The sequence below is a fragment of the Ruficoccus amylovorans genome, from assembly GCF_014230085.1.
Classification (GTDB): domain Bacteria; phylum Verrucomicrobiota; class Verrucomicrobiia; order Opitutales; family Cerasicoccaceae; genus Ruficoccus; species Ruficoccus amylovorans.
This window is the reverse complement of sequence record NZ_JACHVB010000013.1, coordinates 55,625-169,411: the sequence shown is the minus strand read 5'-3', so window position 1 is coordinate 169,411 and position 113,787 is coordinate 55,625. Positions and strand designations below refer to the sequence as shown.

General features: G+C 61.8%; 105 protein-coding genes and 4 tRNA genes (2 of these 109 only partly in view). 77 read left to right on the top strand and 32 right to left on the bottom strand.

Features of this window, described 5'->3' with window-relative positions:
- Positions 1-1,069: the 3' portion of a Gfo/Idh/MocA family protein gene (locus tag H5P28_RS03970; RefSeq protein ID WP_185674415.1), read on the top strand. 26 nt of this gene lie to the left of the window's left edge; the window shows 1,069 of its 1,095 coding nt (coding positions 27-1,095); the start codon falls outside the window, past its left edge; it ends in the stop codon at positions 1,067-1,069.
- A gap of 117 nt (positions 1,070-1,186) precedes the next feature.
- Here the strand turns inward: H5P28_RS03970 and H5P28_RS03965 are convergent, their stop codons facing one another.
- A complete protein-coding gene (locus H5P28_RS03965; protein ID WP_185674414.1) occupies positions 1,187-1,819 on the bottom strand; it encodes a superoxide dismutase in 633 nt (210 codons plus the stop codon).
- A 212-nt stretch (positions 1,820-2,031) separates the two neighbouring features.
- Between H5P28_RS03965 and H5P28_RS03960 the strand changes: the two genes are divergently transcribed.
- Positions 2,032-3,516, top strand: a complete 1,485-nt coding sequence (locus H5P28_RS03960; protein ID WP_185674413.1) for a sigma-54 interaction domain-containing protein — start codon at positions 2,032-2,034, stop codon at positions 3,514-3,516.
- Positions 3,517-3,538: 22 nt separating this feature from the next.
- Complete coding sequence (locus H5P28_RS03955) at positions 3,539-3,985, top strand: hypothetical protein (protein WP_185674412.1); 447 nt, start codon at positions 3,539-3,541, stop codon at positions 3,983-3,985.
- A 155-nt stretch (positions 3,986-4,140) separates the two neighbouring features.
- On the opposite strand, the gene H5P28_RS03950 is transcribed toward H5P28_RS03955, so the two are convergent.
- Complete coding sequence (locus H5P28_RS03950; RefSeq protein WP_185674411.1) at positions 4,141-4,587, bottom strand: META domain-containing protein; 447 nt, start codon at positions 4,585-4,587, stop codon at positions 4,141-4,143.
- Positions 4,588-4,731: 144 nt separating this feature from the next.
- On the opposite strand from H5P28_RS03950, the gene mutL reads away from it, so the two are divergent.
- From mutL to pyrC, 4 genes are all read left to right on the top strand, one after another.
- Positions 4,732-7,038, top strand: a complete 2,307-nt coding sequence (mutL, locus tag H5P28_RS03945) for a DNA mismatch repair endonuclease MutL (protein ID WP_185674410.1) — start codon at positions 4,732-4,734, stop codon at positions 7,036-7,038.
- Positions 7,039-7,182: 144 nt separating this feature from the next.
- Positions 7,183-9,714, top strand: a complete 2,532-nt coding sequence (locus H5P28_RS03940; RefSeq protein WP_185674409.1) for a glycogen/starch/alpha-glucan phosphorylase — start codon at positions 7,183-7,185, stop codon at positions 9,712-9,714.
- Between the two features lie 20 nt (positions 9,715-9,734).
- Entirely contained in the window at positions 9,735-10,550 is an 816-nt protein-coding gene (locus H5P28_RS03935) for a hypothetical protein (RefSeq protein ID WP_185674408.1), read from the top strand.
- 304 nt (positions 10,551-10,854) lie between these two features.
- Positions 10,855-11,868: a dihydroorotase gene (pyrC, locus tag H5P28_RS03930; protein ID WP_246455746.1), complete on the top strand. Its 1,014-nt coding sequence runs from the start codon at positions 10,855-10,857 to the stop codon at positions 11,866-11,868.
- A 289-nt stretch (positions 11,869-12,157) separates the two neighbouring features.
- On the opposite strand, the gene glgB is transcribed toward pyrC, so the two are convergent.
- A complete protein-coding gene (gene glgB / locus H5P28_RS03925) occupies positions 12,158-14,374 on the bottom strand; it encodes a 1,4-alpha-glucan branching protein GlgB (RefSeq protein WP_185674407.1) in 2,217 nt (738 codons plus the stop codon).
- Positions 14,375-14,401: 27 nt separating this feature from the next.
- On the opposite strand from glgB, the gene H5P28_RS03920 reads away from it, so the two are divergent.
- Positions 14,402-15,217 carry a zinc ribbon domain-containing protein gene (locus H5P28_RS03920; protein WP_185674406.1) on the top strand — a complete coding sequence of 272 codons (816 nt, stop codon included), beginning with the start codon at positions 14,402-14,404 and terminating at the stop codon, positions 15,215-15,217.
- A gap of 143 nt (positions 15,218-15,360) precedes the next feature.
- Complete coding sequence (locus tag H5P28_RS03915) at positions 15,361-15,999, top strand: cysteine hydrolase family protein (protein ID WP_185674405.1); 639 nt, start codon at positions 15,361-15,363, stop codon at positions 15,997-15,999.
- Between the two features lie 115 nt (positions 16,000-16,114).
- On the opposite strand, the gene H5P28_RS03910 is transcribed toward H5P28_RS03915, so the two are convergent.
- Positions 16,115-17,005: a hypothetical protein gene (locus tag H5P28_RS03910; RefSeq protein WP_185674404.1), complete on the bottom strand. Its 891-nt coding sequence runs from the start codon at positions 17,003-17,005 to the stop codon at positions 16,115-16,117.
- A gap of 246 nt (positions 17,006-17,251) precedes the next feature.
- Positions 17,252-18,463: a DUF1015 domain-containing protein gene (locus tag H5P28_RS03905; RefSeq protein ID WP_185674403.1), complete on the bottom strand. Its 1,212-nt coding sequence runs from the start codon at positions 18,461-18,463 to the stop codon at positions 17,252-17,254.
- A 185-nt stretch (positions 18,464-18,648) separates the two neighbouring features.
- Between H5P28_RS03905 and H5P28_RS03900 the strand changes: the two genes are divergently transcribed.
- A complete protein-coding gene (locus tag H5P28_RS03900) occupies positions 18,649-18,957 on the top strand; it encodes a YbaB/EbfC family nucleoid-associated protein (RefSeq protein ID WP_185674402.1) in 309 nt (102 codons plus the stop codon).
- A gap of 245 nt (positions 18,958-19,202) precedes the next feature.
- On the opposite strand, the gene H5P28_RS03895 is transcribed toward H5P28_RS03900, so the two are convergent.
- Positions 19,203-21,518, bottom strand: coding sequence for a Tex family protein (locus tag H5P28_RS03895; protein ID WP_185674401.1), 2,316 nt, complete (start codon positions 21,516-21,518; stop codon positions 19,203-19,205).
- Between the two features lie 172 nt (positions 21,519-21,690).
- Between H5P28_RS03895 and H5P28_RS03890 the strand changes: the two genes are divergently transcribed.
- Together H5P28_RS03890 and H5P28_RS03885 are read left to right on the top strand one after the other, a co-directional pair.
- Positions 21,691-22,542, top strand: a complete 852-nt coding sequence (locus tag H5P28_RS03890) for an SGNH/GDSL hydrolase family protein (protein ID WP_185674400.1) — start codon at positions 21,691-21,693, stop codon at positions 22,540-22,542.
- Positions 22,526-22,921 (top strand): arsenate reductase family protein, encoded by a 396-nt coding sequence (locus tag H5P28_RS03885; RefSeq protein WP_246455731.1) that lies wholly within the window; start codon positions 22,526-22,528, stop codon positions 22,919-22,921. The genes H5P28_RS03890 and H5P28_RS03885 overlap by 17 nt, the downstream gene beginning before the upstream one ends.
- A 196-nt stretch (positions 22,922-23,117) precedes the next feature.
- Here H5P28_RS03885 and H5P28_RS03880 read toward each other — a convergent pair whose 3' ends face one another.
- The 4 genes from H5P28_RS03880 to H5P28_RS03865 form a co-directional block, all read right to left on the bottom strand.
- Entirely contained in the window at positions 23,118-24,062 is a 945-nt protein-coding gene (locus H5P28_RS03880; RefSeq protein ID WP_185674399.1) for a dihydrodipicolinate synthase family protein, read from the bottom strand.
- A gap of 145 nt (positions 24,063-24,207) precedes the next feature.
- Entirely contained in the window at positions 24,208-25,254 is a 1,047-nt protein-coding gene (locus H5P28_RS03875; protein WP_185674398.1) for a LacI family DNA-binding transcriptional regulator, read from the bottom strand.
- Positions 25,255-25,407: 153 nt separating this feature from the next.
- A complete protein-coding gene (locus tag H5P28_RS03870; protein WP_185674397.1) occupies positions 25,408-27,075 on the bottom strand; it encodes an FGGY-family carbohydrate kinase in 1,668 nt (555 codons plus the stop codon).
- A gap of 544 nt (positions 27,076-27,619) precedes the next feature.
- Positions 27,620-27,696 (bottom strand) — tRNA-Val (locus H5P28_RS03865).
- 223 nt (positions 27,697-27,919) lie between these two features.
- On the opposite strand from H5P28_RS03865, the gene H5P28_RS03860 reads away from it, so the two are divergent.
- A complete protein-coding gene (locus H5P28_RS03860) occupies positions 27,920-29,587 on the top strand; it encodes a DNA repair protein RecN (RefSeq protein WP_185674396.1) in 1,668 nt (555 codons plus the stop codon).
- Between the two features lie 234 nt (positions 29,588-29,821).
- Here the strand turns inward: H5P28_RS03860 and H5P28_RS03855 are convergent, their stop codons facing one another.
- From H5P28_RS03855 to H5P28_RS03835, 5 genes are all read right to left on the bottom strand, one after another.
- Entirely contained in the window at positions 29,822-30,049 is a 228-nt protein-coding gene (locus H5P28_RS03855; protein ID WP_185674395.1) for a hypothetical protein, read from the bottom strand.
- An 82-nt stretch (positions 30,050-30,131) separates the two neighbouring features.
- Entirely contained in the window at positions 30,132-30,338 is a 207-nt protein-coding gene (locus H5P28_RS03850) for a hypothetical protein (RefSeq protein ID WP_185674394.1), read from the bottom strand.
- An 86-nt stretch (positions 30,339-30,424) separates the two neighbouring features.
- Positions 30,425-32,278 carry a cytochrome c biogenesis protein gene (locus H5P28_RS03845; RefSeq protein ID WP_185674393.1) on the bottom strand — a complete coding sequence of 618 codons (1,854 nt, stop codon included), beginning with the start codon at positions 32,276-32,278 and terminating at the stop codon, positions 30,425-30,427.
- Positions 32,275-33,465 carry a cytochrome c biogenesis ResB family protein gene (locus H5P28_RS03840; protein WP_185674392.1) on the bottom strand — a complete coding sequence of 397 codons (1,191 nt, stop codon included), beginning with the start codon at positions 33,463-33,465 and terminating at the stop codon, positions 32,275-32,277. Before H5P28_RS03840 ends, H5P28_RS03845 begins: the two co-directional genes overlap by 4 nt.
- Entirely contained in the window at positions 33,462-34,112 is a 651-nt protein-coding gene (locus H5P28_RS03835; protein ID WP_185674391.1) for a hypothetical protein, read from the bottom strand. The genes H5P28_RS03840 and H5P28_RS03835 overlap by 4 nt, the downstream gene beginning before the upstream one ends.
- 181 nt (positions 34,113-34,293) lie before the next feature.
- Here H5P28_RS03835 and H5P28_RS03830 point away from each other — a divergent pair, with 181 nt between their 5' ends.
- Positions 34,294-35,022 carry a glutamine amidotransferase-related protein gene (locus tag H5P28_RS03830; RefSeq protein WP_185674390.1) on the top strand — a complete coding sequence of 243 codons (729 nt, stop codon included), beginning with the start codon at positions 34,294-34,296 and terminating at the stop codon, positions 35,020-35,022.
- Between the two features lie 206 nt (positions 35,023-35,228).
- Here the strand turns inward: H5P28_RS03830 and ychF are convergent, their stop codons facing one another.
- From ychF to H5P28_RS03805, 5 genes are all read right to left on the bottom strand, one after another.
- Positions 35,229-36,332, bottom strand: coding sequence for a redox-regulated ATPase YchF (ychF, locus tag H5P28_RS03825; RefSeq protein WP_185674389.1), 1,104 nt, complete (start codon positions 36,330-36,332; stop codon positions 35,229-35,231).
- Between the two features lie 115 nt (positions 36,333-36,447).
- Positions 36,448-38,052, bottom strand: a complete 1,605-nt coding sequence (locus tag H5P28_RS03820; RefSeq protein WP_185674388.1) for a S1 family peptidase — start codon at positions 38,050-38,052, stop codon at positions 36,448-36,450.
- A 147-nt stretch (positions 38,053-38,199) separates the two neighbouring features.
- Positions 38,200-38,571, bottom strand: a complete 372-nt coding sequence (locus H5P28_RS03815) for an acyl-CoA thioesterase (protein ID WP_185674387.1) — start codon at positions 38,569-38,571, stop codon at positions 38,200-38,202.
- A 137-nt stretch (positions 38,572-38,708) separates the two neighbouring features.
- A complete protein-coding gene (locus tag H5P28_RS03810; protein WP_185674386.1) occupies positions 38,709-40,286 on the bottom strand; it encodes a DHA2 family efflux MFS transporter permease subunit in 1,578 nt (525 codons plus the stop codon).
- Between the two features lie 24 nt (positions 40,287-40,310).
- Entirely contained in the window at positions 40,311-41,939 is a 1,629-nt protein-coding gene (locus tag H5P28_RS03805) for an HlyD family secretion protein (RefSeq protein ID WP_185674385.1), read from the bottom strand.
- A gap of 150 nt (positions 41,940-42,089) precedes the next feature.
- Between H5P28_RS03805 and rpsP the strand changes: the two genes are divergently transcribed.
- From rpsP to rplI, 4 genes are all read left to right on the top strand, one after another.
- The gene (gene rpsP, locus H5P28_RS03800) at positions 42,090-42,473 is read left to right on the top strand and encodes a 30S ribosomal protein S16 (RefSeq protein ID WP_185674384.1); all 384 of its coding nucleotides are present in this window, start codon (positions 42,090-42,092) and stop codon (positions 42,471-42,473) included.
- An 89-nt stretch (positions 42,474-42,562) separates the two neighbouring features.
- On the top strand, positions 42,563-43,237 hold the full coding sequence (trmD, locus tag H5P28_RS03795; RefSeq protein ID WP_185674383.1) for a tRNA (guanosine(37)-N1)-methyltransferase TrmD: 675 nt from the start codon (positions 42,563-42,565) through the stop codon (positions 43,235-43,237).
- Between the two features lie 41 nt (positions 43,238-43,278).
- Entirely contained in the window at positions 43,279-43,662 is a 384-nt protein-coding gene (gene rplS, locus H5P28_RS03790) for a 50S ribosomal protein L19 (protein WP_185674382.1), read from the top strand.
- Between the two features lie 41 nt (positions 43,663-43,703).
- Positions 43,704-44,201, top strand: coding sequence for a 50S ribosomal protein L9 (gene rplI / locus H5P28_RS03785; protein WP_185674381.1), 498 nt, complete (start codon positions 43,704-43,706; stop codon positions 44,199-44,201).
- Positions 44,202-44,695: 494 nt separating this feature from the next.
- Here rplI and H5P28_RS03780 read toward each other — a convergent pair whose 3' ends face one another.
- The gene (locus H5P28_RS03780) at positions 44,696-45,208 is read right to left on the bottom strand and encodes an NYN domain-containing protein (protein WP_221773350.1); all 513 of its coding nucleotides are present in this window, start codon (positions 45,206-45,208) and stop codon (positions 44,696-44,698) included.
- 30 nt (positions 45,209-45,238) lie between these two features.
- A complete protein-coding gene (locus H5P28_RS03775; RefSeq protein WP_221773349.1) occupies positions 45,239-47,515 on the bottom strand; it encodes a copper-transporting P-type ATPase in 2,277 nt (758 codons plus the stop codon).
- Positions 47,516-47,748: 233 nt separating this feature from the next.
- Here H5P28_RS03775 and H5P28_RS03770 point away from each other — a divergent pair.
- Positions 47,749-47,836: transfer RNA gene (locus H5P28_RS03770), tRNA-Ser, on the top strand.
- 291 nt (positions 47,837-48,127) lie between these two features.
- Here H5P28_RS03770 and H5P28_RS03765 read toward each other — a convergent pair.
- A complete protein-coding gene (locus H5P28_RS03765) occupies positions 48,128-49,351 on the bottom strand; it encodes a PEP-CTERM sorting domain-containing protein (RefSeq protein ID WP_185674380.1) in 1,224 nt (407 codons plus the stop codon).
- 221 nt (positions 49,352-49,572) lie between these two features.
- Between H5P28_RS03765 and H5P28_RS03760 the strand changes: the two genes are divergently transcribed.
- The 6 genes from H5P28_RS03760 (at position 49,573) to H5P28_RS03735 (ending at position 54,510) form a co-directional block, all read left to right on the top strand.
- Positions 49,573-50,070, top strand: coding sequence for a hypothetical protein (locus tag H5P28_RS03760; protein ID WP_185674379.1), 498 nt, complete (start codon positions 49,573-49,575; stop codon positions 50,068-50,070).
- A gap of 49 nt (positions 50,071-50,119) precedes the next feature.
- Positions 50,120-50,602 carry a phage holin family protein gene (locus H5P28_RS03755; protein WP_185674378.1) on the top strand — a complete coding sequence of 161 codons (483 nt, stop codon included), beginning with the start codon at positions 50,120-50,122 and terminating at the stop codon, positions 50,600-50,602.
- 146 nt (positions 50,603-50,748) lie between these two features.
- Positions 50,749-52,146 carry a dihydrolipoyl dehydrogenase gene (gene lpdA / locus H5P28_RS03750; RefSeq protein WP_185674377.1) on the top strand — a complete coding sequence of 466 codons (1,398 nt, stop codon included), beginning with the start codon at positions 50,749-50,751 and terminating at the stop codon, positions 52,144-52,146.
- A gap of 224 nt (positions 52,147-52,370) precedes the next feature.
- Positions 52,371-52,892: a GNAT family N-acetyltransferase gene (locus H5P28_RS03745; RefSeq protein WP_185674376.1), complete on the top strand. Its 522-nt coding sequence runs from the start codon at positions 52,371-52,373 to the stop codon at positions 52,890-52,892.
- Between the two features lie 48 nt (positions 52,893-52,940).
- Positions 52,941-53,537, top strand: coding sequence for a recombination mediator RecR (gene recR / locus H5P28_RS03740; RefSeq protein ID WP_185674375.1), 597 nt, complete (start codon positions 52,941-52,943; stop codon positions 53,535-53,537).
- Between the two features lie 166 nt (positions 53,538-53,703).
- Positions 53,704-54,510, top strand: a complete 807-nt coding sequence (locus H5P28_RS03735) for a hypothetical protein (RefSeq protein ID WP_185674374.1) — start codon at positions 53,704-53,706, stop codon at positions 54,508-54,510.
- A gap of 87 nt (positions 54,511-54,597) precedes the next feature.
- Here the strand turns inward: H5P28_RS03735 and H5P28_RS03730 are convergent, their stop codons facing one another.
- The gene (locus tag H5P28_RS03730; RefSeq protein WP_185674373.1) at positions 54,598-55,584 is read right to left on the bottom strand and encodes a malate dehydrogenase; all 987 of its coding nucleotides are present in this window, start codon (positions 55,582-55,584) and stop codon (positions 54,598-54,600) included.
- A gap of 88 nt (positions 55,585-55,672) precedes the next feature.
- Positions 55,673-56,737 (bottom strand): 3-deoxy-7-phosphoheptulonate synthase, encoded by a 1,065-nt coding sequence (locus tag H5P28_RS03725; protein WP_185674372.1) that lies wholly within the window; start codon positions 56,735-56,737, stop codon positions 55,673-55,675.
- Positions 56,738-56,849: 112 nt separating this feature from the next.
- Here H5P28_RS03725 and ygfZ point away from each other — a divergent pair, with 112 nt between their 5' ends.
- The 4 genes from ygfZ (at position 56,850) to H5P28_RS19690 (ending at position 63,324) form a co-directional block, all read left to right on the top strand.
- A complete protein-coding gene (ygfZ, locus tag H5P28_RS03720; protein WP_185674371.1) occupies positions 56,850-57,776 on the top strand; it encodes a CAF17-like 4Fe-4S cluster assembly/insertion protein YgfZ in 927 nt (308 codons plus the stop codon).
- Positions 57,777-58,118: 342 nt separating this feature from the next.
- Positions 58,119-58,394 (top strand): HU family DNA-binding protein, encoded by a 276-nt coding sequence (locus H5P28_RS03715; protein WP_185674370.1) that lies wholly within the window; start codon positions 58,119-58,121, stop codon positions 58,392-58,394.
- Positions 58,395-58,454: 60 nt separating this feature from the next.
- Positions 58,455-59,621, top strand: a complete 1,167-nt coding sequence (gene galK, locus H5P28_RS03710; RefSeq protein WP_185674369.1) for a galactokinase — start codon at positions 58,455-58,457, stop codon at positions 59,619-59,621.
- A gap of 334 nt (positions 59,622-59,955) precedes the next feature.
- Entirely contained in the window at positions 59,956-63,324 is a 3,369-nt protein-coding gene (locus H5P28_RS19690) for an ATP-binding protein (protein WP_185674368.1), read from the top strand.
- Between the two features lie 183 nt (positions 63,325-63,507).
- Here the strand turns inward: H5P28_RS19690 and H5P28_RS03700 are convergent, their stop codons facing one another.
- Entirely contained in the window at positions 63,508-64,929 is a 1,422-nt protein-coding gene (locus tag H5P28_RS03700) for a malonyl-CoA decarboxylase domain-containing protein (RefSeq protein ID WP_185674367.1), read from the bottom strand.
- 200 nt (positions 64,930-65,129) lie between these two features.
- Between H5P28_RS03700 and H5P28_RS03695 the strand changes: the two genes are divergently transcribed.
- From H5P28_RS03695 to H5P28_RS03685, 3 genes are all read left to right on the top strand, one after another.
- Positions 65,130-67,967, top strand: coding sequence for an extracellular solute-binding protein (locus H5P28_RS03695; RefSeq protein WP_185674366.1), 2,838 nt, complete (start codon positions 65,130-65,132; stop codon positions 67,965-67,967).
- Positions 67,968-67,973: 6 nt separating this feature from the next.
- A complete protein-coding gene (locus H5P28_RS03690) occupies positions 67,974-69,842 on the top strand; it encodes a carbohydrate ABC transporter permease (RefSeq protein ID WP_185674365.1) in 1,869 nt (622 codons plus the stop codon).
- A gap of 188 nt (positions 69,843-70,030) precedes the next feature.
- Positions 70,031-71,236, top strand: a complete 1,206-nt coding sequence (locus H5P28_RS03685) for a SpoIIE family protein phosphatase (RefSeq protein WP_185674364.1) — start codon at positions 70,031-70,033, stop codon at positions 71,234-71,236.
- Positions 71,237-71,362: 126 nt separating this feature from the next.
- Here H5P28_RS03685 and H5P28_RS03680 read toward each other — a convergent pair whose 3' ends face one another.
- A complete protein-coding gene (locus H5P28_RS03680) occupies positions 71,363-71,839 on the bottom strand; it encodes a cupin domain-containing protein (protein ID WP_185674363.1) in 477 nt (158 codons plus the stop codon).
- The gene (locus tag H5P28_RS03675; protein WP_185674362.1) at positions 71,836-72,066 is read right to left on the bottom strand and encodes a hypothetical protein; all 231 of its coding nucleotides are present in this window, start codon (positions 72,064-72,066) and stop codon (positions 71,836-71,838) included. The genes H5P28_RS03680 and H5P28_RS03675 overlap by 4 nt, the downstream gene beginning before the upstream one ends.
- A 151-nt stretch (positions 72,067-72,217) precedes the next feature.
- On the opposite strand from H5P28_RS03675, the gene H5P28_RS03670 reads away from it, so the two are divergent.
- Entirely contained in the window at positions 72,218-73,681 is a 1,464-nt protein-coding gene (locus H5P28_RS03670; RefSeq protein WP_185674361.1) for an aminotransferase-like domain-containing protein, read from the top strand.
- Positions 73,682-73,792: 111 nt separating this feature from the next.
- Here the strand turns inward: H5P28_RS03670 and H5P28_RS03665 are convergent, their stop codons facing one another.
- Together H5P28_RS03665 and H5P28_RS03660 are read right to left on the bottom strand one after the other, a co-directional pair.
- Positions 73,793-74,317, bottom strand: coding sequence for an ankyrin repeat domain-containing protein (locus H5P28_RS03665; RefSeq protein ID WP_185674360.1), 525 nt, complete (start codon positions 74,315-74,317; stop codon positions 73,793-73,795).
- Between the two features lie 119 nt (positions 74,318-74,436).
- A complete protein-coding gene (locus tag H5P28_RS03660) occupies positions 74,437-75,885 on the bottom strand; it encodes a catalase (RefSeq protein ID WP_185674359.1) in 1,449 nt (482 codons plus the stop codon).
- A 124-nt stretch (positions 75,886-76,009) separates the two neighbouring features.
- Between H5P28_RS03660 and H5P28_RS03655 the strand changes: the two genes are divergently transcribed.
- From H5P28_RS03655 to H5P28_RS03635, 5 genes are all read left to right on the top strand, one after another.
- Positions 76,010-76,909: a LysR family transcriptional regulator gene (locus tag H5P28_RS03655; RefSeq protein WP_185674358.1), complete on the top strand. Its 900-nt coding sequence runs from the start codon at positions 76,010-76,012 to the stop codon at positions 76,907-76,909.
- A 226-nt stretch (positions 76,910-77,135) separates the two neighbouring features.
- On the top strand, positions 77,136-78,011 hold the full coding sequence (locus tag H5P28_RS03650) for a nucleotidyltransferase family protein (RefSeq protein WP_185674357.1): 876 nt from the start codon (positions 77,136-77,138) through the stop codon (positions 78,009-78,011).
- A gap of 28 nt (positions 78,012-78,039) precedes the next feature.
- Positions 78,040-78,696, top strand: coding sequence for a hypothetical protein (locus H5P28_RS03645; RefSeq protein ID WP_185674356.1), 657 nt, complete (start codon positions 78,040-78,042; stop codon positions 78,694-78,696).
- A gap of 555 nt (positions 78,697-79,251) precedes the next feature.
- Positions 79,252-80,340 carry a hypothetical protein gene (locus H5P28_RS03640; RefSeq protein WP_185674355.1) on the top strand — a complete coding sequence of 363 codons (1,089 nt, stop codon included), beginning with the start codon at positions 79,252-79,254 and terminating at the stop codon, positions 80,338-80,340.
- Between the two features lie 77 nt (positions 80,341-80,417).
- On the top strand, positions 80,418-81,332 hold the full coding sequence (locus H5P28_RS03635) for an NAD-dependent epimerase/dehydratase family protein (protein WP_185674354.1): 915 nt from the start codon (positions 80,418-80,420) through the stop codon (positions 81,330-81,332).
- A gap of 138 nt (positions 81,333-81,470) precedes the next feature.
- Here H5P28_RS03635 and H5P28_RS03630 read toward each other — a convergent pair whose 3' ends face one another.
- Positions 81,471-82,430: a hypothetical protein gene (locus H5P28_RS03630; RefSeq protein ID WP_185674353.1), complete on the bottom strand. Its 960-nt coding sequence runs from the start codon at positions 82,428-82,430 to the stop codon at positions 81,471-81,473.
- 185 nt (positions 82,431-82,615) lie between these two features.
- On the opposite strand from H5P28_RS03630, the gene H5P28_RS03625 reads away from it, so the two are divergent.
- The 3 genes from H5P28_RS03625 to hspQ all read left to right on the top strand — a co-directional run bounded on the left by H5P28_RS03625 (position 82,616) and on the right by hspQ (position 85,074).
- Positions 82,616-84,001, top strand: a complete 1,386-nt coding sequence (locus tag H5P28_RS03625; RefSeq protein ID WP_185674352.1) for a class II fumarate hydratase — start codon at positions 82,616-82,618, stop codon at positions 83,999-84,001.
- 104 nt (positions 84,002-84,105) lie between these two features.
- Positions 84,106-84,546, top strand: coding sequence for a Fur family transcriptional regulator (locus H5P28_RS03620; protein WP_185674351.1), 441 nt, complete (start codon positions 84,106-84,108; stop codon positions 84,544-84,546).
- A 177-nt stretch (positions 84,547-84,723) separates the two neighbouring features.
- Complete coding sequence (hspQ, locus tag H5P28_RS03615; RefSeq protein WP_185674350.1) at positions 84,724-85,074, top strand: heat shock protein HspQ; 351 nt, start codon at positions 84,724-84,726, stop codon at positions 85,072-85,074.
- 189 nt (positions 85,075-85,263) lie between these two features.
- Here hspQ and H5P28_RS03610 read toward each other — a convergent pair whose 3' ends face one another.
- Positions 85,264-86,274: a CvpA family protein gene (locus tag H5P28_RS03610; protein ID WP_185674349.1), complete on the bottom strand. Its 1,011-nt coding sequence runs from the start codon at positions 86,272-86,274 to the stop codon at positions 85,264-85,266.
- Positions 86,275-86,438: 164 nt separating this feature from the next.
- On the opposite strand from H5P28_RS03610, the gene lysS reads away from it, so the two are divergent.
- From lysS to rpsE, 36 genes are all read left to right on the top strand, one after another.
- Positions 86,439-87,953, top strand: a complete 1,515-nt coding sequence (lysS, locus tag H5P28_RS03605) for a lysine--tRNA ligase (protein WP_185674348.1) — start codon at positions 86,439-86,441, stop codon at positions 87,951-87,953.
- A gap of 117 nt (positions 87,954-88,070) precedes the next feature.
- Positions 88,071-88,146, top strand: a tRNA-Thr gene (locus H5P28_RS03600).
- Between the two features lie 27 nt (positions 88,147-88,173).
- Positions 88,174-89,364 (top strand): elongation factor Tu, encoded by a 1,191-nt coding sequence (gene tuf / locus H5P28_RS03595; RefSeq protein WP_185674347.1) that lies wholly within the window; start codon positions 88,174-88,176, stop codon positions 89,362-89,364.
- 92 nt (positions 89,365-89,456) lie between these two features.
- Positions 89,457-89,532 (top strand) — tRNA-Trp (locus tag H5P28_RS03590).
- A gap of 124 nt (positions 89,533-89,656) precedes the next feature.
- On the top strand, positions 89,657-89,872 hold the full coding sequence (gene secE / locus H5P28_RS03585; protein WP_185674346.1) for a preprotein translocase subunit SecE: 216 nt from the start codon (positions 89,657-89,659) through the stop codon (positions 89,870-89,872).
- A gap of 28 nt (positions 89,873-89,900) precedes the next feature.
- The gene (nusG, locus tag H5P28_RS03580; RefSeq protein WP_185674345.1) at positions 89,901-90,485 is read left to right on the top strand and encodes a transcription termination/antitermination protein NusG; all 585 of its coding nucleotides are present in this window, start codon (positions 89,901-89,903) and stop codon (positions 90,483-90,485) included.
- Positions 90,486-90,518: 33 nt separating this feature from the next.
- The gene (gene rplK, locus H5P28_RS03575; protein WP_185674344.1) at positions 90,519-90,944 is read left to right on the top strand and encodes a 50S ribosomal protein L11; all 426 of its coding nucleotides are present in this window, start codon (positions 90,519-90,521) and stop codon (positions 90,942-90,944) included.
- Between the two features lie 14 nt (positions 90,945-90,958).
- Complete coding sequence (gene rplA / locus H5P28_RS03570) at positions 90,959-91,657, top strand: 50S ribosomal protein L1 (protein WP_185674343.1); 699 nt, start codon at positions 90,959-90,961, stop codon at positions 91,655-91,657.
- 5 nt (positions 91,658-91,662) lie between these two features.
- Positions 91,663-92,184: a 50S ribosomal protein L10 gene (gene rplJ / locus H5P28_RS03565; protein ID WP_185674342.1), complete on the top strand. Its 522-nt coding sequence runs from the start codon at positions 91,663-91,665 to the stop codon at positions 92,182-92,184.
- 112 nt (positions 92,185-92,296) lie between these two features.
- On the top strand, positions 92,297-92,680 hold the full coding sequence (rplL, locus tag H5P28_RS03560; RefSeq protein ID WP_185674341.1) for a 50S ribosomal protein L7/L12: 384 nt from the start codon (positions 92,297-92,299) through the stop codon (positions 92,678-92,680).
- 208 nt (positions 92,681-92,888) lie between these two features.
- Positions 92,889-96,677 (top strand): DNA-directed RNA polymerase subunit beta, encoded by a 3,789-nt coding sequence (gene rpoB, locus H5P28_RS03555; protein ID WP_185674340.1) that lies wholly within the window; start codon positions 92,889-92,891, stop codon positions 96,675-96,677.
- Between the two features lie 20 nt (positions 96,678-96,697).
- A complete protein-coding gene (rpoC, locus tag H5P28_RS03550; RefSeq protein ID WP_185674339.1) occupies positions 96,698-100,858 on the top strand; it encodes a DNA-directed RNA polymerase subunit beta' in 4,161 nt (1,386 codons plus the stop codon).
- Positions 100,859-100,961: 103 nt separating this feature from the next.
- Positions 100,962-101,549: an LOG family protein gene (locus tag H5P28_RS03545; RefSeq protein ID WP_185674338.1), complete on the top strand. Its 588-nt coding sequence runs from the start codon at positions 100,962-100,964 to the stop codon at positions 101,547-101,549.
- Positions 101,550-101,791: 242 nt separating this feature from the next.
- A complete protein-coding gene (gene rpsL / locus H5P28_RS03540) occupies positions 101,792-102,172 on the top strand; it encodes a 30S ribosomal protein S12 (RefSeq protein WP_185674337.1) in 381 nt (126 codons plus the stop codon).
- Positions 102,173-102,186: 14 nt separating this feature from the next.
- Complete coding sequence (gene rpsG / locus H5P28_RS03535) at positions 102,187-102,660, top strand: 30S ribosomal protein S7 (RefSeq protein WP_185674336.1); 474 nt, start codon at positions 102,187-102,189, stop codon at positions 102,658-102,660.
- 43 nt (positions 102,661-102,703) lie between these two features.
- Positions 102,704-104,866: an elongation factor G gene (gene fusA, locus H5P28_RS03530; RefSeq protein WP_185674335.1), complete on the top strand. Its 2,163-nt coding sequence runs from the start codon at positions 102,704-102,706 to the stop codon at positions 104,864-104,866.
- Positions 104,867-104,885: 19 nt separating this feature from the next.
- Positions 104,886-105,194 (top strand): 30S ribosomal protein S10, encoded by a 309-nt coding sequence (gene rpsJ / locus H5P28_RS03525; protein WP_185674334.1) that lies wholly within the window; start codon positions 104,886-104,888, stop codon positions 105,192-105,194.
- A gap of 111 nt (positions 105,195-105,305) precedes the next feature.
- Positions 105,306-105,950 (top strand): 50S ribosomal protein L3, encoded by a 645-nt coding sequence (gene rplC, locus H5P28_RS03520; protein ID WP_185674333.1) that lies wholly within the window; start codon positions 105,306-105,308, stop codon positions 105,948-105,950.
- Positions 105,951-105,968: 18 nt separating this feature from the next.
- Positions 105,969-106,598, top strand: a complete 630-nt coding sequence (rplD, locus tag H5P28_RS03515; RefSeq protein ID WP_185674332.1) for a 50S ribosomal protein L4 — start codon at positions 105,969-105,971, stop codon at positions 106,596-106,598.
- Positions 106,599-106,610: 12 nt separating this feature from the next.
- Positions 106,611-106,901: a 50S ribosomal protein L23 gene (gene rplW, locus H5P28_RS03510; RefSeq protein ID WP_185674331.1), complete on the top strand. Its 291-nt coding sequence runs from the start codon at positions 106,611-106,613 to the stop codon at positions 106,899-106,901.
- Positions 106,902-106,921: 20 nt separating this feature from the next.
- Positions 106,922-107,770 carry a 50S ribosomal protein L2 gene (gene rplB, locus H5P28_RS03505; protein ID WP_185674330.1) on the top strand — a complete coding sequence of 283 codons (849 nt, stop codon included), beginning with the start codon at positions 106,922-106,924 and terminating at the stop codon, positions 107,768-107,770.
- 21 nt (positions 107,771-107,791) lie between these two features.
- Entirely contained in the window at positions 107,792-108,061 is a 270-nt protein-coding gene (gene rpsS, locus H5P28_RS03500; protein ID WP_185674329.1) for a 30S ribosomal protein S19, read from the top strand.
- A 10-nt stretch (positions 108,062-108,071) separates the two neighbouring features.
- Positions 108,072-108,479 (top strand): hypothetical protein, encoded by a 408-nt coding sequence (locus H5P28_RS03495; RefSeq protein WP_185674328.1) that lies wholly within the window; start codon positions 108,072-108,074, stop codon positions 108,477-108,479.
- Positions 108,480-108,491: 12 nt separating this feature from the next.
- On the top strand, positions 108,492-108,857 hold the full coding sequence (gene rplV, locus H5P28_RS03490; protein WP_185674327.1) for a 50S ribosomal protein L22: 366 nt from the start codon (positions 108,492-108,494) through the stop codon (positions 108,855-108,857).
- 2 nt (positions 108,858-108,859) lie between these two features.
- Entirely contained in the window at positions 108,860-109,495 is a 636-nt protein-coding gene (rpsC, locus tag H5P28_RS03485; RefSeq protein ID WP_185674326.1) for a 30S ribosomal protein S3, read from the top strand.
- A gap of 12 nt (positions 109,496-109,507) precedes the next feature.
- Positions 109,508-109,936: a 50S ribosomal protein L16 gene (gene rplP / locus H5P28_RS03480; RefSeq protein WP_185674325.1), complete on the top strand. Its 429-nt coding sequence runs from the start codon at positions 109,508-109,510 to the stop codon at positions 109,934-109,936.
- A 32-nt stretch (positions 109,937-109,968) separates the two neighbouring features.
- The gene (gene rpmC / locus H5P28_RS03475) at positions 109,969-110,166 is read left to right on the top strand and encodes a 50S ribosomal protein L29 (protein WP_185674324.1); all 198 of its coding nucleotides are present in this window, start codon (positions 109,969-109,971) and stop codon (positions 110,164-110,166) included.
- A gap of 17 nt (positions 110,167-110,183) precedes the next feature.
- Positions 110,184-110,468, top strand: a complete 285-nt coding sequence (rpsQ, locus tag H5P28_RS03470) for a 30S ribosomal protein S17 (protein ID WP_185674323.1) — start codon at positions 110,184-110,186, stop codon at positions 110,466-110,468.
- 62 nt (positions 110,469-110,530) lie between these two features.
- Positions 110,531-110,896 (top strand): 50S ribosomal protein L14, encoded by a 366-nt coding sequence (gene rplN / locus H5P28_RS03465; RefSeq protein ID WP_185674322.1) that lies wholly within the window; start codon positions 110,531-110,533, stop codon positions 110,894-110,896.
- Between the two features lie 21 nt (positions 110,897-110,917).
- Positions 110,918-111,169 (top strand): 50S ribosomal protein L24, encoded by a 252-nt coding sequence (gene rplX / locus H5P28_RS03460; RefSeq protein WP_185674321.1) that lies wholly within the window; start codon positions 110,918-110,920, stop codon positions 111,167-111,169.
- Positions 111,170-111,192: 23 nt separating this feature from the next.
- On the top strand, positions 111,193-111,780 hold the full coding sequence (rplE, locus tag H5P28_RS03455) for a 50S ribosomal protein L5 (protein WP_185674320.1): 588 nt from the start codon (positions 111,193-111,195) through the stop codon (positions 111,778-111,780).
- A gap of 9 nt (positions 111,781-111,789) precedes the next feature.
- Positions 111,790-112,095, top strand: a complete 306-nt coding sequence (rpsN, locus tag H5P28_RS03450; protein ID WP_185674319.1) for a 30S ribosomal protein S14 — start codon at positions 111,790-111,792, stop codon at positions 112,093-112,095.
- Between the two features lie 22 nt (positions 112,096-112,117).
- Entirely contained in the window at positions 112,118-112,516 is a 399-nt protein-coding gene (gene rpsH / locus H5P28_RS03445) for a 30S ribosomal protein S8 (protein ID WP_185674318.1), read from the top strand.
- A 37-nt stretch (positions 112,517-112,553) separates the two neighbouring features.
- Positions 112,554-113,090: a 50S ribosomal protein L6 gene (gene rplF, locus H5P28_RS03440; RefSeq protein ID WP_185674317.1), complete on the top strand. Its 537-nt coding sequence runs from the start codon at positions 112,554-112,556 to the stop codon at positions 113,088-113,090.
- Between the two features lie 11 nt (positions 113,091-113,101).
- The gene (gene rplR, locus H5P28_RS03435; RefSeq protein ID WP_185674316.1) at positions 113,102-113,464 is read left to right on the top strand and encodes a 50S ribosomal protein L18; all 363 of its coding nucleotides are present in this window, start codon (positions 113,102-113,104) and stop codon (positions 113,462-113,464) included.
- A 15-nt stretch (positions 113,465-113,479) separates the two neighbouring features.
- A protein-coding gene (gene rpsE / locus H5P28_RS03430; RefSeq protein WP_185674315.1) for a 30S ribosomal protein S5 crosses the window boundary here: on the top strand, positions 113,480-113,787 show its beginning. It continues 319 nt past the right edge of the window; 308 of the gene's 627 nt are visible here — the first part of the coding sequence; the start codon lies at positions 113,480-113,482; its stop codon lies beyond the right edge, outside the window.

The following is a 113,787-nucleotide window of genomic DNA, read 5'->3' as shown; positions in this document are numbered from 1 at the left end:
GCCGGTTCGGCTGGCCATCATCGGCACGGGCGGCATGGCCCGGCAACACGCGATCAAGTTCAAGGAGGTCAAAGGCTGCACGCTGGTCGCGGCCGTTGATGTCTCGCGTGAGCGGGCCGAGACCTTTGCGCAGACGCACGGTATCCCAGAGATTTACGGTTCGGTGGACGAACTGCTGGCCGCCGGGACCGTGGACGCGGTTGCCATCGTGACGCCGGATGCCTTTCACGCCGAGGTCGCGATCCAGTGCCTGAAGGCGGGCAAGCACGTGCTGTGCGAAAAACCGCTCGCGGTCAACTACCCCGATGCCCAGCGCATGGTCAAGGCCGCCGCCAAGGCTGGAGTCATCAACATGGTGAACTTCTCCTACCGCGACATGCCGAGCCTGCAGGCGGTGGCGAAGCTTGTCCACTCCGGCAAGCTGGGCGAGATCCGCCACGTCGAGGCGAGCTACCTCCAGTCCTGGCTGGCGAGTAAGGTCTGGGGTGACTGGCGCACGGACCCGAAGTGGCTGTGGCGTCTCTCCAGCCAGCACGGGAGCAAGGGTGTGCTGGGCGATGTCGGCGTGCACATTTTGGACTTTGCGACTTTTCCGGCCGGACCGCTCAAGAGCGTGTACTGCAAGCTGAAGACCTTTGACAAAGCGCCGGGCAACCGCATCGGCGAATACCTGCTCGACGCCAACGACAGTGCGGTCATGACGGTCGAGTTCGCCAACGGCGCGCTCGGCACCATCCACACGACCCGCTGGATGGGTGGGCATGCCAACCGCCTTTATCTGAAAATCGCCGGGACGCTCGGCTCCGTCGTGATCGACGGAGACTGGGGGACGAATGTTTACCGCACCAGTTTGGGCAGTAACCTCGACAAGGCCAAGTGGCGCGAACACAAGGCCCCGCGGACCCCGAACAACTACGCCCGCTTTATTAGGGGCATCCGCACCGGCAAGCAGGAAGAACCGACTTTCGCGCGGGGGGCTGAAGTCCAGCGCGTGCTCGACGCCTGCTATGTCTCCGATGGCAAAAACGCCCCCGTCAAACTGCCTGCGGCCAAGGCGAAAGCGCACTAATTAACAATCAGCCATTTAACCATTTAGTCATTCCTGCAAAAAAAAGAAGCCGCCCGATATCGGGCGGCTTCCTGTTTATAAAAACGTCTTCGCTGATGGAAGCGGTTTTGATAACGCCTAGGCGATGGCGCCAGCGTAATATTCGGCAGCCTTGTCCCAGTTGACCACGTTCCAGAAGGCCGAGATGTAGTCCGGGCGCTTGTTCTGGTACTTGAGGTAGTAGGCGTGCTCCCACACGTCGAGGCCGATCACGGGCTGGCCTTGGCACGTGTTGCATTCGCACTTCATCCAGGGGTTGTCCTGGTTGGCAGTGGAGCCGATCTTGAGCTTTTTGTCCGCGTCCACCACGAGCCAGGCCCAGCCGGAACCGAAGCGTGTGGCTGCGGCGTTGGCGAAGGCTTCCTTGAACTTGTCAAAGGAGCCGAAGGCTTCGTCGATCGCCTTGGCGAGGTCGCCGGTGGGCGCGCCGCCGCCATTGGGGCTGATGATTTTCCAGAAGAAAGAGTGGTTGGCGTGCCCGCCGCCGTTGTTGCGCACGGCGGTGCGGATGTTTTCGGGGATGTCGGCCAGCTTCGCGCACAGTTCAGCCGGGCATTCCGGACCTTCAATCCCAGCACCTTCGAGGGCCTTGTTCAGGTTGGTGACGTAGGCGTTGTGGTGCTTGCTGTAGTGGATTTCCATCGTCTGGGCGTCGATGTGAGGTTCGAGCGCGTCGTAGGCGTAATCCAGTTTCGGTAATTCGTAAGCCATCTTGCGTTGGTGAGGTTAACAGTTGTTGGTGAATGATTAGAGGTGCCAATAGACAGGCAAAGGCCTCCTTCGTCAATGCCCCTGCGCATTTTATCCCGCAGGTTTTTGCAGCGTTAGCCATTTGCCGGGGGAGATGACATGACGAGTGGTTGATTGATAGATTGCATTTGCAAGGCTCAGGCAATGCAGCATAGGCTGGTGGAGCTTAAGTTATGAAAGTCTGTCTGCTCACGCATGAGAAGAACCCGCCCATCCTCAAGCGGCTGCATATGCTCGGCCACAGCGTGCGGGCGGAAAGCCTTGAGCGGGTGCAGACGCTCGACCCGAACTCGACGGACCTGGTTTACCTGATCCCCTGGTCGGTTTCCGAGGACGAGGCCTGGAGCGAGCAGCGGGTCATCCTCGCCCGGGCCAGCCGTTACTATCTGGTTTACGGGCGCGGGATGGACACACTCAGTGTGATGAACGCCGCCCGCGACGGTGCCTACGACGTGCTGGACGAAAACGACTCCGACAGCCGCTGGAACGACGCCATTGAGGCCGCCGCCAAGTCGCAGGCGCTCTGGTGGCAGCTCTACGGCGGGCTGGGCCAGAGTCAGGCCGAAAAGCTCCAGGGTGACTCCAGTGCCATGCGCGCGCTGCGCGAGTCGATCCAGCGTATCGGGCCGACTGACGCCAGTGTGCTGGTGACGGGGGAGTCAGGCACGGGTAAGGAACTGGTGGCCGAGTGTCTGCACGATGCCTCCGGCAAGAGCCCTTTCGTCGCAGTCAACTGCGCGGCCATCCCCCCGGACTTGATGGAGAGCGAGCTTTTCGGGGTGCAGAAAGGAGCCTTTACCGGGGCCGCCGCAGACAAGCTCGGATTGGTCGAGGAAGCTTCCGGCGGGACGCTCTTTCTGGATGAAATCGGGGAGATGGACATCTCGCTCCAACCGAAGCTGTTACGATTTCTGGAGACTCGGCAGGCGCGCCGCGTGGGCAGCACCAAGGAATATCGCTGCAACGTGCGCGTCATCTCCGCCACCAACCGCGATCTGCGGGCCGACGCCGAGGCCGGGCGTTTCCGGCTCGATTTGTATTACCGTATTTCCGAGATCATCCTCAACACGCCCCCACTGCGCCACCACTCCGGCGATATCCCGGAGCTGGCGCGTTCGCTGCTCGATGCCGCCGCCATCCGCCTGGGCAAAAATTTTGAGACCATCGAGCCGGAGCTGATCTACCGCTTCCAGCTCTACGACTGGCCGGGCAATGTCCGTGAACTCAAGCAGGTCATCGACCGGCTTGCCATCCACTACACGGGCCCGGTCATGCGGGCCGCCTGGTGGGAGCCGCCGGAAAAAACCGATCCGCACACCACCGTGTTGCCGGGCGGTTTCAAGCGGCAGAACACACCCGCTCCCTTTTCCGGTGGCAGCCGCTCGCCCTTCGGGCCGCAGTCCGGCGGCCCGTCCCGGCGTGGGTCGGGCGCTCCTTTTGCCGGGAGTGGGATGGGCTACGGAGTTCCGGCGGCCTACGCCAGCGCCGGTGCGGACCATCTGCCGCTGCGGCGCACCCCCATGCCCAACAAGCGCGAACGCTACTCCATCGCGAAGGAACTGCTGGAACAGTCCGGGGGCGATCTGGCCTGGACCGCCGCCCAGCTCGGCATCCACCCGACCACCCTCTACCGCTGGCGCAAGTCCGGTAAAGTTTGAGGAAAGGAAATACGCCAATACTATGAAACCTCGTAGAATTAAGATAGCTGTTAATCCACAATCAGCTCTTCCTATATACTTACATAGCAACGGGGATGTCGTTTGTGGTGTATATCGATACAAGCCAACCAAGTTGAGACGTTGTTTTCGTGGTATCTTTGATTCAATTATAGGGCAAATCGAATACGCTGAGGGAACTGGTGAGGTGGATGTATCGGGTTTTTCGGAATGGGATGCGATGAGTATATATGATGAGTTTATTGGAAAAACATGGGAATCATCTTTGTCTGCAGAAAAATTAGAAGAACTAGCAATGCAAACATCAGTGGTCAGGATATTAAAACAGATTCGTGATCCCTTTTGGAAGGCCGTGTATCGGCGGTGGTCGAGAGAGCGTAGGCACTATGGCATAACCGATCCCCGTTTCCCGAAGGAAAACTGGGAGGTGTTTTTGGATCGAGGTGCATAAAACATCTTTTGCCTGATGTTTAGGCACAAAAAAACAGCCCGCCGGTGAGGGCGGGCTGTTTGGTGGGAATTAAATCTTTTCCAAGGCGAAGGCAGCAGGGCTCTTTGTGAGCTTCGTGTCTCCTTCGTGCCCTTCGTGGCCGTATTTTTCTCCCCTTACATCTCGTTGCTCGGGATGGCAGTGGGGGAGGGCTTGCCGTAGGTCATGGTGGGATCGACGGGGGTCATCACGATGACGTCCTTGCCGTCCTTGACCACGACGAGCACGTCGTCCGAACGCGAGGTGAGCTTGGCACCGTCGAGGGCCTTGAGGAGCTGGTCTTCGAGCTGCATCAGCTCGGGCGGACCGGCCATGCGGGTGGAGATGCCCATGCCGATGTCGCCGGTTTGCGGATCGACGGGGCAGTTCCAGTTGTTGATCGGGCCTTTGCCCACGAGGCTTTCGCCGGTGTAGGTCACCTTGATCGGCTGCTCGGTTTCGACTTCGACGCCGTTGACCTCGGCCACGATGTAGGCCCCGGCGACAGGGATCGGCGTGTGCGAGCAGGCGGCGAAAACAAAAAGCGAAACGACGGAAAGCAATGCGAAGACGGATTTTTTCATACCCGCGAGCAAAGGCTGCACCGGGTGCGTTGGCAAGCCGTTAAGCGTGAAGTAGGACGATCGTTTTTGATTGGGGCGGGGATGTTGCCGGGGCGGTATTAAAAGCGGTTGCACCGGGGCGAGGATGGGTTACGGTGGCCCTCCTTGAGCGAGGAAAATGACCAGTCCCCCGGGGCCGAAGCAGTATTCGAGCGGCCCAGCATCCGCGTTCTGCCCGACCGTGTGATCAACCAGATCGCGGCCGGGGAGGTGGTGGAGCGTCCGGCGGCGGTGGTGAAGGAACTACTGGAAAACGCCCTCGACGCACGTGCCGACCGGATCGAGATCGAGTTCCGGGGCGGAGGCAAGAGCCTGATCCGCGTCGAGGACAACGGCATCGGGATGCCTCCGGACGAGGCCCTGATCGCGCTCGAACGCCACGCCACCAGCAAGCTGCGCGATGCCGCCGACCTGGCCAAAGTCCTCAGCCTGGGCTTTCGCGGGGAGGCGCTGCCGAGCATTGCCAGTGTCAGCCGATTTACCCTGCGCACCCGCGCCCGCGGCTGGGAGCACGGGACGGAGATCTTTGTCAACGGCGGGCGCATGGTCCACCAGCGCGAATGCGGGATGCCGACGGGCACCCGGATCGAGGTGGCCAACCTCTTTAACAGTGTGCCCGCGCGACGGAAGTTTTTAAAGAGCGACGCCACCGAATCAGCCCACATCACGCACCTGGTACGGCTGCACGCGGTGGCGCGGCCGGGGGTATCGTTTTCGCTGATCGAGAACGGGCGCAGCGTGTTTTCCTCTCCCAAATGCCCCGACATGCGCGAGCGGGTGGCTGAGATCTGGGGCCGCGAATTGGCCGACGAACTGGTCGAACTGGAACCGGCCGAGGGCGAAAACGGCCTGCGCCTGACCGGCCTGGTGGGCAAACCGGGGGCGGGACGAGCCACGCGGCGGCAGATGATCGCGCTGGTCAATGGCCGTCCGGTGGATAGCCGCACGCTCAACTACGCGCTGATCGAGGGCTACCACTCGTTTATCCCCAAGGGGCGCTACCCGCTGGCCTTCCTCTTTCTGGAAATCGACCCGGCGGTGATCGACGTGAACATCCATCCGGCCAAGCGCGAGATCAAGTTCCGCGACGAGGGCCGGGTCCGGCAATTTGTCCTGCAGGCGGTCGTACGGCAGCTTCAGGCGCTGGCCGCCCGTGCGCGGCACCCGATCCTGCAAGGCGGACGCGAGGACTTTGAAATCGACGTGCTCCCCCGCCGTGAGCGTTCGCACCCGGTGGTGGGACGGCCTGGGCGGGACGAGGAGGCGAAGCCGGGTCACGCCGGGGCTGACTCCCGGGTTGGAAAGGCGCCTGCCTCCCGGCCCGCCGAGGGGCAAGGCGAATCCGGGGCCGCCGCCTCGGAGCCCGCACCGCGCCCGGTCCCGTCCCCGGCGCTCAAGCCCGGAGCCTACCCGCGCACGCGGCCCGGCCCGGTCTCGGAGCAATTTCGCGAAAAGTATCTCAAACCCGATCCTAACGCCGCCCCCGGTGCGGATGCGACGGCGACCGATCCCGGTAAAAAACCTTCCGCCGGCGACGAGCGGGCAGGAGAGGAAGGTATTTCGGACCAAAGCGTCGCCCCGGCAGGCGCAGAACCACCCAGTGCCGAACCAGCTACCTCCGACGAGAGCAAAGGCGGGCCGGAAAAGCCCGCTGCATCCGCTCTCGCAGGCAGCCCGGTCCCCGCAGACGACCCGACGCTGATTGACACCCCGGCTTCGGCGCAAGCTCCGGCGCGGGCACCCGTGACGGGTGAGGAGTTGCCGGTTGTCACCTGGACCCCGGCTCAGCCCGGTTCGCGGGCCGTCTCCGGCGGCGAAGCCAGCGAGCCGGAATTTCGTTTCCAGTGGCGATGTCTGGGGCTTCTGCGTGAGGGGTATGCGCTGTTTGAGACGCCGTCCGGGCTGGTCGTGATGGACCGCCGGGCCGCCCACGAACGGGTCTGGTTCGAGCGCTTGCAGGCGCGTTTTTCAGAAAACGAACAGCCCAGCCAGCGTCTGCTCTTTCCGGTCGGGCTGGAGTTGGAGCCGCTGGCCAGTGCCGCGCTGGAAGAGAATCTGCCCGCCTTGCAGGCGCATGGTTTCGGGATCGAGCCGTTCGGGAAGAACTTTTTCCGCCTGGAGTCGCACCCGGACTGGCTCCCCGAGGCCGAGACGGAGACTTTTGTGCGCGACCTGATCGAGCGGCTGCGCGAGGGTTCGCTTGACCTGAGCCGCCCCGCTGTGGCGGACGAGGCGCTGGCCCGTCTGGCCGTGCGCCGGGCGATTCGCCCCGCCGATGGAGGAGGTTGCGAAGAAATGACCGAGCTGGCCCGCGCCTTGCTACAGTGTCAGCAGCCTCTGAATTGCCCGCGCGGGCGGCCTACTTATTTTGAGCTGTCCAACCGCGAGCTGGCCCGGCGTTTCGGGCGCTGAGGCAGTTTTCACGTTCTTTTAACCGTTAGATAACTCCCGCCTTTCCGGGCTTCGAGGTTGAGAATAATTGACCTTGGGCTTTGGATATGGGATTTCCACTCTGTCATTCCCTGAGTCATTCTTTAACCTCCACACATACTGACTATGCCTTCGAGTTCCAAAGCCATCAAAAAGACCGCCAAGAAAGCCGCCACCGCTCCGGCCAGGAAGAAGGCCTTCAATTTCAACATCGACGCTGATGTCGAAGGGCTGAAAACCTCGATCCAGAACCACCTGACCTACTCCATGGCTCGCGACACGAGCACGGCCACGACGCGCGACTGGTGGCTGGCCCTGTGCTACTCGGTCCAGGATCGCATCCTGCACCGCTACATCAAGACTCAGGCTGTCCACAATGAAAAGGACACCCGCCGCGCCTACTACCTGTCGCTGGAGTACCTGATGGGCCGTTTGCTCTCGAATAACCTCGTCAACGCCGGGCTTTTCGACGCGGCCAAGCAGGCGCTGACCGAGCTGGGGCTGGACATGGAGGATATCCTTGAAGAAGAGCCCGACATGGGCCTGGGCAACGGCGGCCTTGGCCGCCTGGCCGCGTGTTTCCTGGATTCACTGGCCACGCTCGACCTGCCCGCCATCGGCTACGGCATCCACTACGAGTTCGGCCTCTTCCGGCAGGAGTTCATCGACGGCCATCAGGTCGAGCGCCCGGACAACTGGCTCCAGTTCGGCAACCCCTGGCAGGTCAACCGCCCCGAGTACCAGGTGAGCGTCCCCCTCTACGGGCACGTCGAGTACCACTTTGACAGCAAGGGCGACTCCTACCCGGCCTGGGTCGGTACCAAGGAACTGATTGGGCTGCCCTGGGACATCCCGATTGTCGGCTACGGCGCGCGCACGGTGAACTTCCTGCGCCTGTGGGAATCCCGCGCCTCGCAGGAGTTCGACTTCAGTGTCTTCAACGAGGGGGGCTATGTCGAGGCCGTGCGGGAGAAGGCCATTGGCGAGACCATTTCCAAGGTCCTGTACCCCAACGACAAGACCGAGAGCGGCAAGGAACTGCGCCTCGTCCAGCAGTACTTCTTCTGCGCCTGCTCGCTGCACGATATCATCCGCCGCTTCCGCAAGCAGAACCACGACAACTGGGACGCTTTCCCGGAAAAAGTCACCGTCCAGCTCAACGACACGCACCCGGCGGTCTCCGTGGCCGAGCTGATGCGCATCCTCGTCGATGTGGAAAAGCTCGAATGGGAGCGGGCCTGGGGCATTTGCCGGAAGGTCTTCGCCTACACGAATCACACCCTCCTGCCCGAAGCGCTGGAAAAGTGGTCCGTGCCGCTCTTCCAGAAGGTACTCCCGCGCCACCTGCAGATCATTTTCGAGATTAACCGCCGCTTCCTGGAGGAAGAAGTCGAGGCCCAGTGGCCCAGCGACGATGTCAAGAAGAGCATCCTCTCGATCATCGAGGAGGGCAACCCGAAGCAGATTCGCATGGCCTACCTGGCCACGGTGGGCTCGCACTCAGTCAACGGCGTGGCCGCGCTCCACACCGAACTGCTCAAGCGCGACCTCTTCCACGATTTCAACGAGCTGTGGCCGAAGAAGTTTAACAACAAGACCAACGGCATCACGCCGCGCCGCTTCCTCAAGGTTTGCAACCCCGGCCTGGCCGCGCTCATCGACCGCGAAGTCGGCCCCGAGTGGCCCTTTGACCTGGACCGCCTGCGCGGCCTGGAGAAGCTCTCCGGCGACGCCGCCTTCCAGCAGGAGTACATGGGCATCAAGCGCGCCAACAAGGAGCGCCTGGCCGAGATCATCGACATGGACTGCGGCGTCACGGTCAACCCGGACGCGATGTTCGACGTGCAGATCAAGCGCCTGCACGAGTACAAGCGCCAGCACCTTAACCTGCTGCACATCCTCACCCTTTACCGGCAGATCCTGCACTTCCCGGAGAAGACGGTCGCCCCGCGCGTGGTCATCTTCGGGGCCAAGGCCGCTCCCGGCTACGAACTGGCCAAGGACATCATCTTTACCATCAACAAGGTGGCCGAGGTGATCAACAACGACGCGCGCGTCGGGGACAAGCTCAAGGTCGTCTTCCTGCCCAACTACCGCGTTTCGCTGGCCGAGCGGATCATCCCCGCCGCCGACCTCTCGGAACAGATTTCCACCGCCGGCAAGGAAGCCTCCGGCACCGGTAACATGAAGCTCGCCCTCAACGGCGCGCTCACCATCGGCACCCTTGACGGGGCCAATGTCGAGATCAAGGAGGAGGTCGGCGACGACAACATATTCATCTTCGGCATGACGGTGGAGCAGGTGCTCGAATTGCGCGCCTCCGGCTACAATCCGTGGAACTTCTACCGCGGCGACGAGGAACTGCGCCACGTGCTCGACTGGCTCGGCTCGGACACCTTCACGCCCGGTCAGCCCTACGCGCTCGACCCGGTCCGCCGCAGCCTGCTCGACGGGGGAGACCCCTTCCTGTGCTGCGCCGATTTCCGCGCCTACATCGACTGCCAGCAGCGCGTCGGCGAGGCCTATCTGGACAAGCCGCGCTGGGCGAAGATGGCCATCCTCAACACCGCTCGCATGGGCAAGTTTTCCAGCGACCGCACCATCCGCGAGTACGCCGACGACATTTGGACTCTCAAGCCGCTGCCGGTGGGCGAATAGCCCCCGGCGGCCCGCCGCCTGTGAAAACACAAGAACTCTGCCGTTTCTACACCACCCGCGCCAAGGCGGTCAATCTGGGCGCCACCTACAAGCCGCTCGCCGGCAAGTACGTGGACGCCCTCCTGCCCGCCGAGCCCGGCGCGGTGCAGCCGCGTCTGCGCCTGAGTTGTAAGAGCGGTTTTGACCGCGAACTGATCCGGCAGGGCCATATCCGTACCTTTGAGTGGGTGCTCACCGGGCAGACGCTGGCCGACATGGCCTTTCTGCGTGAGGGGCAACTCTTGTTGCGCGAGCTGTACCCTTCGGGCTTCCAGAGCGTGGTCAACGCCGCCGGAACCTTTGCCACGCCGCAGGCGCTGCGCGGGTTCATTGAGGCGCTTGACAGTGACGACGGGCTTAACCTGATTGGGCGCAACCTGTTGTACGTGCTCGACCCCTTCCCGGCGGAGCAGGCCTTTCACCGCGACGTGGTGGCGCTTTTCGCCGAGTGGCCGAGCCGCCCGGCCATGGTTCTGACCGCCGACGGCACGCCCGCGAACTACCTGGCCAAGGTCCTCGACTGGGGCTACGCCGGGATCGTGCTCCAGGCCGCGAAGGACTTCGAGCGCGCCGTGGCCGACCGCTGCTACCTGACCGCACGCAAGGACCGCGAACCCATCGGCAAGTACACCTTCGACGGTGCGGTCCTGCCCGTGGGCGAAGGCCGCGACGCCATCCTCAACGAACTGGCCGCGCAGTCCGTCCTCGGCAACAAGTCCGTCGCCTGCGATCCCGTCTCCGCCATCCTCGAACTGATCGGCGGCGAACACCCCGCCGGCAGCGTTGCCAGGGCGTAAGCGGGTTGAGAGTCCCGTTTTTTTAACCGCAAAGACGCAAAGGGCGCAAAGCGCTGGCGCTATATCTGGAGCCGCCTTTCCCCACCTACGCTGTTTGAATACTGAGCGTTTCTTGCGCTTACAATTAAAGAGAAAGACCATCCTGTTTATTCGCCTGGGCGTACGTCATTTAAGAAGACCTACGGTTGTTCCGTTGCTATCGCCGAACAGCGCCAGCGCTTTGCGCCCTTTGCGTCTTTGCGGTTAATCCCTCTTTCCCGATTTTTGGATTTCCCATTGGCCATTGACTAATGAGCGATGAGAAATGACAAATGACCTGATGACCACGCTCACCCTTCACTCCCCCCTGGATATGCACCTGCACCTGCGGCAGGACGCGATGCTCAAAGCCGTCGCCCCACTGAGCGCGGAGACTTTTGCCGGGGCGGTCATCATGCCGAACCTCGTGCCGCCGGTGGATTCGCTGGAGCGCCTGAAGTGGTATCGGGAGGAGATCCTCGCCGCCGCCGGAAGGGAAGACTTCGCGCCGTACATGACGCTCTTTTTCCGCGCCTACACGCGCGAGGAGCTGGAGGCGGCCAAGCCCCACATTATCGGGATAAAACTCTACCCGGCGGGCATCACCACCAACAGCGAGGGCGGCGTCTCCCAGATCGACCAGGCCGAGCCGACCATGCGCCTGATGGAGGAACTGGGCATCCCGCTCATGATTCACGGCGAGAGCAACGGCTTTGTCATGGACCGCGAGGCGGAGTTTTTAACCATCTACCGCCGGCTGGCCGAGCGCTTCCCGCGCCTGAAGATCGTGATGGAGCACATCACCACGGCGGCGGCGCTGGTGCTCCTGAACGAGTTTGAAAACCTGCACGCCACCGTGACCGTGCAACACCTCATCATTACCCTGGACGACGTGGCCGGGGGCATGCTTAACCCGCACCTTTTCTGCAAGCCCATCGCCAAGCGTCCCGAGGATCGCGAAGCGCTGGCGCATGCCGCCGTCACCGCGCACCCGAAGCTCTGTCTGGGCACCGACTCGGCCCCGCACCCCCAGCACAAAAAGGAATGCTGCGGCTGCGCGGCAGGGGTATTTACCGCGCCCATCGCCCTGCAACTGCTGGCCGGGCTCTTTGACGAACACGACGCGCTGGACCGTCTCCAGGCTTTTGTCTCGGACAACGCGCGTCGCATCTATGACGTCACCCCACCCGCGAAGGCGGTTACGCTGGCGAAAAAGCCGTTCACCATCCCCGCCAGCTACGGCGAAGTCGTCCCCATGTGGGCCGGGCGTGAAATCCCCTGGAGCGTGGTCGGCGCATAAGCGGAAGTTGCGGGTTGTTCTTTGGGGAAATTAACCACAGAGGCCACAGAGTGCACAGAGCGCTGCCGCTGTTAATTGTAGCCGCCTCTCTTTACCTGCATCGATAGAGCACCAACCGTTTATCGCGGTTGTGATTCGAGAGAAGAGTAGAGCCCATCAATCAACATGCCTGGGCATGCGCTCCGTAAGCATGCGACAGTCATTTCGTGGCTACCGACCCATAGCGGCAGCGCTCTGTGCACTCTGTGGCCTCTGTGGTTAATCCTCTTTACTTCCTCTCTGACGCTGCCTACGCGGTGGGGCCTTCGTAGCGGAGGATGAAGGTGGTGTGGCCGGGCAGGTCGAGTTTGAGCGAGTGCTCGCGGCCATCCCAAGGGATGTCCTCGCTCATGAGGCCGCCGCCGAGTCCGGCACCGGTACCGCCGTAAACGTCGGCGTTGGTGTTGACCAGTTCGCGCCAGTAGCCGGGGAAGGGCACGCCGATGCGGTAGCCGGGGCGGTGGACGGGCGTGAAGTTGCCGACCACGGCGATGGTTTCCGTGGGTTCGTCGCCGAGGCGGAGGAAAGACAGGACGGAGTTTTCCGAGTCGCCGCCGTTGATCCACTGGAAGCCCTTGGGGTCGCTGTCGTAGCGGCCAAGGGCGGGGTGGTTGCGGTAGAAGTGGTTGAGGTCGCGCACAAGGCGCTGGATGCCCTCGTGGTCGATGTACTGGAGCAGGTGCCAGTCGAGGCTGCCATCGTAGCGCCACTCGGCGCTCTGCCCGAACTCGCAGCCCATGAAAAGGATGTTCTTGCCCGGCCAGCCCCACATCCACGCGTAGAGCGAGCGCAGGTCCTGGGCCTTTTTAGACATCTCAAAGCCCGCTCCCATCTTGTTGATGAGGGAGCCCTTGCCGTGGACGACCTCGTCGTGCGAGAAGACCTGCATAAAATGCTCCGAGTACTGGTAGAGCATGCCGAAGGTCATGTCGTTGTGGTGCCAGCGGCGGTAGATGGGCTCTTTTTCAAAATACTGGAGCGTGTCGTGCATCCAGCCCATGTTCCACTTGTAGTCGAAGCCCAGTCCCCAGTCGGAGGTGGGCTTGGTCACGCCACCGAAGGAGGTGGACTCCTCGGCGATCATGAGGGAGCCGGGGTAGTACTCGTGCACGAGGTCGTTGGCCTGGCGCAGGAACTCGATGGCCTCGATGTTCTCGCGGCCGCCGTACTGGTTGGGGATCCATTCGCCCTCCTGGCGCGAGTAGTCCAGGTAGAGCATGGAGGCCACTGCGTCCACGCGCAGCCCGTCGATGTGAAAGCGGTCCATCCAGGACAGGGCGCTGGCGACTAGGAAATTCCGGACCTCGTGGCGGCCGTAGTTGAAAATGAGGGTGCCCCAGTCCATGTGCTGGCCCTGCCGGGGGTCGGCGTGCTCGTAGAGGCAGGTGCCGTCGAACTCGGCCAGCGCGAAGGCGTCGCGGGGGAAGTGGGCGGGTACCCAGTCCATGATGACGCCGATCCCGGCGCGGTGCAGATGGTCCACCAGGAACATGAAGTCCTGCGGCGTGCCGTAGCGGTGGGAGGGGGCGAAAAAGCCGGTCACCTGATAACCCCATGAACCGGTGAAGGGGTGCTCGCTCAACGGCAGGAACTCCACATGCGTGAAGCCCATGTCCTTGACGTAGTCGGTCAGCTCGGTCGCCATCTCGCGGTAGGTGAGGGGGCGCACGCCGTCCTCGACCACGCGTTTCCACGAGCCGAAGTGCACTTCGTACACGCTGATCGGTTTTTCCAGGTGGTTGATCTCGCGGCGTTGCTCCATCCACTCGCCGTCTTCCCAGTCGTAGCCACCGGACTCCCAGACGATGGCGGCGTTGTGCGGCGGGGCTTCAAAGCGGACGGCGTAGGGATCGGTCTTGAGGTGGAGATAGCCGTCACCCCCGACGATTTCGTACTTGTACTTGGAACCGGCTTCGAGGCCGGGGATGAAAATTTCCCACACGCCGGAGGAGCCGAGCGTGCGCATCGGGTGGTAGCGCCCGTCCCAGTTGTTAAAATCGCCGACCACGGAAACGCGCCGGGCCGAGGGGGCCCAAACCGCGAAGCTTACCCCGTGCACGCCTTCGTAGTGCTTCACATGGGAGCCGAGCTTTTCGTAAATGCGGTGGTGGTTGCCCTGATTAAAAAGGTAAAGGTCGTCCTCGGAGAGGGTGGGCAGGAAGCAGTACGGGTCCCAGAACTGCCGGATCTCGCCGTTGTAACGCTGGGTGCGCAGGCGGTAGTTGAAGGGCTTGGTGCGCTTGGGGATGATGCCTTCGTAGAAGCCGCTCTTGTCGAGCTGGGTCAGCGGCCAGCGCTCATCGGTGTCGATATCGACGACTTCGCAGCTTTTGGCGTCCGAGAGGTAGGCCCGAGCCACAAGTCCCTGTTTTCCCTTCTGCTTGACCGGGTGAAGCCCGAGAATGTCGTGTGGATGCGAATGCCGGGCCTTCAGCAGCAGTTCAAGGTCGCTCTCAGGGATAATCATTAAACCGAAAAGTAAGCGTGCGTGATTATGATGACAAGAGCGAAGACTCTATTCTTTTGGCGCACGGTCGGGGCAAAAAAGCGTTTCGGGGCGGGTTTTACGCTTCACAGGGGCGGTGCTGGCCGCCATCGTGGCGATGTGAACGCCGACGTGCAGAAACTCCTCACCCTGCAAGAGCGGGAAACACGTAAACTCGCGCTCGAAACGCAGCTTCACCTGATCCCCCGTGAGGTGGACAAGGCCAAGGCCCGGGTGGCCGAGGAGCAGGCCGCCATCGAGGCCGACCGGCAGGCGCTCAAGCAGATCGAGGTGCGGCGGGTCGATCTGGACAAGGAGGTGCAAACCCTCGAAGCCCAGGTCATCAAGTACAAGACCCAGCAGATGGAGGTCAAAAAGAACGAGGAGTACACGGCGCTCACTCACCAGATCGAGTCGCTGGAGGCGCAGATCGGCACCTGCGAGGAGCAGGAAATCGGGTTGATGCTGACCTTTGACGAGCAGACCAAGGCCACCGCCGACTCCGAGGCCGCCCACCGCGAGCAGATCCGGCTTTTTGAAAAGGAAATCGAGCGGCTGAACAAGCAGATGGAAGCCGTGCAGGGCGAAATCGGCGAGGCCAGCGCCGCCGCCGAAGCCGCCGCCGGGGACGTTCCGGCCAAGTGGCTCGATGCCTACCGCGTCGCCCACAACCGCCATCCCCGCGCCCCCTGGGCCGTGCCCATGCGCGACCAGCATTGCGGCGGCTGCTACCTGAAGGTTTCCGGCGAAGTCGAGGGCACCGTCCTCAAGGACAAGGAGCCCGCCCACTGCGACAGTTGCGGCCGCCTGCTCTACCGGGAGTAGGGAAGCATGTGCGCGTGAGGATATTTCTGTTGCCCGGCTTTCACCCGGGGTCTGAACACTTTGCCCTATTGAGGGAACAATTCATCGGCTGGGCGATCCATGAGGCAACGCCTGTGGGCTTCATTTAACCCGCTTATCCGATTATGTCCGTCTTTACTGAACCCCGTTTCCTCTCTTCCGCGCTGGTCGTTATCGACATGCAGAACGACTTTGTCGTGCCGGGGGCGGCGGCCTGCGTAGCCGGAACGGCAGAGGTGGTGCCCGCTATTACGCGGTTGCTGGAGGTGTACCGTCGGCGGGGCCTGCCCATCGTCCATGTGGTGCGCCTGTACAAACCCGACGGCTCCAACGCCGACCTGTGCCGCCGGGTGAGCATCGCCGCCGGGGGCGGGATCGTCGAACCGGATACGGACGGGGCGGAAATTGTCGCCGCGCTCAAGCCTTCGCCCGGGGTGCGGCTCGACGCCTCTTCGCTGCTGGCCGAGGTGGCCCAGGTCATCGGGGAACACGAGTTCATCCTCTACAAGCCGCGCTGGGGCGCTTTTTACCGGACGACGCTGGAGGTCTTTCTGCGCGAGCACGGGGTGGACACGTTGGTCTTCGCCGGGTGCAACTTCCCCAACTGCCCGCGCACGAGCATCTACGAGGCCAGCGAACGCGACTTCCGCGTCGTGCTGGCGCGGGACGCCGTCTCTGGCCTCTACCCCAAGGGCGAGGAAGAGCTTGCCGCCATCGGCGTGAAACTCATGGACACGGACGAACTGGCATCTGTGCTTGCTTAAAAATATTCCGGGGTCGCGCGCCCCGGACCCGCGGTGCGTGACCGCACGGGACAATGAGAGACTTTGCCTCTGGCGTAAGCCTATTGGATGAGACGACAAAGAGCCGTCTCCCTGCTTACTCGAAGCTGTATTGCTCGGTGCGCTGCTCGGTGATGACCGACTGGATGAGAGCGGAGCCGTTTTCGCTCTCGTTGGTGGCGCTGAAATAAACATTAACGCTGGCGTCCTTTTTGAGCGGCCCGTTGTCGGTGTCGAGCGGGGCGAGGATGTCGGTCTTCAGGCTGATCTGCCCGAGGGTGACGGTTGTGCCGGCGGGGAGATTGCCCGGTTTCAGGTTGTTGGCCCACATGTGGCCCTTGATGTTGAGGCAGCGCTGGCCGTTCACTTCCTCGACAGCGACGAGGGAGCCACTGCCGTTCACATCCTCGGCTTTGACCTGGAGTTGCTCGTTGGAGAGGCTGCGGGCGGCGGCTTCGCCATCGACCAGCCACATGTTGCCCACCTTGATTGTCTTGTCGGTGGCGAAGATGTCCTCCGTGGCGGGAAGTCCGTTGTCGATCAGCAGGAGGGAGCCGAGCGTCTGCTGGCCGAAGTCGCTGATCTCTTCGCCCGGCACGGTGAAGCTGACGCCGTCAGGCTCGGTGGTGGCGGTGATGACCGTGCCTTCCGGGAACAGCGTCTGCGGGCCGGTCTGGAGGGTGTCGATATCGACTGTGAAGGTGTTGACCGTGATCTCGGCGCCGGTGGCGCGGCCCTGATCGTTGACGGCGGTGACTTTCACCGTTCCCTCAAAGACCGTTTTTGAGTTCATCTCCTGCTTATGAGCAGGGGTGCCCGGTAGGGTGAGGGAGTTGCTCACGCTGCTCTCGATATTGATGCTCAGTCCGTAGGTCTGCCCGACGTGGCGGGGGTAGCTCAGGCGGATGGGCCAGGTCTCGTCGCTCCAGGCGGAGGAAGTGAACGCGGAGGCAAGGGTGAGGAGAATCAGAGAGCAAGGGAATTTCATGCGCACAAGCTGAGTACGCCCGCGTCGGCTGGCAACGCGATAAATACAAACCCCTATTCGCGGTATTCGCCCAAGTATTACCGTTGCTTGGGGGCATCGGACATACATCGGCTAACCTGACAACCTTTGGATTAGCCGCCTTTTTGGCTCCGCAGGGGCTTGCTGGTCCAGCCGGACCCCTCTGTGTCCAGTGCGGCCACGCATCGCAGGTATTGGGGGCCGCAGCCCCCAATATTACCTACTGCCTTAGAAGGTGTGAATGAAGAGGCCGGAACGCAGCTTCGGCTCGAACCAGGTGCTTTTCGGGGGCATGATCGCGCCGGCGTCGGCAATGTCGATCAGTTGGTCCACCGTGACCGGGTAGAGCGAGAAGGCCACGCCGCCGTCGTTATCGACGAGCTTGACCAGTTCCTTCGTGCCGCGGATGCCGCCGATGAAGTCGATCTTCTCGCTCGTGCGCGGGTCGTCGATGTCGAGCAGCGGGGCGAGCACGTGGTCCTGAAGCCGGGAAACATCGAGCCGGGCGATGGGGTCGGCTTCCCCGCCGGGGAATTTGAGGCCGTACCACTTGCCGTCGAGGTACATGGAGACATCGCCGTAGGAGGCGGGCTCGGGGCTGGCGCCCTCAGTTACGGTGCAAACTTTGCCGATGGCGGCGAGCAGGGACTCGGGTGTGTGGCCGTTGAGGCTATGCACGTAGCGGTTGTAGGGGAGCACGTTGAGCTGGTTGCCGGGGAAAATCACGGCCAGGAACCAGTTATAATCCTCCTCGCCGGTGTGGGCGGGGTTGGCGTCGCGGCGTTCCTTGCCGACGCGGGCGGCACTGGCGCTGCGGTGGTGGCCGTCGGCCACGTAGGTCACAGGGACGGCCTTGAAGGCTTCGACCAGTTCGCTGCCGCCGGGGATGCGCCAGACGGTGTGGACGACGCCGTCGGGGGCGGTGAAGCTGACAAAGGGTTTTTCCGCGCTGATCCGGGCCACGGCCTCGTCGATGGCTTTCTCCTCCTTGTAGGTCAGGAAGACCGGGCCGGGGTGGGCCGAAAGCGTGCGGTTGAGCGTGGTACGGTCGTCTTCCTTGGCCTTGCGGGTCTTTTCGTGCTTCTTGATGAGGTCGTTCTCGTAGTCCTCAATGTGGAAGACGCCCACCACGCCGGTCTGGACGTGCTCGCCCATCTGCTGACGGTAAAGGTACAAGCACGGCTCGGACTCGCGGACGAGTCCGCCCTCGGCTTCGAGGCGGGTGAGCGCTGCCTTGGCCTGAGCGTAAACGTCGGGCGAGTACGGGTCGGTGCCGTCGGGCAGGTCGATCTCGGCCCGCACCACGTGCAGGAAGCTCAGCGGATTGCCCTCGGCCAACGCCCGCGCCTCGGCGGTGTTGACCACGTCGTAGGGCAGGGAGGCGATTTTCGGGGCCGACTCGGGAGTGGGCCGCAGTCCTTGGAAAGCACGAATACGCATAGGCCGTCCAAGCAAGCCGCCCGCGCCCCCCAAGGCAAGGGAAATTCCCGTCCGGCCACGGGAATTCCGCCCAAGGGGCTGGCAGGGGACGGTACTGGCCGGTGGGTTGGCTGCTTTCAATCACCGGCACGCGGCGAAAAGTTCCCCTTTACAGGGAGAGGGATTTCGCTTTCACTTCGGCGCTTATGGCAGGAGTTGGCAAGTTACTCAAGCAAGCGAAGAAAATGCAGCAGAAGGTCGAGGCGATCCAGGAGGAGCTGACCACGACCGAGCTGGACGTGACCGCCGGTGGCGGCGCTGTGGCCGTCAAGGTCAACGGGCAGGGCGAGTTTCTCGACCTCAAGCTCGACCCCGAGTTTCTCAAGGAAGGCGCCGAGATCGTGCAGGAAACCCTGCTCGAAGCGATCAAGGAAGCCGCCGCCAAGGCCAAGGCCCTCAACGAGGAAAAAATGGCCGAAGCCACCGCCGGCTTCCAAATGCCCGGCTTCATGTAACCTGGTGCGTGGCCGCACAGGACGATGAGGGGCTGCGCCCGCGACGCCAGTATCATAGTTGCACTGGAGATCAAGGGTTCGTCCCTACGCTCACGGTCGATACCAATATACAAGTTTCGCACCCTGCCTGTGTGAGATTGGCGGAGTTCGTTTGAGTTGGCGACAATCACCATTGCCCATGCCACCGCGTTGGCGGTGGCATCAGTGATCCGGCAGGATCACAGGTCAAGGGCTCTGTCCTTGGACTAAAACAGGTCGGCGAGGGAATTGCCGAAGCTCTGGTTCTGGCGCGGGGGGCGGGGGCTGTTGCCGGGACGGTTGTTGCCGTGTCGGGGGCCGTTCTGGCGGGGAGCGCCGGGGCGGTTGTCGCGCCCGGGGCGTTCATTGCTGGCCCGTTGGTGGGGCTTGCCGCCTTCGCGTTGGGTGCGCATGGAGAGAGAGATGCGCTTGCGGGCCGCATCGACCTCCAGCACCGTGACGAGCACTTTTTGATGGACCTTGACCACCTCGGCCGGGTCTTGCACGAATTTGTCCGCCAACTCGCTGATGTGGACCAGCCCGTCCTGGTGGACACCGATGTCCACGAAGGCCCCGAAGGCCGCGACGTTGGTGACGATGCCGGGCAGTTGCAGCCCTTCCTTGAGGTCGGAAATCTCGTTCACGCCCTCGGCGAAGCTGAACGCCTCGAACTGCTCGCGCGGGTCGCGGCCCGGTTTGGAAAGCTCCTGCTGGATGTCTTGCAGGGTGGGCAGGCCGACTTCGTCGCTGATGTACTTGTTTAAATCAATGCGGCGGCGGGCGGCGTCGCTGGTCAGCAACTCGGAGACGGTGCAACCGGCATCCGAGGCCATGTGCTCGACCAGTTCATAGCGCTCGGGGTGGACGGCGGAACTGTCCAGCGGGTGTTCGCCGCCCTGGATACGCAGGAAGCCCGCGCACTGCTCGAAGCTTTTTGGCCCCATGCCGGTGACTTTCAGCAAGTCCTTGCGGGTGCGGAAAGGGCCGCTCTGGGTGCGGGCGGTGACGATGTTTTCCGCCAGCCGGGAGTTGAGCCCGGAGACGTATTTCAAGAGTTGCTTGCTCGCCGTGTTGACCTCGACACCGACCGAGTTCACGCAGCTCACGACCACGTCGTCGAGACTGTCCTTGAGCTTGAGCTGGTCCACGTCGTGCTGGTACTGCCCGACGCCGATGCTCTTGGGGTCGAGCTTGACCAGCTCGGCCAGCGGGTCCATCAGGCGGCGGCCGATGCTGACCGCGCCGCGCACGGTCACGTCCTTGTCCGGGAACTCCTCCCGCGCCACTTCGGAGGCCGAGTAAATGGAGGCGCCGCTCTCGTTGACCATGACGACGGCGATGGAGCCGGGCAGGCCGCAGGAGCGCACAAAGGCTTCGGTCTCGCGGCTGGCGGTGCCGTTGCCGATGGCGATGGCCTGGATGTTAAACTGGTGGCAAAGGCCGAGCACGATGTTGCGGGCCTCGGACTCCTTGTATGCGCCCTGGCTGGGGTAGATGACGGTATCGTGGAGGAGTTCGCCCTGCGCCCCGAGCACGACCGTCTTGCAGCCGGTGCGGAAGCCGGGGTCGATGGCGAGCACGCGCTTCTGGCCCAGCGGCGAGGCCAGGAGCAGCTCGCGCAGGTTTTCCATAAACACCTTGATCGCCTGCTCGTCGGCTTTTTTCTTGGAGGCCAGGCGCATGTCGGTCTCCATGGCGGGGCCGAGGAGGCGCTTGAAGGAGTCTTCCACGGCGAGCGAAACCTGTTCCCCGGCGGGGCCGTTGCCAGTGAGGAAGCGGCGCTTCATCAGGGCGGTGCCGTGCTCCTCCTCGATGGTGATGCGGAAGTACAGGAAGCCCTCGGTCGAGCCGCGGCGAACGGCCAGCAGCCGGTGCGAGGGGATCTGCGCGAGCGGCTCGGAGTAGTCGAAGTAGTCTTTGTACTTCGCGCCCTTTTCCTCCATCTCGAACATGACCTTGCTCGTGAGGACGGATTCTTTTTCAAAGACCTCGCGCATCTGGGCGCGCATTTCGGTGTCGTCGCTGAAGCGCTCGGCCAGGATGTCGCGCGCGCCCTTGAGGGCGTCCTCTGCGGTTGGGACGGCCTTATCCTCTTCCTCAGACTCGACCACAAACTTCGCGGCCTCCTCGTCAACGGCGGCGGACTGGTTCTCGAAAATGAAGTCGGCCAGCGGGGTGAGCCCCTTTTCCTGCGCGATCATGGCGCGGGTGCGGCGTTTCGGGCGATAGGGCTGGTAGATATCCTCCAGGCGGGCGACGGTCTCGGCGGCGTCGATCTGGGCGCGCAGCAGGTCGGTCATGAGCTTGCGCTCGTCGAGCGACTTGACGATGGACTCGCGGCGCTGGTCGAGGGCCTTGAGTTCGCCCAGGCGGTCGCGGATCGCGGTGATCTGTACTTCGTCGAGCTGGCCGGTGGCCTCCTTGCGGTAGCGGGCGATAAAGGGCACGGTCGCACCTTCGTCCAGCAGCTTGGCGGTGGCGGTGATTTGCCCGGGGGCGAGTTTGAGTTCTTCGGAAAGTTTGGAGAGGTGGGCTTGTTCCATCGGGAAAAACGCGCAGTTAGCCAAAACCCCGTCCTTTTGGCAAAGAAAAATCCGCCCGTAGGGGAAAGCCCGCAAGCCGATCCGGGAGGAGTATTGTATCGGGCAAGCCGCCGGCCGGAATGGACACGGAAAAGTGCTTGCCTCTGTTCGCGAATACTCTGGGTTGTATCGGATGAATACATTTCGTTTCGTCGTTCTCGCGTTTCTCTTGAGCGCGCTGGGTGCCTGGGGGCAGAGCGTCCTCTTCGTTGGCAACAGCTTCACCTACGTGCCCAAGGAGTACGGGGCCGGGACGGTGACGGATCTCCACGACAGCAACATTGGCGGCATCCCCGCGATTTTCAAAAAGCTGGCCCAGGAGGGCGGCAAAGACCCGCAGGTCAGCTCCGAACTGTCCGGCGGCAAGACCCTGGAGTGGCATTACGTCAACCACGCCGACAAGATCGCCCAACCCTGGGACATCGTCGTCCTGCAGGAGTACAGCACGCGTCCGCTGGTCTCGCCCTCGGGTGGCGGTAACGGCACCAATGTCGAAGCCTTCCGCGCCTACGCCAAAAAGCTGATCGACCTCGTGCGCGAGGAAAACCCGGAAGTGGACATTTACCTCTATGAGACCTGGGCCCGGCCCAACCTCGTCGAGAAGGGCCTCTTCGCCAAGCTCGGTGACATGCAGGATGAACTGCGCACGGCCTACAGCGGCGCGGCGGAGGAGTTCGAGGTCGAGGGCTGGTTCCCGGTCGGAGATGCCTTTATGGAGGCCGTGGACCGGGGCGTGTCCGACGACCCCTCCACACCCGAGAGCGAAGGGCCCATCCGCCTTTGGGGGCATGACAAGTACCATCAGAACAATTACGGCGCCTACCTCTCGGCGCTGGTCATGTACCGGACCATTTACCAGGCCGACCCGCGCGAACTCCCCGTGGGCGAGGACAGCGCCGCCGACGGGCTGGATCTCAAGCCCGAGATCGCGCAGGCGCTTCAGCAGGTCGCCTACGACATCGTTCCGCTTGACGGGCAGCCCTGAGCCCTCAGTCTCGGAGGGCAAGATGCTCAAGTTTTACGCGTACAAAGGCTGCGGCACCTGCCGCAAAGCGAAGAAGTTTCTCGACGAGAAGGGCGTCTCCTATGAGGAGATTGCCATCCGCGAGACTCCGCCGTCGGCGGGCGAATTCAAGACGATGCTGGCTGCCTGCGACGGCGAACTGCGCAAGCTCTTCAACACCTCGGGCGGCGACTACAAGGCCCTCGGGATGAAGGACAAACTGCCCGGCTTGAGCGAGCAGGAAGCCTTCGCCCTGCTCGGCTCGAACGGCAATCTCGTCAAGCGCCCCTTCCTCATCGGCGACGGCGTGGCCACGGTCGGCTTCGACGAGGAGCGTTGGACCGCGCTGCTGGCAGGGTAGGTTTGTGTACACAGCCTCGCCGGTCGTGGTTGAATTGTCTCTCAATCGGGGCGGTTGAGTAGTTGCAGAAAAGGTATGGCCTCTCCGGGCTGTGTCCCCTGTGGTTGCCCGGTTTTCCCAAAAAAAGTACAAAAGAAAAATGCCCGCCGGCCGGAGCCGAACGGGCATTTTTGTCTGATGGAACCAGAAAGCGGACTCAAACCTCGGCCGCGGCGGCACAGGGCTGGAATTGCGGCAGGCCCCACTCGGCGTAGAGCTTGCGGCAGGCTTCGACCGCGGTGCGGTACTTTTCCTGCGTTTCCGGAGAAATGGGCATCTTGTGGGCACCGGGGGTGATGCCGCGAGCTTCCATCCCGGCGGCGACATCGAAGGGGAAGGGCACCTTGCAGATGGCGTCGATGGCGGCGTTCATGCGGGCCAGCGGCTGGGCAATGGCGGCCTTGTCCCCGGCTTCGCAGGCATCGTACAGCTCGCGCATAATTTCGGGGATGAAGTTCGGAAGCCCGCCAATGTGGCCACCGGCACCGATTTCGAAGGCTTCGGGCAGGCGACGGTCGGAAGCGGAAAATAGGGTAAAACCTTTTTTCTTGGCAAGCGCAGCCAACTCGTGGTGATAGTCAAATTCCGCGCCGCTCTGCTTGATCCCGAACATGCCCACCTGGTCGGCAAAGGCTTCGATCACGCAGGGGTCGATCCGGTTGTTGGTCACTTCAGGATAGTTGTAAAGGCACACCGGCAGTTCGATCTTTTCAGCGGCGCGGAGCAGGAACTCCAGCACGTCGGCGGGGGTGAGCTTGAAGAATGACGGGGGCATGAGTGCCACCCCGTCGGCCCCGACGGTCTTGGCGTGCGCGGCCAGTTCGATCACATTATCAAAGCGGGTGTCGCTGACGTTGATCAGCACCGCCATCGGGCGGGCCTGCTCGGCGACCAGGCTGATAAGTTCCTTGCGGGTGGGGATGTCCAGGCGCGTAAACTCGCCCGTGCTGCCCAGTGCGATAACCCCGTCGATGCCGCATTCGCGTAAAAAGGCGAGGTGGGCTTCGATGGCGGGGCGGTCCAGACTGCCGTCGGCGAGCGTCGGCGTCCACAGGGCATTAATAAGGCCCCGGCGGGGGGCGGATGATTTCGTATCGCTCATTTCTTTCGTAGGGTCTTTGCTCCGCAGCACTTTGAATAGGGGGCGGAAATTTAATGTCTCAAGGAAAAAGGTTTTAGCAAATATCCTTGAAAAAACGTTATTTGTCAATGTGAATAATGAATAAAGGGTCCGGATAAAAACCGGGTCAGGCGGAAGCGACAGACCCGCGGGGGATGACTTCGACAGGGATACTGATTTCTGATTGTCGGGTGGAGCGCAGGTGGACCAGGTCCATCAGCATGTGGACGGCAGCCAGGCCCTGCTTTTGCTGGTCGGCACCGACCGTGGCCAGCGACGGATCGAGCAGGGGCGAGAAATCGTAGTCACCGGCCCCGACGACGGCGATGTCGTGGGGGATTTTCAAGGAGGTGGCCTTGATTGCGTGGTAGGCTCCGAGGGCCATCCCGTCGGTGACGGCGTACAGGCCGTCGATCTTTTCCTTTTGGGAAAGGAAGTGTCGCATGGCTTCGGCGGCGGCGGCTTCGCTCAGGGTCGAAGCCACGATCTCCTTGATCGACGTGCCCTGGCGCTGGGAAACGCGCCGCATGAAGCTGCTCACGCGTGTGTCCGTGACCTGGGTGAGGGGGCTGCCGTGAAGCACGGCCAGGCGCTTGCGCCCGGAGTCGAGCAGGAGGTCCGCGGCGCGGGTTCCGGTCTCGGGATCTTCATAGACGCGGGGGTAGCCGGGGATCGAGCGGTTGACGACCACGGCGGGGTAGGGAAGCTGGTTGCGCTGGAGAAACTGGTCGTCGGCCAGGGTAGTGTTGGTGATGATGGCGGCGTTGAACTGGCTGCCGGTCAGCAGGCCGGGGACGGTGCTGAGTTGCCCCGCCGGGAACATCTCGATGGTGACGGTGAACTGGTAGGGGCTGCCGTTCTTGCGCTCTTCGTCCACATTCTGCCGGATAGCCTTGATGATGCGGTTGACGAGCGTGAGGGGGGCCTCGTAACTGGTAATCACGGCCAATGTGACTGAGTTGAGCGAGTCGCTGCCGCTGCGCAGGCGGCGGGCGTTGATATTGGGCATGTAGCCGAGACGCGCAGCGGTTTCGCGCACCTTTGCTACAGTGGTAGGCGATATCCGGCGCTCGATGTGCTTGTTATTCAGGACGCTCGACACCGAGCCGATCGTCAGCCCTGCCTCTTCGGCGATCTGACGTACCGTGACTCTGCCTGTGCTTGCTTTTTTCATAATGGGTCGATTGCTGGGACGGCCTCTCTTTTCTACGATTCAGGAAAAAACCGCCGCTGGCAAATCTTCTGTGCCGGAACCGGGCGCATCTTGCAAAATATTTTGCGGGAGACGCCCGTTCCGGTCAAAAGAAACGACCTTAGTCCACATGGCCTAGCTTTCGGACATGAGCTTGCGGTAGGCGAGGAAGTCCTTGTGCATGCGGTGAAAGACGGCGTACTTGGCGTCGTGGTAGCGGGCGGTGGCGCCCCGGGCCGGTTCGATGGTTTTGCCGGCGACGTTCATGGCGTTCATGGCGGCGAGGACGGAGTCGTTCGCGCCCGCCGCGACCGAGCCCAGCACGGCTCCTCCGAGCAGGACGGCTTCGGGCTCCTGCGGCAGCACCAGCGTGCAGCCGGTGATGTCCGCGTGCTCGCGCATGAAGACCCGGTTCTTGGTTCCGCCGCCGCAGATGAAGATGGTCTTGATGTCGTAGCCCTTTTTGTTCAGTTCGTCGAGAATGTGCCGCGTGCCATAGGCGACGGCCTGAATCGCGGCCAGGTACTGCCGGGCGAGGTCGTCGCGGGTGGCCGAGAGGGTGAGGCCGCTTACCATGCCCTTAAGAGTCGGGTTGGCACGGGGGGAGCGGTTACCGTGGAAGTCGGGTTGGATGTGCAGTTCGCGCGTCAGCGCCGCCGGGAATTTCAGCCCTTCGGATTTGGCCAGGGCGTCGATGTGGTCGTTGAGCAGGTCAAAAATGCTCGTGCCCTTCATCTCGGCTTCGGCCTGAAGGCCGGCGGCTGCCGGATGGTTGAAAATCACATGGTCGAGCAGGGCCCCGGTGGCGGATTGCCCGCCCTCGGTCAGCCACAAGCCAGGGATCATGGCCGAGAAGTACGGCCCCCAGACGCCCTTGATGTAGCGCGGTTCGGGCGAGGCGGCCATGTGGCAGGAGGAGGTGCCGCCGATCAGGGCGATGCGCTTGTTCAGGGTGGCGGAGCCGACCTTTTGCTTGCCCAGCGAAGCACCGAGCAGGCCGAGGCCGCCGGCGTGCGCGTCGATGATGGAGACGCCGACCGGCGTCCCTTCGGCCAGCCCGAGGTCCTTGGCTGCCTGAGCGGTAAGGCCGCTGCCGACCGGTTCGCCCATCGGGCGCACGCGGGTGCCGATCCGCGCAAAGCCTTCCTGCACGAAGTCCCCGAGGCCAATGCTTTCGAAGTAGCTTTTGTCCCAGCCCGCGCCGTCGAGGCCCTGGTGGCCGAGATAGGTCCACTTGCACACCAGCGAGCACAGCGAGCGCGTGGTGTCGCCGGTGGCGCGGTAGGTGAGGTAGTCGGGGAGGTCAAAGAAGTGCGCCGTGCGCTTCCAGGCCTTGGGCATATTCTCCTTTACCCAGAGGAGCTTGGGGGTCTGCATCTCCGGGGAAATGACGCCGCCGACGTAGCGCAACACCTTGTGTTTGCCGCTGTTAATGCGCTCGGCCTGGCTGATGGCGCGGTGGTCCATCCAGACGATCACGTTCTGCTCGTCGCTGCCGCTGGGGCTGAGCGAGACGGGCGCGCCCGCCGCATCAACCGCGACCAGCGAGCAGGTGGCGTCAAAGCCGATCCCTGCGATCTGTTCGGGCTTGGCCTTGGCGGCTTTGAGGGCGGCGCGGGTGGAGTTGCAGCAGGCTTGCCAGATGGCCTCGGAGGACTGTTCGACAAAGTCCGTTTTTGGCTTCCACATGGGGATGTCCTGCTTGGCCGTGGCGAGCATCTCGCCGCTGGCGGTGAAAAGCCCGGCGCGCGCGCTGCCGGTGCCGACGTCTATACCTAGGAACAAAGGCGATGGGGTTTTCATACGATGCCCTAAAAAGGATACGAAAACACGCCACTGCGCAATAATGTTTTAGCGAAGTGACGCACTGGAGAGTAGGATTCGTGTATTCGCTTATCCTGATGTGGATCGGACGGCCTCGCTACCTGACGCGATAGATTCAGGGGGGCGTGTGGAGGGAGAAGCGATTTCCCTAATGCTGACAGGTGGATGGCTGCTGTTGCTGTATGTGTAAAATGGCGAGTGGGAGTTGGCCGATGTATGTCTCCAAATAACGGGCGGGTTTTATTATGAAACGGGAGGTGCTTGGAAGACCCCAGTATTATTCCGCTCAAAAACTCAACCGCTATGCCGGTTTTGTGGCAATGCAATCGGGACTCAAAGTGCCCTATTTGCGGTAAGCTGTGCGACAAAGGTTACCACGACACGATGTTTGGTCCGCATTGTTGTGTGAACGGCCATACCTGACCATAGCCAATGAATTAAAACGCTGCAAGGCTTTGCCTGATAGGCGGCAACGAGGCATTCGTTTCTCGATGGAAAACGCCTCTTGTCCTTCCGGGGAAACTGGTGGGAGTAACAGGGCTCGAACCTGTGACCTCATCCATGTCAAGGATGCGCTCTAGCCAACTGAGCTATACCCCCACGGAAGGAAGGTGGTCATCGAATAGATTTTATGGCCGCTGGCAAGGGAATTTTTTAGGTAAATTTTCCGGTGAGGGGTCATTCAGGCCGCAGTGAGCATCCGTGTGCGAAGGAGACGAGAGGGGTAGGCCGGGAGTGCTCAACTGGTGACAGCGCGGTGGAATGATGCGTCCGGGCGCAGAAACAGCTTTTCTCCGGGCGGGAATTTGCCCAACCTCTGTCCATGCTCGAAGAACTGCATATCCGTGATCTGGCCTTGATGGACGAGGCGGTACTGGAGTTCGAGCCCGGCTACACCGCCGTGACCGGCGAGACCGGCGCGGGCAAAAGCGTGCTGCTCGGGGCGCTCTCTCTGCTGGCCGGGAACCGGGCGGACAAGACCGTCATCCGGCAGGGGCAGGACGCCTGCGAAGTTGCCGCCACCCTGCATTTTGCTCGTCCGGAGCGGATCGACACCATGCTGGAGGAGTTGGGGCTGCCCGCCTGCGAGGATGGGGCGCTCGTCCTGCGCCGGGTGATCCACCGCCAGCGCGCGGCCAAGGTCCAGGTCAACGGCGCGTTGGCCACGCTGGCCGCATTGCAGGAACTGGGCGGGCACTGGATCGATTTTCACGGCCCCGGCGAGCCGCAGAAGCTTTTCAAGGGGCGTCACCAGTTGGCTATGCTTGACGCTTTCGCGGGGCTGGCCAGTGAACTGGAAACCTACGGCGAGCACTACACGGCCTGGCAGGACCTGCTGCGGCAGGCCGAGGAACTGCGCACGGCGGACCGGCTCGACGAGGACGAGCAGGAGTTCCTCTCCCGGCAGATCGCCCGCATCGATCAGGTGGAAGCCTCTGAGGAATCCATCGCCGAGTTGGAGCGTGATTTTTTACGGCTGGACCGGGCGCAGGAGCTGGCCGAACTGGCCGGGCAACTGGAGGCCGGGCTGACCGGCGACGAGGGCGTGGTCACGCAACTCGGCGCCATGCAACGGGCCGCGCACGAGCTGGCCCAGCTTGACGAGGAGGCCGCCGGTCTCTCCGCCCGGATGGAGGCCGCGATTATTGAGCTACAGGACCTGGGCGGCGAATTCTCCCGACTCGCGGGCGAGGTGGACATCGAGCCGGAGGCGGCGGAACTGCTTCAGTCCCGCATGGCGGCCTGGCTGGAGGTCAAGCGCAAGCACGGCCCGACGGTGGCGGAAGTTCTGGCCAAGCGCGAGGAGATGGCGGGTCGCCTGGAGGCTCAGTCCGATGTCGAGGGCACGCTGGAGCGCCTGGCTGCCGAGGCTGCCGTGAAGGAAAAAACGCTGCGTGGACTGGCCGCCGCTTTGACCAAAAAGCGCGAAGCCGCCTCGACCAAACTCAGCGCCGAAGTAGGCAAACTGCTCAAGCGGCTCGGGTTCAAGAAAGCGGGCTTCGAGATAAAAGTCCACGCGCTCAAGGAGCTGGGGCCGACCGGGGATTCCGGCTGCGACTATCTTTTTTCCGCCAACGCGGGGCAGGAATTGCTCCCGCTCAACCGCATCGCCTCCAGCGGTGAAACCGCGCGGGTCATGCTCGCGCTCAAGGCCGTGCTGGCCCGGGCCGACCACACGCCGCTGCTGGTTTTCGACGAGGTCGATGCCAATGTCGGGGGCGAGATCGGAGCCGAGGTCGGGCGCGAACTGGCCGCGCTGGCCGGGGAGCATCAGGTCCTCTGCGTGACGCACCTGCCGCAGGTCGCCGCGCAGGGGCGGCAGCACTACGTGGTGACGAAGTCCCAGGGCGACGGCGAGACGACTGTATCCATCCAGCCACTACACGACGATCTTCCCGCCCGCGAGGAGGAACTGGCCCGCATGCTCGGCGACCGCAAGTCTGCCTCCGCCCGGGAGCACGCCCGTTCGCTGCTGAAGCCCTTGGCGTGAGGCTTGTGGGTATTGATCCTTGGTCGGCACTGCTGCTTGGCCAGGCGGAACTCCGATGCCGTTTTTTTGTGCTTTGGGTAGATTAACAGCAGAACGCAAATAAGACCGGAGGGATTTCCTTCCCTCACTTCCCGGCCTTCCTGTTAAATCCATTACCCAACTCAAGGCTGGCATAAAAAAAGCCACTCCCGTGTGGAAGTGGCTTTGATGTCAAATGGTTAACCGGCGACTGCCTTACTCGGGGGTCTCGGTGTCGAGGATCGGGTTCTGACCGGTCTCGACATCTTCCGCTGCCGGATCGGTGTAGCCCATGTCTGTATCCATCTGGTCCTGTTCGTTTTGGTTGGCGATGGACATGGCACGCTGGTCGGCGGCGGCCTCCTGCGGTGTGGTGGGGGCACCGCTGCACCCGGCCAGAAGCGCGAGCCCGGTAAGAATCAGAGTGTACGGAAGGAGCTTCATGGGTTGAAGAAGAAATCAGTTGTGTATTCCCTCGCGCTTGGATTGGCGCGAGACGGGTTGTCCGGAGCCGGAAACGGGCGGCTTAGTAGTCGCCAGCTTCGTTCTGGACGCCGAGCGGGTTCTCGTCAGCCGGGGCGTTGATGTTGCCAGCGCCTTCGTTCAGCGATTGCTGGTAGGCCTCGGTGGCGCGGTCCATTTCGCGGGCGCGGGCTTCGGTCTGGGGCGTGTTCTGGCACCCGGCGAAAAGGAAAAGACCAGCGAGGGAAAGAAGAGAGAGAGTGATTTTCATGGAATATAAGTATACCTGTTTATTGCTGTCAGGCAATGCAAATAATGGGCTAAGTCGGGGGCTTGAAGGACTTTCGCAGGCGGGGATCAGGCCTGGCCGTTCGCGGCCTTGGGGGTGGTCCGTGTGCCCGGTGCCGGACGGGTCAGGCCCAGCGCGATGAGCGCGAACTGGCTTACGATGAAGAGCAGGATCCAGAAAAACGCCTTGTCCATGAAGCCGTAGGAGTGCAGCCCGACGCCGAGCATGTTCGTCCCGAACCACGACCAGACAGTCACGATGTTGCCAAAAATCGCCAGCAGCATAAAGCCGCGTTCGCCCACGAGGCGGCCGATGCGGGCGTGCAGCATGAGCGCGCACCACAGCACGATGATGAGCGCGCCGTTTTCCTTCGGGTCCCAGCCCCAGAAGCGGCCCCAGCTCTGGTCTGCCCAGACGCCGCCGAGCATGGTCCCGACAAAGGAGAAGAGCAGGGCGAAGCAGGTGATGCCGTAAACCATGCGGTAGAGGCTGGCGGCGGTTTCGCGGGAAAGCCTTCCGGCGGGCAGGCGGCGCAGCACATAGACGATGGCGAGCGTTCCGGCGAGGAAGGTGGCAGAGTAGCCGATGGTGATGATGACCACGTGGGTCGCCAGCCAGAAGTTCGAGTCGAGCACGGCCTGCATCATTTCCAGGGTGTCGCCGCTGAGGGCGAGGTTGTGGGCGATGATGAGTGTGACAAACCCGACCAGCCCCGAGACGAAGCTCCCGATCCCGCTGCGGTAGATGCGCTCCAGGATGAGGCCCAGCAGGACCGCACCCCAACCGACGAAGATGGCCGAGGAGTACAGGTTGGTCACGGGCGGGCGGCCCTGGATGTACATGCGCCCGAGCAGTCCGAAGGTATGCACGGCAAAGGCCAGCACGAGCAGCCAGAAGGCCCCGCGCTGGAGCGGCAGCGGCATCCACAGCCAACTGATGGCGGCGAGCAGGAGGATAATGACGTAGAGGACGCTGGCGCGGTAGAAGGGCTCGAAGGTATTGAAAAATTCCTCAAAGGCGACGTGCCCGGTCGGCGAGGCGGGGGCGAGCTGCGTGTGCAGCGCAGTGAGGGTTTCGTTAAACCCCTGCGGGTTGGCCTGCCGCCAGAAGACGGTCAGCTTGGCGTAGTCATCGACGATGGGGTTGAGTTGACCGCTCTCGATGGTTTGCAGGAGGGCTTCGCCGAGGTTGAGCCAGTGGTCGTCGGCCTTGGTTTGCTCACCGGCGGGGGGCACGATGCCAAAGCCCCCGCGCTTGGAGATGTCGAGGTAGCGGCTGGTCAGGAAGGTGAAACGCTCCAGGTCCTCGGCGTCAAAGCTCTCGCCGCGCTCCTTCTGGTCAAAGGCCGTGCGGCCCGGCTCGACTATGCGTTCCCAGGCCCCGTATTCGAGCAGCACCTGGTCGAGGTTGCCACCGGGCTGGATCGAGCGTGCGAGCACGTCGTACTCCATCAGTGCGCTGGTCAGCTTGATCAGCTGGCGCTCGTAGGCACTGCGGAGCTTGGGCTCGGGGTTGACCTGCGAGGCCATCTGCTGGATGGTCTGGAAGTGGGGGCGCAGGTCGTCGAAGGAGAAGAGCTTGCGGTCCTCCTGCTGCCAGCCGAAGAGGCCGAGCACCTGCGGGTTGTCGATGCGAAAGACGGGGATCTTGTCCGCGGCCACGGGGTTGAAGGACAGCTCCATGAACCACGCGATGGCGCTCATCTTGCCGTCCTCGGGGAGCTTGGCGCTCTGGCGTCCGCTGAGCAGGCGCAGGCTGTTGCGAGCCACCGAGTCCAGTGGAAGGACGCGCCCGCCGGACTGCACCGGCAGCTCCGCGAAGCTGCGCACGTCGTACTCGGACTGGTAATTCGGCGGCACCAGCCCGCGACCGATGATGATCACGCCCACGAGCAGGCAGAGGAGGGGGACAAAGGTTTTCATGAGCGGGACTGGGCTGAGCGGCGGGTGGTGAAGCGGACCAGGTGTATCAGGAACTGGATACACATGCCGATGCCGACGAGGGTGACGGCCAGGTACGGCACGAGCCAACTGGGGTTGCGCACGACCTGGAGCATGGAGGCGGTGTCCTGCTTGCCGAAGGAGGCCTGGTAAAAAGTGAAGCCACCGTGGCGCAGCGGGTGGTTCATGTAAATAAGGGCCGGCTGGGGCGACTCACCGGGGGTGAGGATGCGCACGTCGCTGGCGAAGTTCTTAGGAATGTCGGTGCCGGGGTACTTGTCGTGGGTGAATTTTTTCAGCTCCAGCGAGAAGGGCAGGTAGGTGCGTTTGAAACGCAGGTAAACCTCGTAGGTCCTGCCGCCGACCTCAAGCGTCTGCGGGGGGAAGCGGTGCTCGTCCATGACGTTGGAAACCAGCCAGGTGCCCAGCGGACCCTCGGCGCCCTCCAGCTCGATGATGGCGGTGGTGGTGTTGATGCCCTTGTCGCTGTAGTCGGGGGCCTTCTCCACCGCGAACAGCCCCATACGGGCGGCGGCTCCGCGGTCGGCGCGGGGGGTGGGGCCGTTGGGGTTTTGCATCTTCGTGCCGAGCCCGGCGTTGAGCATGAAGTCCACCACGTTCAGGCTCAGCCCGAGCTGCGGAAGCTCGATGTGCGCCCCGTCGCGCAGCAGGCTTTGCGGGATGCTGACGACCTCGTCGTAGTCCGGGTTCGAGCGGTCGATGAAGACCAGCTCATTGTCGAGGTGGGTTTCGGCGTAGTTGCTCTGGCCACCCTCGTCGATCCACATCTGGCTCTCCTCCTGCAGCCAGCTCACGAGGAAACCGCTCACCAGCAGCACGACCACACCGAGGTGGGTGATGGCGATGCCGGAGCGTTTCCAGCTCAGGCGGAAGTACCGGAAATGCGCGCAGCAGAGGTTGACCAGTAGCAGGATGCCGAGCGTGAAGCCGCCGGGCAGGGGCAACTTGAACCACGAGAGCTGGAGTCCGCCGAACCACTCGGAGGGGTATTGCCAGAGCGCCAGGAAGCTCTCGAAGTAGCGGCGCTGGGCCTCGTGAATGCCGTAGTGGACCTGGTCGAGCGTGCCAAAGAAGACCAGCAGGATGCTGAAGGCCAGCAGGACGACGGTCAGCTTGAGCGAACTGAGGAAGCGGTAAAGTGACTTCATTGGGCGGGGAAGCGCGAGGAACGCACAAATTCGAGAAAGGCGGGGGTCTGCGCCTGCACGGTGGCGGTGTCGCCCATCATTTTATAAAACCAGCTCGCGCCGCCGTGGGTGATGATGGCCCCGGCAATGCTCTGCCCGGAGGGGCCGTCGAGGTGGACGTAAAAGCCCTGCTCGCCGCTGGCGATGGTAAAGGTGTGGGCGGCGCGTTCGCTGTCGAGCTGGGCCGGGCTCATGGCGCCGAGGCCGACCTGATTGGCCCAGCGGTTGATGTTGGCCAGGTCGCCGCCGACGTTGCCGGGGAAGGCCAGCACACTGATCTCGGCGCTGCCGCTGCCGGTGGAAACCGTCCAGCTCCCCTTGCGCATCGAGCCCAGCGGCTGGGCTTGCCAATCGGCCGGGGCGCTCCACTGCGGGGCCTGAAAGCCAGAGGTTTGCGCGGCCAGGCCGGGCATTTCCGTCATGGCCGGGCCGCTCATGCCGGGTTGGCCGGGGGAAGTCGAAGCGGGGGTCGCGGCGGGCACCGTGGCCGTCAGGTCCGGGCGCTCCTCCTTGGGAACCCGGTACGTGGTGACTTGCTCGTCAGAGCAGCCGCTGAGCAGGAGCGCGAGTGAGAGCAGCGCGCCCGCCGTGCAGGAGATTAATCGCATGGCCGAACGATTCTCATATTGCGCCCCCGGTCAAGGCTAACTGGTGAGCGACAGCGGCGCTTATGGGTGCTATAAGCTTGGTTTGATAAGGCGTGGCGGGAAAACTCTCTGCCGGAACGGCTTGAAACCGGGCGAGCTGCGTGCTACCTAGACGCGTCCAACAAACACGGGAGGTTTTCAGGTGAAAGTACAGGTTTTACAGCACGTGCCCTTTGAATGGATCGGCAGCATGGAGCCCTGGCTGCGAGAGCGTGGTGCGCAGATTGACACCGCGCGGCTCTACGAGTCCGCCGGGCTGCCGGACCCGGCCTCGCTCGACCTGGTCATCGCTATGGGCGGGCCGATGAGCGTCAACGACGACACTGAGCACCCTTGGCTGGTACGGGAGAAAGCCTTCCTGCGCGAGGCGGTCAAGCGGGGGCTGCCGGTGGTCGGCGTTTGCCTCGGGGCCCAGCTCATCGCCAGTGCGCTTGGGGCCGCCATCACCCGCAACCCCAAGCCCGAGATTGGGTGGTTCCCGGTCGAGTCCGTTCCCGCGCCGACGGGCACCTTTACCTTTCCGGCGCGGCTGAGCGTCTATCACTGGCACGGGGAAACCTTTGCCCTGCCGGAAGGGGCCAGCCTGCTTGCCTCCAGCGCGGGTTGTCGCAATCAGGCTTTCCAACTGGGCGTGAACGTGATTGGCATGCAGTTCCACCTGGAGACGACCCCGGAAACCGCCGCTCAACTGATCGAGCACTGCGGCGACGAAATCGTCCCCGGCGACTACGTCCAAAGCGCCGAGGAGATGCTGGCCGCCCCGCCCGAACGCTACGCGGCCATCAACAAGCTCTCCGGTCGCATCCTTGATTACGTGCTCGGTTCCGCCCCCGGCCCCCAGCCGCGTCCCGAGAACGTGATTCTGTTTTAGGACGGTTCAAATAAAACCGTAACCGATAGTGTGCCGAGTCTTTAAGTCCCCGGCATAATTATTGCGGGCTTACGCAGCCCGCACCCGCGGCAGGCGAAGCCTGCACTTTCGATGCTTGCAGCATCGTGTTTGGGATAGGCGTGGGCAGCGCCGCCTTTATGCTGTTCCAGTCGGAGTGTCGCCGGGGGTGACCCGACCGGTGGCGGTTACGCACCGACCTTGAAGAGGGCAACGTCGCCGTCCTTGAAGACGTATTCCTTGCCTTCGAGGCGGTACTTGCCGGCGTCGCGGGCGGCGGCGATGGAGCCGGCGTTCACGAGGTCGTCGTAGGAGACGACTTCGGCCTTGATGAATTTCTTCTCAAAGTCGGTGTGGATGACGGCGGCGCACTGGGGAGCCTTGAGGCCGAGCCGGAAGGTCCAGGCGCGGGTTTCCTTCTCCCCGGTGGTGAAGTAGCTGGCCAGCCCGAGCAACTTGTAGGCTTCGCGGATGAGGCGGTTGCAGCCGCTGTCGGAGATGCCGAGGCTCTCCAGGTATTCGGCGGCCTCGTCGGGGGCGAGTTCGCCCAGTTCCTCTTCCACGCGGGCGCAGATCGGGCAGTAGCCCGCGCCGTGGTGTTCGGCGGCCCAGGCGGCGACCTTTTGCACGAGCGGGTGGTTGTCGGCGTCGGCCAGGTCGGACTCCTTCACGTTACAGGCGTAGAGGACTTTTTTGGCCGAGAGCAGATTGTAGAATTTCAGAAGCGCGCGCTCGTCGTCGCTGAGGTCCATCGTGATGACGGGCTTACCCTCGCCGGTGTGGGCGACAATACGCTGGAGCAGGGCGCTGTGGGCCTGGGCTTCCTTGTCGCCGCTTTTGGCCTTCTTGGCCCAGGAGTTGATCTGGCGCTCGACGCTTTCGAGGTCGGCCAGGACCAGCTCGGTGTTGATGATTTCGATGTCGCGCACGGGATCGACGCCGCCCATGTTGTGAATGATGTCGTCGTCCTCGAAGCAGCGCACGACGTGGACAATGGCGTCCACCTCGCGGATATTGGCGAGGAACTTGTTACCCAGGCCTTCACCCTTGCTGGCCCCGGCGACGAGCCCGGCGATGTCCACAAACTCAATCGCGGCGGGGATGATCGTCTTGGTGCCGCCGATTTCGGCCAGCGGGGCGAGGCGTTCGTCCGGGACTTCGACCACGCCGACGTTCGGCTCGATGGTGCAGAACGGGTAGTTCGCGGCCTCGGCCTTGCGGGTGCGCGTGAGGGCGTTGAAAAGAGTGCTTTTGCCCACGTTGGGCAGTCCGACGATTCCGGATTGGAGCATGATATGGGTGGAAAGTGTTGTTTGGGCGAAACCCCTAGCACTAAACCGAAAAAACCGCGCTCGCCAAGCGTTAATCCACGGGAATGGTCCCGTCCGCGACTGCGGGCGGGGGGCCTTACCACATGCCCTCGGTGATGGACTCGTTGATCTCGGCCAGTTGGCTAAAACCTTCCTGGGTGCGCTTGATGTGCTCGGCGTGGAAGCCGGTGCGGGGGACGAGGGGAAGGGCTTCGAGGTCCTCGGCCTGATCGCGGAAAAAGTCCGTCAGCGCCCGCCCCTTGGCACGTCCGCGGTTGCGGATAATGGCGAGCACCTTGTTGCGTTCGCTCATGCTGTAGCGTTTGCCCTCGAGGGCGGCGTATTCCTTGACCACGGCGTTGTGAGCGGTGATCCACTGGGCCAGGCGCGGGTTTTCGATGCCCGGAATGATAACCGGCTCGAAGGGCGCATTATAATAGACGGCCATGAGCGAGGCGGACTGGTCCAGGGCTGCTTCGGCCTCGATGATTTGGTGGTTGATGAGTTGGAGGGCCTCGGGGTGGAAGGGGATCCAGTTGATTTTGTCGTCGAGTTTGACCCCGAAGCGCCGCACCTTATCGAAGCCCGTTCCGGCCATGACCCAGTCTTTTTTGTCCGTCGGGTTAAAGGTGGCGTAGGTGGCCACGGCGACGACGACGCCCTTGCGGTTGACGATGGGGCTGCCGCTGTTGCCGGGGACGAACTTCGCGCTCGTCTCGATCCGGTCGTAGGCGTCGCCTTTGATCTCGCCCTTGATCTTGGTGATGACGCCCGCCCCGGCGCTGTTGCCATAGACGATGACGTCGTCGCCGATGTCGCTCCGGGTGGTAAAGGTCAGGCTCGGGGGCTGTTTCTCAATGCTGATCCGGGCCAGGTCGCGGTCCTCGGCCAGCTCGATCAGCCGGGGCTTCAGCTTCGTGCCGTCGCGCAGGCGGATGGTCAGGTCTTCGCCGGAGCCGACGACGTGGCTGTTGGTGAAAAAGTAAACCACGCCGTCCATGTGGCAGAGGAAGCCGGTGCCGGAGCCCTCGGCGGTCGTGACCACGCCGACGGCATCCTCGGTGGAGCGGACGGGCATGTAGCGGCCCTTGGTCTGGGAGGCGTGGACGCGGGCGGCCTTTTCCTTTTCGGCGGCGGCGAGTTTTTCCAGGTCCGCGGCGCTGAGGCTGGGCCGGGGGTCTTCGGACGTGTCTCCGGTCGTGGTGGCAAAGGTGCTGGGGCGTTCGCTGGCCTCGCGGTAGCGTTCGGCCTCGACGAGGCGGAAGAGGTTTTCGGGGAAGGGCGCACGGCGCTTGCTGTCGCCGACTGGGACGATGAGTTCGAGTTGGCCGCCCTCGGCCTTGGTCACGGGGTAGGCCGTGCCTTTTTCGATCAGGATGACGCCTTTTTCGAATTTCTGCATGACCATGCCGTTGATGTGGGCGGTGTTCCCGTCACGGAAGCTGACGGTACGGCCATTCTTTTTCTTGGGTAGTTCGACCACATGCACGGCGTCCCCGAAGTCGTACGGCACGAAGTACGAGTCGCCGTCTTCGCTCAACACTTCGAAGGACTGCGAGGGGTAGATCTTGCAGGCGGGGTAGTCGATCGGGTAGCGCACGACAAACCCGCTGTTGGGGAGGGCGACGTACGACTCCGCCCGTGAGGCGGGAGCGGCGAGCAGGAGCAACAGCAGGAACGGCAGCAGGCGGATGGCTCTCATGGTAACGGCGTATAACGAAGGTGCACCACCCGTTATAGCCGCTGAAAGCGGATTGTCATGGCTAATATGAGAAAAGTTTACGGATCAGCGGAACTGATGGTCAGGGAGTTTTTTTCAGATGCTGTGTGGCTTGCCGCGTCACCCGGTTCAGTCGCGCTCCTCGGTGCAACCGTGGGGGCTGGGGCGTCCGTTTGCATCGAGGGAGACGAAGACGATCCGGTCGATGGTGATGATTTTTTCCTTGGTCACCTTGTTGCGGACTTCGCAGCTCAGGGTGATCGAGGTGCGCCCGAAGGCTACGACTTCCATGCCCATCTCAACGATGTCTCCCGTTCGGGCCGAGGCGGTGAAGTTGATTTCGGAAATGTACTTGGTGACGATGTTCGGGTTGTTGTTGAGCTGGCACATCGCGAAAATGGCTGCCTCCTCGTCGATCCATTGCAGCAGTTGTCCACCGAAGAGGCTTCCGTGTGAGTTCAGGTCGGCGGGCCGGATCCATTTGCGGCTGTAAAATCTCATAGCCTCCCAGTGTAACGAGACTGCCGCTGCGCGCAATCGGGAGCCGGTTCTTTTGCGCGGGTTTTTGCTGGCCGGGCGATGGATTCAGCCGGGGCGACTGGCTTGTCTCAAGGGCTTCCGGTTCCGTGCGCCCGCTCTCAGTGTCGGGCGGGGGTGGGCTTGCCGGAGGCGGGTTGCTTGCGCATGAGCAGGAGCAGCGGGATGACGCAGGCCAGGCTCAGCCCGAAGATGGCGAAGATGCGCTCAAAGGCCAGGCTGCTGGCGATGAGGTTGTTGGCGTACTCGATGGTCTTGAGGCCGTAGAGTTGCGCCGTGTCGGGGCTAACCCCGAGCGCGATAAAGTGGCGCTCAAGATTGCTCATCGTGACGATGGAGGCCGGTTGGGTGGGGACGACGGCGTTGGCCAGCACGAGTTCGAAGTTGGCCTTGATCTTGCCCAGTACGCTGGCGGCGATCACGATGCCCACCCCGCTGCCGAACTGCCGCGTCAGGTTGAGCAGGCCGCAGGCGTTGGCCTGCTGTTCGGGGCGCAGGTCGGCCACGGCCAGGGCGTTGAGCGGGACGAAGATCACCCCCAGTCCGATCCCGCGCAGCAGGAAGGGCAGGTACAGGTCGGCCTTCGGCGTGTCAAAGCTGAAGGTGCTGTACTTGAACATGGCGAAAAAGAAAATGGCCAACCCGGTCAGAATGAGGGCGTAGGGGTTGATGCGGTGGGCGACTTTGCCGGCGATGTACATGCTCAACCCCGTGCCCGCCGCCACCGGGAACATGATCATCCCCGTCTCAAGGGCCGAGAAGCCCATCAGGTCGATCAACAGCATCGGGGTGACAAAGACGATGGCCAGTGTACACAGCGCCTGCATGAAGCTGAAGATACAGCAGGCCGTGAACTGGATGTTTTTAAGGATGCGAAGGTCAACCACCGGATAGGGGATGTTTAACTCCCGCAGCACGAACATCACGGCGCTGGCTGCGCAGAGCACGGCCAGGTTCATGCCGTTGCCCAGGAAGCCCCAGTCGAGCGAGCTTTCCTTGACCAGGATGTACTGGAGCGAGCCGATGGCGAAGGTCAGCAGGAGCAGCCCTTGCAGGTCGATTTTTTTGACCTTCTCGCGGTAGGGGGACTCGGGCACGACGAGTGAGACCATGACCACGGCCAGCGCCCCGAAGGGCACGGTGACGTAAAAAATCCACGGCCACGAGAGGATGCCTGTGATGTACCCGCCGATGGCCGGGCCCATGGCCGGGCCGACCATCAGCCCCAGCCCCCACAGCGACATGGCGCGGGCGTGCTCGCGGGGTGGGAAGACCTCATAAATAATGGCCTGGGCGGTGGCCACGAGCGCCCCGCCGCCGATCCCCTGAAGCACGCGCCAGATGATGATCTCGGTCAGCGAGCCGGAGAGGCCGCACATGAGACTGGCGAAGGTGAACAGCACGAGCGAGCCGTTGAAGTAGCGCTTGCGGCCAAAGAGCTGGGCCAGCCACCCGGTCATGGGGATGATGATGACGTTGGCCAGCAGGTAGCCGTTGGAGACCCAGCTGATCTGCTCCAGCGAGGCGTCGAGGGTGCCCATCATGTCGGGCAGGGAGACGGTAATAATACTCGCGTCCAGCCCCTCCAGAAACGAGGCCAGCGTAACCACGGCCACGATCACGTAGCGCAGCGGATGGCCGTTCTCGCCGTAGATGCTGGCCTGCGGTTGTTTGTCCATGTCCCCGTTGTGTCCGTCCGGAAATCAGCGTCCGTCAGTGCCAACGGGACCGCGGCTGTGCCGTTCGGCGACTTTTTCCGCCTGACTGTCAGTGGCGGAAGTCGCCGCCGAAGGAGCTGTCGTCGCCGAGGCGTCTTCATCCGCCGGGGCGGGGGTGCCGGTGTCGCCGCCGGGGGATTGGTTGTCCGCGCCTGTGCCGGGGGCCTCCGGGGCGGGAACGCCGGGCGCGGTGTTGGCAGGTGTGTCGGTATTAGTAGAAGGGGTGGCCGGAACGGTGGCGGGTGCCACGGGGGACGTGATGACGGTTGCATCCGCCGCTGGTGTCGCTGCGGCTGGGTGAGGGGCCGTTGTCGGGGGGGTGGCGGTCGGAGAAGCGGCCCCCTCCGAGGGAGCGGAGGCCGAAGTTGCCGCGTCGGTGGTGGTGGGGCCGTCCGGTTGCTTGGCAGTGGGGGAGGGCGTGGTCTTGGTGGTTTGCGCGGGAGCGGCGGCGGGCTGTTTCTTGGCGCGGGCGTCGATCTCGGCTTTGGCTTTAAAATAGGCGGCGACTTTCTTGTCCTTCTTGTCGAGCGGGTCAGTCATGATGGTGACGGTCGCGCTCATGCCCGGCAGCAGGCGGGCTTTCTGGTCGGGGTCGAGGACGCGGATACGGACCGGAATGAGGGCCTCGGTCTTGATAAAGTTGCCCGAGGCGTTGTTGCGCGGGATGAGCGCGAACTCCGACCCGGCGGCGGGGCTGATGCTCTCCACCTCGCCGTAAAAGGTCTGCCCGGGGAAGGCGTCGAGAGTGATGATCACCGGGTAATCGACCTGAATGCGTTCGATTTTGCTCTCTTTGATGTTGGCGGTGATCCAGGTCTCGGAGCGGGAAATGACGGCCATCAGGTACTGGTTGGACTGGAGGAGGACGCCGGGGCTGATGTTGTTCTGGGCGACATAGCCTTCGATGGGGCTGCGAATGACGGTGTTGGCCAGGCGCAGGCGGGCCTGTTCGAGTTCGGCCTTGGCCTGGTCGAGGTTATAATTGCCCAGACGCTGGTTGGCCTGTTCTTCGGCCACCTGTTTCTGCGCGAACAGCGACTGCTTTTCCAGCGTGTTCACGCTGGCCTGCCAGGACTCGGAGGTGGTGAGCGCCTTGCTCAGGTCGGATTGCTTGAAGCCCGGCTTGTCCTTCTTCGCCTGCAGGTCCTGAACTGCCTGCTGCGCGTCCTCAAACTGATCCTGAGCCTGCTTGAGCTGGGCGTTAATGAGCTGGAGATTGGCCTCGGCGCTCTGGAGCTGGGCCGCGCTCAGCCCGGGCTGGCTGCCGGTGCCGAGCTTGGTCTGGGCGAGGTCGAAGTTCGCCTGCGCCCGCTGGACCTCCCACTGATAGTAATTGTCGTCGAGCTGGACAAGCGGCTGCCCGGCCTTGACCAGATCATTCTCCTGCGCCTGCACGGCGGTGACGTAGCCCTGCTCGGGAGAGAAGATCTTTACGACCAGGCTTTTGACCTCGGCGTTGTCGGTGGTGACGCGGGTGCGCTCCTTTTGCACCTCCACGTACCCGAACCAGGCAAACCCGGCCGCGCCGATGATAACAAGCGGCCACAGCAGTTTGGCGACCAGCGGATGCAGTTTAGGCTTGGCCGGAGCCCCGGTTTCGGTTTTCTCATCCATAGTAAATACGCATGTTTAGCGAGCCACCGAGGGCAACATTTTATGGGCCAATTTAAAAAGGTGGATAAGAAAGGTTGACAGGACGGGGTAAAAAGCCTTTTTTGTCCTGCTTTTCCCAGAAGAACCCGTAGATAAGAGGATACTTTTTACATGGCACTCCGAATCAGATTGCAGCGTCACGGCGCTTCCCACGCGCCGGTTTACCGCATGGTTGTGACCGAGTCCAGCCACCGCCGCGACGGCCGCCACGCCGAAGTTCTCGGCCACTATAACCCGAAGGCACGCGGCCAGGACGTCGAGCTCAAGCTCAAACTCGATCGCGTGGACTACTGGACCGGCGTGGGCGCCCAGCCCTCCGACACCGCCCGCACGCTGATCAACCGTGCCCGCCGCGAAGCCGGCCTGGTCGCCTCCGTGCCCTCCCCGCAGCCGGCCAAGAAGGCCGAAGCCGCCGCCCCCAAGGCGGAAGAAGCTCCCGCTGCCGCCGAGGAACCCAAGGCCGAAGCCGCCGAAGGCGAACAGCCGCAGGCTTAATTAACGTCTTTTTTGGCACCGAACGGCTTCTCTTAACGAGGAGCCGTTTTTTGTTTCCCGCCCGGACTTTTTTTAAGAAGTAGTTCACCATGCTGAGCCGTATCGACCTGCTGACGCTTTTCCCGAAAATGGCGGAAGGCTTCCTGACCGAGAGCATCCTCGGGCGGGCCTCGGCGCATGGACTGCTCTCTATCAATATCCACAATCTGCGCGACTGGTCCACTGATAAACACCACCGCGTGGACGACCGCCCCTTCGGCGGGGGGGCCGGGATGCTCCTGATGCCCGAGCCGCTTTTCGCCGCCATCGAGGAGATCCGCACCCCCGAGACAACCACAATTTACCTCTGTCCGGACGGTGAGCCGCTCTCCACACCGCTGGCCCGCGAATTGTCCGAAAAGCCGCACCTGCTCTTGATCAGCGGGCATTACGAAGGGGTGGACCAACGGGTCCGCGATGCGCTCGTGGACCGCGAGATTTCCATCGGCGACTACGTGCTGACCAACGGCACCCTCCCGGCAGCGGTTCTCATCGACTGCGTGGCCCGGCAGGTTCCCGGTGTTTTAGGTGAAGAAAAATCCTTGACGCAGGACAGCTTCAACGACAATTTCCTCACTTTTCCTCAATTCACGCGTCCGGCGGAGTTCCGCGGGATGAAGGTTCCGGAGGTCCTGCTCAGCGGCGACCACGCAGCCATCGAACGCTGGAGAGAGGAAGAGAGAAGGAGACAGACCCGCCTCCGGCGACCTGATCTAAACCCTTAATTTTGTATTCACCCGGATACGCAGAACACACACCTTTCGCCATGCAAGCGATTCTCGAAGACATCACCAAAGACCAACTCAAGACCGACCTCGTCAAGTTCAAGGTAGGCGACGGCGTGCGCGTCCACACCAAGGTGCGCGAAGGCGACAAGGAACGCATCCAGATCTTTGCCGGTATCGTGATCTGCCGTAAGGGCCGTGGTATCGCCGAGACCTTCACCGTCCGCCGTATCTCCTATGGCGAAGGTGTTGAGCGCGTCTTCCCCGTCAACTCCCCCAACATCGACAAGATCGAGGTGGACCGTGAATCCGTCACCATGCGTGCCCGCATGTACTACCTGCGTGGCCGTATCGGCAAGCAGGCCAACAAGGTGAAGGAAAAGCGCCTCGTCGAGGCCAGCCGCGCCAGCCGTTCCGGTCGCTAATTCCGGTCCAGTAGATTACTCAACCCGATTTATATTTCCCAATGGCAACGACAGACATCCTCCTTCTCGAGCCCGTAACCGGCCTCGGTGGCGAAGGCGACCAGGTCACCGTCAAGGCTGGCTACGCCCGTAATTTCCTGCTGCCGCGCAAGCTGGCCCTGCCGGTCAACCGCGCCAACCAGAAGTACATTGACGCCCTTCAGAAGCGCCGCGCCGAGCGCGAAGCCAAGGAACTGGGCCATGCTCAGGAACTGGCCGCCAAGATCGAAAAGGTCAGCATCGCCATCGCCGTGAAGACGGGCGAAGGCGGCAAGATGTTCGGCTCGGTCACCGCTCAGGACCTCATCGACCGCCTGGCCGAGGAAGGCGTCGAGCTGGAGCGCAAGCAGCTCAACCTCTACACGCCCGTCAAGGCCCTCGGTAAGCACGCCACCAAGGTGAAGCTTCACCCCGAAGTCACGGTCGAGTTCGAGTGGGAAGTCGTTTCCGAAAACCCGATCGAAGAAAACGAGGAAGCCGAAGCCCCCAAGGCTGAGTAACTTCTCTCGTTCGGATTTCTCAGGTTCGCACTCTTTTTCCAAAAACCTCCGCCCAATCCGGGCGGAGGTTTTTTGTGCGTGACCGCACAGGACAATGAGGGCGCAGGACAGAGTCCTGCAGCTGTGATCCTGTCGGATCACTCATGCCACCGCCAACGCGGCGGCATGGGCCACGGTGATTGTCGCCGACTTAAACGAACTCCGCTATGTCCCACGCTATCAGGGGGGCGCAACGAAAACCCGTACTGTCTTATCAGTTACCCCGATGTGCAAAAGGCGACTACCCCGGCACGCGAAAGGCATGTCTTGTTTGTTCCGACGCAGGTATTTTTTCGTCGGGCGAGTCGTACCACTCACGGGGCAGGAGCCTTTCTGGCTCCGATGGGGCAGAGCCCCATCACGGTGCGCAGCACCGAGGGTGCAGGGCATGCCCTGCCGTTGGGGTGGAGTCCCATCACGGTGCGCAGCACCGAGGGTGCAGGGCTGCGCCCTGCCTAGGGGAGGATGTCCCAGGGGCTGGGGTCGGGGGTGGTTTGGCGCTGCTTGCGGCGTTGTTGGCGGAGAGTGTCCGCTTGCTGGCGTGCGCAGCGGTCCACCCAGTCCATGAGGTCCTGCGGAGTCAGTACAACCGCGCCCGAGGCGCGGATGGACTCGGCGATGAGGTTGTCACGGGTGGCGACGGAGCAGGTGGTCGGGTCTTTGGCCTTGGCGACAAGTTGCTCGATCACCCCGTCGGCGGAGAGTCCGGCCGGGGAAAAGACCACCGCGAAGGTCGTGGCGCCGCCGGGATATTCGACCTCGGGCTTGAGTCCGCGCCCGTCGAAAACAACGGTCGTGCGCACGCCGCCGATGTCGTGAATGATGCGCACCGTATCGAGGAAGCGTTCGCGGGCACCGTCGATGTCGCGCCTCAACAGCCGCCGGGTTTCCGGCCAGGCGTGCATCAGGTTGTAGCCGTCAACCAGCAGGTGTTCCTTGGGCGGTGGCGGCAGGCGGCGGCGGGACACGTGGAAGGGGGCGTTGAGAGGCGCTGGCGCTTAGCGCTTGAGCGGCGTGGACTTGAGCCGGAGGGCGTTGGTGATGACCGAGACCGAGCTCAGGCTCATGGCGAGCGCGGCGATCATCGGGTTGAGCAGCACCCCGATAAAGGGGTACAGGATGCCCGCGGCCACCGGGACGCCGACGCCGTTGTAGATGAAGGCGAAAAAGAGATTCTGCCGGATGTTGCGCATGACGGTGTGACTGAGCGCGATGGCGTGCTCGACGCCGCGCAGGTCACCCTTGACCAGTGTGACCCCGGCGCTCTCCATCGCCACGTCCGTTCCCGTGCCCATGGCGATGCCGACATCGGCCGCGCTGAGGGCGGGGGCATCGTTAACCCCATCCCCGGCCATGGCCACACGGCGGCCTTGCTGGCGCAGGCGCTTGACCTCCTCGATTTTGTCGCCGGGCTTGACGCCCGCGCGGTAAGTTTCGATCCCGAGCTTGCCGGCTACGGCTTTGGCCGTGCCCTCGTTGTCGCCGGTGAGCATGACAAGTTTGATGCCGCGCGCCTGAAGGGCTTTGACCGCCTCGGGGGTTGTGGTCTTGATCGGGTCGGCCACCGCAATGAAGCCGAGCACAGATTCCCCCCGGGCGACAAACATGACCGTCTTGCCCTCGGCGCTGAGGGTGGAGGCTTTGTCTGCCAGTGACTTTGGCAGGGAACTTCCGCCAGTTGCGAATTCCTCGTTGCCGACCCGGAGGGCTGAGCCGTCGACTTGGCCCTTGATGCCGCCGCCGGTGACGGACTCGAAGTCGCTGGCTTTGGACAGGTCGAGCTTGCGCTCGCGGGCGGCGTTGGCAATGGCCGCGGCCAGTGGGTGCTCGCTGCCTTGTTCGAGCGAGGCGGCCAGACGCAGCACCTCATCCTCCCCGACCTCGCCGACGGCGGCAAGGTCGGTCAGGGCGGGCTTGCCCTCGGTCAGGGTGCCGGTCTTGTCGAGGCAGAGGGTGTCGATTTTTTCTAGCTTTTCCAGACTCTCGGCGTTTTTGATCAGGATGCCCTCAGTCGCGCCGCGTCCGACGCCGACCATGATGGAAATCGGAGTGGCCAGCCCGAGCGCGCAGGGGCAGGCGATGATGAGCACGGCCACGGCATTGACAAAAGCGTAGGTGAGGGCAGGGGCAGGACCCCAGAGCGCCCAGCAGATAAAGGATATAATCGCGATGCCGACGACCACCGGCACGAAAATGCCCGCCACCTTGTCGGCCACGGCCTGGACGGGGGCGCGGCTGCGCTGGGCCTCGGCGACCTGGGCCACGATATGGGCCAGCACGGTGTCGGCTCCGACCTGCTCCGCCTGCATGATAAATGAGCCGCGCTCGTTGAGTGTGCCGCCGGTTACAGTGTCATCCACCGTTTTTTCCACCGGGAGGGATTCGCCGGTGAGCATGGACTCGTCCACCGAGCTGCCGCCCTCTACGATGACGCCGTCCACGGGTACCTTTTCGCCTGGTTTGACGCGTAGCCACATGCCTTTCTCGACGTTGGCAATGTCGATTTCCTCCTCGCTGCCGTCGTCGTGGACGACCCGGGCGGTCTTGGCCGCCTGGTCCATGAGCGCCCGCAACGCCTCGCCGGTGCGGCCACGGGCGCGGGCTTCGAGCATCTGCCCGAGGAGCACGAGCGAGAGGATGACGGCGGTCGATTCAAAATAGACATGGACCTCGCCGCCGTGCCCCCGGAACGAGTCCGGGAAAATCCCCGGAGTCAGCAACGCGACGGTCGAAAAGATAAAGGCCGCACCCGCGCCGGTCATGATGAGTGTGAACATGTTCAGGTTGAAGCCTTGCAGCGACTTGAACCCGCGCGTGAAGACGAAATTTCCCGCCCAGAAGACCACCGGCAGGGTCAGGATGAACTGGACCCAGCGGTTGGCGGTGTGGGGGAGCAGGTCGTTCATGCCGGGCCAGGCCATCGGGAGCATGGCCAGCAGGAAGACCGGAATGCTGAAAACGAGCGAGCCCCAGAACCGCCGCGCCATCGCCCGGAACTCTTCCCGGGCCGCTTCGTCGCCCGCGCTGGCGTCCTCGGGTTCGAGCGCCATGCCGCACTTGGGGCACACGCCCGGCCCAGCCTGGCGCACGCCCGGACACATCGGGCAGATGTACATCGTCACCCCTGGGATGACTGGCCCGGCGGGCTTTTGCGGTCCGTGGTGGTGCCTGGCGTGGGCGTCGCCGTGATGTCCGTGGCAGCAAGGCTTCTTGGCGGGAGCTTCGCTGGCGGCCGGTTTTTCCTCTTTTTTATGATGAGAGCAACAGTCGGACATGTCTGCTTCTTAATTATGCCCACGACCGCATTTCTGGCAAATCTGAACTGCCTTTGTTTACCTCTCCTTGCGTGGGAGAGAGGATGTTGGCGCCTTGTCTGCTGCCGGGCGTGACTAATGGCAATGAGCAGGGGGGAGGGGCGTAGGAGTACAGGCCTGGAAAGTCTCCTGTCCGGTGAAAAATTGCCCTTTCCCTTCCGAGAAAAATCCGCTAGCTTGCGCCCCTTCAATCAGGAGAGGTGGCAGAGTGGCCGATTGCGGCGGTCTTGAAAACCGCTGTCCCGCAAGGGACCGGGGGTTCGAATCCCTCCCTCTCCGCCACAAGCGCTCGGCGCTTGACCCGATTGAGGGGCTGTGCTACGGCACTGCGTGCCTACCCCTTGTGGTTTCGATCGCGTAACGAAAGTTCGTATCTCCTTACCATCCACCCCGGCATTGGTCCCTCCGTGCCAATGCATGCTGAAACAGGGATAAGGTTCTGAAAATCAATGATCTCAGGATTCCCAGCGCTCAATCCCCGGTATCGAGTTGGCCGTTGAACAATGCTTTGGCGGTAACAGGCTGATGACAATGAAAGGTTTTGCCCCGGACAGGCTTTGACTGGATCGGATATCAAGAGTGTGGGTCTGCTACCCGGCTCTTGCGCCACTGTCGCCAGCCGAGGAAGGCCGCGCCGAGCGTCATCAGAATGCCGCCCATGACCGTGCTGGGTTCGGGGATGACCGAAAAGCTGGAGAAGGGGACGAGTTGGCCGTTGTCGAGCAGCTTCGCGCCGTAAATGCCGGGGCTGTAGCCGTCCGGGTTGACAAAGGTGATGGAGTTCAACTGGTCGGCCGTGAGGCTGCTGGCGTCGGTGCCGAAGTAGATCTGGCTAAAGCCGTTGCCCTCGCCGGAGGAGTCGCCGCTCCAGTTGGTGATGACGAGGCTGCCGCTCCAGGAGGTGCCGCTGCTGTCGGCAAAGTTGACCGTGCCGCTCTGGCCCAGGTCGATGGTCGAGGAGGAGGAGAGGGTCAAGGTGCCGAGGCGCTCGGAATTGCCCGCGGTGGCGAAGGTGCCGCCGTTCAGGTTCATCGTGGTGTTGTCGGCGATCTGGTTGGAGGAGGCCAGCAAGAGGGTGCCGCCGTTGATGGAAATATTGCCGGAAGCGGCGGTGGCTCCGCCGGTTTTGTTCAGCACGACGGTCCCGTTTTCAATGGTGAGGCTGTTGAGCTTGTTGGACTCGGAGCCGCTCAGGATGAGGGTGCTGTTACCTTCCTTGGTGATACCGCCGGTGGGGGCGACCGGCTCCCATTGCCAGCCTTTGTTGATCGCACCATTGATATTCAGGGTGCCGCCATTGTTGCCGGTTATGAGGATATTTTCCTGAAAGTCCACGCCACTGTTGATAATCGCCGTGCCGGTATGATCGACGCTGATGACCGGGGCGTTGGTAAACTTGAAGATCTTGACGGAGGAGTTGTTGTTGATCGTGTAAGTCGAGTTTCCGAGGCTGTCCAGAAAGTGGATTTCCTTCTGGGTATGGATCCACCCGTCATTGAAGGAGGAGGTGCCCGTCCCAAAGTTCATGATCGTATTGGCCGCCGCCGGGTCGTCGTACTGCGACGGCGGAGCGGTGCCCCCGGCCCAGTTGGAGCCTTGGGACCAACCGTTGTACCAAGGGCTTCCTACCCAGTTGTAAACGTTGGAACTGCTGCCGTTGTTGCCATTGCCGTTGCCGTTCCCATTGCCATTTCCGTTGTTGGCGAGGAGGGTAAAGGGGGTGCAGGCCAAGGCCACGCAAGCTGCGAGGTGAGCGGTTGCGTGGAAGAGGCGACTGGCGATGGAGGTTCGGACCATGACGTGAATACTGAAACTGACGAAAATTTCTATACTAATAATATCGTCACAACGGCGCTTTGGACAAGTGCTTTAGGTGCGGTTTCTGGAAACATTTTCAGGTTTATTTATAACGTCCTTTGAGCCAGGGCATTAAGGGTTTTTATCAAAATTCTGTCAACCGGGACTGGCAAATGAGTTCGCGCTTGAGGGCAGGGGAGAGCCCTGCTAGGGTTGACCGCATGATCCGGTTCCTGCTTCTCGGTCTTGTCTGTTTTTTTGTGACCGGTTACCACGCTGTGGCTGAAGATGCGCAAGCGGTTGATATCAATGCGCTTGAGATTGGGGATGAGCTGCCGGAAGACGGTATTTACTTCCCACTGCAAGGAGAGGTGCCCGGCACGGTCAACCTGCGTTTCATCGGGACGAACCTGCGGGTCTATTTTCTCGATCCGGAGGGGAAGATTATGGAGCCGGTGTTTCCGAGCGCACTGGTTCGCTACCGTAAAGCAATCGGTAGCGCGGCGACCAACCTCATGCTGACGACCGTGTTAAACGCCGGGCCTGGCAATGTTTACCTGACCAGTCCGCGGGTGCTGACGCAGCCTCTGTACTACCGGGTGTGGCTGGTGCTCAAGACCGCCGATGCGGACGACTCCGCTGAAGAGGATACTAACGGCACACAGGCCTATCCGATGCGCATTCTCCGCGGGATCGGCTCGTCGGCTTCCGAGGAATGAACCGGACTGCGGGGTTGCGTCCTCGTCCAAGCCGTGCGAAAGTCTGCCCGTGGATAACCGACCCGCGCGCAAAGGCCAGATCAACTTCGTCAAGCTCCTGCAAAGCTGGGTGCTGATCGCACTTGGGGTGCTGATCGCCTCCAGCCTGAGCGACGGTGTGCACTACGACAGCCGGGGGACGCTCGTGCTGGTTGTGCTCCTGCTGAGCCTGTTCAACCTCGTTATTCGGCCGGTGCTGATTCTGTTCGCGCTGCCCTTTGTCGTGCTGACTTTCGGCTTTGGGCTGGTCGTGATTAATGCCCTCGTGCTCCTGCTGGTCGAGGCGGTCGTGCCGGGCTTCCAGTTGGCCTCTTTCTGGTCGGCGCTCTGGGTGGCGCTGGTCATCAGCCTGGTCAGCCTCGCGGCTAACCTTCTCGTCGGCGGCAGCCGGGTCAAGGTCACGGTCCGGCGTTCCGGCCCTCCCGGAAAAGGTCCGGACTCCTCCGCGCGCAAAAACCTCTCCGGCAACGACGACGATGTGATCGACATCTGAGGGCTGGCGTCGGTCCCTGAATCCCGCCTGCAAACGCGTTCACAGGGCAGGGGAGCGGGGTTCCTATTTTGCGACAAGCCCGAAGCGGCATTGACGGGCACCCCGAATGCGGCTTTAGTTCCCTTTTTTTACAAAGAAATACCGTTATGGCAGACGAACCGACATACGATCTGGTAGTAATCGGCGGCGGACCCGCCGGGTACGCGGGCGCTATTCGCGCCGGGCAATTGGGCAAGAAAGTGGCCTGCGTTGAAATGGAACGCGCGGGCGGCACCTGCCTGAACTGGGGCTGCATTCCCTCCAAGGCCCTGCTCAAGAGCGCCGAACTCTACCGCACCATGCTTCACGCCGAGGACTTCGGCTTCAAGGTCGGAGGCATTGAGGTGGACTTCGCGAAGGTCGTCGAGCGTTCGCGCGGCGTCGCCAACCAGATGGCCAAGGGCATCGAGTTCCTCTTCCGCAAGAACAAGGTCGAGTACATCCGTGGCAAGGCCCAGATCAACGTCCCCGGCCTGGTCGAGATCACCGACGGCGAGGACAAGGGCAAGATCCTTTCCACGAAGAATGTCCTCGTCGCCACCGGGTGTCGCGCCCGCATGCTTCCCGGCCTCAAGGCTGACGGCAAGCGCGTCATGACGGCCCGCGAGATCCTCGACCGCCGCGATCTGCCCAAGTCCTGCATCGTGCTCGGGGCCGGTGCCATCGGGATGGAGTTCGCCTACTTCATGAACTCCTTCGGCTGCGAGGTCACTATTGTCGAAATGCTCCCGAACGTCCTGCCGGTTGAGGACGACGAGGTGTCGAAGTTTGTCGAGCGCGATTTCAAGAAGCAGGGCGTCACGATCCACACCGACACCAAAGCTGAAAATATCGCCGTGACCGACGACGGCGTCACCCTCGACGCGGTCAAGGGCGACAAGATCACCCCGCTCAAGGCCGAGAGCCTGCTCGTGGCCATCGGTGTCCAGGCCAATATGGACGGCCTGCTGTCCAAGAAGGTCAAGCTGGAGATGGACCGCAAGTACATCAAGGTGGACCGCCACTACAACACTTCCGTCAAGGGTATCTACGCCGCCGGCGACATCATCGGACCGCCCTGGCTCGCCCACGTCGCCACCTACGAGGCCGTGCAGGCTGTTAATGGCATGTTCGGCCACGGGGAACCGCGTCCGATGGAGCGCTTCCCCGGATGCACCTACTGCCAGCCGCAGGTCGCCAGCATTGGCATGACTGAGCGCGACGTGAAGGAAAAGGGCATCAAGTACAAGATCGGGAAGTTCCCCTTCACCGCCTCCGGCAAGGCGGTGGCCGCCGCCGAGTCAGACGGCTTCGTCAAGCTGATCGTGGCCGAAGAGGATGGCGAAATCCTCGGGGCGCACATCACCGGGCATGAAGCCACCGAGCTGATCGCCGAGTACGCGCTGGGCATGGAACTGGAAGCCACCTGGGAGGAAATCCACGGGACCATCCACGCCCACCCGACCCTCAGCGAGGCCCTCATGGAAGCCGCTGCCGCCACCCACGGCGAAGCGATCCATATTTAGTTAAATGGCTGATTGTTAATGGTTAATTGTTGAATGCTGAACGCTGAACGCCGGAAACAACGATTAACCATTCAATCATTTAGCCATTTTCTCTCGTTTTACCGCCCTGTGGTTGCCGGAGGCGCTGTCTAGCCTCCGGCAACCGGCAGTGGGCGTTTTCTTGTCCGATGCTTGCCGGAATTGCCTGACCGGCCACTGATGCGCGGCGGGAACATTCTGCTATCATGGCTGTACCGCTTATCATCGACGCGATGCGGGCCGGGGACATCCCGGCTGCGATCCAGGTCCAGCAGGCGTCTTTCGAGCCGCACCTGCTCGAATCACGGGCTGTGTTTGAGGACCGTTTCGGGCGCTTTGGCGAGTTTTTCCTCGTGGTGAGGGAAGGGGACGAGCTTGTCGGCTACGCGCTGGCCTTTCCGTGGCTGCTGGGGACTTGTCCGGAAAATGACCGGCCTTTTCCGGCACAGTTGCCGAAGCCGGATTGTTTTTACCTGCACGACATCACTCTGCTCGCCCGTTGTCGCGGGGCCGGTACTGCCGTCCGTATGCTGGCAAGCATCAGCGAGATGGCCGTGACCGCCGGGTTCGAGTGTCTGTCGCTGGTTTCCGTGGCGCAGGCGGGCGGCTACTGGGATCGACAGGGCTTTACGGAGCTGGAGGGGCTGGATGTTGCCGTGCTGGAGAAAATCCTGGCCAGCTACGGCGAGGGTTCCCGGCTGATGGTTCGCCCGCTGCTCCCCGCATAAATGACGTGACAAGCCCCCGGTGCGGGTGTTTGTTTCCCTGCCTACGTCATGTCGGAATCTCTGGAAAAGGTGGAGCAGCTTCTGAAGCAGTTGCCCGGTCTGGGCTATCGCTCGGCCGAGCGGATCGCGCTGCATCTGCTGGTGGAAAAGCCCGAGCGGCTGGAGCCGCTGGTCGAGGCGTTGCGGCAGGCCGCCGCCAACCTGCGTCGCTGCCCGATCACCGGGAATCTGACCGAGGCCGATACCTGCGCCATTTACGCCGACCCGGCGCGTCACCGCGAGGTGACCTGCGTTGTCGAAACCGTCCCCGACCTGCTCGCGATTGAGCGTTCGGGCGTCTATCGCGGCGTGTACCACGTGCTCCACGGCAAGCTTTCGCCGCTGCACGGCGTCGGCCCGTCGAACCTGAACTTCGCCAGCCTGCGCCGCCGGATCGAGGAGGGCGAGGTGCAGGAGCTGATCCTCGCGCTGTCCAACGATATCGAGGGCGAGGCTACCTGCCACTACATCCAGGACGAGCTCCTGGCCGGGCGCGCGGACATCCGGCTTTCGCGCATCGGCTTTGGCCTGCCCAGCGGCGGCGGCATCACCTACGCCGACTCCGCCACCCTCAAAAGCGCCCTCGACGGGCGCAGAGACTTTTAGGAACAGGGGGAGGGAGGTTTTTTTCTGGGCTTACGCAGCCCAGACCCGCGGCAAGCGCAGCTTGCACTTTCGATGCGCAGCAAAACTGGGTCGCCACCATCGGGGAGAGGGAGCGGTTATTTGCGATTGAAGGGCATGTGCGGATTGTGATAGCTCATATCCAGCGATGAAACCCCTGTTCGCGCTCAGCCTCTTCTTGAATCTCGGCCTTCTCGTTGCCGTCGGCTACCTGTTGGCCCGCGGTCCGGAAGTCGTGACCAGAAAGGAGCAGGTTGTCGTCACGAAGACCCTCAACCCGAACATCGAACTGGAGACGCGGATCATCGCGCTGGAGGCGGAGCTGGTGCAAGAGAACGCGAAAGTGACTGATACTACGTCAGCGATGAACCGTAGCTGGAGAGAGTTGCCGCCGATCATAATTCCTCAGACACCGGCAGAGCTGGGAGCAATGGATGGTCGAGTTTTTCGGATACTTTGGGATCTTCGCGAACGTTTCCCTGAGTTTCCGGAGCCGGGCTCAGAGGATTATGAGATTTTTGTAAACGGGTTGGATGCTTTCTTTGCCCAATTGACTCCGTTGTTTGTCGCGCGTCAAGAGATGGAGAGTGGGAAGTTAAGTGCCGGAGACGTTGATGGATATGTAGAAGGTTATTTTGAGACTAAGCTGGGACTTCCCGCTCAATGGACAACGCAAGTATTGGAAGTTGTTCGTCGTTATCGTAAGGACCCAGAGTTTCTGACCTATCAGAACAGAATTCTAAATCGTGATCCTTTTTCCTCTCTGAGCGAGAACGTAGAGTTAGCGGAAGCTGCTTACTTGGAAATCAGCAGCTTGTTATCGCAAGGGGGCGTTGAATATGAAGACCGTCTTCTTGTTCAATTGACAAGGGATAGCTTGTTTTCAACCGATCAGGGGGATGTTCGAATGTATTTCACGCTGTTTGATGATTTAATGAGTACTTACCAACCATAAAAAAGCCCGGTCGATTGACCGGGCTTGAAAAGGTTGCGGCGCGGGGCCGCGGAAGTTGTTTGGATCAGGTGCCGTGGGGCGCTCGCTTTAGGCGAGGGCGGCCATGGCGGTTTCCTTCTCGGAGGTGAGCTCGTTGATGGAGACGGCGATCTTTTCCTTGGCGAAGTCGTTGAGGTGAAGGCCCTTGACCACTTCCCACTTGGTGCCGTCGGACTTGATCGGCAGGGAGGTGATGATGCCTTCGGGGGCACCGTATTCGCCCTTGGAGCAGACGCAGACGCTGTGGAAGTCGCCGGGGGCGGTCGGGGTGGTCAGGCTGACCACGGTGTCAACCACGGCGTTGGCGGCCGAAGCGGCGGAGGAGGCTCCACGGGCTTCGATGATGGCCGCGCCGCGCTTGCCGACGACGGGGAGGAAGGTTTCTTCCAGCCAGGCCTTGTCGGTGATGACTTCGGTGGCGGGCTTGCCGTTGATCTTCGCGTTGGTGAAGTCGGCGAACATCGTCGGGGAGTGGTTGCCCCACACGCACAGGTTGGAGACGGCGCTCACGGGTACGCCGGCCTTCTGGGCGAGTTGGCTCTTGGCGCGGTTTTCGTCCAAGCGGGTCATGGCGAAGAAGCGGTCGTTGGGGACGTCGGGGGCGTTCTGCATGGCGATCAGGCAGTTCGTGTTGCAGGGGTTACCCACCACGAGCACGCGCACATCCTTGGCGGCGTTGTCGTTGATGGCCTTACCCTGGCCGACGAAGATCTTGCCGTTGATGCCGAGCAGTTCGGCGCGTTCCATGCCCTTCTTGCGCGGCACGCTGCCCACGAGCAGGGCCCAGTTGACGTCCTTGAAGCCGACGTTGAGGTCGGAGGTCTGGACGACGTCGGTCAGCAGCGGGAAGGCGCAGTCCTCAAGCTCCATCACGACACCCTTGAGGGCATTCATGCCGGGTTCGATTTCGATCAGGTTGAGGGCGACCGGTTGGTCCGGGCCGAACATCTGGCCGGAGGCGATACGGAAGAGGAGAGCGTAGCCGATTTGACCGGCGGCTCCTGTGACGGCGACACGAATGGGTGCTTTGCTCATGGTTTTGCTTCTATACGGGTTACCTTTGTAGATGACATTAGTTGCGCTCATTGCGAAGACGGGGTTCAATAATGAATGCTGATTTGATTTAGGCGAGAGAAAAGCGATTTTCCAACGCTTTAAATGTGCTTCGGATCATTTTTTCGGTTTCATCCCAGCCCACGCAGGGGTCGGTGATGGAAACGCCGTAGTCCATCTTTTCCCCGATCACGATTTTCTGGCTGCCGGGGTTGAGGTTGCTCTCGACCATGGCGCCGATGATGCCGTCCTGGCCCTGGCTGAGCTGGCTGACCACATCGGCCAGGATCTCGGGGTAGCGGGTGTAGTCCTTGCAGGCGTTGTCGTGGCTGCAATCGACCATGAGCGCCGGGACGAGTCCGCTGGACTTGAGCTTGGCCAGGTAATCCGTGACGTGCTGGGCGTCGTAGTTGGGGCCGTTTTTGCCGCCGCGCAGAACGAGGTGGCAGTCCGGGTTGCCCTTGGTGGTGACGGAGGCGGCGCGGCCCTGCTGGTCGATGCCGAGGAAGGTCTGTTCGCGGCTGGCGGCGTTGATGGCGTTGACGGCGGCCTCGATGGAGCCGTCCGTGCTGTTCTTGAACCCGAGCGGCATGGACAGGCCGGAGGCCATCTGCCGGTGGGTCTGGCTCTCGGTCGTGCGCGCGCCGATGGCCGACCAGCAGATCAGGTCCGCGATGTACTGCGGGGTGATCGGGTCGAGCAGCTCGGTGGCAGTGGGCAGGCCCAGGTCGATGACTTCGCGCAGAAACTCCCGGGCGATGCGCAGGCCGGCGGGGATGTTGTAGCTCTTGTCGATGTAGGGGTCCATGATGAGCCCCTTCCACCCGACGGTCGTGCGCGGCTTTTCAAAGTACACGCGCATGACGATGAGGATGCGCTCGCGCACCTCCTCGGAGAGCTTGGCAAGCTTGCGGGCGTACTCGCGTCCGGCGGCGATGTCGTGGATCGAGCACGGGCCGACGACGAGCAGCAGGCGCTTGTCGTTGCCAAAGATGATACGGTGAATCTCGCGCCGGGCGGCGGCGACAAAGTCTTGCTGCGCCTCCGTGCGGGGGATCTCCTGAAGTAATTGTGCCGGGGCGGGAAGTTCCCGCGTGGCGGCGATATTGATGTCGGTGACCTTACAGGGCTCCATTGTGGATCTTTCGAAAAACATCATATCACGTTTGACGAAGCGGGTCTTTTCAAGGCTATTCTTGTGACGTGCTGGTTAAATCCGGCCCCGCCAAGCCCTTTTCATCCTTCCCATGCCTGACGCTCTCACTGCCCAGACCCGCCCCGCCGCCGTGCTCCGCGTGAGCGGCGAAGACGCTCCGACCTACCTTCAAAGCCAGTTCAGCAATGACTTGCGCGGGCTCGCCCCCGGCCAGACTCGCTATGGGCTGTGGCTCGACCGTAAGGGCAAGGTCCACGCCGACAGCCTGATTTTCGTCCTCGGGGCGGAGGAGTTTGTGCTGCTGAGCTATTTCTGCTCCGCAGACCTTCTGGCTGCCAAGCTTGAAGAAAACATCATCGCCGACGAGGTGGAGATCGAGGACCTGACTGCCGAGGCCCGCCTGCTGGTCGAAATCGGCCTGCCTGCCGCCGAAGTGCCCGTTGCCGGGACTTTTGTCGCCCAGGAAGAGGGGCCGGGGGGTGAGTCGGGCGCGGGCAGCATCGGGGATCGCCCGTTTGCCGCCGGGCTGAGTTTTGCGGGGAGGCGCTCGGTGCGCTCGTGCCGGGAAACACTCTGGCTGCGCGGGTTGCCGGAGGGGGAGAGCGCGAGTTGCGGAATCAGTGCCGACGCTCTCGCCTTCGAGCGGATCGTGGCTGGAATCCCGGCCGTCCCGATGGATATCGGGCCGGGAGATCTGCCGCAAGAGGGTGGGTTGGAAAAAGACGCCGTATCTTTTAATAAGGGCTGCTACCTTGGGCAGGAAGTCATGGCCCGGCTCGATGCGATGGGGCGGACCCAGCGGGCGCTTTTCCGGGTGAAGCTGGCGGCGTTGCCATCCGCTTTCCCGGCGCAAGTCCTTGACAGCGAAGGCCGGACGGTCGGCGAGGTGCGTTCGGCGGCGGCGGGCGATGGCAAGGTACTGGGGTTGGCGATGCTGAAGAAGCGTTCCCTGGAAGGAGGGGCGGTGCTCGTGCTCGCCGATGAGGGTGTGGTTGAAGTCGGGGAGGCACTGGCCTGATGAGTGAGCCGTTAGAGTCGCTCGTGCGCCTTTGCGAGAACCTCGGGGCGCCCCCCGAACAGGCCCTCACGATGGCCCGTCAGTTATGGAAACGTTCGGAGCAGATTGCCCTCGAACGTAATATTAAGCAGGTTGAGGCTATGGACCACCTCCTGAGGCTGATGGTCAGGGGGAGGCAGGGGGGCGTTTGGACCGATCCCCCGCCAGAAAAGGCCTCAGCCCCCGTCAAACCGGCAAAAAAACAGGGATCGGACCAAGATTAAGGTTGACGGTGCCTAGCTCGCATCTACGTAATCACCCTCGTATTCTCAAACCGTAAACATCCAAAACCTATACATTAATATGAATAAAGCAGAGCTTGTTATCGAAGTGCAAAAGCAACTCGGTAAAGACACCTCCAAGGCTCAGGCCGAACGTGCGGTTGACGCCTTCATCGACGCCATCAAGAAGGGCGTGAAGAAGGACAAGGCCGTCCAACTGATCGGTTTCGGCACCTTTTCCGTGACCAAGCGCGCTGCCCGTACCGGCGTGAACCCGAAGACCGGCGAAAAGATCAAGATTGCCGCTTCGAAGACCGTCAAGTTCAAGCCGGGCGCCGGTTTGAAGGCCGTCCTCTAATCTGTCCCGAAATTTTAGACTTGAGAAAGCCCGCAGTTACTGCGGGCTTTTTCTTTGCACATGAAAGAAGCCGTTAATTACTTCAAGGAACGCTTCGGGTCTGCCCCGGAGCATGTGGCCGTCGCTCCGGGCAGGCTTGAGTTCATCGGTAACCATACCGACTACAACGGTGGCCCCGTCATGGGGCTGGCTGTGGACTGTGTGATGGGGATCGCCCTCACGCGCACCGAGGGTGATGAGGCCGAGTTGGTCAGCCAGGGCCGTGACGACCGTGTGGTCGTTCCTCTGACCGACTTGAAGCCTGTGGAAGGGACGGACGGCTGGGTCAACTACCCGATGGGTGTCTTTCACGTGCTGCGCAAGCACGGCTACAAGATGCCGGGCGGCTTTCGGATGGCGGTGGCCAGCACGCTGCCCTCGGGCGCGGGTATGAGCAGCAGCGCGGCCTTTGAGCTGTCGGCGGCTTACGCTTTTTCCTCGGCTTACGGTTTCAAGGCGGATCGCAAGCAGATGGCCCGCTATGGGCGCGAGGCGGAAAATAACTTTGTGGGGATGCCCTGCGGGATTCTCGACCAGGGGGTGAGCGCCTTCGGCGAGGAGAACCACATCGTGAAGATCGACTGCAAGACCGAGACCTTTGAGCGGGTGCCGATGCCTGCCGGGGTGCATTTCTGGGTCTTCAATACGCAGAAAAAGCATGCCCTGCTGGACTCTCTCTACGCCACACGGCACAAGGAATGCCTCGAAGCCTTTGACATCCTCAAGGTGAAGTACCCCGAGCTGGAATGCCTGGCGGATGCCAACCTCGCCCAGCTCGAGAGCGTTTCCGGGCAGTTGTCCGAAAGCCTCCTGGCGCGTGCGCGCCACGTCATCACCGAGAGCATGCGCGTGCGTGAAATGGCTTCGGCACTGACCGACGGTGACCTCAAGCGCATGGGCGGCCTGCTGCTGGCCTCGCATGAAAGCTCGCGCCACGATTTCGAAAACAGTTGCGACGAACTGGACTTCCTCGTGGACGAACTGCGCCAGGTCGAGGGTGTCTATGGTTGCCGCCTGACCGGTGGCGGCTTCGGCGGGGCCGTTATGGTCGTGACCGACGGGACTTTTTCCGAGGCTTCGGCCAAGGATGCCTGCACCCGCTATCAGGAGCGTTTCGGGCATATGCCGACGGTTTTCCATACCCGTTCGGGGGCTGGCGCTCATGTGGTCGAATCGGTCGAGGCCTGAGCCCCGGCGGTTTTTCTTTTCCGTTTTTTGAGTCAGGCCGGGCTGTCGCCCGGCCTGATTTACATCCGGAGAGGATGGTTCTATGTATTTATGAGGACAACTGATCCATGCTATTAATCGGCTCCGGCAGAGCAGTCGCCGCGGGGAGGGTTGGCTTTTAAATCAATAGGTTCGACTTGCGAAGGGAGACTTTTCTATAAGATTCTGGAAGATGGTGAGCGGCACAGACACCCCATTTCGTCGCGTGTGCCCGTTTTCGTTCCTGAGCGCGGTTCTTGTGCTCGTGATTGCGGGGATTGTATATGCGGGCTGGCTGTTGCGAGTGGCATCGGCCGTGCAAATTCATCCGGGGCTGGCCCCGATGCAGGCGACGACGGCACTTGGTTTTGTCTTGTTCGCCGGGGCACTGCTCTTTTTATCCATTCGTCCGGTTTGGGACCGCTGGTCATTGACGAGATGGTTCAGCCTGGCCCTGCTGGTGTGGGGGGGAATCAATCTCGTGCAGCACGTGTTTCAGGTGGATCTGGGTATTGATCACCTGTTAGCGACGCCGTTTGTGACTGACCGTTCTCCAGCTCCGGGGCGGATGTCGGTGATGACCAGCCTGTGCTTTTTTCTGGGTGGCGTGGCAATGACATTGACTTCGTGCCGGAAAAATACGGTCGCCCGCGAAGCAGCTATCCTGCTTTTTGGCTGCTCACTGGCCGGGGTGGCGGGCGCGTCGCTGTTCCGCTACGCGATGGGGCTGCCCCCGATGCTTTGGCTGGAGTACAAGCTGTCGGAAATGGCTATCCATACCTCGCTGGCGTTTTTATTTCTGGCCTTGGGGGTGATTGCCCAGCGTTTCCGTTGTGGGGACTTCGAGCACCTGAAGAGCGCACGCTGGATCTGGGTGCCGGTGCTGGTTGGGACGCTGTTTTTTGTGCTGGCGGTGTATCTGGGACTGTCGGCGCAGACGGTGCAGAGCCGGATGCGTTTCGCCCAGTTACGGGCTGAGCTGATTGCGGGGCTGATTAATACCCGGCTCTACGACCTTAACGGCACCCTCGCGCGGGAAGCCCGCCAGGTTCTGGGCGAGGACACGCCGAACAAGGGCACATGGGATGAGGACGTTCAGTACCTGACGGACGATTTCCGCTCGCTCACCTACCTTTACCTTCGCAAGCCGGATGCGGGCGTGGAGTGGGTCTATCCGGAGGGAAGGGGAACACCAGAGCACGGGATGTTTGCCCTTGGCATAGAAGAGATGTCGGAAGATCTTCGGCAGACGGATATCCGCACCTGTCGTCTGGCGGATGGTGAGAGCGGGCTGTGCTGGAGTATCATGGCGTATAATGCCACGACTGGGCAGGGCGTGGAGCTGTTCGCAGTGGTGAATCGCCGCATTCTCATTGCCAATACGCTCGCATCCATTGGCCAGGACCATGTGGCGGTGACAGTTAGCGACGCGAAAAAAATTGAGACCGAGCCTGTCCAGCATCTGGGAGTCAGCTATGTAGAAATCGCTCCCGGGGTTTACTGGAAGGTTGTGGTTGACCCGGAACGGCTTTCGGGGCGGGACAGCCGCCTGCAGACGTTTTTCCTCGTCTCCGGTATTCTGACTGCGGGTTTGCTGGCCTTCCTCGCGCACTCACTTCAGGTGGGGCGCCATCGGTTGGAAAAGATTCGCGAGACTCAGTGGGAGCTTTCGCGAGAAAAGGCGCAGTTGCTCGCCTTTGTCCAGCACGCGCCCGCCGCGGTTGCTATGTTTGACCGGGAAGTCCGCTACATCGCCAGCAGTAACCGCTGGATCAGGGACTATGGGCTGGAGGGACAGCAACTGGCAGGGCGCTCACACTACGAGGTCTTCCCCAATGTCTCGGACGAGTGGAAGCGGATTCACCAGCGCTGCCTCCAGGGCCACGTCGAAAGCCGTGACCGCGACTGCTGGCGGCCGGAAGGGTGGGATCACGATCAGTACCTGCGCTGGGAAGTACGCCCCTGGACTGAGCCGGACGGAGAGGTTGGCGGCCTCATGATGTTTACCGAGGACATCACGCACGAGGTCGAGCATGAGCATGAACTTGAGGCCATGCGTGAGAAAGCCGAGGAGGCCAACCGACTCAAGAGTCAGTTCCTGGCCAACATGAGTCACGAGATACGCACGCCGATGAACGGTGTCATCGGGATGGCGACCATCCTGCTCGACACGAAGCTCGACCGGGAGCAACTTGAGTGCGTCGATACGATCCGTGAAAGCTCGGATGTGCTGCTTACGCTGATCAACGATATCCTCGACTACTCCAAGATCGAGGCGAAAAAGATGGAACTGGAGAGGGTGCCGTTTTCCCTGTCCGAACTGCTCACCACCACGGTTGAACTGCTGGCCCCGCTGGCTGTGCGCAAGAAGATTGAGCTGGTCGTCTGGTGCGCGGACGATGGCCCGGTCGAGTTGGAGGGCGACCCGGCCCGACTGCGTCAGGTCATTATGAACCTGCTCGGCAACGCCATCAAGTTCACTGACCAGGGCGAGGTCAGCCTGCTGGTCAGTGAGGCCAACTCGCGGCAGGATCGGCGCGTGCTGCGCTTCGAGGTCAAGGACTCCGGCATCGGAATGACCCCCAAGCAGTGCGAACAGATTTTCCAGCCTTTTATGCAGGCTGATGGCTCCACTGCCCGCAAGTACGGCGGGACTGGGTTGGGGCTTTCCATTTCCCAGAAAATCGTCGCCGTGATGGGCGGCGAGCTCAAGGTGGAAAGTGTGCTTGGGGAGGGGTCCAGCTTCTCCTTTACCCTGGAGTTTGACGTTCCTCCGCGCGAGGAACACGAGCCCCGCCCGATGGGGGCCGGTGATGCCCTCAAGGGCAAACGTTGCCTGCTGCTGATGCACAGCCCCACATCGGCGCGTCTGTTGACACGCCGCCTCTCGCGTTGGGGGGTCAAAAGCCGTTCGGTCTTCTCGTTGTGGGGGGCGCGTGAAATCCTCGAACGCGCGACACCGGAGGAAGCTTTTGATGTGGTGCTGGTGGATTCGGATGTCGAGGAGTGTGATGTCGATACCCTGACGCGCAAGGCCGGGCTGCGTCAGGACTTCCCGGCGGGTCGCCCGAAGGTCGTCCTGCTCAAATCGGTTGGTATCACCCTGAGCGATGATGAAGCCGAGCAAGCTGGTATCGACGACTGGATACGCAAGCCGGTCACGCCTTCGCGCCTGCTTGATGTGCTGATGCGCGTATCCTCTGTGGATGAGACGGTGGCGGAATCGGCTCCTGCCGCCGCTACGGCCCTGCCGGAAGTTTCCTCCTCCTACGGCGGGATCAAGGTACTGGTGGTCGATGACAACGCGGTCAACCTCAAGGTCATGGTCATGCTGCTGCGCAAGCTGGGCATCTCCGCGGATACCGCGGTCGACGGCGTGGAAGCGCTTGAGGCCTGGGACGGTGTAGGCTACCCGATTATTTTCATGGATTGCCAGATGCCGCGCATGGACGGTTACGCGGCCACGCGCCGCATTCGCGAATATTACCAACTGCGTGTGGAGCGGGGCCGGGAGCTGGAGCGCCCCTATATCGTGGCATTGACGGCAAACGTTCTCCCCGGCGATGCCGCCAAGTGCCTGCTGGCCGGGATGGACGATCACTTGCCCAAGCCGATGCAACTTGACGCTCTGCAAAATTGCCTGGAGCGTTGGTACTTCCAGCGCAAGCCGGTGGATGTGAGCTGATGCCCGCCGTTGGCCAAAAAAATCCCTTTTACCATTTCTCACCGGGGTTGAGGTTACCGTTCCTGCGAAGGAACGAAGTTCCGTCTCAAACGTTTTTTGGGGAGAGCGCGAGAGGCTGCTCTTTTCAAAAAACACCCTCTCGCATAACTCTCAAAACTACTTGGAATCGGTATGACTGGCCGGTCAACTTTTGGCCGGGGCCACCCTGGCGCGCAGGCCGCGCACCAGAGTGGAGGTATGGACCCGGCCTTTGTGCAGGTAGTCTTCGTGATGCTGTTCGATGCGTTCCAGTTTGTAGCGGTAGTTGACCATGAGGCCAAAGGACTCGCGCAGGCCGCGTTCAGTCAGGTTCGCGCCCCAGTTGATCTGCTCGACGCGGGCGCCGTTGTTGAGGTGGAAGTGCGCCACGGGGTCAAGCGCCGCCGGGCCGTTACCGCGCTTGGCTTCGGTCAGGTAGCGGGCGGCCAGGCCGCGCAGCAGCAGGCGCGACTCCTCCGGGATGGCCTCGGGTGACTGCCAGTCGAGTCCGTCGAGCCAGGCGACGAAGTCCTTCGCGGCGGTCAGGCCCGGGGCGGTGGTTTTAAGCTTTTTCGCATCGAGCGCGGCGACGGCGGCCAGGCCGTCCTCGCCCGTCAGCCATTTGCGGAAGCCGGGCATGGGGGAGAGGGTGATGAACTTGCGGATGTTGGGCACGTCGTGCTGGAGGCGGTCCACCACCTGCTTGATGAGGAAGCCCCCGAAGGGAATCCCGGCCAGGCCCTTTTGCGTGTTGGAAATGGAGAAAAAGACGGCGGTGTCGGCCTCGCGCGGGTTGAGTGCGGCAGTGGAGGTATCGAGCAGCTTGAGCACGTTGTCGGCTACTCCCTTGCACAGCGCCACCTCGATAAAAATCAGGGGCTCGTCCGGCATGTTCGGGTGAAAGAAGGCGAAACAGCGCCGGTCCACATCGAGGCGGTTTTTCAAATCCTCCCAACTGCGGATCTCGTGCACGGCCTCGTAGGCGATGAGCTTTTCCAGCAGCGCGGCGGGGGAATTCCAACTGATGGGCTGAAGTTGCAGGATACCGGCGTTGAAAAGGGAGGCGAGCATGAGCTTGATGTCGGTGCTCAGCGGCTTGAAGCGCGGCTCGGTCTTCATTAAATCGAGCACGTCACTCCGCAGGTCCACGAGGAACTTGACCCCGGCGGGAAGCAGGGTCCACTGCCGCAGCAGTTCGGCTCGATCAGGAACGAGCGCCTTGCGCAGTGCCTGGCAGGCGTTGCGGAGTTCCTCGCCCGTCACATTTTCGGCTGCGTGGAGGGCTTCGCGCACCCGGTCTTCATTGATGTCGAAATCATCCAGCAGCAGTTCGAGAAACTGTCGCTTTTCCGCCGTGCCCCAGAGCCGGTACTGGGCAGAGAGCCGGGCCGCGTGTTGCGAGGAGGAGACCTGTCCGCCGCGCTGGGCGATGCATGCTTCGATCTGCCCGCGCAGGGGCTTGACCTCGGACTGGCTCAGGCGGCGTTCGCCGTCGGCGCCGGTTGCTCGCCGGGAGAGCCCCAGCACTTTCGGGAGCCGGGACAAGTTGCGTTTCCCCCGTTCAATGACTTCTGTGGCAATCTTCATGCTTCAACCTCCTGGTACTGTCGGAGTATAGCTCCGCCGGGGGCGGTGCATCAATGGATTTGATTTGATTCTCTCAAATAATAAGTAAAGCTTACGACAGCCTTAATGCCTTTCTTGTTCCCGACGGATGACAGCGGAAGAAAAGTCCGGCGCGAATAACAAGGTTTACCCCCGAGCGCGGATTCGCCAATCTGTGCACCATGCCAGCCCCCTTTCTCTCACTCCGGTCCCTGCGCTTCGCGCGTCCGCGGCGAGTGGCAGCGGGGCTGCTGGCTGCGATGGGACTGTTGACGGGTGGGGCTCTCCTGCGCGCGGATGGGACCACTGAGCGCGAAGCAAGTGGCGTGAACATCGCGTCCGCGCCCGTCACGATCACAGTGGAAAACCTCCCTCAGCCGGGCGAAGTCACCATCGACGCCCTGGCCAAGCGCGAAGTAGTGCAGGCGTTTCTGGCGCAAAACCCGGACCTGCGGATCAAGTCCTTTGCCATGCCCGCCATCGGGGTGGACGACGCGCGCGACTCCGGTTCGCTCATGGCCATCGCCGCCGGGATGGGCGCTAACGCCATCTACGTGAATTTCCGCCAGTCGGCCACGTACAACGAGCACGGCTTTCTCCAGCCGTTGGAAACGCTGCTCGCCCGCCAATTGAGCGCCGACCCCGCCGTCCGCCAGACGGGCAAGGACGGCGACTGGCTGGCCGACCCGGCCCCGGAGGAAGTGGCTACTGCGCTGGAGCTGATCCGGCAGCGTGTGCCGGAGCGGGCCTGGCCGGTCGTTTACCGCGAGGACATGAGCGGGCGCTTCGCGGGCAAGCACGTTTGGACGTTGCCGACATCGACGCTGGTGCGGGCGCTTTTTTATCGCAAGGACCACTTCCAGGCCGCCGGGCTTGACCCTGCTCGTCCACCCGCCACCTGGGACGAGCTTCTCGCCGCCTGCCGCCAGCTCCACGATCCCGCTCAGCGCCGCTACGCCATGGCCTTCAGCCCCGGCGACGGGATCAGCTACCAGGCGTACCAGTTCCTCGTCAATGGCGACACCCGCGCCATGACCCAGGATGCGGACGGCCAGTGGCGGGCCTCCTTCGCCACGCCCGGTGCGGCGGAGGGCGTGCGGTTTTTCTGGCGGCTGCTGCGCGAGCCCTACACCCGCGACGGCGAGACTTTTAACGGGGCGGCGGTGTTGCGCCCGGACTTTAACAACCTTTGGAAACGCGGGTTGGTCAGCATGAGCTTCGGCTCGCTCGACGACCAGATGCTCGCCGCCATCAACCCGCAACTGGTCGGGATCGCTCCGCTGCCGGTGGGGCCGGACGGGCAGCGCGGGAGCCTGCTCAACGCCCGTATGCTGGGGGTTTTCAGCCAGGGCAGCCCGGCCCAGCAACTGGCGGCCATGCGCTACCTGTGGTTCGTCACCGGGGAGGAGGCGCAGGCCATCCGCACGCGGCTTTTTGTGGACCGCGGCTACGGGGCATTCGTCAGCCCGGAACTGCTGAGGAAGTTCGGCTACGGGCGCTTGCTGGAAAATGTCCCGCCGGGCTGGGCGCAAACCTACGCCGAGGCGTTGGCCGGGGGCGTGCCCGAGCCCTACGGCCGGGGGACGCAGTTCATTTACCGGATGCTTTCCATGCCGGTCAACCAGGCGCTCGAACGCGACTACACCGGGCTCTCCGCCGAAGCCGCTGAGGCTGACATCCTCGCTCTGCTCCGCGCGGCGGAGGAGGAGGTCAACGCCCGTGCCCTCGGGCGTATCGCGCCGGAGAAGTTGCGGGAGCGCCGTCAGGTGGCGGGTTGTGTGCTGGCTGTGTTGGCGGCGGCCTTTACGGTCGGGATCGGGGCGGTCTGGAGAAGCTTCGGTCGGGTCGGGCCAGCGGTTGACCTCAGCCACCGTCGCCACCGCCGCAACCTCCTGCGCGGCTGGGTGCTGCTGCTTCCGGCCTTCGGGCTGATCCTCGTCTGGCAATACCTGCCGCTCATCCTCGGCGGGGCGACCATCACCTTCATGGACTACGAACTGGTCCTGCCCAGCCGTTGGGTGGGGGTGGACAACTTCGCCACGATCCTCTACGACCCGCGCTTCTGGGACGCGCTCTGGCGGGAGTTTTACTTCGTCGCGCTCATGATTGGGCTGGGGTTCTGGCCGCCGATTCTACTGGCCATCCTCCTGCAGGAGGTGCCGACGACCTTCGCCAAATACTTTTTTCGCACGGTCTATTACCTACCCTCGGTGTTGGCCGGGGTCGTGGTCATGTTTCTATGGCTGCAAATGTACGATCCGGCCCCCTCGGGCACGTTGAACCAGCTCCTGCTCGCGCTCAACCAGCTCGGGTCGGTCCCTGCCACGCTGGTCAAGTGGCTGCTGCTGGGCTGTTGGCTGGCGCTGATCGCGCTGCTGGTCGTGCTGCCGGCCAAGCTGGAGGAAATGCCGACCGGGCTCAAGCTGTGCCTGTGGGGGCTGGGGCTGGCCTTTATCGCGGTGACACTGGCCCCGCTGGGGGAGGCGCTGCGGGCGGGTGGTCCCGGCGAAGCCGCCGCCGTGCTCGGCTCGCTCTCGGGGCGTTTCCAGATCGAGCCGCAGCGCTGGCTGCAAGACCCGCGCATGGCGATGCTGTGCATTATCATCCCCTCGGTCTGGGCGGCCAGCGGGCCGGGCTGCATCATTTACCTGGCCGGGCTCAAGAGCATCCCCGACGAACTGTACGAGGCGGCGGCCATCGACGGGGCGGGCTTCTGGCACAAGGTCTTTTATATCACGCTGCCGAGGATGAAATTCCTCATCGTGATCAATCTGATCGCCGCGCTGGTGGCCGCGTTCAAGGGCGGGGCCGACCAGATTCTCATCATGACCGGCGGCGGCCCCAACGAGGCGACCCGTACGCTCTCGCTGGCGATTTTTTACCGCACGTTCATGGACCTCGACTACGGGGTGGGCACGGCGATGGCCTGGATCATGGGTGGGATATTGATCGGGTTCACCGCGTACCAGATGCGCCTGCTGGCACGGGCGGAGTTCAAAAGCGGAGCCAGCGGGAACTGACCAGCCATGCCGATTTTCACCACAGTCGAGTCCAAGACCACCGCCGGGAAGTGCTTCCACGCGGCGGTCTTTGTGCTGCTCTCGCTCGGGGCGGTGACGATGCTCTACCCGCTGTTGCTGCTGGTTTCGGGTTCCTTCCGCAGCGAGCTGGACGAGAACGAACTCGGCCTCGTTCCGCGCTACTTCTATGACGGGGATGCGCTTTACCGGAAATTTCTCGAATACAAATACGAGCAACGCGTCGGCGATCTCAACGCCGCCCACCTGAGCCGTGACTACTCCTTCGCGCAGGCGGCGCCACCGTCCGCTGGGAGCGAAACCGCCGCCCGCGACCTGCGGGCCTTTGTGCTGGAGGCCGACTTACCCGCGCACTGGCAGGCGCTGGGCGGAAGCTCCGGCCTGCTGACCATCCCGCGTAATCTGCGGGAACTGCGGGGACGGGTGCGGGCGCGCTTCGACGGCGATGTGACGGCTTATGCCCGCGACACCGGGACGGCGGTCGGGAGCTGGACGCAGCTCACCATGCCGCCGCCGGAGTGGCTTTCGACCCGCTACGACTACACGCCCAACGCCCTGCACGGGGAGTACACGCGGTTGCTGCGCGAAGCACCCCCAGCGCAGCGGCGGCTGGTCTCGCTCTCGGGGATGTTTCTCACCCAAGTGGTTTTCCCGCGCTACGGCTCGCTGGAGCGGCTCAACGAGACGCTCGGGCTGGACCTCGGCTCCTACGGCGAATTTCGCCTGCCCCAGCGCGTTCCGTCGGAGGAACAGGCGGCCTTCCGCGAGGCTTGGGTAGCGTTCGTCTCGCGGGAGCTGAACCCCTCCTTCGTTGTGCTCGAAGGCGTACCCGCCGAGGATTATCAGGGCTTTCTGGCCACGCGCTACGGCGGCGACATTGCCGCGCTCAATCGCGAGTGGGGGAGTGACTTCGCTGCTTTCGCCGGGGTGCTGCTGCCGGATGGCGACTACCTCTCGGGCGCGGCCCGGCGCGATTACGGGGAGTTTCTGCTGGCGGTGGGGCCGGAGCACTGGCTGCTGACCGGCCCAGAGTACGCCTGGACCGACTGGCTGCGGAAGAAGTACGGCACACCCGAGGCGCTTTCGCGTGAATACGACGGAGTGTATCCGAATTTTGAATACGCCTGGCTCCCGCAGTCCGGACTGGAGGCACTCTACGTGCGTGAGCACGCCGGGGCACTCCGGTGGCAGTTCGCGACGCGGAACTTCGTCAACGTCATCGACGCCATCGCGTTCGAGGGGCGGGTGTTGAGAAACACGGTCATCTTTTGCGCGCTCTCGGTGCTGGCGGCGGTGCTGGTCAACCCGCTGGCAGCCTACGCGCTTTCGCGCTTTCGCCTGCCGGGCGGGTACAAGGTACTCTTTCTCATGATGGCGGTGATGGCCTTTCCGCCGATGGTGACGACGATCCCGGTCTTTCTCATGCTCCAAAAGCTCAGTCTGATGAATACCTTTGCCGGGCTGCTGTTGCCGACCGTGGCCAACGGGTACCTGATATTTTTGCTCAAGGGCTTCTTCGATTCTCTCCCGCGCGAGCTGTACGAGGCGGCGCAATTGGAGGGTGCGTCGGAGGCGCGGATGTTTTTCACTATCACGATGGCACTGAGCAAGCCGATCCTGGCCGTGGTCGCACTGAGCGCCTTTAACGCCGCCTACACGCTGTTCTTGTTCGCCATCATCGTGGCCCCTGAGCAGGAAATGTGGCTGCTGCCGGTCTGGCTCTACCAGTACCGCGAGACAGTGTCCAGCGGCGGGGTTTACGCGTCGGTGCTGCTGGCTGCGATCCCCCCGCTGCTGGTCTTTATCTTCGCCCAGAAGATCATCCTGCGGGGCATTGTCGTGCCGACGGAGAAGTAGGGGCCAAGGTCCGCTTTCGTGGAATATTGCCAGGATTTTGTCGCTCTGAATTGTAAAATCACCCACCGTGCGCTAACATGGACTGACATTTTCACGGAAAAAACTCTCACGCATCTGTTTCTCGCTGGACCTGAGCCGGAGGCATGTTTGTATGGCTTCTTGACGGTCGTAGCAGGGGGTCGGCGTCTATGAAAACACACGAAGTCAAGCAGGTTCAGGACATCTACCGGATGAGTATTCCGGCTTTGTTTGACGCCCTCCTGAATGAGTCCGAGGACTGCATATACTTCAAGGACATGAAGTGCCGCTTCGTGTACGTCAGCCAGCGGCATGCGAAAAAGTTCGGCGTCTCCTCGCTGGAGGACATCGTGGGTAAGACGGATTTTGACTTCTTCACCGACGAGCACGCCCGCCAGGCTTACGAGGATGAGCAGGAAATCCTGCGCTCGGGCAAGCCGCTCATTAACCTGACCGAAAAGGAAACCTGGCCCGACGGGAGCGTCACCTGGGTGACTTCGACCAAGATCCCGCTGCACCTCAACTCGGGTAAGCTGGTGGGCATCCTGGGCATCTCGCGCGACATCACCCGCGAGAAACTCGCCCTCGACAAACTGGAGGAATCCGAGCGCCGCCTGCGCGAAAAGAACCGCATCCTCCAGATCGACTACGACAACGCCCGCCGCGTGCAGAGTGCGCTCATCCCGGGCGAGTCCCAGCCGTGTTCTTTTCTGGATTACTCGCTGGTTTATAACCCGTTGGAGGCAGTTGGCGGTGACGTGCTGAGTTTCCCCTCCGGGCGCCCGGACGAGTTCATGTTCCTGCTCGGCGATGTCTGCGGCCACGGGATTTCGGCCGCTCTCTACACGCTGCTGGTCAAGCACGTGGCCGACCAGGCGGTGGTCGATCAGCCGGACCACCTCGAGCTTTCCCTGGAGCGGGTGCAGAAGGAAATTTCAGATCTCATCCGCCCCAACTACGTGACGATGGTGGCCGGTCGCATCCGCCGCGAGCAGGAGTGCTACGTGTTGGAGGTGGCCCACGCCGGGCACCCAGACATCCTGCACTATGACAGCCAACGCGGCACCGTCGAGGTGATCCGCCTCAAGCGGCAGGACGCCATTGGCTTTGTTACCGGGCGCGAGCGCTGCGGCGAGCGTTTCGAGCTGTCGGTGGGCGACCGGTTGCTCTTTTATACCGACGGGGCGGTGGAAACCGTCAACGAGTGCGCCGAGGAGTTTGAACTCGACCGGCTGATCAAAGCCTTCGAGGCCGAGCTATCATCCCCGGTCAAGGACATGGCCGCAGGCATTAACAAGCGCGTGCGCGAGTTTCGGGGCAAGGCCCCGCGCATGGACGACGTGACCCTGCTCGCGGTCGAAATCACCGGGGCGTAGGGCGGCTTGTCCGTCTGTGGAGAAAAAGATTGGTTGGAAAAAACGCTGAGAGCGTAGTTGTTTTTCAATACAAGCGGATTTTGCTGTTCGGGCTTCGGCCTGCGGAGGACACCGCAAATGGGTGGGCTATTCTTCGTCCTCGTAATAGTCAATGTTCTCGCGGAAGCACAGGCGGGCGGGCTTGACCATCCACTTACCGCTGCGGGGGTAGTGGATGAGATCGGCGAGGGAATTGTTAGCGATGACGAGATAGACCAGCGGCTGTGCCGGGTCGGTGTTGCGCAGGGCGTGGGCTTCGCCGGGTTCGCACATGACGATGCTGCCCTCGGCCAGCGGGGTCTCGCCCTCGGCGGTCACGAGCACGCCGGTGCCGGACTCGATCAGGTAAAACTCCCACTGGGCCGCGTGGCTGTGCAGGGGCCAGTTCTGTTTGCCGGGGGGGATGCTGGCTCGCTCGACAGCGAAGGGGTGGCCACCCTTTTCGGGCGGGGTGTCGGGAGTGGCTCCGAGCGCGGCGGAGAGGTCGGTCCTTTCGAGGGCGAACTTGCCGCCCGGCGAGGTGCAGGTGCGCGGCTGGATGTCGTGAAGGCTGGCGATTTTCATGGTGAGTCTCGGTGGACGACGATACAGCGGCTCGCGCACAAGACGAGCCGTTTCCGGGGCGAACCTTTGCGCAACTGCTCCGGGTCGCCAACGCCCCGGATGTGGGTACCGGGGGCTTGGCGGTGGGGGGAAGACCTGGCTATCGGCTTCCCTTCGACCATCGGCTTCGCCCCGGCGAGCGTGATGATGGCTTTGGGGAAAAGAAGTTTGCGCAGCAGGGTATTCATGGCGGAAGCAGTATCGCAAATCTGTCGCCGCTCGCACAGATGCAGCCTGCGGGAAAATCGACCGGTACAGTTGGGAAAGGGTGATCTGTTATGGTCGACAATTGAGAAAACTGTATCTGTACCTTTTGGAGAAATCTGCTAGGCTGACGCCATGTCAGTGGGACCGGCCAGTGGTGAGTTTCTGTACGAGCGGATCGCCCGGCAGCTCGATGCGCAGATACAGGACGGAGTTTTCCGGGTCGGCGAGCGCTTGCCCTCGGTCCGCCAACTGTGCGCGAGCGAGCGGGTCAGCCCCGCCAGTGCGCTTCAGGCGCTTTCGCTGTTGGAGGCGCGGGGGCTGATCGAGGCCCGGCCCAAGTCCGGTTTTTTCGTGCGCCACCGCCGAGTCGATTGTGCTCCGCCTCCACCTCCTTCGTCTTGCAAACTGGAGCCCGGCGCAGTCGGTGTCTCCGACGTGGTGGCGCAGGTTTTTTATCAGGCCGGGGATGAGCGGATGGTCCCACTGGGGGCCGCCATTCCCGCCCCCGAACTACTCCCCACCGAACGCCTCTCCCGCTGCCTGGCGCAACTGGCGCGTTCGCAACCCGAGCGGCTCGGGCGCTACGATATAAAGCCCGGCCACCCCGAACTGCTGCGGCAACTGGTGAGGCGTTTCGCCAGCTACGGCTGCCACGTCGCGCAGGAGGAACTGGTCGTCACCTTCGGGGCGATGGAGGCGCTAAACCTCGCGGTGCGAGCGGTGACGCATCCCGGCGACATCGTCGCAGTGGAGTCTCCCTGTTACTTTGGCCTGCTGGAAATTCTTGAAAGCCTCGGCCTGCGGGCACTGCCTGTCCCGGGCACCTGCGAGGAGGGGATCGACCTGGACCTGCTGGAGACCGCTATCGAGCGCCACCGGGTTAAGGCGGTGATGCTTGTGCCGAGCTTCAGCAACCCGAACGGAAGCTGCATGAGCCAGCCCCGCCGCGAGCGCCTGATGGCGCTGCTGGCCGACCACGGCATCCCGTTGGTCGAGGACGACATCTACGGGGACATCCACTTCGGGCCGGAGCGCCCGCGCCCGGTCAAGTCGCTCGACCGCGACGGGCTTGTCCTGTATTGCGGCTCGTTTTCCAAAATCCTCTCGCCGGGCCTGCGGGTCGGGTGGGTGGCGGGTGGTCGTTACAGCGAACAGGTCCGGCGGCTCAAGTACATCTCCAGCCTCACGACTCCCGCGATCAACCAGCTCGCCATCGCCCGTTTTCTGGAGTCCACAGCGATGGAGCGTCATCTGCGTTCGCTGCGGCAGGCGTTCCGCACGCAGATGGCGCAGATCAGCGAGGAGATTTTGGCGTCGTTCCCGGAGGGGACGGGCCTGAGCCAGCCCGAGGGCGGTTTTTACCTGTGGGTACAGCTCCCCGACGGAGTGGACGCCTTCGACCTGCACCGGCTGGCGGCGGCGGAAAAAATCGACATCGCCCCCGGCCAGATATTCTGCCCGCACGCGGACATCCGTAACCGCATCCGGATCAGTTGCGGCTACCCCTGCGATGCGCGTATCCGAAAATCAATACACACGCTTGCCCGGCTCGTGCGCGAACTCGCCGCCGGACACTTGAAGCCTTCCAAAAGGTGAGCATTTTCTCATCACCTTTGTGGTTAATCAATTTTTCACCGCAAAGCCGCCAAGGTGAAGAGAGGCTTTTTCAGAGCGGAGGAAATTTCGGATTCTGTTGCTCTTCTTGTTTTACATGACGATGCGTTTGAGGAGGGAGCCGCCAATACCGAGAAAGTGATCGCGCATGCGCAGCTTCGCGCCCTGGGACTTGAGGAAGGCGACCACGTCGCGCCGCCCGAACAGGGCGGCGAAAGAGAGGGGAGTCATGCCGCCGCCGTTGTCGGCCTCGATGTCCGCGCCGTGGCTCACGAGTAGCTCGGCCAGTTCGCGGTAGCCCTTGAAGGCGACGCCCCCGAGTGGCGTCTGGCCGCGGTCGTTGCGGCGGTCCACCTCCGCGCCGAGTGAGAGAAGCATCTGTGTGGTGTCGAGGTGGCCGTTATAGCTGGCGAGCATGAGCAGCGACTGGCCCTTGTGGTCGCAGAGGTTGACGGGTAGCCCGGACTCGACCATGAGCCGGAGCGTCGCGGTCTCGCCGTGGCGGGCGAAGTCGAGCGCCTGCCGCTGGAGTTCCGCGTAACGGGCCTCTTCGGCTTCGGTCAGATTGACGACGCTTCGCGCGGAGGTGTCGGGCTGTGAAGGATGGAGGGCGGGCATGGCGTGACGGGGATGGTTTGGAGTTCGGATCGGATGTTCGTGTAGTGGTTTTCTATGACAACCCACAGCCGGCGGCGGAGTGCGGGGACTCCGCCGCCGCGGGAGTTAGGTCGCTTGCGTCAGGTCGGGACGCTCAGGCCGACGGCCTTGGCCACGCCCTCGCCGTAGGCCGGATCGGCCTTCGCGAAGTGCGTGATCTGGCGCAGCTTGATCTCGTCGGGGACGCCTTCCATCGCGGCGGCGATGTTGGAAAAAAGCCGCTGCTTCTGCTCGTCGTTGAAGAGGCGGAAGAGGTTGCCGGGTTGGGTGTAGTCGTCGTTGCCTTCGCGGTGGTTGTAGCGCTCGGCGTCGCCGCTGATGCGCAGCGGTGGCTCCGCCACGGAGGGGTCTTCCTGCGGGCCGTTCATGGAGTTGGGCTCGTAGTAGGCGTCCGGGTTTTCATTGAAATTGTCAAAGAAGCGCATGGAGCCGTCCTTGTGGTAGTGGTGCACGGGGCTCTTCGGGCGGTTGACAGGCAGTGCCTCGTAGTGCGTGCCGAGCCGGTAGCGGTGCGCGTCCGCGTAGGAAAAGACGCGGGCCTGGAGCATCTTGTCCGGGGAGAAGCCGATGCCGGGCACGATGTTCGAGGGGGAGAAAGCCGCCATCTCGATCTCGGTAAAATAGTTCTCCGCGTTGCGGTTAAGCTCCATCACGCCGACCTCGATCAGCGGGTAGTCGCCGTGGGGCCAGACCTTGGTCAGGTCGAAGGGATTGTAGCTCGTCTTTTCAGCGTCGGTCTCGGGCATGATCTGGACAAAGAGCGTCCACTGCGGGAACTCGCCCTTCTCAATCGTGCCGTAGAGCGCCTCCTGATAACTTTCGCGGGTCTGGCCGACGACTTCGGCGGCCTCGGCGTTAGTCAGGTGGAGGTGGCCCTGCCGGGTCTTGAAGTGAAACTTGACCCAGTAGCGTTCGCCCTTGTCGTTCCAGAAGCTGTAGGTGTGTGAGCCGTAGCCGTTCATATACATGGGGGCGGTGGGCAGGCCGCGGTCGCTCATCAGGATGGTGACCTGGTGCAGGCTCTCGGGCGAGAGCGACCAGAAGTCCCACATGGCGGTGTTTGAGCGCAGGTTAGTGCGCGGGTGGCGCTTCTGGGTGTGGATGAAGTCGGGGAACTTGTAGGCGTCGCGCACGAAGAAGACGGGCGTGTTGTTGCCGACGAGGTCCCAGTTGCCCTCGCCGGTGTAGAACTTTAACGCGAAACCGCGCACGTCGCGTTCGGCGTCGGCCGCGCCCATTTCCCCGGCCACGGTGGAAAAGCGCGCCAGCATGTCGGTCTTTTTACCGACTTCGGAAAAAATCTCCGCCCGGGTGTACTGCGTGATGTCGTGGGTGACGGTGAACGTCCCGTGCGCGCCCCAGCCCTTGGCGTGGACGACGCGCTCGGGGATGCGCTCGCGGTTCTGGTGCGCGAGTTTTTCCAGCAACTGGTAGTCCTGCATCAGCAGCGGGCCACGCGGCCCGGCGGAGAGGGAGTTCTGGTTGTCGGCGACGGGGTTGCCGGCGGTGGTGGTCAGTCTGTTGGCCATAGATCAATCGAAGGGTTGAGGTTGCCTTGAACAGGCGGTGATTTGAAGGACGTGGTTATTCTAGCGAAAAATCTTTCATTGGGGAAATATATACTTACTATGCGTGCGATAGTTAAGGCCTATTATGGAAATGCACCAATTACGCTACTTCGTGGAGCTGGCCCGGCAGGGGAATTTCTCGCGGGCGGCGGAGGCGTGTTATGTTTCGCAGCCCTCGCTCAGCCAGCAGATCATGAAGTTGGAGGACGAACTGGGCCAGCCGCTGGTCCAGCGCACGCGCAAGGGGGCGCGGCTGACGCACTTCGGGGAGACGATGCTCCCCCGCGCCCGGCGCATCCTGCTGGAGGCCGAGTGCATCCGCGACGAGGCCCAGGCCCACAATGACATCGCCTGCGGCAAGATCAACCTCGGGGCCATCCCGACCATCGCTCCCTTTCTCTTGCCCGCGTTGATGGAGCGCTGCCTGGCCGAGTACCCGCAGATGGAGCTGTCGCTGGTCGAGGACACCACGAACGACCTTGTCTCCGGCCTGCGTAACGGGCGGCTCGACTTTGCGTTGATGAGCCGGCCCTTTCCGTGGGAGAATGAGTTGGAGGCGCGCACGCTCTTCGACGACGAACTCCTGCTCACGCTGGCCGAGAGCCATCCGCTGAACAAGCGCCGTCGGATCAAGCTGGAGGATCTGGCCGAGTACCCCATGATCGTGATGAAGGACATGCACTGCCTCGGGCGTCAGAGTATTTCCCTCTGCGAATCCTCGGGGCTGACGCCGAAAGTCTCCATCGAGAGCGCGCAGCTGGAGACGGTCGTTTCCCTGATCGAGGGTGGGCTGGGTTTTTCCTTTATCCCGAAAATGGCCGCCGAGCAGATGAAGCACCGCCGGGTGGGCTTTCACTCCGTCTCGCCCCAGTCGGTCAGCCGGGCCATTGTGCTGGTCTGGGCCAACACCGGTAGCATGACCCGCACCCAGCGCGCCTTCCACGACATGGTGGTGGAACTGAGCGCGGTCCCAAGGGCCTTGTGATGCCTCCGGTCACTGACGAGAAGGGAAGGGATTTAACAGGAAGTTCGGGAAGAACGCGAAGCAAGGGCGCGGAAGCGTATTCTTTCTCACTTCCCGGCCTTCCTGTTAAAAAAACAATCCGGTCAGCCCCTGAGCATAGAGCAACTGTGTTTGAAAACCTGTGCGTGGGGGTGATTCGCGGGTTGCGTTCGGGCGGGTGGGGCGCGAAGCTCCCTGCCGCTTTTTTATGAAACCGACTCTCCTCGTCCTCGCCGCCGGAATGGGCAGCCGCTACGGCGGTCTCAAGCAACTCGACCCGATGGGGCCCAATGGCGAAACGCTGCTCGACTATTCGCTGCGCGACGCGGCGGCGGCGGGCTTCGGGAAAGCGGTCTTCGTCATCCGCCGGGACTTTGCCGAGGCTTTCCGGCAAGGGGTGGGGGAGAAGGCCACCGCGCTGATGGAGGTGGAATACGCCTTTCAGGAGTTGGGGGACCTGCCCGCCGGGTACATCGTGCCGGAGGGGCGGACGAAGCCCTGGGGCACGGCTCACGCGATCCGCGCCGCCCGCGCGGTGGTGAACGATCCCTTTATCGCGATCAATGCCGACGACTATTACGGGGCCGATGCCTACGCGCGCATCCTCGCGCACCTGCGCACGCTCGACCCCGCCGAGGCGGGCGAACTGTGCATGGTCGGTTACCCGCTGAAAAACACCCTCTCGCCCCACGGGAGCGTCAACCGCGGTGTCTGCCGACTCGACGGCCCTTTCCTGCAAACGGTGGAGGAACACACGGACATCCGGCAGGAGGACGACGGCAACGTGCGCGGTAACAACCTCGCCGGGGAGCGGGTGGAGATCCCGCTCGACGCGCCGGTGTCGATGAATTTCTGGGGCTTCACTCCGGCGCTCTTCGCGGTGCTGGAGGAGCATTTTTGCGAATTCCTGCAAGCCCACGGCGGGGAACTCAAGTCCGAGTGCTACATCCCGACCGTGGTGGACGACCTCATCCGCGCCGGGCGCGCCCGCTGCACGGTCCTGCCGACGAGCGGGGAATGGTTCGGCGTGACCTACCCGGCGGACAAGCCCCGGGTGCAGGAGCGTTTGCTTGCGCTGGGATGATGGATTGCCCTACGATGGGGTGATACCCATGAGAAACCATCGTTGCCTGCTGTGGGCTGTTGCCCTCATCGCTTGCCTCTCCACGCTGCGTGCTGACACGTTCAGGGCGTATTTTTTTATTGTGGATTGGCCGTGGATGGAGGCTCAGGGCTATGATATGGACGCCGTGAAGGCAGAAACTGTTCCGGTTGAGGATGGAAAGATGATGACCCTGTACTCGCTGCCGGAGTTTTATAGCGGGCCGGATCCGGATGCCTACACGCGTCTGGCCGGGCAAGCCCTGGCCGACATGGGTGGCAAAGGTCTCACGCTCCTTGCCTACGGGGAACTGGAGCAGGCGGAGCCGGGTCTCTGGTCGCTGGACCAGTCGTGGACCTTGTCCTACGCCACGGCGTTGGATGAGTCCGGCGAGCCGTCGGAGTTCGAGGAGCGGCAGGTCGGGTTTACGGCTGAGGTGCGCGAGGATGGCCGTGGTCGCGGCCAGGGTGAGATAAAGCTCAGCCTCGTCACGCTGGATAAGTGGTTGCCGCTGGCAGCCGGATCGCCGATTCCCGTGCCCCTTTTCTCCACACGGGAAACCAGCTCGAAACAGAATCTGCCGGAAGAGCTGCCGCTGGCCACCATGCCGTGTATCGGTAAGGATGAGGTGTGGTTTTTCGTCTTGCATCGGGTGGCGGAAGAGTAGGTCGCCTGGGTTAGGTCGTGTCTTCAAATTATCTCACGTCGCCCACTTGGCCGGATTTTGGCCCGTTTTTCGTTTCCTCGGCTCGGAACGGAGCGAAGCGCAGATGGACAAATACGCAGTATTTGGGGCGAAGCCCTGAGCCGAAGGCGAATCAATTCTTGAATTGCCTCGCCTCGAAAGCCGAAAAACATGCTCAAAACCAACCTGCGTGGACTCGCTCCGTAATTTGAAGACACAACACTAGTGTCCCGTTAGCTTAGTTCCTGATAAAAATATTTTCACCGCAGAGGCGCAAAGACGCAGAGCGAACTCTGTATCCACGAAGTTTTCTGTGCTTCTTGTGCCTTTTTGTGGCCATTAACATTTGTTAAGAACTTAGCTAACACGACACTAGGCTAGGCCTGAGTTGACTACACCGAACGGCTTTGGGTCGGATGGCCGGCCAAGGGATGAGGTCTGTCCCCTAAATGCGCCTGTAACATCCGGTAAAAGCGGAATTCGCGCTGGATATCGGGGGTTCTGGCCGTTTGAGTGGGGCATTAACCCCTTCGGTTTATGGCAGAAAAAGCGGTTTTAGTAGATAAACTCCCCCCGGTGAGCACGGAGGTGGACGATTGGACGCCGGTGCTTTCCGGTCAGGCGACGGAGTCCACCGCCACGGCGGTGGTCGAGGCGTCGTCCGAGCCGTTGACGATCACGCCCTTCGACAAGCTGACGTACCAGTCGTTTCTGGTCGATCTCGTGCTCTTCGGCCTGTTGGGGGTGTTTTTCCTCGCGCAGGCATTCCGGCGGCGGGCGCAGGTCCACTTCGGGGAGATGGTGGGCTTCGGGATCTTTTTGTTCGTGTTGGCGGGGAGCTTTTTCGTCGCCAAGTCCAGCTTCGCTGAGTTCCTCTCGGGGCACTCCGACACCTATAACCTGGTCGTGCGCGGGGCCTGCTGGACCTTCCTGGCACCGTTCCTTTTTGTCATGCTCTCGCGCCTGATCCATGTGGCGAAAAAGGACTTGCCGGTGTACGTGGTGATGTTCGGCATGGCTGCCGGGGTCTTCTTCTTTATCGCGCTGTCGAACCTCGCCAGCGTGTCGCAGGGGCTCCAACTCGTGTTCGCGTTGGGGTCGTTCACGTGTTCGGCCAGCCTGATCGTGATGCTGTTTTTCACCCTCGGTTCGCTGCCGGAGGATGACGTGCCGGAAAACCTCCGGCGGGGCGTGACGGTGATCGTGCTGGTCATCGCCTGCGGGTGGTTCCTCTACCCGTTCCTGAATCTGCTCTCGCGCTTCCTGCCGAGCAGTTCGCTTTATCCGTTCCTGCTGAACATGGTGGACCTGGTGACGGTCGTGCTGATCGCGTACGGGTTCTATCAGGGAGCCGGTCGCAAGGCCGCCCGTATCGTGATGAAGCCCGCCTTCCGCAAGGCCCGGATTGCTCCCTCCACCATGGAGGTGCAGGAGATCCTCGAAGACGAGGAACCGGTCGCGGACGAGGACGCCGCCTACACCGGGGAACCGGCGGCTGAGGTTGCCGAATTGCGGGCCGAGGCTGAAGGGGAAGATACCGCTTCGGGTGACGACTCCGCTGTCGCCCGCCCCAAGCCGAAGTTCCGCCGCCCAGCCAAGCGGATGAAGGATTCCGACGAAAGCTGAACGCGGCTTGCCATCGGCGGCAGATGCTTTAAAGGGGTAGTATCTTCTCTCACCAGACCCGGAATCCCAGTATCCCCATGTCTTCAAAACCTCTCCCTCACCAACCCACACTCGTTATCTTCGGCTGCGGCTATGTCGGCTCGGAAATCGCCCGGCAGGCGCTGGCCAAGGGCTGGCAGGTCCGCGCCCTGACCCGCAACCCGGAGAAGGCGCAGGCCCTGCGCGCCCTCGGCCTGACGCAAGTCGAAGTGGCCGATCTCGACAGCGACGCATGGCACGACAAATTTGACCGGGACCAGGACTTCGTCCTGAACTGCGTCAGCTCGGCCGGCGGCGGGATCGACGGCTACCGCAAGTCGTACATCGACGGCCAGCGCTCGATCCTCAAGTGGGCCGCCACGGGCCACATCGGCACCTACGTTTACACCAGCGCGACGAGCGTTTATCCGCAGGCCGACGGCGAGTGGGTGGACGAGACCGCCCCAACCGAAAACGCTTCCGAGACCGGCTCGCTCCTGCTGGAGTCCGAAGACCTGCTCAAGGGCGCGCCCGGCCTCAGCCGCTGGTTCGCGTTGCGCCTGGGGGGGATCTACGGCCCGAATCGCCACTACTTTGTGGACATGCTCAAGGCCGGTAAGACCGAGTTCCCCGGCTCGGGCGAAACCTGGCTCAACCTCATCCATCGCGACGACATCGCGCGGGCTGTTTTCGCCGCGTTCGAGGCTCCGGCCCAGGTGGCGAACCGGATTTACAACGTGACCGACGGCCACCCGGCTCCCCGGGGCGAGATCATCGGCTGGCTGGCTCAACAGTGCGGGCAACCCGAGCCGGTCTTCGCGCCGGATCAGGCCCGTTCGCGTGACAGCGGACGGCGTTCGGAAGCCGGACGGATGCCCGACCGCCGCATCGACGCCGGACTGATCGAGCGCGAGCTTGGCTGGAAGCCCGCCTATCCGACCTACAAGGACGGGTTTACCGAAATTTTGCGGTAGGGCCTGCCTCTGCTCGTTTTGTTGCGCCTTGGAGATGAAGAGATGAATTCGCCGCAGAGACGCCAAGGCGCAGAGGTTGGGGGATGAAAAGCATTTGGACTTCCCGGAAAATGGGAGGTCGGCTTGACTGCCCGTACCCTACACGTTCTGGAGGGCGGGGCTGGTGGGGTGGGAGTCGCCGGAGTCGGGTTGTCGGCGCAGGCGCAGACGGGAGCGGGCGTGTTGCGAGGGGGTGGAGCCGCGCTGCAGTTCCTGCCAGATCTGGTGGCGCAGATGCTCCCAGTACTGCTCCACGTAGCGGGTCGTGGTCTCGTCGTGTTCGCTGTCGGCGGCGCGAATCTGCTCGGCGAGCGCGGGGAGGTCGGTTTGTAAAAACTTCTCCAGCCGGTCGATGGCCCCGTCGATATGACTGTGGGCGGTGGCGATGTCCTGCTCGCGGATCGTGTGCACGCTTTGGCGGGCGTGAAGGATGGTCAACCGGGGCAGGCTGATGTGGCTGAGATAGGTCTGGCGGGTCTCGTCGGTGTGCCCGTCGGCGAGGTCGTTGAAGTGGCGGATGGCCCGGTCCACGCGCTGGCCGCTGGCGGCGGCCTCGTCGAAGCGCTCGTGGGCGTTGGCGTGAAAGGCTCGGTTCTGGGCGTCGTACTGCGCGCACATGGCGGCACGGGCCTGGCCGAGCCCTTTGAGGAAGTCCAGGATCGCCTGCTGGAAGTCGCCCAGGCTTTTGCGCAGGTCGCGGTAAAAGACCTTCACGCGCACGCCGGTGCGGTATTCCTGGTCGCTTTCGCTGAGGAAGCGTTCGAGCAGGCGCTCCGTCTCGGCGCAGAGCGTTTTCCAGCGTTCGGCCCGGTCCTTGATGACGCTGATCTGGCCGTTAATGGCGGTGGCCAGGGCGCTTATTTCTCGGCGTTTGTTTTCGGAGGCTTCCGTGACGAAGCCGACGCGCTCGGTCAGCGTGAACGACGATTCGAGCTGCTGGAGACGCGTTTTCATCTCCCGCACGGAGGTTTTCAGTTGGGAGACTTCCTGGTTGAGGCGCAGTTCCTCTTCGATGTTTTTGATAATCTGCGGCGTGCTTGGCAAAAGGGACGCGTCCATGCTCTTTACCATCCATCAATGGATGATTTCCCGCATCGTAGCAAGGCTGTTTAGGGTAAATCTCTCATTTTTAAGGGAGAAATTTGTGTAGCATGCTTTCGCTGTGGGTGGTCAAATTCCCAAGCCATTCATTGCGCGGTTTGAGTTGCGCAGGGCAGGTCGTGGGCGTAGGATGGACGTTACTTATGCGACTCGAAAAAGACTCCATGGGTGAGATGGAGGTGCCGGACGAGGCCCTCTACGGTGCTTCAACGCAGCGCGCGGTGCTGAACTTCCCGGTTAGCGGCCACCGGATGCCCGAGGGGTTTATCCGTGGACTGGGGCTGGTCAAGTGGGCCTGCGCCGACGCCAACGAAAAGCTGCGGCGGCTGTCGATGGAAAAGGCCGAGCTGATCAAGCGCGCTTGCCAGGAGGTGATCGACGGGAAGCTGTCGGAGCATTTCCCGGTGGATATTTTCCAGACCGGCAGCGGCACCTCCTCGAACATGAACCTGAACGAAGTCGTCTCGAACCGCGTCTGCCAGTATGTCGGGAATCCGATTGGCTCGAAAAAACCGGTCCACCCCAACGACGACGTGAACATGGGGCAATCCTCCAACGACATCGTCCCGACGGTGCTCCACGTCAGCCTCGCCGTGGCGATCAAGGAAAAGCTCGTGCCCGCGCTCCGCCACCTCTTTGAGGAACTCGACGGCAAAGCCGAGGATTTTAAGGACATTATCAAAATCGGCCGCACTCACCTGATGGACGCGACCCCGTTGTCGCTGGGGCAGGAGTTTTCCGGCTATGCCGCCCAGATGCAGAAGGCCGTTGTCCGCGCCGAGGACGCCATCGACCGGCTGGAGGAGCTGGCCATTGGCGGAACCGCTGTGGGCACGGGCATCAACTGCCACCCGGACTTTCCGGGGATGGTCTGCGAGGTCCTGCGGGAAAAGACCGGGATCGGCTTCCGCGAGGCCGATAACCACTTCGAGGCCCAGGGCGGGCGCGACGACTGCGTGGAAGTCGCCGGGCTGCTGGCGACCATCGCCGCCAGCCTGACCAAGATCGCCAACGACATCCGCCTGCTGGGCTCCGGGCCGCGTTCCGGCCTGGGTGAGCTGAGCCTGCCGCCGACGCAGCCGGGCTCCTCCATCATGCCCGGCAAGGTCAACCCCGTCATGAGCGAGATGATCGTGCAGCTCAGCAACTACGTGATTGCGATGAGCAATCTGGTGGCGGTCTGCGGGCGCGACGGCCACTTCGAGCTGAACGTGACCATTCCGACCATTGCCTACGCCCTGCACGACTCGGTGGAAGTCCTCGCCAACGGCGCGAACACCTTTGCCGACCGCTGCGTGGCGGGCATCCAGGTCAACAAGGAGCGCTGTCGCGAACTGGTCGAGCGTTCGCTCATGCTGGTCACGGCGTTGAATCCCTACATCGGCTACGACAACGCGGCCCGCGTGGCCAAAAAAGCCCACAACGAAAACAAGACCCTGAAGGAAGTCCTGCTCGAAGAAGGGCTCATGGACGAGGCCGAGATCGACAAAGCCCTCGACCCCAAAGACATGATCCACCCGAAGGCCTGAGGATTCGTTTTCCGGCCCCCTCCGGGGCGCGTCTCAAATAAAGACGACCGATCCTTGCCAAGCCGGGGGGATGGCTTCATATTACGGGGTAACGTTTCTATCGTATGACACATGCACACGAAAAGCCCCGGATTGACGACGCCATCGATGTCCTGAGACGCGAGCATTACCGGATCACCGAGCCGCGCAAGGCCATGCTGGCGGTGCTGGTCGAGCAGTCCAGACCGCTTTCGGCGGAGCAGCTTCACCAGTTGGTCGGTTCGGACAAGGCCGACCTGGTTACGATCTACCGCAGCCTGGAAGCCTTTGAGAAGGCCGGGATCGTGCAGCGTTTCAACCTCGAAGCCGGCGGCAAAGCCCTTTACGAACTGGTGGCTGAAAACCACCACCACCATCACATCATCTGCCGCAAATGCCACCGGGCGGAGAAGCTCGACTTCTGCGAGGCCGAAAAACTCGAAGCCCTCGCGAAAAATCTCGGCTACGAGAATGTCAGCCACGTGCTGGAGCTTTACGGCGTCTGCGAGGATTGCCGCAGCCATTGAGGGCGGATACGTCTGAGTTCCTTTCCGCCGGAATCATATCGCACCATTCACGTGGCTTCGCAGCCCGTTTTCGTTTATCTGAACAGACCCCGGCATGGACCGCCTGCAGGCCAAGTGGCGCCGTTCGCTTTTTTCGTTGTCCGGCTGCTGGTTCGCCGGTAGGTCTTTCGCCCGACCATGATCGCACCCAGAGAAGCTTTTACCAGGCGGCAGCCGCGTTTCCTTATCGGCCAGGTGATTCGCCATGCCCGCTATGGCTACCGGGGGGTGATTGTGGCTTTCGACGAAAAGTGCCGTGCCTCCGAGCAGTGGTACGAGCAGAACCAGACTCAGCCGGAACGCAACCAGCCCTGGTATCATGTGCTGGTGGACGGGGTGGCTTACTCGACCTACGCGGCTGAAACCAGCCTGACCGAAGACGATTCAGGCGAGTGCATCATCCACCCCTGGACGGAGCTGTACTTTTCCGGTTTCGACGCGGGCCGCTACATCCGGAACCTGACCCCTTGGCCGTATTCGGCCCCCTGAGCGGAGTCACACTGCCAGCTTTATTAAACCACAGAGGGCACCGATGGACACGGATTGTTCAACCGGGTCAGGAAATCTTGCTCTCCGTGCCTTTGTGCCTCCGTGTGCGTCTCTTTATTTAATATACGGCAGGTTTCGCGCAGCTAGCCGCGCCGCGCGAGCGGAAAATGTGCTTCCTGCGTTGCGCGATTACGAGCCTTCGACTGGCTCGATGATGATGACTTGAGGCGTGTCGTTCTGCTCCGGTTGGTTGGGGACAGGGAAGGGGGTTGGAGCTTGAGCCGGGGCGTTGAGTGCCTTGTCCAGTTCGGCTTCCAGCTCATACTCTTCCAGCAGCGCGGTAAACTGGCCGTCGTGGGCGAGGGCAACGACCTTGGGGTGGCTCATGAGGCCCTGAAGGTCACGCTGTTGGGCCAGGGCGGCGATTTCTTCATCGGCGATAAGTTCCTGCACCTGGGGGTCGTCCAGCAGGCGGCGGGTCTGCGGCTGTCGGGCGAGAATGTCCAGCGCCACCGGGTCGCTCATGACGCGGACCACCTTGTCTGTGACGCGATAAGTCTTGTCCGGTATCGGATCGATACGCGCGATGAGATCTTCACCGGGCAGGCCTTCCAGTGAGGCGTTCAGGCGGGCGATCCAGCCGAGGGAGTTCAGCGCGAGCTGGGCTTCGGCGGGGACTTCCTCGGAGTCTTCACGCTGGGAGTTGGCCTCCAGCACTGGCCCGTAGCCGCGGATGAAGCTCTCCCCGAACTGCCCCACGACGCGGACCATGACGAGCATCAGCAGGACGCTGAGCACGCCCAGCACGAAACCGGCAAGTGCGCCGCCGGTGCCGACCATGCGCTTGAGCTCGGGGTCATCGACCTTGCGGGTGGGGCGAAAAACAAACATCCCGATCAGGCTGAAGCCCACGCTGAAAAGCAGGAAACCGCCGATTCCGCCGAAAAGCCGGAGCACGGCTGGCGGGTAGGGGAGGAACTTCCCCGCGAGCGCGCCCCAGAAGTCGGCCCCGAAGTAGCCCACGCAGATGCCGCCGATCAGCGCGATGACGCCGAAGCTTTTTCGGCCAAGGCCTTCGCGGCGGCCGTCGAGGATGCTCAGCAGGATGAAAAGCGCGCACAGTGCCAGAAAGCCGATTCGCAGGCTGGGGGTCGCGGTCAGGTCCGGCATGATCCAGGCCGGGGCGGATTCGAACGTCATAGCTTCTGATTTATCACGTGAGCCTGACTTGCCAATCGTTAAGACGCGGAATTTTCTTCACGGGTTACGCTCAAAACGGTCCGGCAGTCGCCTTCCGGTGCCGGTTCGCGTGAAAAACGATTTGCCAAATGCCGCCGGGAGGCGCAGTCTCATCGCTTTTTCCCATGAGCGAAGCACAGACAGACAACACGAGCGACCTGATTGCCGTGCGCCGCAAGAAGCTGGCGGACATGCGGGAGCGGGGCACCGATCCCTTCCGCGCCAACTGGGACCAGACGCATACCTCCAAGACTGCGCTGGTGGCCTACGAGGATTTCGAGAAAACGCTCCCGCCCGCCGACTCCGAAGACGCGCACGCGCCGGACGGCCCCGAGGTCTCCGTGGCCGGGCGCATCGTCACCTTCCGCCTCATGGGCAAGGCCAGCTTTGTCAAGATCCTCGACCGCGACGGGTTGATCCAGCTCTACGTCCAGCGCGACGCGCTGCCGGAGGGCCTCTATAATGAAGAGTTCAAGAAGCTCGACCTGGGCGACATCATCGGGGTCCGCGGGCCGCTCTTCCGCACCAAGACGGGCGAAGTCACCGTCCGGGTACAGGACTACAAGCTCGTTTCCAAGGCCCTGCGCCCGCTCCCGGAGAAGTTCCACGGCCTCACCGACAGCGAGCAGATTTACCGTCAGCGCTACCTCGACCTGATTACCAATCAGGAGTCGCGCGAACGCTTCATCACCCGCAGCCGGATTATTCAGGAAATCCGCAATTACCTGTGGAAGAAGGACTTTCTCGAAGTCGAGACGCCGAGCCTGCACGGTGTGGCCGGCGGGGCCGCTGCCCGGCCCTTCATCACGCACTTCAACGCGCTGGACTGCGACTTTTACCTGCGGATCGCGCTCGAACTCCACCTCAAGCGCCTGCTCGTGGGCGGTTTCGACCGGGTGTTCGAACTGGGACGTGTTTTCCGTAACGAGGGGCTTTCCCGCCGCCACAACCCGGAATTCACCATGCTGGAGGTTTACCAGGCCTATTCGGACCACCGCGGCATGATGGACCTGATCCGTGGCATGTTGCACCACATTTGCGAAAACGTCCTGGGCACCTACCAGATCAAGCGCGCCGACGACGACACCATGATCGACCTTTCCGGTAACTGGCGCGAAGTTGAGTACGCGACCCTCGTTAAGGAGGCCACCGGCGACGCCGACTGGTTCACCCGCTCGCGGGAGGACAAGCTGGCCGCGACGCGGAAGTTCGGTATCGAGGTCAACCCCGAGTTGGCCGACTACGAGATCACTCAGGACGTTTACGAAAAAATGGTCGAGCCCAAGCTCATTCAGCCGACTTTCGTCACCCGCATCCCCAAGGAGCTGATCCCGCTGGCCAAGCTCAACGAGAGCGGCGACGGCACGCTGGACATCTTCGAGCTGGCCATCAACGGGCAGGAAATCGCCCCGGCCTATTCCGAGCAGAACGACCCCATCCTCCAGCGCGCCATGCTGGAGGCCCAGGTCGGCGAGGAGAAGCAAAACCTCGACGAAGATTTCCTCGTGGCACTGGAGCACGGCATGCCCCCGGCGGGCGGTATGGGCGTCGGCATAGATCGTTTGATTATCCTGTTGACGGGTGCCGCTAATATCCGCGATACCATTCTCTTTCCGGCCTTGCGTCCGGAAAAAATCTGATCAAGGTTCTTTCTTTTCCGCTCCGGACAAAAAAACGAAAAAAGCATCACTAAAAGTGTTGACTGTAGATTTTTAGGTGCCCAATGTCGTGCCCTTCATTTTTGTCCCTCTTTGCGGGCCCCGGTAGCTCAGTCGGCAGAGCGCGTCCTTGGTAAGGACGAGGTCGGCGGTTCGAATCCGCTCTGGGGCTCCAGCTTCTCTTCAAACACTCAACATCAACATGGCTAAAGAAACCTTCGAACGTACGAAACCCCACGTCAACGTGGGCACCATCGGTCACATTGACCACGGTAAAACCACCACGACGGCTGCGATCCTCAAGGTCCAGGCCGACAAGGGCCTGGCTGAGTACAAGCCCTACTCCGAAATCGCCAAGGGGGGTACGGTTCGTGACGAAACCAAGACCGTGACCATCGCTGTCGCTCACGTCGAGTACCAGACGGACAACCGTCACTATGCTCACGTTGACTGCCCCGGCCACGCCGACTTCGTCAAGAACATGATCACCGGTGCTGCCCAGATGGACGGCGCTATCCTCGTGGTTTCCGCCGCCGACGGCCCCATGCCGCAGACCCGTGAGCACATCCTGCTCGCCCGTCAGGTGAACGTGCCGAACATCGTTGTGTGGCTCAACAAGGTTGACCTCCTCGACGACGAAGAGCTCCTCGAGCTCGTCGAAATGGAAATCCGCGATCTGCTTTCCAAGTACGACTACGACGGTGACAACATCACCATCGTTCGTGGTTCCGCCACCGCCGCCCTCGAAGGCAAGCCCGGCGGTGCCGAAGCCATCGGCAAGCTCATGGATGCCATCGACAAGGACATCGCCGAGCCCGAGCGCGACATCGACAAGCCTTTCCTCATGTCCGTCGAAGACGTCTTCTCCATCACCGGTCGCGGTACCGTGGCCACCGGCCGTATCGAACGCGGCGTGGTCAAGGTTGGTGAAGAAGTCGAGATCGTCGGTCTCGCCGACACCCAGAAGACCACCGTCACGGGTGTGGAAATGTTCCGCAAGCTGCTCGACCAGGGCCAGGCCGGTGACAACGTCGGCCTTCTCCTGCGTGGCATCGAAAAGGACAAGATCCAGCGCGGCCAGGTCATCGCCAAGCCGAACACGATCAAGCCGCACGCCAAGGCCCAGGCTGAAATCTACGTCCTGACCAAGGACGAAGGTGGCCGCCACACGCCGTTCTTCACCAATTACCGTCCGCAGTTCTTCTTCGGTACCGCCGACGTGACCGGCGTCGTCTCCCTCCCCGAGGGCGTCGAAATGGTCATGCCGGGCGACAACCTTACCATCAACCTCGAGCTGCAGAAGGCCGTCGCGATGGAAGAAGGCAAGCGCTTCGCCATCCGCGAAGGTGGCCGCACCATCGGTGCCGGTCGCGTGACCAAGATTGTGCAGTAAGGGCGCACCCGCGTCTGAGCTTTTTCGCCGGGGGCCCTTGGAAAAGGGTTCCCGGCTTCTTCATTAACAGAAAGACAGGCAACTTTTTGCGTAGGGCGGTAGTTCAATTGGTAGAGCAGCGGTCTCCAAAACCGCAAGTTGGGGGTTCGAATCCCTCCCGCCCTGCCACTTACGCAAAGACACGTTTGAATGTTTAAGAGTTTCGGGCCGAAGGGTCTGGTGTCATCACGGCAGAGACAACGGCGTCCCGGAACTTTCAAACTTTCAAACCTTCAAACTTCCCATCACTCTAATGGCCAATCCTTTTAACAAAATCCGCCTCTTTTTCCAGGAGACCCGTATCGAGGTCTTTAAGAAGGCTGTTTGGCCCAATTTCAAGGAATTGAAGGAGATGACCGCCGTTGTCATCATCGCCGTCTGCCTCCTTGGCGTGTACATCGCCGTGGTTGACTTCGCGAACTTCAACTTTGTCGCCTTCTTCAGCGACCTCGTCCGCGGCAACAGCTAAGCCCCGCACCTTTACCCCCTAGACGCCCATGACCAGCACCCATTCACTTGCCGGTTTGCACTGGTACGCCGTTCACACCCTCTCCAACATGGAGGGAAAGGTTAAGCGCTACCTCGACAAGTTCATCGAAGTCGAGGAAATGGGGGATTACATTGAGGAGGTTCTCATGCCGACCGAGGTTGTCACCGAGGTCAAGAACGGCAAGAAGAGCCAGAAGACCCGCAAGCTGTATCCCGGCTACCTGTACATCCGCATGCGCATGTACGACGAGTACGGCAAGCTGCTGCACAAGCCCTGGTACTTCGTCAAGAGCATCCAGGGGGTAATCGGGTTCCTCGGCGGCGAAGACGACCGCCCCACGCCGCTCAAGCAGAGCGAGGTCAACACCATCCTCGACCAGGTCAAGGCGGCCGAAGGGGTCGAGAAGCCCAAGGTCGTTTACGAAGTGGGCGAAGAGGTCAAAATCACCGACGGTCCGTTCCTCAACCTCATCGGCAAGATCGACGAAGTCGATCCGGAGCGCGGCCGCCTCAAAGTTTCCGTTTCCATCTTTGGCCGGTTCACCCCGGTCGATCTGGAATACTGGCAAGTCGAACGAGCGGAAGAGTCTTAAATCAAGACGGCTCGCTAACACCGCATACATACCATGGCTAAAAAAGTAGTAGGAACCGTACGCTTACAGCTGCCCGCTGGTGCGGCCAACCCGGCGCCGCCGGTTGGTCCGGCCCTCGGCTCGGCAGGGGTCAACATCATGGCCTTCTGTAAGGAATTCAACGCCAAGACCAAGGGCGAAGCCGGCATGATCCTGCCGGTCGTCATCACCGTTTACGCGGACCGGTCTTTTACCTTCATCACGAAGAGCCCGCCCGCTCCCGTCCTGCTGAAGAAGGCCGCCGGCATCGCCAAGGCCTCCGGCACCCCCAACAAGGAAAAAGTTGGCAAGGTGACCCGCAAGCAGATCCTGGAGATCGTCGAAATCAAAAAGGCCGACCTCAACGCGACCGACCCCGCCCATGCCGCGCGCATGATCGAGGGGACCGCCCGCTCGATGGGGATCGAAGTCATTGACTAACCTGTAAGGAGGACATGATGAGCAAAGTCAGCAAACGCATGCAATCCGCGCAGAGTGCCGGAAATCTCAAGGCCGCGCATGGTCTTCAGGATGCCATTGAGCTCCTGCAGAAAATGCCCGCCGCCAAGTTCGACGAGACCGTGGAAATTTACGCCCGCCTCGCCGTCAACCCGAAGCAGTCCGACCAGATGGTCCGCGGCACCGTTTCCCTGCCCAATGGCAGCGGTAAGAAGGTGACCGTCGCCGTCTTCACCGAAAACGCCCAGGCCGCTCTCGACGCCGGTGCCGAATACGCCGGTATGGACGACCTGATCGCCAAGGTCAGTGAAGGCTGGATGGACTTCGACGTCGCCCTGGCCACTCCTTCTGCCATGAAGGAAGTGCGCAAAATCGCTCGTGTGCTCGGCCCGCGCGGCCTCATGCCGAACCCGAAGTCCGGCACCGTGACCGACGACATCGCCACTGGCATTCAGGAAGTCAAGGCCGGTCGCGTCGAGTACAAGATGGACAAGACCGCCAACCTCGCCGTTGTCGTTGGCAAGCGCTCCTTCAGCGCCCAGCAGCTGCTCGAAAACGCCACCACGGCGCTCGACTGCATCGCCAAGGCCCGTCCGGAGTCGTTCAAGGGCGGCGCGTTCATCAAGAGCATCACCATCAGCTCGACCATGAGCCCCGGCGTCAAGATCGACACGAAAACCCTCAGCCTCAACTAAGCGCCATGAGACCCGAAAAACAGTTTCTCGTCGATGAGGTGAACACTCACCTCGACAAGTCGGAGTACGTCTTCCTGACGGACTTCAGCCGACTGAACGTGGAAGACACGGCCCAGCTTCGCGGCCTCCTGGCTGCCAAGGACGCCGAGTTCCACGTCGTCAAAAACAACATCTTCAAGGTCGCTTCCCGTGCCCGCGAACTGCCGGTGGACGAGTCCGTCCTCAACGGCCAGACCGCGATCGTGGTTGGCGGGCCGAACCCCTCCGAGGTCGCCAAGGTCCTCTTCAAGTTCTTCAAGGACAAGGAGAAGGTCGATATCAAGACTGGTATCCTCGGGGACAAGGCCCTCACCCGCGACGACGTCGAAGCCCTTTCCAAGCTCCCGAGCCTGGAAGCCCTCCGCAGCCAGCTGCTCGGCCTGTTCACGCAGCCCGGTACTCAGATGGTGCGCGTGCTGATTGCCGGTCCGCAGGACTTTGTCAATGTCCTGCAGGCCAAGGTCCGCGCCGAAGGAGGCGAAGCTTAAGCCAAACCTTTCCATTCCGGAAAACAAACCCAATAAAAGATACAAGAGTATCCAAAGAACAGAGCAGGGAGGCGCGCCTCTTAAAAAATCACCTGTCATTCAAGGAAACATCATGAGCGACATCACCAAGGATCAAGTCATCGAATGGCTCTCGGGCCAGTCCGTTCTCGAAATCGCCGGCCTCGTCAAGGACCTGGAAGAAAAGTGGGGCGTCAGCGCCGCTGCTCCGGTTGCCGTTGCTGCTGGCCCCGTGGCCGCTGAAGCGGCTGCTCCCGCCGAGGAAAAGACCGAATTCGACGTTATTCTGAAGGCTGCCGGCGGCAACAAGATCGCCGTCATTAAGGAAGTCCGCGGCATCACCGGCCTGGGCCTCAAGGAAGCCAAGGAACTGGTCGAAGGTGCTCCCAAGCCGATCAAGGAAGGCGTCTCCAAGGAAGAGGCTGCTGATCTTGAAAAGAAGCTCAAGGACGCCGGCGCCGAAGTCGAAGTTAAGTAAATTCCGTTTATCGAAGATAACGAAATTGCTAGCCAAGCTTTTTAATCCGTGGAAAAGCGGGCCCGCCAGTGGCGGGTCCGCTCTCTGCGTTTTTACAACATCCCATTAAACGCTGATCTTCCCCGAGGCTGTCCAGGCGTGAAAGGGCAGGGTAGTCCCGGCGGCGATGAGCACGTCACCGACACACAACAAGCATCCAGGCAGAACCATGATTGACCGTAAAAACTTCGGCAAACTCAAGGAGGTTATCAGCCCTCCCAATCTGATCGAAAACCAGATCGTTTCGTTCCAGGAATTTCTCCAACTGGACACGCCTGCCAGCCAACGCAAGCCCATCGGCCTCGAAGCCGTCTTTCGCGAAGTCTTCCCGATCCAGAGCTATGACGAGCGTTGCGCGCTGGAGTATGTTTCCTACAACGCCGTGCCCTCCAAGATGACGGAGATGCAGGCCATCCGCGAAGGGGTGACCTATTCGGTCTCGCTCTACGTGAAGCTGCGCCTGCGCGAAGAGGATGTCATCAAAGACGAAGAAATTTACATGGGTGAGCTGCCCATGGTGACCGAGCGCGGCTCGTTCATCATCAACGGCGCCGAGCGCGTCATCGTCTCCCAGTTGCACCGTTCGCCGGGCATCTGCTTCGAGGAGGCCGCCCACACTTCGGGCAAGATGCTGCACTCCTTCCGCATCATCCCCGACCGCGGCACCTGGCTCGAAGTGCAGTTCGACCAGAACGACCTGCTCTACGTTTACCTGGACCGCCGCCGTCGCCGCCGCAAGTTCCTCATCACGACGCTCCTGCGCGCGATGGGCTACAGCACGGACTTCGACATCCTCAACCTTTTCTACACCCTCGAAGACCTCGACATCAAGAAGGCGCTCAAGATGGAGGACGTCTCCCGCCTGGTGCTCGTCGAGGACATCGTGGACGCCGAGCGTGGCGTCGTGTTGGCGCGCTCCTTCGAGCCGCTGACCAAGACCATCATCCGCGCCTTCGAAAAGGCCGGGCTGAACGAGGTCAAGGTCATCGACACGACGGTTGACGACGGTGCCATCATCCGCTCGCTCAAGAAGGACCCGACCCGCAACGAGGAGGAAGCCCTTCGCGACATTTACAAGCGCCTCCGCCCCGGCGAGCCGCCGACGGTGGCCAACGCCAAGGCCCTCCTGAAGCGCCTGTTCCAGGACCCGAAGCGCTACGACCTCGGCCGCGTCGGTCGCTACAAGATCAACCAGAAGCTCCACCTGAGCACCGATCTGGAAGAGCGCACGATCAACGTCGAGGACATCACGGAAGCCACCCGCTACCTTTGCCGCCTCAAGCAGGGCGACGGCATCATCGACGACATCGACCACCTTGGTTCGCGCCGTGTGCGTACGGTCGGCGAGTTGCTGGCCAACCAGTGCCGCATCGGCCTGGCCCGCACCGAGCGTCTTGTTAAAGAGCGCATGACCCTGTACGATCAGAGCGTTGACTCGATCACGCCGCAGAAGCTGATCAACCCGAAGGCGCTCTCCACGGTTATCCGCGACTTCTTTGCCCGCAGCCAGCTCTCCCAGTTCATGGACCAGATCAATCCGCTGGCCGAGCTGACCCACAAGCGCCGTCTTTCCGCCCTCGGACCCGGCGGTTTGAACCGTGAACGCGCCGGCTTCGAAGTCCGCGACGTTCACACCTCGCACTACGGCCGGATTTGCCCGATTGAAACGCCGGAAGGCCCGAACATCGGTCTGATCAACTCGCTTTCCACCTACGCGCGGATCAACGAGTTCGGCTTCATTGAGACGCCGTACCGTACCGTCGAAGATGGCAAGGTCAGCCAGGACGTTGTTTACCTGACCGCCGATCAGGAGGAAAACCACGTCATCGCGCAGGCCAACTCCATCATCGACGAGAAGACCAGCAAGCTGACCGGTCGCGTCACCGTTCGCCGCCTCGACGAAGTGTACGAAGCCGAGCCGAGCGACGTTGACTACATGGACGTGTCGCCCAAGCAGCTCGTTTCCGTGGCTGCCGGCCTGATCCCGTTCCTGGAGCACGACGACGCCAACCGCGCGCTCATGGGCTCGAACATGCAACGCCAGGGTGCTCCGCTCCTCCAGACCGAAGCCCCCTTCGTGGGCACCGGTATCGAGGCCCGTGTAGCCGCCGACTCCCGCACCGTTATCCTGAGCGATATCGACGGGGTAGTCGCCACCGCCGACGCCAAGCGCATCATCGTGACCGAAGACGGCAGCCTGCCTTCGCGCCTGCCGACCAAGTCCGATCCCAAGAAGGGCATCTACCTTTACGAACTGCGCAAGTTCCTCCGCTCGAACGCCGCCACTTGCTTTAACCAGAAGCCCATCGTCAAGAAGGGCCAGAAGGTCAAGAAGGGCGAAGTGCTGGCCGACGGCGCTTCCACCGACCAGGGCGACCTCGCCATTGGCCGCAACGCGCTCGTAGCCTTCATGCCGTGGAACGGTTACAACTTCGAAGACGCTATCCTGATCAGCGAAAAGCTCATCCACGAGGACGTCTTCACTTCGATCCACATCGAAGAGTTCGAAGTGACCGCCCGCGACACCAAGCTCGGGCCGGAAGAAATCACCCGTGACATCCCGAATGTCGGTGACGAGGCCCTCAAGAACCTCAACCGTGACGGTGTCATCCGCGTCGGTGCCGAGGTCAAGCCGGGCGACATCCTCGTCGGCAAGATCACGCCGAAGTCTGAAACCGAACTGGCCCCGGAAGAAAAGCTCCTGCGTGCCATCTTCGGTGAAAAGGCTGCCGACGTGAAGGACACCTCGCTCGTCGTGCCCTCCGGCTGCGCCGGTATCGTCATGGACGTGAAGGTTTCCAGCCGTGTGGATCGCGAAAAGGAGAAGCTCTCTCCCTCCGACCGCCGCCGCCAGCAGAAGAAGATCAACGAGGAATTCCGCACTCAGGCCGACAAGCTCCGCGAAGACCTGACCGAGGCTCTCTCGAACATCCTGCTCGGGGAAAAAATTCCGCTGGACGTCATCAACGGCGAGACCAACGAGGTCATCATCCCGGCCAACCGCAAGATCACCAAGACCCTGCTGCGCCGCCTGGCCGCCGTTTCGCGCAACATCTCCATCGATCCGTCTCCGGTTCGGATCAAGATCATGGAGATCGTTGACAACTACCAGAAGAAGTTCGACGAGCTGGACAACGAGCGCGAGCGCAAGGTCGAGAGCATCGAGCTTGGCGACGGAGGCGAAGCCGGCGTGGTCAAGAACGTCAAGGTTTACATCGCCGCCAAGCGCAAGATCCAGGTCGGTGACAAGATGGCCGGTCGCCACGGGAACAAGGGCGTTGTCGCCAAGATCGTTCCCGAGGAAGACATGCCGTACCTCGCCGACGGTACCCCGATTCAGATTTGCCTGAATCCGCTGGGTGTGCCTTCGCGTATGAACGTCGGGCAGATTCTTGAGACCCACCTCGGCTGGGCCTGTGACAAGCTCGGCATCCACGTAGCCACTCCGATCTTCGACGGTATCCCGGAAGCCCGCGTGCGCGGTTACCTGAAGGAAGCCGGCCTGCCGGAATCCGGCAAGGCCCAGCTCTACGATGGTCGCACCGGCGATCCCTTCGACCAGGAGGTCGTGGTTGGCCGCATGTACATGCTCAAGCTCAACCACCTTGTGGCGGACAAGATCCACGCCCGTGCGGTCGGCCCGTACAGCCTCATCACCCAGCAGCCGCTCGGGGGTAAGGCTCAATACGGTGGCCAGCGCTTCGGGGAAATGGAAGTGTGGGCGCTGGAAGCCTATGGCGCCGCCTACACCCTGCAGGAACTGCTCACCGTCAAGTCCGACGACGTGCAGGGCCGCACCAAGATCTACGAGCAACTGGTCAAGGGCGACAACACGCTCTCGGCGGGAACGCCGCAGTCGTTCAACGTTTTGATGAAGGAAATGCAGAGCCTGTGCCTGGACGTGCGTCTGGGTGAAGAGGACGCTCTGGGCTTCAAACCCGCCGTCCAGGCTAACTAAGCAGAGGGAGATACACAGCAATGAGTACCAACACATCCGAAATGCGCGAAGCCCTCGGGCTCGACAAGGACCAGTCCTTCGACACCGTTTCTATTTCCGTGGCCAGCCCGGAGACCATTCGCAACTGGTCGCGCGGCGAGGTCAAGAACCCGGAAACGATCAACTACCGCACCTTCAAGCCGGAGCCCGGCGGCCTCTTCTGTCAGAAGATCTTCGGGCCGGTGCGCGACTACGAATGCGCCTGCGGCAAGTACAAGCGCATCAAGTTCAAGGGCGTGGTCTGCGACCGCTGCGGCGTCGAAGTCACCGTCGCCCGCGTGCGCCGCGAGCGCATGGGCCACATCGAACTGGCCGTGCCGGTCAGCCACATCTGGTTCCTCAAGAGCATGCCCTCCCGTTTGGGCCTGCTCATGGACATGACCGCCCGCAATCTCGAGCGCGTCATCTACTATGAGAACTACATGGTCATCGATCCGGGCAAGACCCCGCTCGAAACCAAGCAACTGCTGACCGAGCAGGAGTACATCCAGGCTCAGGACGAATACGGCGAAGACGCCTTCGTCGCCAAGATGGGGGCGGAAGCCCTGCGCGACGTGCTGCAGAGCCTGAACCTCACGGCTGAGATTGACGAGCTGCACGAGCAGATGCACAGCACCCGCTCCAAGCAGATCAAGAAGAAGCTGGCCAAGCGCCTGAAGGTCATCCAGGGCTTCCTGGAGTCCGACACCCGCCCCGAGTGGATGGTGCTGGACGTGCTGCCGGTCATTCCGCCGGACCTGCGCCCGCTCGTCCCGCTCGAAGGGGGCCGCTTCGCCACCTCCGACCTGAACGACCTGTACCGCCGCGTCATCAACCGTAACAACCGCCTGAAGAACCTGCTTCAGCTGAAGACGCCGGACGTGATTATCCACAACGAAAAGCGCATGCTGCAGGAAGCGGTTGACGCGCTCTTCGACAATGGCCGTCACGGTCGCGCCGTCACCGGCGCCGGCAACCGCCCGCTCAAGTCCCTCTCGGACATGCTCAAGGGCAAGCAAGGCCGCTTCCGCCAGAACCTGCTCGGCAAACGCGTGGACTACTCGGGCCGTTCGGTTATCGTTATCGGTCCGGAGCTCAAGCTGAACCAGTGTGGTCTTCCCAAGAAGATGGCGCTGGTGCTCTTTGAGCCGTTCATCATCCGCCGCCTCAAGGAACTGGGCTTTGTGCACACCGTCCGCGGCGCGCGCAAGATGATCGAAAAGAAGTCGCCCGAGGTCTGGGACATTCTCGAAGAAGTGACCAAGGGGCACCCGGTTATGCTCAACCGTGCGCCTACGCTTCACCGACTGTCGATCCAGGCTTTCGAGCCGGTCCTGATCGAAGGGGACGCCATCCGTTTGCACCCGCTCGTGTGTACCGCCTACAACGCGGACTTCGACGGCGACCAGATGGCCGTTCACGTGCCGCTCTCGGTCGAGGCGATCATGGAGGCCAAGCTCCTCATGCTGGCCCCGCACAACATCTTCTCGCCCTCCAGCGGTAAGCCGATTCTGACCCCGTCGCAGGACATCGTCCTGGGGACGTACTACCTGACGGTTGAACCTAAGGAAAAGCCCGCCGAAGGCTCGCGCCTGCCGCTGCTGACCAGCTACGACGAAGTCCTGCTGGCCGAGGCTACGCGCGCCGACTACGGCCTGCACACCTGGATCAGCTACGTCAACCCGGACTACGGCCGCGACACGATCTTCGGTAACAAGGAGAAGAAGCTTATCCGCACCACTGTCGGTCGCGTCATTTACAGCAAGATCTGGCCGAAGCAGCTCGGGTTTATCAACTTCCCGGTCACCAAGAAGAAGCTCGGCGATCTCATCATGAACGCCTACCGCAGTGTCGGTAAGCGTGACGTGATCCCCGTGCTCGACGCCCTCAAGGAACTCGGCTTCAAGATCGCGACCCGCGCCGGTATCTCCATCGGTATCGGGGATATGATTATTCCGGAAGAGAAGAAGGATATCATCAAGATCGCCCGGAAGAAGATCGACGAAGTCGAAGGCCAGTACCGCAAGGGTATCATCACCACCGGCGAGCGCTACAACAAGATCATCGACATCTGGACCGGCGCCACCGACCAGATCGCCAACGCGGTGTTCAAGAGCCTAGACGAGAACGAAGGCCGTTCGTCCATCAACCCGGTTTACCTCATGATGGACTCCGGTGCCCGTGGTAACCGCCAGCAGGTTCGCCAGCTCTGCGGTACCCGCGGTCTGATGGCCAAGCCGTCGGGTGAAATTATCGAGCGCCCGATTCTGTCCTCCTTCCGCGAAGGTCTGTCCGTGCTGGAGTACTTCATCTCCACCCACGGTGCCCGTAAGGGTCTGGCCGACACCGCGCTCAAAACCGCGGACGCCGGTTACCTGACCCGTAAGCTCTGTGACGTCGCCATGGACGTGATCATCACGGACGTGAACGACGGCAATCGGGACGGTATCTGGAAGCACGCCATTTATGAAGGGGACGACGAAATCGTCAGCCTCTCCGACCGTATCGTGGGCCGCTGCCCGAGCGACGACGTGCGCAACCCGATCAACCCGGACGAGATTATCGTGGCCTCCGGCGAAATCATCTCGGAAGCTGCCGCTGCCAAGATCGAGGAAGTCGGCATCGAGCGCGTCAAGATCATGTCGCCGCTCACGCACATGCGCAAAAACGCCGTTCCGAACAAGGCTTACGGCCTCGACCCCTCGACGGGTAAGATGGTCAAGTCCGGCACGGCTGTCGGTATCATCGCGGCGCAGTCCATCGGTGAGCCCGGCACGCAGCTGACCATGCGTACCTTCCACATCGGTGGTATTGCCAGCCAGGTCTTTAAAAACCCGGAAATCCGCGTCCGCCACTCCGGTAAGGTCAAGTACAAGGGGCTGCGCATGGTGCAGACCGTTGACGGGGCCAACATCGTCCTGAACAAGACCGGCATGGTCATCATCGTGGACGAGGACGACAAGGAACTGGAAGAGTACGGCATCGTCGCCGGTGCCGTGTTGACCGTCGATGACGGCGGCAGCATCGAGCAGGGTTCCGTCCTGGCCATGTGGGACCCGCACAACATTCCGATTCTGTCCGAACGTGCCGGTAAGATCGGTTTCCGTGACATGATTCCTGGCGTCACCATCAAGCGCGAGCTTGACGACTCCACGGGCCGTATCGCCACCGTCGTCATCGAGCACAAGGAAGACCTGAACCCGATGGTCGAGATCAAGGACCCGGCTACCGGCAAGGTGCTCGCCACCTACACGGTTCCGACCGGGGCGCAGGTTTCGGTCGCCGAGGGCGACGACATCGCTCCCGGTGCCCTGCTGGCCAAGACCCCGCGTTCGGCGTCCAAGACGCAGGACATTACCGGTGGTCTGCCGCGTGTGGCCGAGCTGTTTGAAGCCCGCCGCCCGAAGGACGCCACCGAAATGGCGAAGATCGACGGGGTGGTTTCGATGGGCGGCACCGTCCGCAGCAAGAAAAAGCTGATCGTCACCAACGAGGAAACCGGCCAGGAAGAGGAACACCTCATCCCGCACGGCAAGCACATCATCGTCCACGTGGGCGACGTTGTCAGCAAGGGCCAGCACCTGACTGAAGGCTCCGCCGACCCGCACGAGATCCTTGAGATCCTCGGGCCGAACACGGTCCAGGAGTACCTCCTGTCGGAAATTCAGAAGGTCTACCGCCTGCAGGGGGTGACCATTAACGACAAGCACATCGAGTTGATCATCTCGCGCATGCTGCGCAAGGTGCGGGTGGCCGATCCGGGCGACTCGGATTTCTTCTGGGGCGAACAGATCGACAAGTCCGAGTTCATCACTCAGAACGAGCGCATCATCGAAGCCGGTGGTAAGCCCGCCGAGGGTGAGCCGATCCTGCTCGGCATCACCAAGGCCTCGCTCGAAACCGAGTCGTTCATCTCCGCCGCGTCCTTCCAGGAAACGACCCGCGTCCTCACCGACGCCTCGACCCTGGGCAAGGTGGACAAGCTGACCGGCTTCAAGGAAAACGTCATCATGGGTCACCTGATCCCGGCCGGTACAGGTCTGCCGACCTACCGCCGCCTGAAAATCAACACCTTGGGCGTCCCGGTGGACTCGAACCCGATGGTCGAGCGCGACTACGGTCACAGCGAAGAAGGCGAAGCCGAAACTCCCCAGGTCGGTTAAGCCGTTCGCGGACAATCCGTTATTTTCAAAGGCCGGTCGTTTTCGACCGGCCTTTTTTTGGATTCTGACTTGCCAGCGGCTGGGAAGGGGAGAGCATCCGGGCATGGCCAATATCTGTGTCTTCTGCGGTGCCAATGCCGGTGTAGCTCCCGTTTTTCTCGATGCGGCCCGCCAGCTTGGGCGGTTGATTGCGCAGGGCGGTCATACGTTGGTTTACGGAGGCGGACGCACCGGGCTGATGGGCGCGGCAGCCGACGCCGCCCTGGAGGCTAGTGGGCACGTGATTGGGGTGATCCCGCATATGTTGGCTGAGAAGGAGATCGCCCATCACGGACTGACGGAGCTGCACCTGGTGGACACCATGCACGAGCGCAAGATGACGATGGCCACACTGTCCGACGGCTTTGCCGTGCTTCCGGGCGGCATAGGCACGCTGGAGGAATTTTCGGAGGTCTTCACGTGGGCGCAGCTCGGTATCCAGCTCAAGCCCTGCGCTGTGCTCGATGTGGACGGCTATTATACTCCGTTGCTCAGATTCTTCGAGGCGATGGTGGAGGGGGGCTTTTTACTGCGCGAGCAGCTGGAGCAGCTCATTGTCGAAAGCCGTCCGGAGCCTTTACTGGAGCGGCTTCTGAGCACAAAGCCCGAAGTTTTCATGAAATGGGTGGACACCGACGCGGAAATGTGTTGACTGACCCTGACTTTTATTGGGGTGGAGTCGTCAATTCCTCCCTACAATACCATGCTGACGCGGAGCAGGCGCTCTGGCGATGGGTGTTTTCGTCTCTTTGAAAAAAAATCGAAAACACTGAAAAAATCGCTTGCATCACCGGGGTGATAGCCTACTCTCGTCGCCTTTCCCGAAATCCGCAGGATCAGGGCTCAACCTCTGTTTCCGGCGGGTTTTATGTTTTCTAAGCCCACCGATTTTTCATGCCAACTATCAACCAACTCGTCCGGAAACCCCGGGTGCTGCAGAAGGCCAAGACCAAGTCTCCGGCCCTGGTCAGCAACCCGTTTCGTCGCGGTGTGTGCGTGCAGGTCATGACCCGTACGCCCAAGAAGCCGAACTCCGCTATCCGTAAGGTGGCCAAGGTTCGCCTGACCAGCGGTTATGAAGTGATCGCTTACATCCCGGATGAAGGGCACAACCTCCAGGAGCACAGCGTTGTGCTCGTTCGTGGTGGTCGTGTGAAGGACCTTCCCGGCGTCCGCTACCACATTGTCCGCGGCACCCTCGACACCCAGGGCGTTGAAAAGCGCCGTCGCAGCCGTTCCAAGTACGGGGTCAAGCGCCCGAAGGAAAAAAAGTAATTTAATAAAATATCATGTCACGCCGCCGCAGAGCCGTTAAACGGGAACCCATTCCCGATCCCCGCTACGACAGCCCCCTGGTTGCCAGCCTGATTAATCTGGTTATGGCCAAGGGCAAGAAGGCCACCGCACAGCGCATCGTTTATGGTGCGTTTGAGCGCGTGAGCGAAAAGCTTGAAAAAGGCGACCCGGTCGACCTGCTTCTTGGCGCGCTGGAAAATGCCCGCCCCAAGCTCGAAGTCAAGAGCCGCCGCGTGGGTGGTGCGACTTACCAGGTCCCGGTTGAAATCACCTATGAACGCCAGCAGAGCCTTGCCTTCCGCTGGATGGTGACTTCCGCCAAGTCCCGCAAGGGCACTCCGATGCGCGAAGCCCTCGCGCAGGAGATCATCGACGCCTACAACAACACCGGCGGCGTTGTGAAGAAGAAGGAAGAAACCCACCGCATGGCCCAGGCTAACCGCGCCTTCGCCCACCTGCGCTGGTAATCGCGTTTTTCAATTTTTTGTAACCACCGACCAATTTCTGGCCATGCCTGCAACCGCAGACCTTTCACCCGTCAATTCCCCCAATCGGAAGTATCCGTTGGAGTACACTCGCAATATCGGTATTGCGGCTCACATTGACGCGGGTAAAACCACCACCACCGAACGCGTCCTCTTCTACAGCGGCGTTGTGCACAAGATTGGCGAAGTCCATGAAGGCACGGCTGTGACCGACTGGATGGAGCAGGAGCGCGAGCGCGGTATCACTATTACCTCCGCCGCCATTTCCTGCCAGTGGCAGACGAAGTTCGGCCCTTACGAAGGTATTGAGCACCGCATCAACATCATCGACACCCCCGGACACGTGGACTTCACGGCCGAGGTGGAGCGCTCGCTGCGCGTGCTCGACGGTGCCATCGGGGTGTTCTGCGCCGTCGCCGGCGTCCAGCCCCAGTCCGAAACGGTCTGGCGCCAGATGGACAAGTACCACGTCCCCCGCCTGGCCTTCATCAACAAGATGGACCGTACAGGCGCGGACTTCTATTCTGCCGTTGATAGCATCCGCGAAAAGCTTGGCGGTAATGCCCATCCGATTTATCTGCCCATCGGTGCCGAAGCTGAACTGAAGGGCCTCATCGACCTGGTCGGCATGCGTGCCGCCATCTACGACGAGTCGGACGCCTCCGGTGTTGCTTTCAACTGGGAAGAAATCCCGGCTGACATGCAGGAAAAGGCCGAAGAGTACCGCGAATCCCTGATCGAAGCCCTCGCTGACTTCGACGACGAGCTGGCCGAGCGCTACCTCGAAGGTGCCGAACTTTCCCAGGACGAAATCCGTCGCGCCATCCGTAAGGCGACCCTGTCCCTTAAGTTCCTCGGCGTGATCCCCGGTTCCGCCTTTAAGAACAAGGGTGTCCAGATGATGATGGACGCCGTGGTCGATTACCTGCCTTGCCCGCTGGACCTTCCCCCGATGAAGGCCTACGACGACGACGAGAAGGAAATTGACATCCATCCGGACGATAGCGCCAAGGTTGCCGGTCTCGCTTTCAAGCTCTGGAGCGACCCCTACGTTGGTAAGCTCGTCTTCTATCGCCTTTACTCCGGTACGCTGAACAAGGGCACCGCCCTGTACAACCCGCGTACCCGCAAGACCGAACGTGTCAGCCGTCTGATGGTTCTGAAGGCCGACACCCGCGAAGACATCGAAACCGCCTACTCGGGTGATATTTGCGCCCTGATCGGCGTCAAGGACGTTGCCACTGGTGACACCCTTTGCGACCGGGACCTGGATATCCAGCTTGAGCCGCCGTCCTTCCCGGAACCGGTTATCAGCATGTCGGTCGAGCCGAATTCGAAGGCCGACCAGGAAAAGCTTTCCATGGCCCTGCAGCGCCTGAAGGAAGAAGACCCGACCTTCAACGTCTTCACCGACGAGGAAACCGGCCAGACAATCATCGCCGGGATGGGCGAGCTTCACCTCGAAATCATCCGCGACCGTCTCTTCCGCGAGTTCAAGGTCGAAGCCAACGCCGGCAAGCCGCAGATCGCCTACCGCGAATCCATCACGCAGGCCGCCGACGGCGAAGGCAAGTTCGTCCGCCAGTCCGGTGGTCGTGGTCAGTACGGCCACGCGGTCATCAAGATCGAGCCGAACGAAAAGGGCAAGGGCGTCGAAATCGTCAACGAAATCGTTGGTGGCTCGATCCCGAAGGAATACATCAAGCCGCTTTCCGACGGTATCATGGAGGCTTCCTCCAACGGTACCATCGCCGGTTACCCGGTGATTGACTGGAAGGTCCGCATTGTTGATGGCTCCTTCCACGAAGTGGACTCCTCGGAAATGGCCTTTAAGATGGCCGGTATTTTCGCTTTCAAGGATGCTATGGGCAAGGCCGCTCCGCAGTTGCTCGAACCGATCATGTCGGTCGAAGTGACCACGCCGGACGAGTACCAGGGCGACATCGTTGGCGACATCAACCGTCGTCGCGGGCAGATCCAGTCCATGGAAGCCGGTCGTGGCGGCGTTGCCATCATCACCGCCAACATTCCGCTCGAAACCATGTTCGGTTACGCCACCGACGTGCGCTCGCTCTCCAAGGGACGCGCCAACTACGCCATGACCCCGTCGCACTTCGACCAGGTTCCCTCCAGCGTGTTGAACTCGATTGTCGAGTCCTCACCGCACAAAAACAAGGCCCGTAGCTAAGCCCAGAACACTTACCGCAATGACCGGACAACGCATACGCATTAAACTCAAGGGATTCGACTTTCGCGTCATCGACCAGTCGGCCAGCGACATCGTGGAAACCGCCAAGCGCTCCGGCGCACGTGTGAGCGGCCCCGTTCCGCTGCCGACCCGCATCGAGAAGCTCTCCGTCAACCGCTCCCCGCATGTGGACAAGAAGTCCATGGAGCAGTTCGAGCTTCGCACGCACAAGCGCCTGATCGACATCATGGAACCGACCGCCCAGACGGTGGACGAGCTCAAGAAGCTCAACCTCCCGGCAGGTGTGGACATCACCATCAACGTTTAATAAAACACACTCTTTACTTCTTTCGAGAAGCAGACCATTTACATCACATTTAACCCCTCACGCAGGTCTAGGAAACGGAAGCCAGATATGGTTTCCACCTGCCAATGAGCTATGAGCCTGACACTGATTGGTAAAAAAATCGGGATGACCCAAGTTTATGACGGTGAAAACCGTCTCGTCCCGGTCACTGTAGTACAAGCCGGCCCTTGCCCGGTCCTTCAAATCAAGACTGCCGACGGCAAGGATGGTTACGATGCCATCCAGATCGGTTTCGGTGTGGACCAGAAGGCCCACCGCGTCTCCAAGCCCATCAAGGGCCACCTGAAAAAGGCAGGAGTCGAGGCAGTCACCGACATTTGCGAATTCATCCCCGACGGGGAAGAGGTCAGCCTCGGCGACGCCCTCACCGTTACTCGTTTCGAGGAAGGCCAGAAGGTTGATGTCATCGGCACGACCAAGGGTCATGGTTTCCAGGGCGTCATGAAGCGCCACGGCTTTGCCGGTTCGCCCGCTTCTCACGGCTCCATGATGCACCGCCGCGGTGGTTCCTACGGGATGTGCCAGTGGCCCGGTGAGGTCATCAAGGGCAAGAAAATGCCCGGTCACATGGGCAATGCCCGTCGTACCACCCAGAATCTCGATATCGTCCGTATCATCGAGGACCAGAACCTGATCCTGATCCGCGGCAGCGTGCACGGCCCCAAGGGCGGCACGGTGTTCATCCGCAAGGCGATCAAAACCAAGAAGCAGAAGTAAGGGAAGGGGACGCCAGCTATGAAATTCAAGGTATATTCCGCAGACGCTTCCTCCAGCACGGAGAAGGATTTTGACAACTTCCCGGCGTTCGAAGGCAACAAGGGCCTCCAGGCGCTCAAGGACGTGATCGTGGCCTACCAGGCCAACAACCGTCAGGGCACCGCCAAGGCGAAGACCCGCTCCGATGTTAACCGCACCGGCAAGAAGGTCTACCGCCAGAAGGGCACCGGTAACGCCCGTCACGGCGACCGCGGCGCTCCGATCTTCGTCGGTGGTGGCGTCGCCCACGGCCCGAAGGTCCGCGACTGGTCGAAGCACATCAACAAGCGTGTCAAGACCCTCGCGTTCAAGCGCGCTCTGTTCAACAAGGCTTCCGAAGGCGGCCTCGACCTGATCGAAAAGTTCGAAGTCGAGCAGCCCAAGACCAAGCTCTTCAACAGCCTCATCGGCAAGATCCAGCCCAAGGGCAAGGTGCTCATCGTTGACAGCGAGTTCAACGACAACGCCGCTCTGGCTGCGCGTAATATCGACCGCGTCTACATTGTGGACGCTGACTCGATCAACGCCTGGGACCTGATGCGCTTCGACAAGATCGTCGCCAGCGAAGAAGGCTTTAACCGCATCCTCGAACGCGCCAACCAACGCTAAGGAACTCAAGCCATGATTTCACCCGATAAAGTCATCAAGGAAAAGCGCGTGACCGAGAAGTCCGCCCAGCTCGAAGCGAACCTGAATCAGCACGTCTTCGAGGTGTATCCGCAATCCAAACGCACCGATGTGGCCGAGGCCGTAGAGAAGCTCTACAACGTCAAGGTCGCCCGCGTGAACATCTTCACTGTCAAGGGCAAGAACAAGCGCAGCCGCACCGTTCGCGGCCAGTACGGCAAGACCCCCGACATGAAGAAAGCCATCGTCACCCTTCAGCAGGGTGAATCCATCGAGACCGTCTAACCTTTTCAGCCGCGAAAGCCATGGCCATTGTAAAGACCAAACCCATTACACCCTCACAGCGCTTTCATAGCAAAAGCCGCCAGGAACTCGCCAAGAACAATCCGGAAAAGAGCCTCACCGTCTCGCGTCACCGCAAGAAGGGCCGTAACAACTACGGCCGCATCACTTCTCGCCGTCGCGGAGGTGGCCACAAGCGCCTTTACCGTATCATCGACTTCCGTCGTGACAAGCTGGACATCCCGGCTGAGATTGTCTCCATCGAGTACGACCCGAACCGCAGCGCGAACATTGCCCTGCTCAAGTTTGAGGACGGCGAAAAGCGCTACATCCTTTGCCCACGCGGGCTGAAGGTAGGCGACAAGCTGCTGAGCACCAACAGCCCGGTCGAGGAATTCACGCCCGGCCTGTGCGTGCCGCTCAAGATGATCCCGCCGGCCACCACGATCCACGCGATCGAGATGCAGCCCGGTCGCGGAGCCCAGATCGCTCGTTCCGCCGGTCAGTCCGCCTCGCTCATTTCGATCGAAGGCAAGCGTGCCACGATCAAGCTGCCCTCCGGAGAAATCCGCATGGTCCACTCTGATTGCCGCGCCACTGTCGGTCGCGTCGGTAACGAGGAGCACGAAAGTGTCAGCATCGGTAAGGCCGGTCGTAACCGCTGGAAGGGCAAGCGCCCCCGCGTCCGTGGTGTCGCTATGAACCCTGTCGATCACCCGATGGGTGGTGGTGAAGCCAAGACCTCCGGTGGTGGCCATCCTGTTTCGCCTTGGGGCCAGCTCTCGAAGGGCTTCCCGACCCGCACCAAGTCCAAGCCCTCGAACTCCATGATCCTTGTCCGTCGCAACGGCAAGAAGTTCAAGCGCAAGTAACCCGACAACGATTTTTACGATATGGCACGTTCAATCAAGAAAGGCTTCTTCGTCGATCCGAAGCTGATGGATAAAGTGGAAAAGGCCCAGGCCGAAGGCACACACAAGCCTTTCCAGACCTGGTCACGCCGCTCCACCATCACCCCGGACTTTGTCGGCCTCAACATCAACGTTCACAATGGCAAAGGCTTCATCCCCGTCCACGTGACCGAAAACATGGTTGGCCACAAGCTCGGCGAGTTCGCTCCGACCCGCAGCTTCAAGGGACACCAGCCGCACACCAAGAAGTAGTCATCCACACATGTTCAAGCGCGCACAACTCATCGCTCTTTTCTCCCTGCTGATGGCCGGGAGTGCGGTGAGCCGCGCGCAGGACGCCGCCGTGGAGCAGGGGAGTGCTGACGCACCGGCCAAGGCCGTTGCCGAACGCCCCTTGTTTGTCGAAAATTCGATTTACCCGACGGGCCGCACGACGGTCTTCGGGGTGGCGCAGACCAGCGTCACCGATGTGGTCATCCTCAACAACGGTCTGGATCAGGGGTTTCGCCTCGGCATGGTTTGCCAGGTGAGCCGCTCGGGACAGAACGTGGCCGACCTGATCCTGGTCGATGTGCGCGGTAACCGCGCCGCCGGCCTCATCCTCAACCTCGAATCCGGCGAAGCCATCCGCTCCGGCGACGGCGTCAGCATCAAGACGATTAATATTTAAATTGCAACCAGCATGGAAGTTCAGGCTCTAACCAAGTACACCCGCATGTCCCCGAAGAAGGTCCGCGAAGTGGCCCGTCAGGTACAGGGACGCCCCGCGGCCGAAGCGCTCGATCTGCTTCGCTTCATCCCGCGTAAATCCGCCCGGCTCATCGCCAAGACGCTGACCAGCGCCATCGCTAACGCGGAAAACAACAACAACCTTTCCTCCGACGACCTGATCGTGAAGCGCTGCCTGGTGGAAGAAGGCCCGGCCTTCAAGCGTTTCCGTCCGGTGGGTCGCGGTTCCGCACACCCCATTCGCAAGCGCACCAGCCACATTCGCATCGTCCTGACGGACGAAGTGGCTTCGCCCGCGGCCAATTCTAAAGAGCAATAATCATGGGACAAAAAGTCAATCCGATCGGTTTCCGCCTCAGTGTCCGCCGTAACTGGGATTCACGCTGGTACGCGGACAAGAAGAGCTTCCCGGCCTATGTCGCCGAGGACCAGAAGATCCGCCAGTTCCTCAAGAAGAAGATGAAGTACGCAGCGGTGCCGCGCGTGTTCATCGAGCGTGCCGGCCCCAAGGTCCGTATCAAGCTCTTCACCGCCCGTCCCGGGATCGTCATCGGCCGCAAGGGCAGCGAACTGGAAAAGCTCAAGGACGAGCTCCAGAAGCTCACCGGCCGCGACATCATGCTCGACATTCAGGAGATCAAGAAGCCTGACGTGGTCGCCCAACTCGTGGCCGAAAACGTCGCTCTCCAGCTCGAGCGCCGCATCTCTTTCCGCCGCGCCATGAAGAAGGCGATCCAGACCACCATGAGCATGGGTGCCGAAGGTATCCGTATCCAGTGCTCGGGCCGTCTGATGGGCGCGGAAATCGCCCGCACCGAGCAGCAGCGCATGGGCCGCGTGCCCTTGCACACGCTCCGTGAAAACATCGACTACGGCTTCACCGAAGCCGACACCGTCTACGGGAAGATCGGCATCAAGTGCTGGATCTGTAACCCCATGGGCGTGGATACCCTCTAAGCATCATTCGTCATGGCCAAGCTCCTTCCCTCCAAAACCAAATACCGCAAGGTCCACAAGGGCCGCATTCGTGGCAACGCCAAGGGCTGTGATACGCTCGCTTTCGGCGAATTCGGCATCCAGTCCCTCGAGCGGGGCAAGATGACCGCCTCGCAGCTCGAAGCCGCCCGTGTGGCCATCAACCGCCACCTCAAGCGTAAAGGCAAGATGTGGCTGCGCGTGTTCCCGCACAAGCCGGTGACCAAGAAGCCCGCCGAAACCCGCCAGGGTAAGGGTAAGGGCTCCGTCGAGTACTGGTGCGCCGTGGTCAAGCCCGGTACCGTCCTCTTTGAAGTCGGCGGCACCAGCCAGACTCTCGCCCGCGAGGCCATGCGCCTGGCCGACGGCAAGCTACCTTTCCGCTGCCGCTTCCTCAGCCGCGAAGAGCTCGAACAGTACTAACCCAGCAACATCCGGTTAAACACCATTTTCCCATGAAACCCGCAGAAATACGCGAATTGAGCATCGACGAGATCAAAAAGAAGCTCCGTGACACACGCCAGGAGCTCGTCGAGTTGCGCGTGCGCAAGCAGGCCGGACAGGTTGAAAAGCCCAGCGAGCTACGCACCCTGCGCCGCGACATCGCCCGGCTGGAGACCTTCCTGAAGGCCAAATCCACCGCCACTGCCTAACCCCTTTTCATACGACCATGTCCGAAGAGAGCACACGCAATAACCGCAAGGACCTCGTTGGTGTTGTCACCAGCCGTACCGGCGACAAGTCCATCAAGGTCACCTTCTTCTACAAGATTGCCCACCCGCTGTACCGCAAGGAGGTTAAGCGCAAGACCGTCGTTCACGCTCATGATGAAAAGAATGAGTGTAACATCGGTGACAAGGTGGAGATCATGGAAACCCGCCCGCTGAGCAAGCTCAAGCGCTGGCGTGTGGTCAAGGTACTCGAAAAGGCCCCCGTCGTCGGGAGCATCGGCTAAGGGCTTCAGCCCCCTACAGCCGGAAGCCGATTTAACACTTCACAATTTAAACGGAACCCGCAATGATTCAGCAAGAAAGCAGACTGGAAGTCGCCGACAACACCGGGGCCAAAGAGGCCATGATGATCCGGCGACTCGGCCAGAGTAAAAAGACCGCTTCGGTGGGCGATACGATCGTCGTCACGATCAAGGACAGCACCCCGGAAGCCTCGGTCAAAAAGGGCACGGTCGCCAAGGCCGTGGTAGTGCGCACCAAGGCGCCGATCCGCCGTGCGGATGGCAGCTACCTGCGCTTCGACACGAATGCGTGCGTCATCATTGACGCCAACGGCAACCCCAAGGGGACTCGTATCTTCGGGCCGGTCGCCCGTGAGCTTCGTTCGAAGAAGTTCATGAAGATCATTTCCCTCGCTCCGGAAGTCCTCTAACCCCCGGCACCACACACGAAGATGAAGTACAAAATCAAACGTGGAGACGAAGTCGTCGTCATCGCCGGCGCCCATAAGGGGCAGCGCGGCAAGGTCCTCGAAGTGCTGCGCGAACAGGAACGCGTCGTCATTGAGGGCGTGAACATGGTCAAGCGCCATCGCAAGGCGACCAAGGAAAACGACCCGGATGCGGGTATCGTCGAGCGCGAAGGCTCCGTCCACTACTCAAACGTCATGAAGGCTGACCGTTACGACAGCCGCAAGAGCGCCTAGTGCCGCCAAGGAGACCCATAGTCATGCAAAATACCGCATACGTCCCGACCCTTAAGAAGGCCTATCTCGACACCGTCGTCCCCGAATTGCTCAAGAGCCTCGGCTATAAGAATGTGCATCAGGTACCGAAGGTGGAGAAGGTCGTCATCAACTCCGGCCTGAACGCCTCCCGCGACAAGAACTGGGTGGCCGAAGTCCAGAAGGAGATCACCTCCATCGCCGGCCAGCAGGCCGTCGTCACGAAGGCCCGCAAGAGCGTGTCGAACTTCAAGCTGCGCGAAGGCATGCCCAACGGCGTCGCCGTCACTCTGCGTGGCAGCAAGATGTACGACTTCCTCCTGCGTTTCATCAACATCGCCCTGCCGAACATCCGCGACTTCCGCGGTGTCTCGCAGAAGTTCGATGGCAGCGGGAACTACTCGATCGGCATTTCCGACTCGACCATCTTCCCCGAAATCAGCCACGACACCTCCGGGCGCGAATCCATCGGGATGGACATCACCATCGTGACCTCCGCCTCGTCCGACAAGGAAGGCCGCGAGCTGCTCAAGCTGCTCGGCATGCCCTTCCGCAAACCCTCTTCCCAGACCGCGGCTGCCACCGCCAACTAATTTACAAGCATGGCCAAGAAAAGCTCCATTGCCCGCAACAAGAAGCGCGAACGCCTCGTCGAAAAGTACGCGGCCAAGCGCGCGGAACTCAAGGCGACCCTCGCCAATCCCGCCACCACCGACGAGGAATTCTGGGAAGCCCAGCGCAAGCTCAGCAAGCTGCCGCGCAACTCCTCTCCGATCCGCGTCCGCAACCGCTGCAACGTCACCGGTCGTCCGCGCGCCTATATCCGCAAGTACGGCCTGTCCCGTATCACGTTCCGCGAACTGGCCTCGCACGGCCACATTCCCGGTGTGACCAAATCCTCCTGGTAAACCTCCAAGCACGACACAGACAATGGCAGTACACGACACCATCGGTGACTTCCTGACCAACCTCCGCAACGCCAGCGCTGCGGGCAAGGATACCTGCACGGTCCGCTATTCCAAGCTGCGTGCCGGCATCGCCCAGATTCTCCTTCGCGACGGCTACGTCAGCGATGTGAGCGAGGTCGAAGAGGTCAAGGGACAACGCAACCTTATTATTACGCTCAAGTACGTTGACGCCTCCTCGGCGATCGTCGGCATCGAGCGCTACAGCAAGCCCGGCCGCCGCCTCTATGCCAAGCACACGGATATTCCGCGCGTGCTCGGCGGACTCGGCACCTCCATTCTTACCACCTCCAAGGGTATCCTCAGTGATCGCGACGCGCGCCGTGAAAAAGTCGGCGGCGAGGTCATCTGCAAGGTCTGGTAATCACACTCACTTCAATTAATAACATACTTTTTTCCTCATGAGCAGAATCGGAAAACTCCCGGTTGCCGTTCCTGAAAAGGTCAAAGTGACCGTTAACGGATCGGAAGTCGCGGTGGAAGGCCCCAAGGGCAAGCTCACCAAGACCTTTGAAAGCTGCGTCAGTATCAAGGTCGAAGACGGCAACGTGATCGTCTCGCCCAAGGATGACAGCCGCCACGCCAACGCGATGTACGGCACCGCCCGTTCCATCATCAACGGTATGGTCGCCGGCGTGCAGGAACCCTACGTCAAGAAGCTCGAAATCGAGGGCGTCGGTTTTAAAGCCGTCCTCAATGGCAAGATGCTCGACTTGGCCCTGGGCTACTCGCACCCGATCAACTACGCCATCCCCGAGGGTATTACCATTACCATCGACGCCGGCACCAAGGTAACGGTCGAAGGCTGCGACAAGCAGGTGGTCGGCCAGGTCGCCGCCGACATCAAGGGCTTCAAGCCCGTCGAGCCCTACAAGGGCAAGGGTGTCCGCATCGTTGGCGAATACGTCCGCCGCAAGGAAGGTAAGAAAACCGCTTAATCGCACGACCCATGAAACTTCAGAAGAAACGCGAACTGTTGCAAAAGCGCCGCTGGCGCATCCGCAAGAAAATCCAAGGCACCGCCGAACGGCCCCGTCTGGTCGTGCGTTTTTCGCACCAGCATGTCTATGCCCAGTGCATCGACGACACCGTCGGCCACACCGTGGCCTCGGCCTCGTCCATGGACAAGGCTCTGCGCGAGAGCGAAATCAAGCCCAACCTCGAAGGTGCCGCCAAGCTTGGCAAGACCATCGGCGAAAAGGCCAAGAGCGCAGGTGTGCAGAGCGTTGTGTTCGACCGCGCCGGTCGTCGCTATCATGGCTGCATCAAGGCTTTCGCCGACGCCGCTCGCGAAGCCGGTCTCGAATTCTAACCCATTTATATCAGCATGAGTAATCAGCCCAGCAGCAACAACCCCCATGAGCGCAACCGCGGTGGACAGGGCCGTGGCGGCCAAGGCCGTGGTGGCCCTGGTCGCGGTCGCGGACCCCGTCGCGAGCGCGCTTCCGAGCCGGTTGAAGAACAGCAGTACGTCGAGAAGGTCGTCCACATCAACCGTTGCGCCAAGGTCGTCAAGGGCGGCCGTCGCTTCAGCTTTGCCGCGCTGGTCGTCTCCGGCGACGGCAAGGGCAAGGTCGGCATCGGCTACGGCAAGGCCAAGGAAGTTCCCGAAGCCATCCGCAAGGGTACCGAGCG

Coding starts and splice junctions, on each gene's coding strand:
- H5P28_RS03965 (WP_185674414.1), bottom strand. CDS start 1,819: ATGGCTTACGAATTACCGAAACTGGATTACGCCTACGACGCGCTCGAA.
- H5P28_RS03960 (WP_185674413.1), top strand. CDS start 2,032: ATGAAAGTCTGTCTGCTCACGCATGAGAAGAACCCGCCCATCCTCAAG.
- H5P28_RS03955 (WP_185674412.1), top strand. CDS start 3,539: ATGAAACCTCGTAGAATTAAGATAGCTGTTAATCCACAATCAGCTCTT.
- H5P28_RS03950 (WP_185674411.1), bottom strand. CDS start 4,587: ATGAAAAAATCCGTCTTCGCATTGCTTTCCGTCGTTTCGCTTTTTGTT.
- H5P28_RS03940 (WP_185674409.1), top strand. CDS start 7,183: ATGCCTTCGAGTTCCAAAGCCATCAAAAAGACCGCCAAGAAAGCCGCC.
- pyrC (WP_246455746.1), top strand. CDS start 10,855: ATGACAAATGACCTGATGACCACGCTCACCCTTCACTCCCCCCTGGAT.
- glgB (WP_185674407.1), bottom strand. CDS start 14,374: ATGATTATCCCTGAGAGCGACCTTGAACTGCTGCTGAAGGCCCGGCAT.
- H5P28_RS03920 (WP_185674406.1), top strand. CDS start 14,402: ATGATGACAAGAGCGAAGACTCTATTCTTTTGGCGCACGGTCGGGGCA.
- H5P28_RS03915 (WP_185674405.1), top strand. CDS start 15,361: ATGTCCGTCTTTACTGAACCCCGTTTCCTCTCTTCCGCGCTGGTCGTT.
- H5P28_RS03910 (WP_185674404.1), bottom strand. CDS start 17,005: ATGAAATTCCCTTGCTCTCTGATTCTCCTCACCCTTGCCTCCGCGTTC.
- H5P28_RS03905 (WP_185674403.1), bottom strand. CDS start 18,463: ATGCGTATTCGTGCTTTCCAAGGACTGCGGCCCACTCCCGAGTCGGCC.
- H5P28_RS03900 (WP_185674402.1), top strand. CDS start 18,649: ATGGCAGGAGTTGGCAAGTTACTCAAGCAAGCGAAGAAAATGCAGCAG.
- H5P28_RS03895 (WP_185674401.1), bottom strand. CDS start 21,518: ATGGAACAAGCCCACCTCTCCAAACTTTCCGAAGAACTCAAACTCGCC.
- H5P28_RS03890 (WP_185674400.1), top strand. CDS start 21,691: ATGAATACATTTCGTTTCGTCGTTCTCGCGTTTCTCTTGAGCGCGCTG.
- H5P28_RS03880 (WP_185674399.1), bottom strand. CDS start 24,062: ATGAGCGATACGAAATCATCCGCCCCCCGCCGGGGCCTTATTAATGCC.
- H5P28_RS03875 (WP_185674398.1), bottom strand. CDS start 25,254: ATGAAAAAAGCAAGCACAGGCAGAGTCACGGTACGTCAGATCGCCGAA.
- H5P28_RS03870 (WP_185674397.1), bottom strand. CDS start 27,075: ATGAAAACCCCATCGCCTTTGTTCCTAGGTATAGACGTCGGCACCGGC.
- H5P28_RS03860 (WP_185674396.1), top strand. CDS start 27,920: ATGCTCGAAGAACTGCATATCCGTGATCTGGCCTTGATGGACGAGGCG.
- H5P28_RS03855 (WP_185674395.1), bottom strand. CDS start 30,049: ATGAAGCTCCTTCCGTACACTCTGATTCTTACCGGGCTCGCGCTTCTG.
- H5P28_RS03850 (WP_185674394.1), bottom strand. CDS start 30,338: ATGAAAATCACTCTCTCTCTTCTTTCCCTCGCTGGTCTTTTCCTTTTC.
- H5P28_RS03845 (WP_185674393.1), bottom strand. CDS start 32,278: ATGAAAACCTTTGTCCCCCTCCTCTGCCTGCTCGTGGGCGTGATCATC.
- H5P28_RS03840 (WP_185674392.1), bottom strand. CDS start 33,465: ATGAAGTCACTTTACCGCTTCCTCAGTTCGCTCAAGCTGACCGTCGTC.
- H5P28_RS03835 (WP_185674391.1), bottom strand. CDS start 34,112: ATGCGATTAATCTCCTGCACGGCGGGCGCGCTGCTCTCACTCGCGCTC.
- ychF (WP_185674389.1), bottom strand. CDS start 36,332: ATGCTCCAATCCGGAATCGTCGGACTGCCCAACGTGGGCAAAAGCACT.
- H5P28_RS03820 (WP_185674388.1), bottom strand. CDS start 38,052: ATGAGAGCCATCCGCCTGCTGCCGTTCCTGCTGTTGCTCCTGCTCGCC.
- H5P28_RS03815 (WP_185674387.1), bottom strand. CDS start 38,571: ATGAGATTTTACAGCCGCAAATGGATCCGGCCCGCCGACCTGAACTCA.
- H5P28_RS03810 (WP_185674386.1), bottom strand. CDS start 40,286: ATGGACAAACAACCGCAGGCCAGCATCTACGGCGAGAACGGCCATCCG.
- H5P28_RS03805 (WP_185674385.1), bottom strand. CDS start 41,939: ATGGATGAGAAAACCGAAACCGGGGCTCCGGCCAAGCCTAAACTGCAT.
- rpsP (WP_185674384.1), top strand. CDS start 42,090: ATGGCACTCCGAATCAGATTGCAGCGTCACGGCGCTTCCCACGCGCCG.
- trmD (WP_185674383.1), top strand. CDS start 42,563: ATGCTGAGCCGTATCGACCTGCTGACGCTTTTCCCGAAAATGGCGGAA.
- rplS (WP_185674382.1), top strand. CDS start 43,279: ATGCAAGCGATTCTCGAAGACATCACCAAAGACCAACTCAAGACCGAC.
- rplI (WP_185674381.1), top strand. CDS start 43,704: ATGGCAACGACAGACATCCTCCTTCTCGAGCCCGTAACCGGCCTCGGT.
- H5P28_RS03775 (WP_221773349.1), bottom strand. CDS start 47,515: ATGTCCGACTGTTGCTCTCATCATAAAAAAGAGGAAAAACCGGCCGCC.
- H5P28_RS03765 (WP_185674380.1), bottom strand. CDS start 49,351: ATGGTCCGAACCTCCATCGCCAGTCGCCTCTTCCACGCAACCGCTCAC.
- H5P28_RS03760 (WP_185674379.1), top strand. CDS start 49,573: ATGATCCGGTTCCTGCTTCTCGGTCTTGTCTGTTTTTTTGTGACCGGT.
- lpdA (WP_185674377.1), top strand. CDS start 50,749: ATGGCAGACGAACCGACATACGATCTGGTAGTAATCGGCGGCGGACCC.
- H5P28_RS03745 (WP_185674376.1), top strand. CDS start 52,371: ATGGCTGTACCGCTTATCATCGACGCGATGCGGGCCGGGGACATCCCG.
- recR (WP_185674375.1), top strand. CDS start 52,941: ATGTCGGAATCTCTGGAAAAGGTGGAGCAGCTTCTGAAGCAGTTGCCC.
- H5P28_RS03735 (WP_185674374.1), top strand. CDS start 53,704: ATGAAACCCCTGTTCGCGCTCAGCCTCTTCTTGAATCTCGGCCTTCTC.
- H5P28_RS03730 (WP_185674373.1), bottom strand. CDS start 55,584: ATGAGCAAAGCACCCATTCGTGTCGCCGTCACAGGAGCCGCCGGTCAA.
- H5P28_RS03725 (WP_185674372.1), bottom strand. CDS start 56,737: ATGGAGCCCTGTAAGGTCACCGACATCAATATCGCCGCCACGCGGGAA.
- ygfZ (WP_185674371.1), top strand. CDS start 56,850: ATGCCTGACGCTCTCACTGCCCAGACCCGCCCCGCCGCCGTGCTCCGC.
- H5P28_RS03715 (WP_185674370.1), top strand. CDS start 58,119: ATGAATAAAGCAGAGCTTGTTATCGAAGTGCAAAAGCAACTCGGTAAA.
- galK (WP_185674369.1), top strand. CDS start 58,455: ATGAAAGAAGCCGTTAATTACTTCAAGGAACGCTTCGGGTCTGCCCCG.
- H5P28_RS03700 (WP_185674367.1), bottom strand. CDS start 64,929: ATGAAGATTGCCACAGAAGTCATTGAACGGGGGAAACGCAACTTGTCC.
- H5P28_RS03695 (WP_185674366.1), top strand. CDS start 65,130: ATGCCAGCCCCCTTTCTCTCACTCCGGTCCCTGCGCTTCGCGCGTCCG.
- H5P28_RS03690 (WP_185674365.1), top strand. CDS start 67,974: ATGCCGATTTTCACCACAGTCGAGTCCAAGACCACCGCCGGGAAGTGC.
- H5P28_RS03685 (WP_185674364.1), top strand. CDS start 70,031: ATGAAAACACACGAAGTCAAGCAGGTTCAGGACATCTACCGGATGAGT.
- H5P28_RS03680 (WP_185674363.1), bottom strand. CDS start 71,839: ATGAAAATCGCCAGCCTTCACGACATCCAGCCGCGCACCTGCACCTCG.
- H5P28_RS03675 (WP_185674362.1), bottom strand. CDS start 72,066: ATGAATACCCTGCTGCGCAAACTTCTTTTCCCCAAAGCCATCATCACG.
- H5P28_RS03670 (WP_185674361.1), top strand. CDS start 72,218: ATGTCAGTGGGACCGGCCAGTGGTGAGTTTCTGTACGAGCGGATCGCC.
- H5P28_RS03665 (WP_185674360.1), bottom strand. CDS start 74,317: ATGCCCGCCCTCCATCCTTCACAGCCCGACACCTCCGCGCGAAGCGTC.
- H5P28_RS03660 (WP_185674359.1), bottom strand. CDS start 75,885: ATGGCCAACAGACTGACCACCACCGCCGGCAACCCCGTCGCCGACAAC.
- H5P28_RS03655 (WP_185674358.1), top strand. CDS start 76,010: ATGGAAATGCACCAATTACGCTACTTCGTGGAGCTGGCCCGGCAGGGG.
- H5P28_RS03650 (WP_185674357.1), top strand. CDS start 77,136: ATGAAACCGACTCTCCTCGTCCTCGCCGCCGGAATGGGCAGCCGCTAC.
- H5P28_RS03645 (WP_185674356.1), top strand. CDS start 78,040: ATGAGAAACCATCGTTGCCTGCTGTGGGCTGTTGCCCTCATCGCTTGC.
- H5P28_RS03640 (WP_185674355.1), top strand. CDS start 79,252: ATGGCAGAAAAAGCGGTTTTAGTAGATAAACTCCCCCCGGTGAGCACG.
- H5P28_RS03635 (WP_185674354.1), top strand. CDS start 80,418: ATGTCTTCAAAACCTCTCCCTCACCAACCCACACTCGTTATCTTCGGC.
- H5P28_RS03630 (WP_185674353.1), bottom strand. CDS start 82,430: ATGGACGCGTCCCTTTTGCCAAGCACGCCGCAGATTATCAAAAACATC.
- H5P28_RS03625 (WP_185674352.1), top strand. CDS start 82,616: ATGCGACTCGAAAAAGACTCCATGGGTGAGATGGAGGTGCCGGACGAG.
- H5P28_RS03620 (WP_185674351.1), top strand. CDS start 84,106: ATGACACATGCACACGAAAAGCCCCGGATTGACGACGCCATCGATGTC.
- hspQ (WP_185674350.1), top strand. CDS start 84,724: ATGATCGCACCCAGAGAAGCTTTTACCAGGCGGCAGCCGCGTTTCCTT.
- H5P28_RS03610 (WP_185674349.1), bottom strand. CDS start 86,274: ATGACGTTCGAATCCGCCCCGGCCTGGATCATGCCGGACCTGACCGCG.
- lysS (WP_185674348.1), top strand. CDS start 86,439: ATGAGCGAAGCACAGACAGACAACACGAGCGACCTGATTGCCGTGCGC.
- tuf (WP_185674347.1), top strand. CDS start 88,174: ATGGCTAAAGAAACCTTCGAACGTACGAAACCCCACGTCAACGTGGGC.
- secE (WP_185674346.1), top strand. CDS start 89,657: ATGGCCAATCCTTTTAACAAAATCCGCCTCTTTTTCCAGGAGACCCGT.
- nusG (WP_185674345.1), top strand. CDS start 89,901: ATGACCAGCACCCATTCACTTGCCGGTTTGCACTGGTACGCCGTTCAC.
- rplK (WP_185674344.1), top strand. CDS start 90,519: ATGGCTAAAAAAGTAGTAGGAACCGTACGCTTACAGCTGCCCGCTGGT.
- rplA (WP_185674343.1), top strand. CDS start 90,959: ATGATGAGCAAAGTCAGCAAACGCATGCAATCCGCGCAGAGTGCCGGA.
- rplJ (WP_185674342.1), top strand. CDS start 91,663: ATGAGACCCGAAAAACAGTTTCTCGTCGATGAGGTGAACACTCACCTC.
- rplL (WP_185674341.1), top strand. CDS start 92,297: ATGAGCGACATCACCAAGGATCAAGTCATCGAATGGCTCTCGGGCCAG.
- rpoB (WP_185674340.1), top strand. CDS start 92,889: ATGATTGACCGTAAAAACTTCGGCAAACTCAAGGAGGTTATCAGCCCT.
- rpoC (WP_185674339.1), top strand. CDS start 96,698: ATGAGTACCAACACATCCGAAATGCGCGAAGCCCTCGGGCTCGACAAG.
- H5P28_RS03545 (WP_185674338.1), top strand. CDS start 100,962: ATGGCCAATATCTGTGTCTTCTGCGGTGCCAATGCCGGTGTAGCTCCC.
- rpsL (WP_185674337.1), top strand. CDS start 101,792: ATGCCAACTATCAACCAACTCGTCCGGAAACCCCGGGTGCTGCAGAAG.
- rpsG (WP_185674336.1), top strand. CDS start 102,187: ATGTCACGCCGCCGCAGAGCCGTTAAACGGGAACCCATTCCCGATCCC.
- fusA (WP_185674335.1), top strand. CDS start 102,704: ATGCCTGCAACCGCAGACCTTTCACCCGTCAATTCCCCCAATCGGAAG.
- rpsJ (WP_185674334.1), top strand. CDS start 104,886: ATGACCGGACAACGCATACGCATTAAACTCAAGGGATTCGACTTTCGC.
- rplC (WP_185674333.1), top strand. CDS start 105,306: ATGAGCCTGACACTGATTGGTAAAAAAATCGGGATGACCCAAGTTTAT.
- rplD (WP_185674332.1), top strand. CDS start 105,969: ATGAAATTCAAGGTATATTCCGCAGACGCTTCCTCCAGCACGGAGAAG.
- rplW (WP_185674331.1), top strand. CDS start 106,611: ATGATTTCACCCGATAAAGTCATCAAGGAAAAGCGCGTGACCGAGAAG.
- rplB (WP_185674330.1), top strand. CDS start 106,922: ATGGCCATTGTAAAGACCAAACCCATTACACCCTCACAGCGCTTTCAT.
- rpsS (WP_185674329.1), top strand. CDS start 107,792: ATGGCACGTTCAATCAAGAAAGGCTTCTTCGTCGATCCGAAGCTGATG.
- H5P28_RS03495 (WP_185674328.1), top strand. CDS start 108,072: ATGTTCAAGCGCGCACAACTCATCGCTCTTTTCTCCCTGCTGATGGCC.
- rplV (WP_185674327.1), top strand. CDS start 108,492: ATGGAAGTTCAGGCTCTAACCAAGTACACCCGCATGTCCCCGAAGAAG.
- rpsC (WP_185674326.1), top strand. CDS start 108,860: ATGGGACAAAAAGTCAATCCGATCGGTTTCCGCCTCAGTGTCCGCCGT.
- rplP (WP_185674325.1), top strand. CDS start 109,508: ATGGCCAAGCTCCTTCCCTCCAAAACCAAATACCGCAAGGTCCACAAG.
- rpmC (WP_185674324.1), top strand. CDS start 109,969: ATGAAACCCGCAGAAATACGCGAATTGAGCATCGACGAGATCAAAAAG.
- rpsQ (WP_185674323.1), top strand. CDS start 110,184: ATGTCCGAAGAGAGCACACGCAATAACCGCAAGGACCTCGTTGGTGTT.
- rplN (WP_185674322.1), top strand. CDS start 110,531: ATGATTCAGCAAGAAAGCAGACTGGAAGTCGCCGACAACACCGGGGCC.
- rplX (WP_185674321.1), top strand. CDS start 110,918: ATGAAGTACAAAATCAAACGTGGAGACGAAGTCGTCGTCATCGCCGGC.
- rplE (WP_185674320.1), top strand. CDS start 111,193: ATGCAAAATACCGCATACGTCCCGACCCTTAAGAAGGCCTATCTCGAC.
- rpsN (WP_185674319.1), top strand. CDS start 111,790: ATGGCCAAGAAAAGCTCCATTGCCCGCAACAAGAAGCGCGAACGCCTC.
- rpsH (WP_185674318.1), top strand. CDS start 112,118: ATGGCAGTACACGACACCATCGGTGACTTCCTGACCAACCTCCGCAAC.
- rplF (WP_185674317.1), top strand. CDS start 112,554: ATGAGCAGAATCGGAAAACTCCCGGTTGCCGTTCCTGAAAAGGTCAAA.
- rplR (WP_185674316.1), top strand. CDS start 113,102: ATGAAACTTCAGAAGAAACGCGAACTGTTGCAAAAGCGCCGCTGGCGC.